The organism is Selenobaculum gibii, from assembly GCF_030273445.1.
In the GTDB taxonomy this organism is placed as follows: Bacteria; Bacillota; Negativicutes; order ICN-92133; family ICN-92133; genus Selenobaculum; species Selenobaculum gibii.
In genome coordinates, this window is the sequence record NZ_CP120678.1 from 145,172 (window position 1) to 260,514 (window position 115,343).

Sequence of the window (115,343 nt, forward strand, 5' to 3'; positions counted from 1 at the left end):
CAGAAAGTGTTGAATCAGTTGATGAATACTTTAGCAAATTTTTACCACAGTTGATTACAGTGGCGATTGTACCTATTGTCATTATCGGCGTTGTTTTGCCACTTGATTTGTCTACATTATTTTTATTTTGTATAACTGCACCGCTTATTCCGATTTTTATGATTCTTATCGGTAAAAGGGCAGAAAAAGCGAATCAGCGTCAGTGGAAAACGTTGTCACATCTTAGTCAGCATTTCTTTGAGGTAATGAAGGGTCTCACTGTTCTAAAATTGTTCGGACGGAGCAAAGATCAAGAAGTGTTGGTACGGCGAAGTTCGGAAAACTTTCGTACGGCAACGATGTCTGTACTTAGGGTGGCTTTTTTATCCGCGCTTGTTTTAGAAATGGTTGCAACTTTGAGCGTTGCACTTGTTGCGGTAACAGTTGGTCTAAGACTTCTTTCCGGAGAAATAGATTTTTTACTGGCGTTTTTTCTACTACTTATTGCGCCAGAGTTTTACCAGCCATTTCGCCAATTGGGGAGTGCTTTTCATAGTGCGATTACGGCGGTTACAGCAGCCCAGCACATTTATCAAAGACTTGGCGAGGGTTTTGCAATGCGCGGAGAGTTTGGACAAGGTTTTTGTACGCAAAATGTTGCGATAGAGTTTCAGCAAGTAAATTTTGCTTATGAAAATAAGTCCACATTTGCGCTAGATGACGTTTCACTTGATATTCCCGCGAATCAGCGAATTGCGATTGTGGGTACAAGTGGAGCAGGCAAGACGACGCTGATTCGGGCAATCTTAGGGTTTATTACGCCGCAAACGGGAGAAGTCCTTATCAATGGGCGAAATCTACAGAATTTAACGAAGCGAAGCTGGTTTAGCCATATCGCTTACGTTGGACAAAATCCACATATCTTTCAAGCAACAATTGCTGAAAATATCGCCCTGGCAAAGCGCGCATCGCTAGAAGAGATTAAGCAAGCTGCGAAATTAGCAAAAGCACATGACTTTATTATGCAGTTAGCAGAAGGGTATGAAACGAAAATTGGTGATGGTGGACAGAGCTTAAGTGGTGGACAAAAGCGGCGACTCGCCTTAGCTAGAGTATTTTTGCAGGATGTACCACTCGTTATTCTTGATGAACCGACAGCGGGAATTGATGTGAAGACAGAAAGGGAACTTGAGGAGTCACTTGATGCCCTGGGAACGAATCGGACGCTGATTTTTATCGCCCATAAATTAAAGCTTGCACAAAAAGCGGATAAAATCGTGGTTATGGAGCAGGGAAGAATTTGTGAAATGGGGAGTCATGAGGAACTTATTGCGCGCAATGGTACATATGCGGCTTTATATCAAGCCTATAAGGGGGCTTTATCATGAAGACATTTCTTCGATTATTGCGCCTGATTTATCCTGTACGATGGCATATTGCTTTATCACTATTTTTTGCTTGGGCTACGGTGATGAGCTCAGCGATGCTTATGGCATGTGCGGGCTATTTGATTGCAACAGCAGCCTTGCACCCATTTATCTATGAATTGTCTTTAGCGATTGTTGGCGTGCGTTTTTTTGGAATTTTACGAGCAGTGCTTCGGTATGCAGAACGGTGTTTTGCACACGATGCAACTTTTCGCATCATTACACAGCTTCGGGTTTGGTGTTATCAAAGATTAGAAGTACAGGCACCGGCAAAACTGCAGATATGGCAAACTGGTGCATTGTTTCATTTGCTTACTACCTCTATTGAGCGGTTACAGGACTTTTATTTAAGAGTTATTTCCCCACTAATTACAGCATTTTTAGTTTTGATTGCAGTAGGTGGAATCCTACTTTACTTTGCACCGCCAGCATTTTTTATTTTTGCTTTTGCCTTTTTGCTGATTGGCTTGGTAGTGCCGATGTGTGTTCGACAGTATAAGCGTTTGCATATGCAATCGTTATCTCCTGTGGAAGCTCGACAAAAAAGTCTACTTTTAGATGGAATTGAAGGAATTGCAGAACTTACGATTGCGAACAAAGTAGAGTCTTATTTGATGAATCTTGAAGAAATGCAAAATCACTTGGCAAAGTTACAGGTCAAGGAAATAAAAATTACGGCTTTAAATCATGCGATTGCTACGACAGTCGTAAATCTCGCATACTTCTTCGTACTTTTAGTGTTTTGTTATAGCGTTGCTGAGGGTGAGTTAAGTGGTGTTTGGCTCGTTGTCCTTTTACTCACGGTGCAAAGTAGTTTTGAAGCGGCAGTTCCGTTGCCGGCTGTTTGGCAATACGGAGCGTCTACATTGGCGGCGGCAAAATCAATTTTTTCTGTTGCGGATGCAGCGCATGAACAAAAATCGCCGATAGAAAAACAGTTACCTGCAAAACTGCTTGATTTAGTGGTAAAAGGGGTATCCTTTCAGTATCAGCAGGAAGTACCGGTGCTAAAAAATCTATCTGTCATGATTCCAGCAGGGAAAAAGATTGCGATTGTTGGCGAAAGTGGTTCGGGAAAAAGTACCTTGGTAAATTTACTCTTAAAGTTTTGGGAGTATGAACAAGGCGAAATTACGTTGGGGGCAGTTTCGTATCAGGAAATGGAAGCGGAAGATGTGCGTAAATATTTTTGTGCAGTTACGCAGGAATCACATATTTTTCATACGACTTTGCGCGAGAATTTTCTCATCGTCAAACCTGAGGCAACGGAACTAGAGATGTTTGAAGTTCTGGGAAAGGTTGGATTACTTAGCTTTGTAAACTCCCTGGCAGAGGGACTGGATTTTGTCGTGGGACAAAATGGACAGAAGTTATCGGGGGGCGAAAGACAACGCTTAATTTTGGCAAGAGCGTTATTAAAGCCAGCGCCAATTCTTCTATTAGACGAGCCTACGGTGAATCTGGATGCCAAAAACGCAGAGGTTTTTATGGACACGGTACTAAGCAACGCCAAAGAACAATCTTTAATTTTAATTACGCATCAATTTGCAGGATTAGAAAAAATGGACGAAATCTTTGTCTTGGCAGATGGACGAATTGTTGAACATGGTAGTTTTGCAGACTTGCTTACGCGCAAACAACTTTTTTATCAGTTATGGCAATATCGGAATTATTAATAGAGGATTAAAGAAAAACTGCGCACAGAATGAAAAATTTCATTCTGTGCGCAGTTTTATAAGTTTACAAGTTCAAACTTGTGTATATGAAGACGGTTTTGTTGATTCAATTCCTCTATCGTTAAATCAATATTGCCGATGAATGGCAGGAAAGAATTCTTTCGTGAAAGATTTGTTTCGATCCCGAGCAGAATTCTTTGGTTAGGTTCAATGATGATTTCTAAAGGGGAATCAAAGCATTGCCAACCTTCGCTCTTGGTATAGATTTTTAAATCGGCGGGTAACCCTGTCATGGTAATTTTTAAATGTAATGGGGCAGCGCTATTATTTTGAAAGGATTGTCTATCGCTGATTATACGGATTTGCCCGCCTTGCAATACCTTTTTAGGAAATCCTAATGTTGCCAGATTTATTGTTTCTGTTTGTGAATGTTTAGGCATGATTACTTTGAAGTGAAACGTTTCAGCACGCTGACTTGTTGCATAGTAACCAGAACAAATTGCAATAAGTATGCTGCAAATAAAAATAAGGGATTGCTTTTTGTAGCTCATTTCAAACGCTCTCCAAATGTATTAGAATTCTTATTCGAATGTTTATTGCGCTCCAAGCAATAGTTTCCACAGATTGTGCCTGCCAGTACAATCCCACTGACACAGGCACCAGTGCAATTCCCGCAAGTTCCGGTGCAACTCCCTGAAAAAATAGTGAGACTCGCAAAGATTGGTGTGAGGGCATACTTACTTATTTTTTGTTGCATAAATTCACTTCCTGATGCTTAAGACTCTTTTTTTCCGTAGTATAGGAGATTGCCTTTACAGGGCAACTTTCTATACATTGTTTGCAAGTAATACAATGGTGCGCATGGTGATGGAGCATATTTTTTTGTATCTGGAGTGCGCCCATTGGACATCGATCTACGCATTTACCGCATTGAATGCAATGTGAATGGTTAATTTTAAGACGCAATACAAAAGAAAATTTAGAGCCAAGCCAATGAATGAGATTTTGTGCTGCGCCGACAGGACAAATAAAATTACAGAAGCCACGTCCTCCTCTGGTAAATAAGCCAAACAAACCGAGCCAGAGAATAGCAGTGAAAAGAACAGAAGAGGATAAAACGGTTCTTTCCCCCATAAAGATGTAAAAAATACCCGCTTCGATTAAGCGATAATTACAAAATGCACAAGCTAAATACCCACCAATCAATGGGGATAATAGAAACCCGATAAGTATTCCATAGCGAACGGGTGCGGGATCAATATAACGCGTCCAATTGATTTGAATTTTATGAGGGATTAGCTGGCTTAAATATTCACCTAGCGCACCTGCAATACATAGACGACCACAAAAAAATGGACCAAGGAAAAATGCGGAAGAGATAAATAAAAACATTGTAATTGTTTCTATTGTAAACTGTTCAAAAATTCGGCCGCGCCAAATATGTTCAAGGGGAATACGCAAACAAAAATCATGAATATCCGCATAATTTGTTTTACCCAATAGATAAAATAAAAATTTTTGATAAAGTGCAAACGGAGCATAAAAAAGAACGAGTCCAATTAGATAGCCGATAAACCTTTTCATTTCAAATATCACTATCCTTTTATATTAGAAGGAATAGTTGACGCTCAACGTATAGGTTCTTCCGCTTGTTGCTTCGCTTGCATAGAATTTACGGTCTAATAAATTTTGAATTCCAAACTGTAAATCGATTTGATCTGTTGCTTTGTAGTTTAGATAAGTATTCATTAGGAAGAAGGCATCTTCTGAACCATATTCCCCTGTATCAGCATCGGGGCTTTGTCTTTCACTGACATATTGTGCATCGAGTCCCCAATTTGCTTTCCCATAAGTATAATCTATTCCTGTATGCAATAAATGTCTTGGGATATCCCAATTGCGGGTCGTTTGGTCGTTAGATTCGTTTTCGCCGCGTTCGTAAGTGTAATTAAAATAAGAAGACCAATTGTCATTTAGTTTATGTTTTAATTCAAGTTCAACACCTTTGGCTGTGGCGTTATCAAGATTATAATAAGCTTTGACACCATTTTTTGTAGCTAAGGCAATTTTATCTTTAGTTTTTACATGGAAGAGTGTAATTCCCAAGGAAGTATTATCGTCTAAGTCTCGTTTCATGCCAAGTTCAAAGGTATTTGAAGTTTCTGGCTCTAAATCTGGGTTTGCTTGTACGCTTGACATTGAAGTGCCGGCGCGGCGATATAGTTTGTAAATGCTTGGTGGGTTGAAGGAATGTCCATAGCTTGTGAAATAAGTGGTTCTATCGTCAGCCGTGTATTCAAAAGCAATTTTCGGACTTACTTCACTAAATGATTTACTAGGGAAATCCTGCCTACTATTGCCTGAAGCAAGATAAGAGTAGCCCCCTTCTTTTTTATATTGATCAAAACGCACGCCCGTATATACTTTCCACTGCTCAGACAAAGTGTATTGATCTTGGGCGAAAAGAGCAAGGGTATGGGTCGAGCCACTATTGATGCTGTTAAGCGAAGAAATAGAATTCCAATCGTTCCAATTGGTCAAGCCGTAAGAGGTATAAGTCATTTTTTCTTTCATCCAAGCGAAGCCGGCAATCACATTATGTTTATCAAATTCCCATGTTTTTTGGAAATCAAAATTATAATTTTTGCTTGGATAACTTGCCAAACTACCTTTCCCATCCCAATCAGTAGAGGTGGCGGATGAATCGGCAGAGCTATAGCCTTCTTTCTTCAAATCAGTCATACCAATGCCAATTTTAATTTGATTTTCATCATCACGGTAGTTTATTTTATGTATATCTTGTTCGCGTTCACCAATATAACCAAGGTAGTCGGAAGGCTTAATGGTTACATAGTTGCCATCTTGTGTAAGGATCGTTCCTTTGAATATCTGATTCCCAGCGCTATCGTAAATATAGCTAAAAGGATTGTTATAAGCGTAATTATAATTATTGTGTGTATAAGAGTATTTTACTGAACGATTATCGTCAATATCGTAGGTGAAGTCGACAAAATAATCTTCACTGATTTTCGATTTTTCACCGCGACCGCCAATCACATATTGTCCGCTTCCTAACGTTGGAAGGTCAGCGGTTGAAGAGGAAGAACCAGTAGTCTTTCCAGAGGCCGTTTTATAATAGCCGCGATATCCTTGCGTAGAGCGTTTTTGATAACCGATGTTAAAAGAAAGATCGTCATTGACTGCACCATCTATGTTTATGCCGCGCTTCCATGTATTGTTACTGCCATAAGATACGTTCATATCAACATTCGTTTCGCCAGTGGATTCTTTGGGAATAATATTGATAACACCGGCAACAGCATGACCACCATAGAGTGATGATCCGGCACCTCTAACGATTTCGATGCGTTCGATTTTATTTAGCGGAATGGAATCCCAGGCGATACTACCGTCAAAAGCGGAGTTAATTTGTTGACCGTCATATAAAACAAGAATATCTTGACCGCTAAATCCACGCAGTGATAAGCCGTTTTTCGTTTCCGCCGTTGGTGATAAATAAAAACCAACTTCGTTTTGCAGTGCCTCGCGTGCGCTAAAAATTTGTTTCTTTTCTAAATCTTTGGTAGTGATTACAGTAACATTTGCCGGAACATTTTTTATGCTTTCACTTGTTCGTGTTGCTGTAACAATCACAGTATCTAATGAATATTCATCCAATTCCTCCGTTGGTGCAGCTTGAACTGTCGTAGATAATGTAAGTGCTGTTAAAATCATAATCGCTATGTTTTTCTTTCTCATTTGGAAATCTCCTTGTGTTGTTAATTTTGCCTCTTACCGTAGAAAAATAACGAAATATTAAGAGGGCAAAACAGCGAAAAAATAGATGCTAATGAATAAAAAAACTTCTTCTGCGTAAAACCACAGAAGAAGTTATATTTTTAAACAGAAAAAATACTGCCCTAAAAATTCCCTCCCTATCGCTCGTAGGTCAACGGTAATTGTTAAGCAGGCAGTTCTCCTGGCTCTAGTTCATCGCTTATCCAAGCCTTCCCAAAGCATACGCTTCAGTGACATCATATGGATTTGCTCCCTATTACAGTGGCGGGACCGCATCGGTATTGCACCGATTTCCCTATTAAGCCCTAAACGGGCACCTTGCTCCTAAATATTCGATTGCTAAATACAATTGCATATTATATCATAAATAATCATAATGTCTAGTAAAAAATAGAATTTTTATATTTTATGTAGTAATCTATAGGCATAAAAAATGCTTGGAGGGGTATAGATGAAAAATCTTTTTTGCTAAAAGTTGTAGTAGATATTTGTATGTTTACTGTGTTTCCGATAACGGCGTATGCGGGAATAATGATTGAGATTGATGGTATTAAAGCGTATTTGCCAAGCGATGTATTGTAATAACTTTGCGATTTTATCAGCTTGGGAGCAGGGAAAAGCAAAGGTTGCATAAGAGAGATGAATTTTCACTGTGGAAATAAATGTTTAGTAAATAAATTCTAGAGGAAAATAGTTAGGGAAGAACGAAGTGTAATTAAAGTAGCAAAATTTATTTTAATGGAGGATTCGATGTCAGAACGATTGACTTTGCATGATGTACTTAGGGAATATGGAGTTCCTTTGATTCGCTTGGATGTGACTGCGGGCCAAGAGGAAACGTTGGCGCTAAGAGAACGATTAATGGCGATTCGTAATGTGAGTGGAGGAAAAGAACAAGGATACTTGGAAGTGAACTGTTCTTTTTATATTGATGTTCACGATATTGATCGTTATTTGTCAGGTGAATTACCAACATTATCAGAAATTTATGCATTTCCAGAAGATATTAAAGCGCATCAGGAGGAATAAGATGAAATTTTGTAGAGTATTTGCTATTTTGTTGTTATGTTTTTTTAGTGTTTATACAGTGAGTTATGCAGCGATTGGTGGGAGTAAAATAAAAATGTCTGCACCAAAAACTACGCAAAAAGCACCAGTGAATAAAACTCAGCCACAAAAGGATGGCTATAAAGAATCAGCGCCAGCAAACAGTTATAGTGATAAAGCACCTGCGGCAAACTCGAAAGCGCAAAGCAGTGCAGTAAATAGCGCTGCAACGAAATCAGCTTCACCATTTGGTGGAATGATGCGTAATATAGGGATATTCGCTGGTGGTATGATGCTTGGCAGCATGTTAGGAAGCATGTTTGGCATGAATGGTTTTATGTCAGATATTATGGGCTTGATGCTTAATGTACTTATTTTTGGTGGCGTAATTTTGTTAGGAAAAACACTTTGGGATAAGTTTAAAAGCAGAAAAAATGAAGACGAGAATGTATATAATCGTCGTCGTTAAAAAATAAGATAAGGGCTGTTGCCTGCGAAAAATTTCGCTAGTGCAACAGCCCTTTTATCTATTTTATTTTGCCTGTTGCATTAAATTTTTTAGGGGAAGCAGTTTCAATAAAATTAAAGTAATGATAAGCTCTGGGAATAGATAGCTGGCATTAAAAATAAAAGCGTAAAAATAGGGGGAAGTTCCTTCGGGCGCATAAGAGGCAAAAAAGACAATACCAGAGATGAAATGACAAATAAACCGACCTATAATAGCAAGCGTAGTACTGAGAAAAAGGCGATTAGGGAAGTATCCTGCAAGGCCAATTGCCATATAAGGAAGCGGATAGTCAAATAATACTTGTACAGGATGTAAAATATAAGGGTTAAAGAGAAGGTTGATTACGCCATAAAGGAATCCTGCGAGGAATCCAATTCCTGGACCATAGCAAAATGCGAGAAATAGAAGTGGAACCATTGAGCCAAGCGTAATACTTCCTCCTTGTGGCATATGATAAATTCGAATTTGATGCAAAATAAAGGCGAGAGAAATCATAAGGCCCATATGGGTAATTAATTTTGGCGTTAATTGTATCTTTTTTATGCGAAAAAGAGCAAAAAGTAATATGGCAATGCCTAACAAGGCGAAAATACTCGTTGGATGGGAAGCAAGCTCCAAAAAATTTTTAAACAAAAGAACATCTCCTTACATTTCAAATATAAAGCAATCGTTGAGTTCAGAATCAACTAGTATCTAGCATACTACGGGGGAAATTTTTTTGCAATTTAGCATAAAAATTACCGGTTATGCTGTTGTTTTTAAAGAAAGGATTGAATTGGGATTAAATAGGTGTTATGCTGGAATGGAGTAAAGTGACGTTTATATAATTAATAGGGAGAGATCGTAGATGAAAAAAATAATTTTTGGAATTTTTATTGTTCTTGGGTTATTGCTTAATTTTTCAACTGAACGGGAAGTTTTTGCGGCGCAGCAACCAAATAATATGGATGCGAAGCAATACCTAATGGATTTACATAAGGATTTTTATGCTGAAAATTTAACCGCGCATATTTTAATTAATGCAGAGACTCCAATGGGAAATCTGAATCTTGATATGAATGTTATTGGAAAGAGCTCGGAACCAATTGTATATAAAGTTACGAATAAAATGACATTTCAAATGCTTGGTCAAACAGCAAATGAAGTTCAGGTGATGCAGTATGCTCAACAAAAGGGAAATGACCTGGAAGTGTATACGTTAGACAATAAAAAATGGTACAAACAAAAATTTAAAAATTTTAAAGGAACGTCATCGGAAAAAGAGCTTATGGAGATGCAACTGGCTCTAATTAAATCAGTATCGATTCAATATGAAACGGAAGATTCGTTAGATGCCGAATATATTTTCGATTTTTCCCCAATTGGTGAATTCATTGAAAGTTCATTATCAGAGGATAAGGACGTATTTAAAAATGAAGCAGATAAAAAACAATTTATTAGTGTTTGTAAAACCGTAATGAATCAAATAGGTGAAATGCCATATAAGGAGCACCTTGATAAAAAGAACAAATCTATTACTACAACGTTAGATTTTTCTGACACAGTAAGAAGATCGGCAGATGCAATTATGGATCAGTTCCCAGAAATGAAATTAAGGGACAGAGTTGCAGTTAAACAATTTTTAGATGCCTCTACAATCACAATGAATACTGAAATAAAACCTATGGATGGTAATGAAGAAATAAAAGTACCTGAAGAAGCGATAAAAAATGCAGAAGAGATGAAACTCGATAAATCAGGTAAAGTAAAAAAATAAAAAGAGAATAAAACGATAAGGCTACCTCAAAAGGAAATATTTCCATCTGAGGTAGTCTTCTTTTTTTATTAGATCAAGACGGATTACTTGGAAAGTAAAAGAGTACGGTCGAACAAAAATAAAAGAGGTATATTAACTAGGAGTTAATATAAAATAATATAATGAAAGGTGTTACTTTATATTTGGGCGTAAACGAAAGAATGAGGTAGAAAGATGAAAAAGTTTATACAGTTGATATTAATTAGCTTAGTAATAATCGTCGCTACACAGATGATCGGATGTGCAAAAGAAGAAGTTAATCGAAATGCTGCTAAGCGTGATATAAGAGCAGTTTGGATTAGCACGGTTTTTAATTTGGATTGGCCGTCAACGAAAGGGGATATAAATGCGCAAAAAGAAGAATTTATAAAGATTCTGGATGATGTTAGTTCACTTGGATTTAATACGGTGATTGTACAAGTAAGACCAAAAGGAGATGCGTTATATCAATCGAAGATAAATCCATGGTCAGAGGTTCTCACTGGTATACAGGGACAAGACCCGGGGTATGATCCGCTAGAATTTATGATAAAAGAAGCGCATCAAAGAAATCTTGAAATTCATGCGTGGCTAAATCCCTATCGAGTGACGAGTTTGCCCGCGGAAAATGATCAATTAGCACCTAATAACTTTGCTGTGCAGCATCCACAATGGGTAATTGAATACGATAATAAACTCTACTATAATCCTGGAATTCCTGAAGTAAGACATTATATTGTAGATACTGTAAAAGAAATTGTAGAAAACTATGATATAGATGGTATACATTTTGATGATTATTTTTATCCAAAAAAAAATATTGATGATAAGATTGCCTATGAGCAGTATGGCGAAGGAAAATCATTGGAAGCTTTTCGTATAGACAGTGTTAATCAATTAGTTGCAGAAGTAAGTCAAGCGATAAAACAAATAAAGCCTGAGGTTAAATTTGGTATTAGCCCGGCAGGAATATGGAAAAATAAAAGCAATGACGAAACTGGATCGGATACGGAAGGATATGAAAGCTATTATGAAATTTTTTGTGACACGCGAACATGGATACAGAATGAATGGATTGATTATGTAGTACCTCAGGTATATTGGACAACCGATAATAAAAACTCCAATTATGTTACCGTTGTAGAATGGTGGAACAATGAAGTAGCAGGAAAGAAAACACAGTTATACATTGGTGAAGGTATTTATAAGGATGAAATTGTCGCAGAACTTGCAGAGCAAATAAAGGTAAATGAAAAATATGACAACGTAAAGGGAAGTGTATATTTTACTTATAGTGATATAAGTAATAATAGAAATGGAGTTAGAGAAACATTAAAAGAACTCTATCGCCTTCCGGCAATTCCTTATTCTATGCCGTGGCTTAATGATAAAAAACCAAAGCCTGTGGAAGTAGCAATAAACGATAATGGGACAAGTAAAGCAATTACTATCTTTAATAATTATCAAGATGCAAAATATTATTTAATTTATCGATTTAATCAAGGGGAAAAGATGGACTTAACGAATCCTGCGAAAATAATTGCAAAGGTAAGAAACAATGAAGGGGAGTATGAAGAATATGTAGATAATAAAGACGGGGATTTTTATTATGCAATAACAGCTTTAAATAGAAATCATATTGAAAGCAACCCAACGGTTAAGTTAAAAAAATAATAGAAAAGTTACAGGAGAAGAGGACATTGCATTAATTAAGTCGCGTGATGTCCTCTTTTCGCTTAAAATTTATTTTTAGTTTAGATTTTTGGAGCTTTTAGTTTGTTTTTTACATAATGTCTAACGCAAAGGCGAACTTTTGTGGTAATCTATAATTATATGGATATAGGGAGAGATGAATGGATGTCTATTGGTTATACATATGTAAGTGAGGAAGAATGTCCGATTTGTTGTTATTCTATGCCTGTAACGAAGTTACGCTCTAGAATGATAAAAATAAAACAAGATAGCGATTTTTGTGCGTATTATAAGGATTTTAATCCTTATTATTATACGATTTGGATTTGTCCGCATTGTGGTTATGCATCAGATACTAATCATTTTAAAGAGATAAAAGAGCGGGAAAAAGATAGAGTTGCCGAATTTTTAATGGCGCGCCAGATTCGCATTCCGCATACTGAGTTCAGAACGCGGGAACAGGCGATCACCGCTTTTAAATTGGCGATTTATATAGCGGATTTAGCAAAAGCTCCGGCGAGCCGAATGGCTGGGTTATATTTAAAATTGGCATGGCTCTATCGAGAGGTTGAAGATAAAGAAAATGAAAATCAATTGTTAGAATTAGCATTAAAAGCCTATGATCGTGCCTTAATTACAGAGCGTTTTCCTATTGGAAGTTTGACGGATAATGCGGTAATTTACCTTATTGGCGATTTGCATAGAAGACTTGGTGAAATCGAGAAGGCTACGCAGTATCTAAGCAGGATTATTGGAGACAAAACAGCCCGCAGTGAATATAAGATTTATAAACTGGCGCGTGATGTTTGGCAGGATATGAGAGACGAAAAGGGATAGAGTATTAACCAAAATAAGTAAATGGAATAAAAAGTATGATTGCGGTATAATATAGTGTACGTTTAATCATTACACTATAAATATAGAGGTGAAGAAGATGGATATGCCAGTTGATTTACCTTCATCATGGATAAGTCAAATTGATTTAAGTGCTATATCAGGTAAAGTAGCTGATTTTACACCCGTAATTAAGGTAATAAAAGATACTTGGAATAAACAAACTTTAGAAGGACTAAGGGAAGGAAAAGTAGCTGTATCAGATGAATTGCTCAATGAATCTCTAGCTCGAAGTATTGAAAATAATGAAAATATATCCGATTTGCAAGTGACTTCCATTGGCGATAAAAAAATAAAAATTAAGGCGAATACTGCTCATCTCGGCAGAGTCGAAATGACATGCCGCATTGATCGATTTGAACATAATAAAGATAATTCAACTGTCCAATTTACAGTGGTGAAAAAGAAATTACCCGATAAGGGATTTTTATCATTTTTTGTCTCGCAGTTTAGTTTATCTATGATGGAGAATTTTGTTGGGAAAATGGATTTGGGAGAAGAAATCCCGATGCAGATAAAAGGCAATACGGTAACGCTTGATTTAAAGAATGTATTGGCTGGGTCTGACTTTGGGAAAAGCGAACTATATGGGTACAAGCTGATTGATACGATAGAAATTCAAGAAGCCGTGCCCCAAGACGGTTATATAGAATTTAAGACTTCTCTAAATATGCCTGAATCTGTAGAAAATGCAATAAAGAATATTTTAAAATAATGCAATAAGGAGGGATTTTTTTGAGGAAAAGCTTTACAAAAATCTTAATGGTGGCTGCCTGTTGTTTAGGCATCATGATGCCAGATGCACTTGCAAACGGGAAAATTCTTTTTGTACCACACGATAATCGTCCGATTTCATTTGAGCAAACATCTGATACTGTAAAAATGACGGAGATAGAAATCGTAAATGCACCAAATGAATTTGTCGGTAATCGCGAAATGCTGGGTAAGCCAGATGAATTATGGCAATGGGTTTTTGCAAATGCTAAAGGTGCCGATGCAGTTGTGTTATCTTCGGATGCATTACTCTATGGGAGTTTAGTCGGTTCGAGAAAACATAATATCGACGAAACTGTGATTTTAAATCGAGTAGATAATTTCATAAAATTGAAACAAGAAAATCCGAATCTTGAGATTTATGCTTTTGGATCCATTATGCGTACGCCACGTGCATCTGGCAGTGAAGAGCCAGAATATTATGCGAAGTATGGACCCAGCATTTTTCAATACACGGCATTGCTAGATAAAAAAGAATGTGTAGGGTTATCTCGTAAAGAAACGAAAGAACTGGCTAAATTAGAAAAATCTATTCCACAAGATGCTATAGAGGATTGGATGGCAAGACGTTCTAAAAACTTTGCCGCTAACTCAAAAATGATACATTTAACAAAAGATGGTGTTTTTCGCTACTTAGCACTAGGAAGAGATGATAATGCACCGTTTTCACAAACCCATAAAGAAAGTCGTCAATTAGATGCATTAGCACAAGGCTTGTCTATTAGTCAATTTCAAACTTTATCGGGTATTGATGAAATGGCAATGGTTATGTTGACGAGAGCGATTAATGATGAAACCTGGAATGTTCCATTGGTAGCTGTTCGTTACGCAGATGGTGTAGGAGGAGCGACTATACCAACTTATTCTGATGAAGCAATTGAGACTTCTATTCATTCACATTTATTCGCTGCAGGAGCGATTCCGGTCTTAACGCCTGATCGCGCCGATTTAGTCTTAATGGTGAACACCAATGTAGATGGCAAAACAGGAGAAGCGAATTTCCCAACGAATACTGTACAGCCAAAATCAAATACAGAAAGCTTTGTTCAAGAGGTGAAAGAGTATTTGAGTGCAGGTTATCCAGTGGCAATCGCAGATATTGCCTATGCAAACGGTGCGGATAATTCTTTGATGGCAGCGCTTGAAAAAGAAGAACTACTCGATAAAATTGTTGCATATTCAGGTTGGAATACAGCAAATAACAGTGCAGGGTTTGTGATTGGGCAAGGGATTCTCAGTGATAAAATGACACTTGAGGGACGCCATCGCTTATTGGCTGTTCGTCTACTTGATGACTGGGCATATCAAGCGAATATAAGACAAGTCCTTGCAGGAGAAATTGCGACTATGCAAGGTGGCAATTATAGCAATTTGGACGAACTTCAAGGCTTTGTAACAAAGCGTGCAGATGAAGAAATGAACGTATTTGCGAAAGAGCATTTAAAAGATTTCTCAATAAAAAAAGTAAATGTCGATTTCCCTTGGAATCGCATGTTTGAAGCAGGGGTAGAAGTACAATAAAACATCTGAAAAAAATGGTGTTGCTGAAAGAGCAACACCATTTTTGTATTATAAGAAAATTAATTAAAATTATGCTGCGATATCAACGTTTTTGCCAAGACCGGAGTCCGAATCAAGCTGGCTGTCAATATATCCGTGTCCGCATACTGGGCAGACGGCACTATAGATACGAATACTTTTTCTCACAAGCTCGGTACCTTTAGTCGTTTTTACTTCATCCTCAACGCGATAATTATCAGCAGTAGGATCAATCGGTGTAGAAGTCTGATTAAATCCGATCGGTTTTATTGGTGAAGCCGTAGCTAAAGTCTGATTGGATACACCATGAAATTTACGGGCATTACAGGCCAAACAATCTTCTGTGACATTGGATTTTTTAGGCGCAATCATTGGAATCGGGAGTTCTTTATCAGCGGTTTCATTATTAAAACGATTTGAAAATTCCACGGTATAAGCTGGCCCAAAAGAAGGCACAGAATCGCCTGAGCCTAAATTTTCAGCAATAGGAATGATATAAGGAACGCTACCAGAACTTGCTATACTTGATATTTTCATAAGAATCCACTCCTTCTTACATGTTGGTAATGAATTTTAGAAAACGCACGCACAATTGTTATATTTACCTAATTTTATTTTAACAATTTATGCAAGACAAGTCGATAAAAAATTGTGTGGTGAAGGGATTTTTGTGAAAGAAATGTACTGATATAATACACGCGACTATAAATAGTATATATAAATAAAAAGATATTGGTTATTTTTATTTATATATACCATTTATTTAAACATGAATAAATAAAAATAAGATAAAAAATTAGTACATTAGTCCTTTTTAGACAAAATTTTCAATATAGAAACTATATAATGACTAAGGGAATATAAGCCGATTTATCATATAGAAGGGATTTTGGTAATGAAAAATAAAATCTGTAGAATTTTGGCGATTGGTGTGCCAAGTTTGCTATTGGCGAATGTGGTGTTGGCGGGACCATCATCAGAAATGGAAGCAAAACAAGCAGCGGTGCTAAAACAGCAAGAAAACCGGATGTCAGAAAAACAAGCGCAAGCTGATGCTCAAAATCGTACCTCGAAGGATTTTATCAGCTTACAAGAGGGGCAAGAAAATCTAGCGAAAATTCAATTGCCAGAAGAAACGCCAAGTTTTTTTATTGAGCATATGGAACTAAAAGGAGAATATGCTGAAAAATTCTATTGGGCACAAGAATATCTCAATCAATACGCAAATCAACGCATTGGCGTACAAGGGATCAATTTACTTATTGCGAAACTAAATGAAGCTTTTGTGGATAAAGGATATGTTACTACAAGGGTATTTGTCTCAGAACAGGATTTATCTACAGGAAAGCTTACCTTATCTTTGCAAGCAGGAACCATTGGGAAAATTTATTTTAAACCTGGGACTTGGGGAACCTGGGTCAACGCTTTTCCGGTTCATCATGGAGATGTACTCAACATTCGAGATATCGAACAAGGGTTAGAACAAATGAAGCGACTAGCTTCTCAAGATGTTGATATCAGTATTGAACCAGGCGAAAAGGATGGCGAAAGCAATATCGCCTTAAAAGTTTCGCGCAGTAAAAACTGGCACGGCGTTTTATCCTTTGACGACTCAGGAGCAAAGGAAACAGGAAAGCTACAAGCGACTACCTCTTTATCATTAGATAATATATTTTCAATCAATGACCTATTTTATCTGTCCTTTGGCAAAGATGCCAATTCAGAAGATACGAGAAAAGGAACAAAATCACATAACTTATATTACTCACTTCCGTTAGGAAAAGAGACGCTTACACTGAGTCAATCGGATTATGAATATCATCAAACAGTAGAAACCACTTTACTTCCCTTTTTATCTTCGGGGAAGATGACCAATACGCAGATTCGGTTAAATCATAATTATTATCGTGATCAGACACGAAAAAGCGATATTGAAATTGGCGTTGTACAGAAAAAACGGCGAAGCTATATCGACGGAACAGAAATTGGTGTGCAACGTCAAAAGACGACAGCGCTAGAGCTTGGGGTTTTGCAAAGGCAATACTTTGGTGAAAGTGTAATGGACTTTGCAATGTACTATCGAAAAGGCGTGCCGTGGTTTAGTGCACAGCCAGGTATTACTGATGGGATGTACGAACAGCCAACAACACGATACAGCATGTATACGATGGATTTTAATTTTGCTACACCATTAAAATTTGGCAATGCAAAAGGCAAATATAATCTTAACATTCGTGGACAAAGCACGAAAGATTATTTATACAGTTCAGAATTTTTTAGCATTGGTGGACGTTATAGCGTTCGCGGTTTTGATGGCGAACAATCTTTATCAGCAGAAAATGGGATGGTGATTCGCAATGAATTCGTATTTCCTATTGCAGCCAAACATAATTTTTATGCTGCCATAGATTATGGGAAAGTGCAGGGGCCATCTGCTGAGTATCTTACTGGTAGTGAACTGGCTGGTGGAGCGATTGGCTTTAGAGGGGAGGCTGAGAATATAAAATATGATGTGTTTGTCGGTTGGCCAATAAAAAAACCAGATGGATTTACGACCGCACCAAAAACCTACGGTTTTCAAATAGTACATCAGTTTTAGGAGTGAGAAAAAGTAGTGAAAAAATACCAGGAGAGTCTAAAAAAGTTTATCGTCTACACGGTGATCTTATCACTGAACCTTTCAAACCTATGTTATGCAGCGGACATTGCAGTAGACCCCGAGTCAACGCATCAGACAAACGTAACAGAAGTTAATTCGACGCCAGTGATTAATATCGCAAAACCAAATGAAAATGGAGTATCACATAATCAATATTTAGATTTTAACATCGGTGCAAATGGACTTATTTTAAATAATAATGCAGCAAATACAGCATATAATTCACAACTTGCTGGGTTAATTAATCAAAATCCAAATTTAAATGGAAGTTCAGCATCCATTATATTAAATGAAATTACGGGAAATCACATATCGAATTTACAAGGCATGCTAGAGATTGCCGGAACTAAAGCCAATGTCATTATTGCAAATCCAAATGGCATTATGGGGAATGGTTTCGGCTTTATTAATGCCGATAGGGCAACACTCGTTACAGGGACGCCTAATATAGTCAATGGAAATCTAGAAAGCTTTACTGTAGCAGGTGGCAATGTAACGATCGCAGGACAAGGGACTGGAAATCATTTGGATGCTGATGGCAGACAAATGTATGAACCAGTTTCAAAATTAGATATACTTACGCGTGCAGCGAATATCAATGCTGAAATTTGGGCAAAGGATGAAATCAATGTAGTTACAGGAACCAACCAGATTGACTATGACGATTTAACTGCAAAACCGTTAACTTCAGAAGGTGATAAGCCGGCAATTGCATTAGATATTGCCGCTGTAGGTGGGATGTATGCGAACAAAATTAAGCTCATCGGAACAGAAAAAGGGCTTGGATATCATATTGGCGGCGATGTTCATAGCGGACAGAGCCTTTATATAAATAATGAAGGAAAAATTGCCTTTGTTAAAAATCAAAATGAAATAACGAATGCTGAAGGGGAACAAGAGAAATCTATCACTACGATAGATTCCGAAGGAACTATCGACATTCACAGCAAAGATGAAATCACTAACAATACAATGATTTTAGCACGTGACCAGTTTACGATGAATGCTGACAAGGATATTTCAAATAGTGGAATACTTCAAGCTGGCGCGCCATATCAAGAAGACGAGGAAGATGATGAATCTCCTCAGCTTGTCAATCAAGCAGATTTAATGATAACAAGTGGCGAAAATATTACGACGATAGGAACCATGGAGGCTAGTAGGAATGTAAAACTAAAAGGGAAGACAGTCACCTATAATGAGTTTAATGTTCAAGGCGTTAATGTAGAGGTTATTGAAACTGAACCCAAAACTCCTGAGCCAGGGCATGAATTAGAGCCAAAGCCTAAACCAGATCCAGAGAAAAATATCGTTGAAATTACGCAGCCAGACCTGCCGGATTTATCTGCAATAAGTACGCCGATAAAACCAGCGGAAACGGTAGAAGTTCCCAAAATGGACAATCTACCACTAACTGCGGATGCAAGTGCCAGTGTACTTTATCGCCCTATTCTTGATACTGCACCAAATGGCATTCCTTTGGTACAGATTGCTGAGGTAAATCAAAACGGTGTATCACGCAATCTTTATACCGATTTTAATATTAATCAGCAGGGGCTTATCTTAAACAATGCAACTAAATATGAATTGACACAACTCGGTGGCTATATAGATAGAAATGGCCGACTTGCCGGTAATGGCGCAAGAATTATTCTCAATGAAGTTACAACAACAAAGCCGACTTCCCTAAATGGTTTCCTTGAAGTAGCCGGAAATCGTGCAAGTGTAGTGATTGCCAATCCCAATGGGATTACAGTAAATGGCTTTGGCTGTATCAATACTGCAAATGCAACCCTAGCCTCGGCAAATGTGATGAATTGGCAAAATGGCAACATTACCTTTGCCGTGCCTCGTAATTACTTTACGGTTGAAGGACAGGGCATTAATGCTGGAGCAAATACGAATTTATCCATCATTGGTGATAATTTAAATGTAAACCAATCTGAAATTTGGGCAAATAAAATACAGCTTTCAGCAGATGGACGAATCACCAATACAGGAAAAATTTCTGCAAATGATGATGTAGAAATCAAGGCAGAGAATTTGCTCAACCATGAAAATGGCTTTATTACAGCACAAAAAGATATACAGGTTGAGGTAAAGGAAGATGTAAATCAAAACCAAGCAAGTTTGAATGCCACGGGTAATCTGACGATACATGCTACGAATTTGGCGAACCAAGCCAATAGTATGATGAGCAGTGGCAAGGATATGTCGCTTTCTTTAAACAACGCGATTGAAAATAATCAATCTACGATTAAAAGCGATCAAGATATTGATGTACATACAAAATTTATGGTGAATAAAGCAGGTGCGTTGCAATCTGCAAATAAAGATTTGACCATTAAGTCCGATAAAATAAATAACAGTCAATCTGCGATTCTAGCCAATCAAGCAATGACGATTACTGCTAGCGAACTCAAAAACCAAACCAATGGCTATATCGCAAGTGATGGGAATCTAGAGATTGATGCAAAAAATGTGACCAATCAGACTGCCACGATAAAAACGAAAGCAGATTTATCGCTTGTGGGAGATATGGTAGATAATAAAACGCATGCATTGATTTACGCAGACGGTTCTTCCGACTATACGCTTCAAAATAGCTTGACAAATACTGAATCTGCAATAAGCAGTAAAGAAAATCTTAACTTCAAAGCAGCCAATATTACCAATCAAAGTCAAGCAATGCTGGAAAGTGGTAAAAATTTAACTCTTTCGGCAGAGCAGACGGTAATCAACGATGCAGCTGCGATGACAAGTGCGGCAAAGACAGAGATTTCGGCACAAAATATTTATCATAGGAATCAAAGCGGAATCTACGCGGATGGTCTAAAACTGACAGCGAAGGAAGATATTCAAAATACAGATTCCTTGCTGGTTAGCAACCAAGAGGCAGAGTTAACGGCAAAAAATATCAGCAATACAGAGGATGCGGTGCTTTTTGCCAATGGAGATATTCATCTAACAGCTGAGCAAAATATCTTAAATCAATCCTCTGATATAGAAAGCAAAAAAGATATTACGATTCAAGCGCAGCAATTAACCAATGAAAAAAAGGTCTTTGAAACGGATTGGGATGTCACCAATCAAATCATTTCCTATGGAATTCCACATTGGGGAGGAGACTACTACAACGCGATTCGAACCTTTAACCGCAACATTCATACAGGCGTAATTAAAGCTGAAACCGCAGAAGGCAATATTTTAGCAGATGGCAATATTAATATTCAATCAAATGTGATCAACCATTATAGCAAAGTTGTTGCTGGACAAGACCTCAATATAAGCGGAAATCACGTAGAAAACTATGGGTATCAAGGAACGATCGTCATTGCTGACCGCGGAAACGACGTGCAATACTGGAGATATAAGCATCATGGGAAACATCATATTCACTGTCACATGGTATATGGAAGTACAACTATTCCATATAGCTATGATGAAATACAAGAAGAACCAATTGCCAGACTTGGCATACTTGGGGGAAATAACAAAGTAACGATTCAGGCAAATACAATTGACAATAAAACGTATAATGCCGGCAAAGAAGAAATTACTTATAAAACCACCGAAAAAAATCCGCTCAATATTTCCTCCGTTACCCTAACCGATGGAACAACAAAATTAAAGTTAAATACCGATATCATCAAACTGACACAAGGGCAAAATGCAGTCAATCAAATGCAAGACCTTGTACTCAATACAAAAATCTTTACTATCAATGAAGATCCAAGTGCAAAATACCTCATTGAAACCAATGAGAAATTTGCCAACTATCAAAAATTCCTCTCCAGTGACTATCTACTGAACCGAGTAAAAAGTGACCCGGCAAAAGTTGCAAAACGATTAGGCGATGGTTACTATGAACAAACACTCGTCACCGAACAAATTACGAACTTGACAGGTAGAAAATATCTTAGCGGTTATACCAGTGACCTAGAACAATACAAAGCCCTGATGGAAAACGGTGCAGTTGCAGCGGAAAAACTCAATTTAACGATTGGGATAGCACTAACGCCAGAGCAAGTTGCAGCCCTTACCAGTGATATGGTATGGCTAGTTGAAACAGAGGTAAATGGACAAACCGTATTAGTGCCGCAAATCTATCTAGCAAGTATAAAAGCGCAAGATTTAACAAAAGACGGCGCATTAATCACCGGCGGAGAAATTGAGCTCTATGCAAAAGATACTTTAACGAATATCGGAACAATTCAAGCCGATAAAACCACGTTAATCAAAGCCGGTAACCTTACGAATCAGACAGGACAAATCAAAGGACAAGACATCAACCTAGAAATTGACGATACCTTTGCTAACTTAAGCGGAAACGTAGTAGCAAAAGACAATATCAAAATAACGGCAAAAGATATCATCAACCAAACGCAAACAAAAGAAACGAACTACCGAGAACTAAATCAAACAGAGTTAAGCGAAACAGCGACGATTACCGCACAAACAGGCAATGTAGAATTAATTGCCACAAACGATATCAAGAACCAAAGCGGCAAGCTAAGTGCAGGCAAAGACCTAAGCTTAAGTGCAGGCAATAACGTAGAAATGACAGCCGTAGCAAAAGAAAAACACGTTGCAGTCGTCTATGACAAATCCAGTGCACAAATCGACGAAATAAATCACCTGCAAAGTCAATTAAATGCTGAAAACATCAATATCCAGGCAGGCAAAGATATAAAACTAAACGCTGTAGACGCAAACGCCCAGCAAAATATTACGACGACTGCCAGGAACAATATTGAAATTACAGCGGCAAAAGACCTGAATATCCTAGACGTAGACGCAGGAAATAAAGGCGAACACTATACGCGTGACCGAGCGGTAGATGAAACAGTGAAAGGCAGTAACTTTGACGCAGGACAAAATATTCAAATTACAGCAGGACAAGACGTAAGCATCAAAGGCAGCCAAATCACCAGTGAACAAGGAAAAACAAAAATCCAAGCGCAAAATGATGTCACGATAGAAAATGAAACCGAATACCATGAAAAACTACACGAAGAACATAGAACAAAAGTTGGCGTACTTGCAACTACCACAACAAAAATCTACGACTACCAAAACATCAACCAAGTCAAAGAAAGCTATGTAAACGGCAACGAAGTAGAAATTCAAACAGGTAAAGATACAAATATCACAGCATCTATCGTAGCAGCAGACAAAGAGATCAACGTAAAAGCCGGCGAAAATATCAATATCAATTCTGCTAGCGAAACAAGCCAAAGTGAATACAAAAAAGAAGTGAAAAAATCGGGAATCTTTGGCAGTGGTGGACTTGGCTTTACGATTGGCAGTCAAAAACAAAAAGACTCCTATGACAATCAAGCAGTAGAACAAGTTGGCTCAACCATTGGTAGCATCGGAGGTAACGTAAACCTAGAAAGCGGCAAAGATGTAGATATCAAAGCCAGCGAAGTAATCGCCGGTAAAGACATCAACATCACCGGAGAAAACGTAACCATCGAAAATGGTGACAATGACTACAATGCACAAGAAAAACACGAATTCAAACAAAGCGGATTGACGGTATCACTAGAAAGTAGCACGCTTAATACCTATAAAGGCGTTGTAAACTCAATAGATCGAGCAACTAAAGTAGAAGACGATCGACTAAAAGCCCTTTATGTATACAAAGCAAAACGAGATTATGATGAAATAAAAGAAAAGCAAAAAGTAGAAACAGCACAACAAGAGAAACAAGCTGAACAAGCAGAAAAAGATAAACAAAATCAAGCAAAACAAGGAACCGAAGTAAACGATCAAACGCAAACTACCAATAATAATCCTACGGCTACGGGAGGAGAAGCGAATGAAGCGAAAAAGCCACCAGAAAAAAGTGACTTATCAATTAATATCAGCCTAGGAACAAGTAAATCCGAAAGCCAATCACAAAGTCATACAACACTAGCACAAGCAAGCACAATATCAGCAGGAGAAAACGTAAATATAAAAGCTACAGCTGGAGATATCAAAGTTAAAGGAAGCGAAATAACAGGAGAAAATATAACCCTAGAAGCAAAAGGCAACCTAGATATCCAAGCAAGTGCAAACAAAAATACCAGCAATACCGACAGTAAAAGCAGTTCAGCTAGTATAGGCGTAAGTATAAACCTAGGTGATGGAAGTATTGGAGCTATAGGTGTAAGTGCAAGCAAAGCAACAGGGAAAATCAAAGAAAACGCCGAAACCTATAACCAAAGTACAATCACAGCCCAAGACACACTCACCACAAAATCCGGACAAGACACCAATATTATAGGAAGTAAACTTGAAGGCGAAACCATAAAAATGGAAGTCGGCAAAGATTTAAACATCGAAAGCCTTCAAGAAAAAGAAACCTATGATGAAAAGAACAAATCAGCAAGCATCAGCATAAGTGCAGGAAGCATAAATGGCTCAGCAAGCCAAGGCAAAACCAACTCCAACTACGAAAGTGTAACAGACCAAGCCGGTATCCACGCAGGACAAGGTGGATTTGACATCGAAGTAGGCAAAAACACCGACCTAAAAGGAGCGGTAATAGCAAGTGAAGCTACGCCAGATAAAAATAAATTATCAACAGATACGCTAACCTACTCAGATATAGAAAATAAAGCAGAATATAGTGCAAATAGTATAGGGGTTAATATAAATACAGACAAAAATGCAAAACTAAACGAAAAAGGAATCACCCCAAATATAGGAACACCAGCCAAAGGAGAAGCAGAATCCACAACAAAATCCGCAATAGCAGAAGGAACAATAGAAATAAGGAGCAATCCAAACCAAGACCTAAGTGGATTAAGCAGAGACACCCAAAATGCACTAAACGAACTAGGAAAGATATTTGACAAGAAAAAAGTAGAAGAACAACAAGAACTAGCAAACCTATTTGGGCAAATTGCATTTGAAGCAGTAGGAGACCTAGCTAGAAAAAAACAAGATGAAGCTGAGCTGACAAAAATATTAGCAGAAAAATATAAAGAATTAGCAGAAAAAGACCATGTTGCAGGAAACATAGAAAAAGCAGAAAAAGAAGAAAAATTAGCACAACAATATAAGCAAAAAAATGAGCAATTAGCCTCATGGTGTGAAGGCGGAGTGAATATTACAGCGATTCATGCTTTAGTAGGAGGATTAGCAGCCCAATTAGGAGGCGGTTCATTTACCACAGGTGCAACTGGAGCAACAAGTGCAGAAATCAGTAGAAATTTAGTAAAAGATTTATCTCCAGATGCGCAACAATGGGCAAGTGTAATTATTGGAGGAGCAGCCGCAAAAGTTGTAGGAAGCAATGCTCAAGTTGGAGCATCTACGGCACTATCGGGAACAGTAAATAACGACCTAGCCCATAAGATAACTGGAATTACAAAAGGCATATTAAATGGAGTAGAAGAAGATGCAAAAGGGCTAATTGATTTTGTAACTAATTATCAAAAAACAATAGAAAATTTAAAAGATACAGCAAATGCAATATATGATTTAGGGAAAGAGCAAGGATTTAGGGCAGTATTTGCAGAAATAGGTAATGCAATAAGTGGAGACTGGGTAAATAAATACGATACTATTGAAAATGAATATATCAATGGAATGATAGATGAAAACACCTATGACTATCGAATTGGTATGTTAGCAGGAGAAGTAACCTATTTTATTGCGAGTACAGTAGCAGAACCAGAAAAACTAGCGGTAAATCCAAAAATATTAACAAAAGTAGCAAAACTAAGTAAAGTACAAAAATTATCAGAATTTACTTTAGACCCAGTAATCGTAACAGCAAAAAGAATAGAGGGGTCGAGTAATGCTACTAATTTTACGAAGAATCAGGTTGATAAGCTGGTAAACGACATAGGTGGTTCAATTAAGAATAATCCTTTGCGCCAAGAGTACGAAAATGCAGTTAATGGCCTTAAGTCTATGGAAACGGAACTTCGAAGCCAGGGACTTAGTGAGGAGAGCATTGCAAAAAGTCTGTATCAAGCACGTAGAGATTTAGGAGTTACCTATAAGGATGCAACTCCGACAGAGTTAAGACAATACATCTATGAAGTAAACACAAACAGATATGGTGATGCCCTTGGGCCATCTTTTGAATCGTTAGCAGAGAAATATAAAGGTGACTACTCGAAAATTATTGAAGCGGCACAAAGACCTAATCCCAATGTAGATAATCTTTTAGGAGGATTTAAGGAATGGCTATTGAAGAAAAACGGACTGTAGAGCCTATTTACATTAAAAATCATGATGAGTATAATTTTGTTTGTGAATATTTTCCGTCCCTAGGTAAGTTTGAAGAAAAAAGTCGAAATGAAATTGGTAATGTAGAATTTATTAAAGGGTACTATGTAAAAAATAAGAATGATATAATAGGGCTGTTTTCGTCTAAAACGGGGCCGATTATATTTAGAAATTCAAAACAATATTTGCTTAAACCTGGGAAATGCAAAATGGAGATTTCTGAGCAAATCGACGATATCATGATTTTCCGCTTAGTAATCAATGGCGTAGAAGCATTTAGCGTTGAGTATGAAAAACCAAAATTCGTGAATTTTGACCCGTGGTCTGATGAGGAAATGGTCGACTTTTACCTTTGGTTAACTAATGGGCAAAGTGAAGAAAATTTCTATAATTTCTTTACGGAAAAATAGAGAGCATCAAATCGAACTTAGCTGACTACATTATTTATGTTGAACTTACTAAAAAAGAAATAAATTTTGGAGGTTTTGCAAATAAATATTGATAATAATGGAATGTCGGCAACTAAATGTATAGAATATAGCCTGCATAATAATAGTTCTGCAGTCAGTCATCTAGGAAGCTCCTAGCGTAGTGGCAGTACCGTCGGTAGCATCAATGACGCAACGTTCCTACGAGGGAGAAACCGAACAGAAATAACGAGGTCAGTGGACGTAAGGGTCTGTTGACAAAAGGGTAGTAGAGAATAAAAAAATCTCTACTACCCTTAATATTTTTATATTTAATAGTAAGTCTAAAACCAATACGGTTTATCAGAAATCAATCAAAATGACTTAGACTCATTACTACCACAAAACGGACAACTACCTCCATAACCATTGCCAGAGCAGTTGCCACAATATATCCCACCACATTCCTTACATTTTTGTAATGCTCCTAACAAACATACAAGGTGACGGTTCTTTTTGTCTAAAATTTAAATTCAGTAGCACTAAATAATTCTGCAAAAACAGAAACAAAGGAGGTTGCGGTACGATGTTTCAATCGTTACTGACAACCTCCTTTGTGAAAATATCAAAGCACCCGGACAAGACACCAACATCATCGGCAGTAAACTCGAAGGCGAAACCATAAAAATGGAAGTCGGCAAAGATTTAAACATCGAAAGCCTTCAAGAAAAAGAAACCTATGATGAAAAGAACAAATCAGCAAGCATCAGCATAAGTGCAGGAAGCATAAATGGCTCAGCAAGCCAAGGCAAAACCAACTCCAACTACGAAAGTGTAACAGACCAAGCCGGTATCCACGCAGGACAAGGTGGATTTGACATCGAAGTAGGCAAAAACACCGACCTAAAAGGAGCGGTAATAGCAAGTGAAGCTACGCCAGATAAAAATAAATTATCAACAGATACGCTAACCTACTCAGATATAGAAAATAAAGCAGAATATAGTGCAAATAGTATAGGGGTTAATATAAATACAGACAAAAATGCAAAACTAAACGAAAAAGGAATCACCCCAAATATAGGAACACCAGCCAAAGGAGAAGCAGAATCCACAACAAAATCCGCAATAGCAGAAGGAACAATAGAAATAAGGAGCAATCCAAACCAAGACCTAAGTGGACTAAGCAGAGACACCCAAAATGCACTAAACGAACTAGGAAAAATCTTCGACAAGAAAAAAGTAGAAGAACAACAAGAGCTAGCAAACCTATTTGGGCAAATTGCATTTGAAGAAGTACATAAAATCTCATATAGAGCCAAAGACGCAGCACAAAAAGAATTAGACAAAGCAAAAGACATAGGGGACGGTTCTTTTTGTCTTGAAAAAGCTGTTTTGGTATGATAATCTAAAAGAAAAAGGAGAGGATAATTATGCCAAGACAGCAAAGAGATAGAAGTAATACAGGATATTATCACATAATGATAAGAGGCAATGACAAAAAAGATATATTCATAGATGAACAAGATAAAATCTACTTTATAGAAATACTAAAAACTAAAAAAGAAGAAAATAGATACGGACTAATAGCCTTTTGTATAATGGATAATCATGCCCATTTAATACTACAAGAAAAAGAAGAAGACATAGCTAATATTATGAAACGAATAAATATTAGCTATGTCTTTTACTTTAATAAAAAATATAAAAGAATAGGACACCTATTTCAAGATAGATATAAAAGTCAAAAAATAGAAGAAGATAGTTACTTATTAATGGCAACAAGATACATACATCAAAACCCCGTTAAAGCAGGAATAGTAAATAAAGCCGAACAATATAAATGGAGCAGTTATAAAGCATATATAGGAAAAGATGAAGACTTGGCAAAAGAAATAGATAAAGGGCTAGTATTAGGAATACTAGCAGAAAATAAAAGCGAGGCAATAAAAGAATTAGAAAAATTCACAAATATGGATGGAAATGATATATTTATTGATATAGATGTAAAGGCAAATAGGATGGAAGAAAATCAAGCAATGAAATTATGGGATGAGCTTAATGAAAAAGAAAACCCATTAGAAGAAAAGTTAAAAACATTTAGAGCAGAAACAAATTTGCCACTAAGAAAATTAGCAGAAATAACAGGTATTAATGATGAAGTAACTATGCGTATGATTCCGCCCAAAAGATAGGAGGAATATAGATGGACTATAAAAAAGTTTTTAGTTGCAAATTTAAAGGTATTATTGAAAAATACGCTATGAAATGTGAATTTCTAGATGAAAATCAGTTTGCGATTATAGGAAAAGAATTTGCTCTAATATTTACGATACACTTAGGAAGGGTTTTTGTTCGCTATATCATGCCCGGTAAGGGAGGAGAACTTGAAGTGTATAATTTTGATTTATTTATAACTGAAAAATTTGGTGATGATGATAGAGCCGGCATACAAAAGGCAACAACACCTGAAGAAATGGTATTAAATGAAATAACGGTTCTAACTAGGGGATTAATAAATCATTGGAATGACCTATTAGAGGGAAAGAAAAATTGGATAGAGGAATATTACTTAAGATTTGGTGTTAGTGGAGAGCCATATAAAGCTCATAAAACAATTGCTGGGAAAATAGGTCACTTAATACAAAGGTGACAGTACTCTTTATCTAAAAACTTAATAGCTAAATGAAAAATCAGAGGAGATAGGAATCTATTTTCTCTGATTTTTTAAAACAGTTCTGCAACCCTAAAAGCGCAAGATTTAACAAAAGACGGCGCATTAATCACCGGCGGAGAAATTGAACTCTATGCAAAAGATACTTTAAGGAATATCGGAACAATTCAAGCCGATAAAAAAGACATAGGTGACGGTTCTTTTTGTCTCGAATTTAATAGTTAAATGAAAAATCAGAGGAGATAGAGTACTATTTCCTCTGATTTTTTCAAACTGTTCTATAAGGATCGGAATAGGTGGAATAAGTGGAATCAATGCAGGCTATAACAAAGCCAACGGCGAAGTAAAAGAAAACGCAGAAACACACGTAGCAAGCACAATCACAGCAAAAGATACACTTGCCACAAAATCCGGACAAGACACCAACATCATCGGCAGTAAACTCGAAGGCGAAACCATGCATATAATTTAGTACCTATGAATTCTACGCTAAATAGGAGTGAATATAAATCGCTGGAAAATACTTGGAAGAGTGCCTTGCAGGAAGGAAAAGATGTTACAGTTGAAGTGAAACCAATATATGATGGAGCTTCTGTTCGACCTTCGCAATTCGGGGTTGATTATACTATTAATGGTGAAAAGTTTAGAGTTGAGTTAACTAATTACAAGGAGTAAAAATATGAAAACTGAAAGAATGGAAGAGTTATACCGTGAAATAGCTAATATTTTAAATAATATGGTACCCGAAGAATGGCAAAAAATACATGTGTATGCAGAGGTAAGGGAAGGTTATGCCAGTGTGTTCTTTTACTACTATCCAATTGGGGTTAATACTCCAATGTATTCTTTAGATATAACAGATAGATTTATTGTCAACGATGAATATTTTTCGGGTCTTGATCATCAACTTTATGATGCCTTTAGAAAACTTCTATCAGAATTTAAATTGCAAGAGCAACAAGCATGGACCAATTTAACATTAACATTGTATTCTGATGGGAACTTTAAAATTAACTATGAATATGATGACGTTGCGCAAATAAGTCCTGTAGAAAAAAAAGAAAAATGGAAAATTAAATATTTGAATTTGTAATAGGTAAGGTGACGGTTATTGTGAAAATAACACCGGAAAAAGGGAACAAAAAAGTAACCTAACGAAAAATAGGCAAAAATTAAGTATATGTTATTGAGCTATATTAAAATTAGCTATTATTTAGTGGTGGCGATGATTACAAAATACAAAGGTGACGGTACTCTTTGTCTAAAACTTAATAGCTAAATGAAAAATCAGAGGAAGCCCTATTTCCTCTGATTTTTTCAAATAGTTCCGTAAGCATCGGAATAGGTGGAATAACCGGAATCAATGCAGGCTATAACAAAGCAAACGGCGAAGTAAAAGAAAACGCAGAAACACACATAGCAAGCACAATCACAGCAAAAGACACACTCACCACAAAATCCGGACAAGACACCAACATCATAGGCAGCAAACTTGAAGGCAATACCGTAAAAATGGAAGTTGGTAAAGACCTAAATATCGAAAGCCTTCAAGATAAAGAAACCTATGACGAAAAGAATAATAGCAGTGGCTTTAATTTTAGCGTAGAGGTATCACAGCCAAAAGGAAAGCCAGCTACCTATGAAAATGCAGGAATCACAGGCGGTAAAAATAAAGGCAAGACAAACTCCACCTACGAAAGCGTAACCGACCAAGCCGGCATCTACGCAGGTAAAGGTGGCTTCGATATTGAAGTTGGCAAAAATACTGACTTAAAAGGTGCAGTCATTGCAAGTGAAGCGGATGCGAGTAAAAATAAACTTAGCACGGATACGCTGACTTATTCTGATATAGAAAATAAGGCGGAATATAGTTCAAGTAGTAGTGGATTTAACTTTGATTCAAAAGGTGAAATTCCAATCACCCCTAGCCAAGGAATGCCTGCAAATGGAGAAGCAGAATCAACAACAAAATCTGCAATAGCCGAAGGAACAATCGAAATACGAAGCAACGAAAATCAAAATATTAGTGATTTAAGCAGAAATACACAAGAAGCACTTAATAAACTAGAAAAAATCTTTGACGCAAAAACAGTAAAAGAACAGCAAGAACTAGCAGATTTATTTGGTGAAGTCGCATTTAAAGCAGTAGGAGATATCGCAGATAGAAATTGGAAAAATGCAAAAACACCAGAAGAAAAAGCGAAATGGGCAGAAGGCGGGGAATACAAAATCCTCCTACATACACTTGTAGGAAGAATGATGTCTGAATTTGCTGGGAATGGATTTAAGTCTGGAGCAATAAGTGCAGGAATAAGCCAAGCATTGCAAAACCAACTATCTAAAATAGAAGATAAAGGTCTTAGGCTAATTGCAGGAGGTCTAGTCGCAGGAACGGTCAATAAGGTACTAGGATTAAAACCGGAAGTTGGGTCAAGTATAGCGATAAGTGGCATAAAAAATAATGATTATTGCCATAGACCAACAACAGAAGGGTCATATATATTTGTAGAAGGACAAGGATATTTTATAATAGAAAATGGTATAGATGTATATATGCAAGGGGATGTTCCGCCAGCAGGAGCAGTTGTTTGGTATCAAGACTATGACAATCAAGACTATGGAAATGAGTTTATAAAAGGTGATGGAGGAATAAATCTTAGCGACACATATTTTCAATGGGAAGAAAGAACAATAATTGCCGGAGCAGGAATGGCACAACAATATGTAAAAATACATGTTGCTGTAGATGATAACGAAAATGATATTTCGGTAAATGGTATGCCACTAATAAGTCCAGATGATTATGGGGAATATCAAAGAGCTTTAGATTTATACAATTACTATGGTGGAACAAGTATGGATGCTAAGGCAGGTATGATACTTCTTGAGGGCGGTGCTAGTTTAACTGGAAATGGAACAAAAGTAATTGATGGAATGAGAATTATTGAGGGAAAAGTAGGAGGAAAAATACCCTTAGATGATTTCATAAAAATTAGAAGTCAATCAATTCATAATGGAGAGGCTGAATTAATGACTCTTGGTAAGTATACAAATGGAACAGATTCATATATATCGGTAGCAGGAGAAAATTCAACATATTTTGATTTGGGAACTAAATGGGAAAACGTAAGAAATAGATATAACCTAACGAATAATGAAATGTTTGAATATTTTAATAAGCCTGCACTTGATGACGCAATTAGTAATGGTAAGGTAATTCAATTTTCTCATAATCCAGAATTACCAGCATATGAGAATAGTTTCTTGGCACAAGAGTGGAAATATTTAAAAGATAAATATGGTTATCAATCTTTAAAAAAAGAAGGAGATGTGTGGATTGCAAGATAAAAAAAGTATAATGATTGCAGATTCTATAATGAATATATTGAAAAACTATTTCAGAGAGAAAATTGATGGTTTTGTGATTTCTGATGCAACGGATATTCCGTATAACATGTTTAGCATAGAATTTAGATTATATAATTATTTTCCGATTATATTAAACTATGATAGAGGAAGTTTTGGTTGTGCAATTTCTTATGGAGAGCAAGGGATTGCTTTAGAAAATAGCCAAAGGTGGTATGATGAAGCTGATATGAATGTATTTGTTAAGGAATTAGATGAACAAATAAAATTAAGAATTCCAGATAAATTTTTGGATTATTATGGATGGAAATAGAGGATAGATAAAGGAAGAAATGGTTTTTCTGTCTCAAACTTAATAGCTAAATAAAAAAACAGAGGAGATAGAGCATTATTTCCTCTGTTTTTTTAGTTCCGCAAGTATCGGAATAGGTGGAATAACCGGAATTGCAGCCTTCTCGGTTTAATGGACACGAAAAACAATAAAAAAACTAAAAGAATCTTAGGATAGCTTTAAAATAGAAAATTATCAAGCTACTGAGTTTGATAAGATAAATTTTTCGAAATCATTTGGAGATATCCAACCTATACCACTATGAGAACGAACAGAATTATAGTACGTTTCAATATATCGAAAAATAGCTGTCTGCTCAGCTTGACGAGTAGAAAAACGCTGCAAATAAACAAATTCACATTTTAAGCAATTAAAGAAATTCTCAGCAACAGCATTATTATAAGGATTACCACGCCTAGACATGCTTTGTTGAATATGATGATGCTTTAAAAGGTCTCTATAAGCATAACAAGCATACTTTTGTGTCCACCAAATCGAGAAAGGGCGCACAATTATACCACTAAGAAAATTAGCAGAAATAACAGGTATTAATAAAGATAAAATAAATATATTAACAAAATAATTAGACAAAAAGAACCGTAACCTTTGTACTCCTTTATCTTTTTTGTTAAATTAGAGCCTTTATTATGAATTAGTTATCAGATAGATTAGTTTTTTGGGGTGCATTGCTAAGATTAAGTGAAGGGGTAGGTTCTGCACAGACAATACTATTTTGAATAAGGTACGATTTGGTTGCTTCATCTGAGTAAGAATATCCTTTTTCAATCATTGATTTAATAAAAATCTTATTATAAAAATATGCAAAAATTGGGCCGACAAATAGAGCGCCAAATCCTGCCGTGCATAATGCTGTAAATAAAGAAATCAAAAATAAAATTGCTGCCCATTTGATATCTCCACGAATTAATGGGACGAAGATTCCGAATAAAAAGGTTGTCCAAGAGTATCCTGTAGGACATTGTTTTACAAGTCCAGTACTTTGATTTTTTAAAGTAATCATAAAAAAACACATCCTCTATAAAAATATTAACTCCATGATAATTACAATAATACCATATTATAACATAAAATTAAAGGGAAAATATTTTAAAAAAGTAAATTTAATTATATTTATGGACTTTTTTGTAAATTCATGATATGGTCAATAATGATATGTTTTTCAATAAAATGGATTTGGAGTGATGGGGTTGTTATTTTGGAATCAGGGGATTAGGTTTTTATTAGGTGTTGTTGCATTAGGCTGTTTAATGTTTTATCCAGAAGTTAGCTTTGCAGCTGAGAATGGAGAAAATATAGTTCAGCAGTCAACTAATAATGAAATTTTCCTTGCAAAAGTTAAGGAAAATGGTAAATGGGGCTACATTGACCAAACGGGAAGGTCCATTATCCCAATTGTTTTTAATGATGTGGGTGATTTTTCATCTGGAATAGCAAAAGTTAAATTGAACGGTAAGTATGGATATTATAATAAGACAGGAAAAGAAATTATTCCAGCAATTTACGATGAGTTGGGTGATATAGAGGGAGGAATGATTTGGGCAAAACTCAAAGGAAAATACGGTTATTTTGATACGCTGGGACAGCTAGTAATTCCTTTTGAATTTGATGATTTTGTAGGTTTTAACGATGACCTATTTCTTTTAAAGAAAAATAAAGATTGGCAGTATTATAATAAAACTGGTCAAAAAGCTTTTGAGGGAACATATAAGAATGCTTCTTTTTTTTATAATGGTTTAGCGTCGGTTTCACAAGATGATAAATATGGCTACATAAATAAAAAAGGTGAAATAGTCATTCCTTATCAATATAAGTCCGCGAATCGTTTTAGTGAAGGGCTAGCAGCTGTTAGAGAAAATGGTAAGTGGGGTGTTATTAATAAAGAGGGTAAAATGGTAATAAAACCACAATTCAGTGCATGGATTTATAACTTTGAAGATGGGATTGCAACGATAAAAGATGGTGGAAAATATAAATATATAGATAAAAAAGGTGAACTGCTTTGCGAGGCAGATTTTGATGAAGTATATCCTTTTAATGGTGAAATTGCTGAGGTTAGGAAAAAGGTAAGCAAGTTTTGTTGGGGCGGTTTTTTACTGACTGTAGCAATGGGAAGTATCGTTGATCATCCAGCACCTAATACTAGCGTAAGAAGAATTGAAATTGACCAAAATGATTTAACAACGCAGAAACAAAAACGCGGGTATATAGATAAAAAAGGTGATTTTGTTATATCAACAAAGAATGATCAGGTGGATAAATTTCATGAGGGTATAGTGCGAGTAGTTACTGATGGAAAAAGTGGCTATATGAATATAAAAGGAGAATATATAATTCCTGCCCAATATGATGCGATATTAGGGTTTTCCGAGGGTGTAGTAGGGGCAAGTAAGGATAAAAAATGGGGATATGTAGACTTAAAGGGAAATGAAGTAATTCCTTTTAAATATGATATGGTTTCTGATTTTAGTGAAGGGCTTGCAGCAGTTAAGGTACTGGACAAATGGGCATGTATTAATAAAGAGGGAACTCAGATTGTTCGTTTAAAATACAATGCCATTAATGGATTTTCTGAAGGGGTGACTACTGCAAAGATAAATAATGCTTGGGTTATTCTTGATACAGCAGGTAATATAATAATGTCAGAAAATGCAGCGATTGAAGATATGACATATTCTAAAAATGGTTTGATTCAATTTAAAGAAAATAAAAAATGGGGTTATATGAATTATCAAGGCGACAAGGTAATTGAAGCAAAATATGATTCTGTTACAGATTTCTTGAAAAGTTAAAACGACGAAAAGAGGTTATGATTAGCGAGTTTAATCGCTAATCATAACCTCTTTTTATAAGATTAAATACAAATTACAGTTATTTAATTTTACTAATAGAAATATTAAGTTGATACGTCCCATAAAGGGAAAGTTGATCTAGTAGGGCATTGAGTTCCTCTTGGTTTTTTGCATGTACTTTTAATAGATAGCAGCCATGACCACTTATTTTATGGGCTTCTTTTATTGTGTAATGGGATTTGATTAGTTTTTGCAAGCCAAGGTGGTCGAGGTTTTTCATAAAGAGAATAATAAAACATTGTATTGAATTATTTAGTTTTGATTCATCAATCTCAATAGTAAAATGTTTGATGACGCCAGTTGATTCTAGTTTATCAATTCTAGCTGCTACCGCGGGAGCGGATAGATGAACTAGCTCTGAAATGTCTTTTAATTGCATTCTAGAATTCATTTTTAGGCAATCAATGATTTGGATATCCGTAGAATCTAAGTTTATGGTTTTATCATTCATCTTTATCCACAACCTTTTTAAATTATTTTTTTTCCTTAAAAACTTTAATAAATAAAGGATTATCCTAGATAATCTTTCTCTAAAAAAATAGCAAAATGCTAAACTTTAGATGTGATCACAATTTAGTTATGAACTAAGATTTAGATAGGGTTAAAAATGCATTTGAATCAAGCCATGCCTTATCTATATAAAATCATAAGAGTTTTTAGCTCTTTTTGCAATGTTGATGTATCTTTATATAAATAAATTTAGAGGTATATTTTGAAAGGGGATTTATTATTATGGATAATAATGTTTTATTGCTTATTGATTTTCAAAGAGAATATAATACCAAAGGACGCCCGTTCTATATCAAAGAGATTGAGGAAAGTTTAAAAAATGCACAAAGTGTTTTACATTACGCTAGGAAAAATAAATGGACGATTATTCACGTAAAACATTATAATGATTTAGAATTCAAAAATACAGAAGTTTTTTTAAAAGGGAATAAGTATGCAGAATATATAGATGAATTTATTCCCTTGAAAACAGAAGCTGAATTTGGAAAAAATAATTATTCTTGTTTTTCAAATGAAGAGTTTACGGGGTTTCTAGAAAAATATAAATCGGCAAAAATTTTTGTTGTTGGTTACAATTCAAGAATGTGTGTGCTTTCAACAATTATAGAAGGGTATCATAAAGGGTATAAGTTCTATTTGGTGCATGATAGTTCAAATGCAAAGGCGGATATGATATATACAGAAAAAGAAATACATGGAGTAATGACTTCTGTATTAGCTACTTTTTCGCAGGTTGTTTCAACAAAAGAAATAGTAAAATAGGTATTCTTTAAAAGTGCATTATAATAAAATATTTTTTAAAACATAAATAAAACAGCTAGAGGACTAAAACATCACTACTTTCGATGTTTGCCCTCTAGCTGTACCTATAGTTTGACATTGGGTTACTATACCTCATTCATTATTTTGTTGTCCGATATTCACTTGTCTGGACTCCTTTTCATCAGAGACCTCATACTGTTTATTTCTATAGCTAGCCTAACTAAAAAATATTATTTACAGGCGCGATCGCACGGCAGATGAGCCATTGTCGCTAACTAAACTATATAGAGAAACATACAAGTAAAATCTAAATGGGTAGCCATTCATGTCATGACATTCAGAACAGGAATCTTTGTTGCGCATTGTTGCAATCAATGCGTTCTTCTAGGGGTAAACGGATTCACCTTACACGAATACTTACCGTCCTCTTCTGTGCCGTATCAGTATCTTCTCTCACCAAGAGTATACATCCGTCGGGATTGCATCTCTACATAGGTAACGAGTAAGATCTTTCAAACAATTTATTTGCACCGTGACGTTAAGCTTATGTTGGGATGACTTGTTCGGTCATGTCTTCGATAAACCTCACTTCCCTTCTGTATGAAGATTTCCTATTCCTTATGGCTTTATTATAGCATAACCAAAAATTTATTTCAATATTCAGATTATTTAAAATTTATAAATATTTTCGCTGATTTTCGATTGAATTTGCTAATTTAATTGGAGAAGGAAGAAGAGGTACTTTCTAAAATTATTTTTATATTTTAGGGCTAGGATACTTAGGTTAGGGGACAAATTACATCTTGAAACATATTATGTAATATAGGAGGTGAACGATATGTCTGATATGGAGCGTTCTAAAATAGAAGAAATTGTTCGATTTACAATTGATGAATATTGTGATAATTGGATTTTGTGGGTTGTGGTTTTACTATTAGCTTTTGTTCTTTTGATGGGAAATACTTTTTCGTTTTGGCTTGGGGTATTAGTGGGTTTGGCAATTCCATACTATATCATTCCACACTATTTCCCTAACAAGTGTGAAACCGTTGCTGAATAGATTCTATGGCTACATTCAGTGGTGATAGAAAATCCGCTGGATGTAGTTTTTTATATAGTTGAGAAATCGTTATTTTGCAATATTTCATCTATTTTTTGCATTGTAGAAAATATTTGAATTGACCAGTTTTTATCAGCGGCGTAAAGTTCATTAACATCACGAATCGTGTGACCACGATAGTAGTCTCCGTCGATATAATGTGTGCGTAGAAATTGTGCGACATAAGCAATAGCATCTGCTTTAGAGGCAAATGCGATTGCATTTTCAGAAGTACTTGTATAAGCTGCAAAGCCAAATAAATTATTACGCTCTGTTGCTAGTGTGGATTTTCCCCAGTTTGATTCGTGAATTGCAATTGCAGCTAAGAAAACAGCATTGATTCCCGTATCTAATTCGGCATTAATAAACGACTCTCCTAATCCTTGCATAGGAGTATTTTTCAAAACATAGTTTAATTCAAATGCGGTTATTGCTGAGAGGGAAGTAATATCAAAGGTTTCTGGTGAGTAACGTTGGTAGTTTCGACTAGTTTTTGGCTTAGCACGATAGATTTTTGAGTTCAATTCAGCATCACAAAATCGAAGACGTGTGCTTTCAGGGGTGACGATTGTCTGGATAGTCAGCTTGCCGCGCGCACAAAAAAAATCTACGTATAAATTGGTCAGAGAATTTTTCTTTTTTTGGACTTGCTTTGCTAAACTTCTAAGTTCAACGGTAAGAGTCGCGATTTTATTATTTGTAATTTCAAGGTTTTCTTTTACTGAGGTTATACCTATATAAGGCGATGAAACAATGGCATAAAAAAATATACTAAATATAAATAAAATTACTAGGCATAATGATATTATGTAAAGTAAATAATTTTTAAATAGTATGTATAGTATGTTCATGGTGATCACCGCCTTATCTTTTAAGTTTAAGGATTAGGTGTAATCGGGATATGAAAAAGAGTATTTTAAATTAATTATACAAAAAATAGCAAATAAACCCGAATAAAAAGACATCTAGGCAGGAAAAAAGAGATTTCAAACTTGCTTAGATGTCTAATATATTTTTAGTAATGTAATGATTAATTAGCTGTTTTTACGCTGAAATTCTACCATGAAATCAGCTAATGCTTGACAGCCGGCTTTTGGCATTGCGTTGTAAATAGAAGCGCGAAGTCCGCCTACGGAACGATGACCTTTCAAACCGCCTAGACCTTTTTCAGTCGCTTCGGTAATAAATTGTTTTTCTAATTCTTCCGTTGGTAAGCGGAAGGTAGCATTCATGAAAGAGCGGCTCTCTTTTTGCGCATGTCCGCGATAGAACCCATTACTGTTATCGATAGCATCGTAAATAATAGCAGCTTTTTCTGCATTGCGTTTTGCCATAACTTCAAGGCCGCCGTTGTTTTTAATCCAGCGAACTACTTTGCCAAGCATATAGATACCAAATGCTGGGGGTGTGTTATAAAGGGAATTATTTTTTGCATAAGTATCATAACGAAGCATTGCTGCAATATTTTCTGGCAAGTTTTCAATCATTGATTTACGAATTACAACTAAACAAACACCGGAAGGCCCAAGATTTTTTTGTGCGCCAGCATAAATCATGGAGAATTTTGAAAAATCAACCGGACGAGAAAGCATATCAGAGGACATATCTGCAATTAATGGAACACCGTTTGTTTCAGGAACGTATTTCCATTCCGTACCAAAAATTGTATTGTTATAGCAGATATGAAGATAAGCTGCGTTATCGCTTAATTTGATATCTTCTTGTTTTGGAATATAAGTGAAGTTTGATTCTTCACTGGAAGCGGCAATGTGTGTTGCACCAAAAAGTTTTCCTTCTTTCAAGGCTTTTTTGGCAAAGGAGCCGGAAACTACGTAGTTCCCAATTTTTCCTGCTGTTAAAAAGTTCATTGGAATCATATCAAATTGCATACTTGCGCCGCCTTGGATGAATAACACTTCGTAGTCATCACCAAGTTTCATCAATTCTTTGATATCGGCAATTGCTTGATTATGTACAGCTTCATATGGTTTGGAACGGTGACTGATTTCCATAATGGACATGCCTGTATTTTGAAAGTTTAATAATTCAGCCTGTGCCTCTTGAAGAACTTCAAGCGGTAGAACTGCTGGACCAGCGTTGAAATTAAAAATACGATTATTCAAATCAGGATACCTCCTCAGGTAACTTGTTTATTTTTTTGTTATATTCTAACGCTATTTTTACAAAATCGTCAAGGAAAAAATAAAAAATGTTTTTTTGAAAAATACACTTGACGTTTGACGGAGGATAAAATATAATTTAATACATGATAAAAAAATAAAACAGTCATTTTATTGACTATTTGTAAATGCGATGATGGGGAAGCGATTTAGCGATTACTTTTCAGAGAACCGGTGTTTGGTGAAAATCGGTAAGTGGTGTAGATTGTTCCGCCCCAGAGTATCTAATGATGAATTAAGACGGGTTTCGCCCGATATAGCGGACTAGAGGAAGCATATTATGCTAACTTGGGTGGTACCGCGGAATATTAAAGTTTCGCCCCAATTGATTTGGGGCGAAACTTTTTTGTATATATGCCAGATTCCGACTGTGCCAGCAAAGGAATCTATGGAATTTGATTTTAAGATAAGAAAAGGAGAGTTTTGTAACATGATGAAAGTTTTAGTTGCCGATGGAGTTTCTCAAAAAGGGATAGACATTTTAAGTAAAGAGTTTGAAGTTGTAGAAAAACCAAAATTGACTGCGGAAGAATTACTGGAAATGATTCCTGAATTTGATGCGTTAATCGTGCGTAGCGCATCTAAAGTAACAAAAGAAGTATTTGCAGCAGCAAAGAATCTTAAAGTTGTTGGTCGTGCTGGTGTTGGTGTAGATAACATTAACATCGAGGCTGCTACAGCGAAAGGTGTTATTGTTCTCAATGCGCCAGAAGGTAATACAATTGCAGCTACAGAACATACGATGGCAATGATGCTTTCAATGGCGAGAAATATTCCAATTGCCAATGAAACAACACAAAAAGGTGAATGGAATCGTAAAAAATATGTCGGTGTTGAACTTCGTGGAAAAACATTAGGTGTGATTGGTTTAGGCCGTATCGGTAGCGGTGTTGCAAAACGCGCCTTGGCTTTTGATATGGATGTTATTGGTTACGATCCATATGTTAATGAAGAAAGAGCGCAAAACATGGGCATTGAACTCGGTACATTAGATGATATCTATACAAAAGCAGATTTCATTACAGTACATATGCCGCTTACAGCACAAACAAAGCATATGATAGGTAAAGAAACTTTTGCAAAAATGAAAAAAGGCGTTCGTTTAGTAAATTGTGCACGTGGTGGAATCATTGAAGAAGCTGCATTAGCTGAAGCTGTAAAAGACGGTATTGTAGCTGGTGCCGCAATTGACGTTTTTGAGAGTGAACCTATGGGCGAAAATCATCCATTACAAGGGCTAGAAAAAGTTGTACTTACACCTCACCTTGGTGCATCTACGGTAGAAGCGCAAATCGGGGTTGCAGTTGACGTTGCTTATGGGGTAGCAGCAGCACTTCGCGGCGAACCTGTTTCAACTGCGGTAAATATGGCACCTGTTTCGGCTCAAGTAATGAAAACAATCAGACCTTACTTTGACTTGGCAGAACGTATGGGATGTACAGTTCGTTCTTTAGCAGAAGGTGCAATTTCTGAAGTAGAAGTAGAATACAATGGTGAAATTACAAAAGTAGATACAAAAATGATTACAACTGCAGTTGTTAAAGGAATGTTAAACCCAATATTGCAGGATGCAGTAAACTATGTAAATGCGCCTGGTATTGCGAAAGAGCGCAATATTAAAGTGAAATCCGTTAAGAATGCAGAGGCAGATAATTTTGCAAATCTAATTACGGTACGTGTAAAAGCTGCGAAAAATGCGGTGGAAGTACAAGGGACATTATTCGGTGAAGAGGCTCGCATTGTTACAATTAATAAACATCGTGTAGATGTTGATCCCCATGCGAGAATCTTAATTTGCCCTCATATCAATTGCCCAGGTGTTATTGGTAAAGTTGGTTCTATTATGGGTGCTGCGGGTATTAATATTTCTGGTATGCAAGTGGGTAAAACAGATATTAAAGGAACAAATATTATGGTACTTACTATTGATAATGAAATTTCAGCGGATGTTCTTGCTGAGGTTGTTAGCGTACAAGGAATTTTTGATGCAAAATTAGTCAACTTTGACGTAGTTTGAGGAAGATTTTCTTCCTATATAATATAGGAATAGATGAATAGTAAAATTAAGAGATAAAAAATACAAGTCTTCAAAATAAAGACTTGTATTTTTTATCTCCATCTTTCATAGATTTTATCATATGAGGTATAATGAAAATAATGAATTTTATTAATGAGGAAATAGAATGAAAGAAATAGAGTTTTGTGAAAAAGTTCATCTACTTGGGGGAAAACTTTATATTGTCGGCGGCTGGGTGAGAGATTTATTAAGGGGGGTAGCTGCACACGATAAAGATTATGCTTTATGTGGAGTTTGTGAAGAGTCTTTTGTACAGACATTCCCACAGGCAGTTCGTATAGGAAAAGCTTTTCCTGTGTATTTACTTACTGTTGATGAGAAAAAATGTGAAGTTGCTTTTGCGCGAAGTGAAATAAAATCTGGTGATGGATATCGAGGGTTTTCTATTGTATTTGATTCTAAAATTACAATAGAAGAAGATTTGTATCGTAGGGATTCTACGATGAATAGTATTGCCTATGATGTAATGACAGAAGAGATTATTGATCCATATCATGGTGCAGAGGATATCAAAGCGAAACGAATTCGGGCTGTTTCTAAGCATTTTACCGATGATCCCGTAAGAGCGCTTCGGGCTGCGCGCCAAGCGGCGCAATTTGGTTTCGCTATTGATGATGTAACGATAGAGTATATGAAACAATGCCGTAGGGAGATCCAACTGGAAGCAAAAGAACGATTGGTAGGAGAGTTGGAAAAAGCGCTGAAAACAGATATTCCATCAAGATTTTTTTCTGCATTGCGAGATGCAGAATTATTGGATGTGACATTTCCACATATTTATGCGCTTATTGGCAAAACGCAACCGAAGAAATATCATCCAGAGGGAGATGCGTTTGTGCATAGTATGCAAGTCTTAGATAGAGTTGCCATGGAAAACAACCGTGTAGAGGTTCGTTTTGCCGCATTAGCACATGATATTGGAAAAGGGGTAACGCCAGCGGTCATGTTGCCACATCATTATGGACATGAAAAAAAAGGCATAAAAGTTTTAAGTGAGTGGAATTTTCTAATGACATTACCGCGTCTATGGATAAAATGTGCGGATTTTGTGATTAAAGAGCATATGCGTGTCAATGTCATGAAACATGATGGGAAAATTGTTGATTTTATTATTGCGTTAGGGAAAAATCCGATTGGTGCAGATGGTTTTTCGGCCGTAATTCGGGCGGATAATGGAAGCTTACCAGAGTTTTTAATTCATTACGAATTTTATTTAGGTAAGTTAAGTCGGGTATGTGGGCATTCGGCACCACAAGGGTTGTCGGGAAATCAAATTGGTGCATGGGTTCGTAATGAACGTTTACGTCTTTATCAACAGCTCAGAACTCAGGTTGAAAATAATTGTGTGTGAAAATTGCTGAAAAAATCAATAAATTATATAAAAACGTTGAATTTCATTTGAAATTCAACGTTTTTATATATTCAAGAATATTGATTTCATGAATCGAAGAAATGATTTTATCTGCTTGACTTAAATCTTGTTTCCCAGAGTTTGGGTTGGCAAATCCAACGCATTTCATTGCTGCAGCTTTTGCAGCGATTGTGCCACTTTTTGAATCTTCAATGACAAGGCAATTTGCTGGTTCAACGCATAATAGGTGAGCAGCTTTGAGAAATATATCAGGTGCAGGTTTACTATTTTCAATATCGTCTCCGCTGACAATTACATCGAAATAATCGTGTAGCCCAAATTTATCAACAACAGTATTAATAAATAATCGCTCTGATGATGAAGCAATCGCTGTTTTTATTTTATGTTTTTTTAAACTTGCTAATAATTCTCGAATGCCGGTGATTGGTTCATCATCTAGTTTTTTTATTTCTCGAATAATAATATCGCGTTGATAGGCTGCTATTTCAGCTATGGTCTGCTTTAATTGATATAATTCTCTTGTCTTGGTAAATACGGACATACTTGTCATTCCGGTATAGTCTTCGGGACAATCGAGAAATTCTGTTATACCAAATTCTCGTAACATATCTGCATGAATTTTATTGTAGATTGGTTCGCTGTCGATAATGACTCCGTCCATATCAAAAATAACAGCTTTCATAAAATATCCTCCTCAAAATGTTTACTATATCTCTATTATATATGATTTTGTAAAGTGTTGTTCCAATTTTTTCAAAAACTTCCTAGGATGCTATATTCTTATGACTTTTGTCGGATTTTATAATATAATGATAGCAAAAGGTGGTGATACCATTAGAATATGCAGAGTAATAAAAATTATTATATTGTTTTTATCATTAATGATACTCGTTCAGCCAGTCAATGGCTATACTGAGGAGGAAAAAGAATTAATACGCGTTGGATATTTTTTATTTGATGGATATAACGATATTTATGGTATAGATCAAAAAGATGGTTATGGGTATGAATATTTACAAAAAATTACAGAGTTCACCAATTGGAAATATGAATATGTTTCAGGAACATGGCAAGAACAATTAGCTATGTTAGAAAAAGGTGAAATTGATATATTAGGTGCAGCACAATATACAGATGAAAGAGCACGAATTTTTGATTATCCAAATTTTGAAAGTGGTATGAGCGCTACAGGGATTTATGTGAGACAGGACAATGAAAATTTTGAATATGGCGAAGTTGAAAAATTAGATGGATTAACTGTTGGTCTTATGGCAGGCAGTGATGACAACCACGTATTTGAAAATTTTTGCAAAGCAAAGAATATTCATACAAAAAATATTTATTTTGGCAGTCAGCAGGATATAGTGACTGCGTTAAATGAAGGTAGAATTGATGCTTTTGTTTCGGATAATCTTAGAAATTTAAAAACAGAGAAGTTATTAATGAGTTTTGAACCAGTCAAGTCCTATTTTATTACGACAAAAGGGAATAAACACATTTTGGATAAGCTTAATTTTGCTCTCGCTGAAATAAAAAAAGAAAATCCTGATTATGATAAGGAGCTATTTGCTAAGTATTACGGGAAAATTGATACAAAGATGCATGTCTATACGAAAGAGGAGAGGGCATATATTAGGGAACATCCTATCCTTAAAGTAGGTTATGTTGTTAATGATTATCCAATGGAGTACTTTGATGAAAAAGATAAAAAGCCTAAAGGGATAATGATAGATATTATGGATTTGATTGCAGAATATAGTGGAATTAAGTTTGAATATGTAGGCTATAAGGGATATATAGATTTATTAGAAGGACTAAAAAAAGAAGAAATTAATATAGCTAGTCAGTTTCCCAACAATGTTGCTCTAGTTGAGAAGTACCAAGCGTTGTTAACAAAACCTTATATGCATATTTTTCAAACGTTGCTTTCTATAGATGATAGACCATTAAAAATGGACACGACTATTGCTATTCCGGAAGATCGAATTGATTTAATTTATTATATTGAAAGACTTTATCCCGAGGTAAATATTATACGGTCAAGAAATTATGATGATTCTGTTAGCAGAGTTGAACGCGGAGAAGCTGACTTTGCTTTACAGAATTTATATATGATGGAAGATATTATGCGGAATCGCGGGCAGATAAAGAACTTTGAAAAGAAGATTTTGACCGATGAAAAGTTGCTTCCTTGTTTAGCGGTGAATCGTGAAAATGGAAATATATTACCGCGTATTCTTAATAAAAGTATCGCTCGCATTAGTTTTGTTGATATTGATACTATCATATTGGGAAATACAAGGATAAAACAAGATTCCTTGCAAAATTTTTTTTTGCAGTGTTATTATCAAGGGATTGCTGTTACATTATTTGGAGTTATTGCAATTTTAATTACAATTATTTTAGCCAAAAATCGTAAAGTGATAAAATTGCAAAGATTGGCGGAAACTGATGGGTTAAGTGATATGTATAATCGTGACGGGATAAAAAAAGAGATAAATAAGTTGCTTCGTAGTGGAATATCTTATCGTAGAGTGTTATTTATTATTGATATTGACCATTTTAAGGCGTTGAATGATACGTATGGACATCCTTTTGGCGATGAAATTATTCAATTGGTATCGAAATGTTTGAAGGAGCAATTTGAAGGAAGAGGAATTTTTGGCAGATTAGGAGGAGATGAATTTGTCGTATTCCTCAATGTTATTGAGAAAGAAGAAGATATTGCAAAAGAAGCGATGCGGTTAAACAGAGCCTTTCGTAATATACAAAATAGTAAATCATGCAAGTTAACTTGTAGTATTGGAATTGCTAAGTTCCCTGAAAGTGGCTATAATTTTGATACTTTATATGAGTCGGCAGATAAAGCTTTATATTATGCAAAACAACAGGGGCGGAATACGTATAGTTTTTAAAAAAGAAAAAAACCAAACTTTAAAATATTTTAGAGTTTGGTTTTTTCGTAATCAGCTGATTTTGCCAAAGATTAAATGTTCTTTCTAAATTAATTATTAGAATTGCGCTAATAATAATACTGCCGCCTAATAATTGAATAGGTAAAACTGTTTCGCCCAGAATCAGTGAACCCGCAATAACGCCAACGATTGGAACGAGGCTTAGATAAATCGTTGTAATTGTAACGTCAAGGATTTTTAGTGCGTAAACGTAAAGATAATTTCCTAGTGCGGAACAGAACACAGCAAGAAAAATGACTTGCGCTAATGCAAGGGGGGAGAAAGGTTGCCATTTTTGATATTCAAAGCAGGCGAGCGGTAATAGTGTAATTGTAGCAAAAATAGTTTGGTAAGTTACAATGCAAAGGCTGCTATATTTATGTTGTATTTTTTTACTGAGTAGAGTGAAAACTGCCCAAGAAAACATTGCACCGATCATAAGCATATTCCCTTTAAAATTATTTGAATCTAAAGATAAATCTCCGTTAGCGGTAATTGTAAGGTAGGCTCCGATTAAACCGACGGCAGAACCGATAAATTCTAATCCTGATAAACGTGCTTTGAAAAAGATTACGTTAAGTGCAATCGCCATAATTGGAGTTAGGCAAGAGATTAAAGAAGCATTGGACGCACTTGTTAAACTAAGCGCAGTATTTTCAAAACAGAAATAGCTGGTGATGCCAACAAATCCTGCAATTGCTAGGGGTAAGTAATCCGATTTGGATATCTTTGTTTGTGGTGCGTTAATTTTTAAGCCACAGTAAAGGATAATTGAAGTGATAAAAAAGCGAATAAAAGCGAGTGTAATCGGTGGGATTTCATGAACGGCTATCTTTATACTGATAAATGAACTGCCCCATATCAATACAATAAGGAGCATAATCAAGTTAGCAATGCATTTTAATTTGGTATCTGGTGTTTTAGTATCCTTAGGAATCATGTAGGTTCTCCATATCTTTATATGTTTAAATGTGGCTATGAAAAAAAGGAATTCGCTAGCAAATGCCGAATACCTTTAATTTGATGATGGGCTATTAATTAATAATAATTATTTTTTTTTTTTTGAAATAGAGGAGGCTTTTTTATGGATATGTCAGTTTTATGGAAACTTTCTTATGGAATGTATGCAGTCGGAACGTTAGATGAGGAGCGTCCGACAGGGTGTATTGTTAATACTGTCGTACAGATTACAAGTGAAAATCCGATTATTGCTGTGAGTATGAATAAAGATAATTTTACTTATAACGCAATTAAAGAGTGTGGAAAGTTTAGTGTATCTATTTTATCAGAGAAGACAAGCCAGAATACAATCGCGAAACTTGGCTTTTGCTCCGGGTGCGAAGTGGACAAATTTGATGGCTTAGAATATATGTATTTGGATGGTATGCCAATAGTCAAAGAGAATGCTTGTGGATATATTGGGGCGGAAGTGATATCCATGACGGAAACCGAAACGCATTTTATTATTCTTGGGCGTGTTACGAATACGATGAAAGGTGTAAATGTTGATCCGATGACTTATAAATATTATCATGAAGTCATTAAAGGAAAAGCACCGAAGAATGCTCCTACGTATCAAGCAGAAGCAGAAGAAACGATAAAAGATAAATATGTTTGTGATGTTTGTGGATATGTCTATGAAGGTGATATTCACGATGCACCAGCAGATTTTGTTTGCCCAGTTTGCAAGCAAAGTAAATCCCATTTTAAAGAGCAATAAAGTGGATTCATTTGGGTGGAGTTTTACCTCATATAAAAATCCCTATCATTTTTTACAAAATGATAGGGATTTTTGTTGAAGTCTATTTTGCATTAGCAAGGAGATATTTTTCGGCCTCTACATTCCAAAGACCATTGGTTTTCTTTGTTATTTCATTAAGTTTTGCAAAAAGGGGATTTGTTTTACCTAATTCAGCAAAATCCTCAATTGCAACAAGTGGAAGATTAATTCCGGTATAAATTAATTTCTTCCCAGCTGGTTTATCAGGTAGTGTAAGCACAGCTTCGGCGGCATGATCAATACCGCCAATATGTGTTACCATAACTGCGGGATTGATTTTTCCTTCTTCAGTTAAACGAAGGGATTCAATCATATCATCTGTATTCCCACCAGTTGTTCCAATTGTATGTGTAGAAGCGTAGTGTACGTTATAGAAATTGCATTCAGCAGAGAATTTGGTATCTGTTGGGCCTGCGAAGAAGTTTAAACAACCATCGCGTCCTAAAATTTGATCTGCTTGTTCGACTACTGCTTTTACAGGGGCAAAGGCGAATACATCATCAAATCCCGTATCGCCGCTTAATTTACGAAGATAGGAAACGGGATCTTCCACGTTGGCTGTATTGACGAAGTGAAGTTCGATGCCGGATTTTTTCGCTTTTTCAGCGAAAATTTGTTCAGCGCGGGCAAGTCTTGATTCATTGACGTCGGTTACGACGATAAAACCAGGACGGCGATCACAGTGAAGCGCATAATCAATTGCGCCAAGGCCCATTGGACCAGCCGCCGCGATAAGCGCTAATTTTCCGCCCTCAACGATACCCATAAGGTGTTCATAACTTCCCATTTTTGTATGGAAGTTTGCATGAAAAGCGCCGATAATACAAGACATTGGTTCAGCAAGAGAAGCTTCATAGAAGGATTCACCGCTGTATTTTAATAGGCAGCCAACCTCCATAACTTCGTGTGGAAGGATGGCATGTGTTGCTGTACCTCCGCAATAGCGATATGAATATCCAGGAGAATCCATACTTCCCTTATAATTTAGTGCCGGTTGCAATGCATATTTTTCGCCGGCTTTGAATTTCCCTTGCCACTTTTGACCGACTTGAAGAATCGTTCCTGCCATTTCATGCCCAACGATAATGGGGTGCGAAGAGATGTCTGAAGGTACGCGCTTATGATCTTCGCCTAAACATGCGGCTTTATAAGTTGACATACAAACGCTATCAGTGATGATATCGACCAATATTTCATCGTTTTGTATTTCTGGAAGCTCAAATTCTTCTAAGCGTAAATCTTTTTTTCCGTATAAACGGACTGCTTTTGTTTTCATTTTTTTGCTCCTTTATCAAATTTTTTATTTTAAATACTATAGTTAGCTGTTCAAAATATTTATCTGATGACTGATCTGCTTTAAGACTCTTAACTTTTATAAGTGGGAGTTACACCCATACAGGGCACAGGCGAGCAGCTATGCCCCTGGATAAGGTTGGCTAGGATTCGGATGGAGTAAAAGCTCCACCGGAATTAAGTCTACTTTATTTTACATGGTGAAAATATGATAAATATCTTCTATTTTGTCTGTTTTACGAAGCTTCGCTACAATATCTTCACCGCCGTCTTCATCGGATTCAATTGCAGTTGCGATATTTGCCAGAATATTTAAATGCTCATTGCCAAGCCCAGCAATACCAATAACGAGGTAGGCGGTATCATCGCCAAACTGTACACCGTCTGGATATTGCAGAACGACAATACCAGATTTTTTAATTTTCTCTTTAGCACTTGATACACCATGAGGAATTGCGATACCTTTACCGATATAGGTAGTAATATCATTTTCACGTGCAATCATTGCTTCAATATAATCTTCTTCGACATACCCGCTTTTGAAAAGTAACTTTCCAGCTTCGCGAATCGCAGTTTCCTTATCGGTAGAAGGGCAGTTTAATTTAATATTCTCTTTTTTTAGCATACTGCTTGAATCAGGTTGATTTTTCGGTGTTTCTGTTTCAAGAATAGGTGCTGTTTTGACATTTGCTAAACGTTCGGATAAAATTTCAAATACATTGTTTTGGAGAAAATCTTTTACGAAGATATGCTCAGCTTGTGGGGATGCTTTCACTGCGCGTTCCGCAAGTTTTTCATGTGTAACGACAACTTGGGCATCAGCAGGAATTGCCTCGATTGCACAGTTGGTAACACTCACATTAAAACCAGCTTTTTTAAATTTATTTCTTAGTGTACTTGCACCCATTGCACTAGAGCCCATACCAGCATCACAAGCATAAATGATTTTCTTCAAGTCGTTGCCTGCAATTGTTGTTTTGGAAACAGAAGTGTTTGGAGTTCTTTTTAAATCTCTCATCGTTTCTTGTGCTTTTGATAATTGGCTATCATCCATTCTTCCAGCTGCACGTTTTACGAAAACGGAAGCAACGAGGAAGGAGACGATTGTAGAAGTCAGAATGCCAGCAAGTACAGCAAGATGAAGTCCCTTTGGCGTCATTGCAAGTAATGCGAAGATACTACCAGGAGAAGGTGTAGCAACCAGCCCTGCCCCGAGTAATGAAAAGACGGCTACACCGCTCATTCCGCCAGCGATTACGGCTAAAACTAAAAGTGGATTCATTAAAACATAAGGAAAATAGATTTCATGAATACCACCGAGAAAATGGATGATTGTTGCGCCAGGGGCAGAATCTTTAGCAGTTCCTTTAGCAAACATCCAGTAGGCAAGTAAAATACCAAGTCCAGGACCAGGATTTGATTCAAGTAAAAAGAAGATGGATTTTCCGGTTGTTTGTGCTTCTTGAATACCAATTGGACCTAAGACACCATGATTGATTGCATTATTTAAGAATAGAATTTTAGCTGGTTCGATAAATATAGATGCAATTGGCAAAATACCAGCAGTTACAATTGTTTCTACCCCAGCGCGCAAAAAATTATTTAAAAGTAGAACAATTGGCCCGATTGCAATATAAGCTAATAAGGCAAGAATTGCACCAATAATGCCGGCAGAAAAATTGTTAATGAGCATTTCAAACCCGGATGGGATTTTGCCATCGATGGATTCATCAAATTTTTTGATAATATAACCGCCGAGAGGTCCCATAATCATTGCACCGATAAACATTGGAATTCCAGCGCCGACGATGACGCCGCTGGTTGCGATTGCACCAAGTACACCACCTCTTGCGCCAGCTACAGCTCTACCACCAGTATAACCAATTAACAATGGTAATAAATAAGTTACCATTGGATCAACGAGCGAGGCTAATTTTTCATTTGGATACCATCCCGTAGGAATGAATAAAGCCGTAATGATGCCCCAAGCGATAAAAGCGCCAATGTTTGGCATAACCATACCACTGAGAGCACGACCAAATTTTTGAATGCTTTCTTGCATGTTTATCCCTCCATGAATGTTGTATTTCTCTCTTTATAAAACTCTTCCAACATATTACTGATTTCTAAACGAATGCGCTCCTGGGGGCCACTTTGTAATAAATCAAGAAACCCAAATCGTTCAAGAAACATTTTAGCGAGATAACTCATTATTTCTAATTTTGTTTTGCTGACTTCCTCAGGTGCCAGCATGACAACTATTGTTTTCACAACTTTCATCTCATCATTTCCGTCATTCACAGTGATTTGATTTGCTAATTGAATTACTCCGAAACATAATTGCGTGATAATATCATTTCGACAGTGCAATAAAATAATTGGAGAATCAGAGATGAACGTAGTACCATAACGTTCTCTTGCTAAAAACGCTTTTTCTAGTATCTTTTGTTCGGAACCGTTAGATTTTAGGAATTTACTGATATTTATGATCACTGTTTCTAATGAATTTGCGCTAGCATCAACAGTAAGAAAAAAGTTGTTTAGCAATTCGAGAATCGCTTGTCCATAGTCTGTTAACATAGTGATCTTTTCAGAAAAAGTATAATTTTGTTCGGAAATTTTTGATAAAGTTTGGTGTGAAGTATTTAGTAAATTTATTTGATTCTCAATCGCAAGTTTATCGACATCGAGGAGCAACGAATTTACCACTATGACAGGTAGGGTACAATTTGTTATTGGAATCGTAGAGATAACGAAGTCCACACTTGCTCTGCGTAATTCGGTTTCATCTATGCGGATTGCAGAGATAATATTGGTGATTTTGAGAGTTTCATATTCTCTTTCAATTCGTGTAGCTAATAAGCGAGAAGATCCCATGCCAGAAGGACAGGCAATCGCTATTTTGTAAATTGGTTTAAATACTTTATGCTGGCTTTCAATTGCTGCTCCTAAATGCATTGCAATATATGCAATTTCCGCCTCGGGCATAATGAGATCTAGCTTATCTTCTAAAGTTATCGCGCATTTTTTACTTATCCACATTAATTCTGGATAATGCTCTTTCATATCTTTTAATAAAGGATTTCTTATTTCCATATTCATTTGTAAGCGACGAATGGATGGGCCGAGATGATTAACTAACCCAATGAGTAATTTTTCGTTTTTTATTAATGGAAGCTTTATTTCTTGCTCAGCGATTTTGATCATTTGTGTTGAAAGTTGAACTAGTTTAAAGTTGTCAATCGTTTTGCCTCTATTTTCAGCAGAAAAATATTGGTTGCGTGCACCTAAAAGATGCATTGTAATATAGCCAATTTCAGCTTCAGGAACAGTTAGGTGAAATACATTGTTAATTTGGGTGGCAATTTTTTGCGCAATGCGATATTCGGCCTCTTGTTGTAGCTCAGTAAGGTGCGATTGTGTCATGGTAATCGAACCATAGGTTTGCATTCGTTTAATTGCCAAAGCCAGGTGTACAGTTAAGCCGATATAGGCACTGTCTGAAAGCTTTTTGGACATAAACTCTTCTGTATCTTTTAAAAGGTTTGTTAGCTTTATGATAACGCTGGGTTCAACTAGATTGAGTAATTGCCGACTCGCATCTATTGCAATGGATGAATGATTCTCTTTAGCTTTTGAAAAGTTATCGCGTAATATACTAAGCAAAGCTGTTTCGTCAATGTTTTCATAAATATAGTGAATAATCGCTTTACGAATGTCCTGTTCGTCGCCTTGGAGATAGATGCCTAGCCCCGGTTTTCTGATGAAAGATAAATGATGTTTAGCAAACCAAGGTTCGAGCTTATCTAAATCATTGCTTATTGTGCTTTCCGTGACGTTTAGCTGCTTTGTTAACTTAAATAACTTCATTGGTTCTTGATTCGATAAAAGTTGACCTGCAATTGCAATTTGACGCTGAGTGGGGGTATAGATTTGCTGAGTCGTCTGTTCCTGAAATAATTGGATAAGCTGATTTTTTTCCGCCGAAGAAGCGAGAAGGTGAATACCGACGCCGGTTTTTTTGTCTAACTTAAATCCATATTCGCATAATATTTTTTCAACATATGGCAAATCACGGCGAATAGTTTTAGCACTGACTTCTAAATTTTTAGCTATTTCAGAAAGTGTAATTGGAGCTGCAGCTTTAGCTAATTGAAGAAGAATTTCCTTGATCCGCGGATTGAGCTTTGCGCTGTTCATTACAAGGCCTCCTCTGTTTATCCGATAGTATGAGTTGGCTTTATCTTAAGATTAATTTTATTATACATTCAAAGTCAGTCAAACTCAATCAAAAGAAATCATGACAAGTCCATATTTATTATGGACAAAATTAAAGATTTCAATTTACTGATGGAAATAAAGTAGCAGGATAAGAAATTAGTCTGTGTAATAGTAAGATCTAATGAAATTTTTATATAAAGTTTTTCATTAGATAGGTAATGGAGCAACTTAAAGAAACTGTATAAAAATGGACCAATAAAAAACATAATTAACAGTAGGAGAACAATGCTCAAGAATTTGAATGTAAAATGCACTTGTTTAAAAATTCGTAAAAAGTTAAAACCTATGTTATAGGTGTTGGGTTAAATAAAGGAGAAAAGAATAAAATGAATACAGTAAGTACCTATAAGAGTTTATTTAGGGAGGAAGATTCAGAGGGAGCTAAAACACTATCTGTATCAAGGCTTATGCTATTGTCAGGGTATCATTCGGGGGGGAATTATTGTTGATTTTACGTAGAGTCGTATATCTATGTCTTATAAGTTTATTTATGTTAATGAAAATATCGGTTGGGTTCGCGTCGCCGGATCTCGAAAAGCTGACAGCACAGGCTGTTATTTTAATAGAAGCAGACACGGGAAAAGTTATTTATGAAAAAAACGCCAAGGGAAAAATGTATCCGGCAAGTACGACAAAAATTATGACGACAATTCTGGCGTTAGAAAAAGGTAATTTAAATGATGTAATTACGGTAAGTGAGAATGCCGCAGGAATAGAAGGGTCATCAATGGAATTAGTGGCTGGGGATCAACTGCCGATGCTAGATGCGTTGTATGGGATTATGATGTTATCTGGTAATGATGCATCCATTGCAGTGGCGGAACATATCTCTGGTTCTGTCGAAGACTTTGCAAAAGTGATGAATGAAAAAGCAATGCAAGTAGGGGCAATGCATACACACTTTGCAAATTCATGTGGGTTGCCAGATCCGAATCATTATACAACTGCGCATGATTTAGCCCGAATTGCCGCGTATGCATATAAAAACCCTACGTTTAAAGAGATTATCAGCACGCAATATAAAACTTTTTCTTGGCGTGAAGTCCAAGAACCAGTTTTGTTTGAAAATACAAATTTACTATTGGGCAACTATCCTGGAATTAATGGGATGAAAACAGGCTATACGGAGGCGGCTGGAGAATGTCTTGTTGCTTCTGCCGAGCGAGATGGAGTAAATCTAATTGCAGTAGTTCTGCACTGTGCTACGGATTATCGTTGGTATGAAGCCGCGGCATTATTAGATTATGGTTTTGAAAAAGTCAAAATGCAAACGCTGGCGACCAAGGAAGTGGCAAGGACTTCTGTACGCGTGAAGGATGGAGAATCTTATTGTGTAAAAGCAATCCCACAGGAAGATATAAGAATCGCCGTGATGAATGATGACAGAAATCGTTATGCACTTGAGCTTGCGGTACCAGCAGTTCAAGCACCTGTAAAAAAAGGACAAGTTGTTGGTAAAATAAATATACTATATGGAGATGGAATAGAACGGCAGATTGATTTGTTGGCAGAAGAGGATGTTGAAGCGGGATTTAATATTTTTGCAAAAATCGCAGGGGGTTTTTATGATGTAATGCAATGGATAAGAAGTGTTATGGAATAGGAGAGCGTTTTTATGAAAATTATTATTGCGCCAGATTCATATAAGGGGAGCTTGTCAGCGATTGAGGTGGCGGAAGCGATAGAATTTGGAATGAAACGGATTTTCCCCCAAGCGGAATTTATTAAAATGCCAATTGCGGATGGTGGAGAAGGTACACTTGATACGCTTGTCTATGCGACTGGCGGAACGTTTGAAGTGGAAAAAGTGTTGTCACCGCTGGGGGAAGAAATAGAGGCAAGATGGGGCATCTTAGGCGATGGAAAGACTGCGGTGATTGAAATGGCACAAGCCTCTGGATTAACTTTAGTTCCACCTGAAAAGAGAGAGATTAGACAGGCGACAACCTATGGAACGGGTCAGTTGATGCGGGCGGCACTTGATAGAAATTTACATAAAATAATTATTGCAATCGGCGGTAGTGCGACCAATGATGGTGGCGCAGGCATGGCACAAGCTTTAGGGGCAAAATTTTTTGATGCACAGGGACAAATTCTGCCGCTTGGTGGAGGTGCGCTAAAATTTCTAGCGGATGTTGATTTGAGTGAGTTTGATTACAGGATAAAACAGGCCGAAATTATCGTTGCCTGTGATGTAGAAAATCCATTATGCGGAAAAAATGGTGCATCATCAATCTATGGCCCGCAAAAAGGTGCAACACCTAACGATGTAATAGAGCTTGATCTCGCACTAGGAAATTATGCGGATATCATGACAAAGGTTACAGGGAGAGATGTTCGTGATATTCATGGCGCAGGGTCGGCAGGTGGACTTGGTGCAGGCCTCTTATGGTTTACAGATGCAACAATGCAACGGGGAATTTCACGAGTGCTTGATACACTCAATTTTGCTGAACGCGTAAAGTCGGCAGATTTAGTTATTGTGGGGGAAGGTTGTACGGATCACCAGACACTATGCGGAAAAGCACCGATTGGCGTTGCTGAGGTTGCCAAAGCAGATCAAGTGCCTGTTGTTTGTATCTCTGGTGCGCTAGGTGAAAGCTATGAAACAATATTTCAATATGGAATTCATGGTGTACAAGCATTGCCCTACAAACCGATGAAGCTGGAAGCCTGTATGCAAAATGCGAGAGAACTTCTTATTCGTGCCGCTGAACGTACGGCAAGATTGATAAAAATCGGGCAGAATTTGCGATAACGATAAAAAACACGCAATAGGTGAAGGAAAAATATCGCCTGTTGTGTGTTTTTTTGATTTTAGGAAAACTTACTTATCAAAGTTAGTTTCTTGTCCTTATTCAATCGACTCAATCAAATTTTAATGAAAGGTTAATTAGATTAGAAGAAAAAAATTAAAGTTATATAGGAAGTCAAAACATAATTTATATATACATTGTATACACTATGTATTATAATAGGGGTATAAATTATGGAGGTGATAAATATGGCAACTACAACTGTAAACGTGAGAATGGATGAAAATTTAAAAAAAGACTTTGAAAGCCTATGTAACGAGCTGGGTTTAAATATGTCGACAGCAATGAATATATTTGCAAAAATGGCTGTTAGAAAGCAAGGAATTCCATTTGAATTATCCCTTCGTATTCCGAATCGAGAAACAATAGAAGCGATAGAAGAATCTGAACGATTGTTAAATGATCCAAATGCAAAAACTTATTCTACAATTAACGAAATGATGGCTGATTTAAATGCTTAAATTACAATTTTCTAGCAAATATAAAAAAGATTATAAATTAATTAAAAAACGTGGATATGATGAAAGTAAATTAATAGAAGTAATTAAGATATTACAACAAGAAAAAACATTAGACGTAAAATATAAAGATCATGCATTAATTGGTGATTACGAGGGTTATAGAGAATGCCATATAGAATCTGATTGGTTATTAATTTATAAAATTGAAAATAAAAGATTAATATTAGTTTTATCTAGAACAGGAACACATAGCGATTTGTTTTAATAGATCGCTATTGGACTTAAAGGAGTAGAGACCTCGAAAAATTTTGTGTAAAATATAGACTAAGAAACATTTCAACAGGTAAGAATTGCAATATAAATTCAAATTTTATAAAGATGTTTTTTATATGGAAAACACATTAGAAAATCTACTAAAAGAATATGTCAAAAATCAAGGGGATTTTAACCGTGTGTTTATGATCATAAGCCAATCACTTAATAACTAATTTTTATTTTGTTAGGATTTCTTTTTACACAGAATTATACGAGTTCCCCGATAACGATAAAAAACACGCAATAGGTGAAGGTAAAATATCGCCTGTTGTGTGTTTTTTTGATTTTAGGAAAACTTTAATTATCAAAGTTGTTTTCTTTATATAGATTTTAAAATAGTTTCAGAAATATCGTTTATTAAAGGTTGCAAAGGTTGTTTTTGTTACTCCAAAGTTTCTATGGATGCATTTGGAATTTTGCAGGTGAGGTGGTATGTGGAGTTCTCTTATTGAGCATTTTTCAATAGCTCATCCATAATACTTTGCAAAACATCGTTTATTCGGGTTTGAATTGGTTGTTTTTGTTGTTCAAATTTGCTTATTTTCTCAGTTTTACTTTCTTCGGGTAATTTGGTAGCTCTGATTTCCTGTATTTCCTTATCTAGCGCTGCTAGTTGTTTCTTTAAGGTGGTAAGTTGTTTTTTCTTTCTTTCTAGAGTTGATTCAGCAGCATCTCTTAAACCTAGGAAAGGATGTGTGTTTAAAGTTTTTGCTTCGGTTTTTCCATTCGTAAAGGCTTCTTTTAATTGTTCGGAAGTATAAGTGACGCTGGCATCATCGCTTCCGAAATATTTTAGCTGTAAATCTTTGAAGGCTTGTCGATTTACCGGTCCTTTATATTGATAACCTATAGTTACATCCCACAAAGCACCGTTCTCTTTTTTGAAATCAGTATCTAAGGTGAAATGATCATAAACTGTTTCAGTTGCGTTATTTTCTGAAATCTGTATTCGCTTTGCATAGTCTTTAGCGGTATCTTCATAGCCTCCGTCATGCAATGCTTGAAGTAGTTCTCTGTTATTTTTATAAGCTCCTTGTGCTAATTGCGTCCATATTTCATCTGCTTCACGATGGGATTCCATAAAGTCTAATTTATCTACGCCGATGGAGCATAATGCTCCCATATAGCTATATTTTATTTCCGAACCAGTTGCATTTTTCCAGTCAAAACTTGGTGAGACAAATACACCAGATTTATTTTGTAAATCAGTGGCGAAAATTTTTATTTTATTGTATTGATCCTGTGTGTATATTTCTTTTTCAATGAATTTAGTCGCGTATCCGTCAGTTACTTGTACATTGGCATAAGCAGCAGTGCCCGCGAACATTAAATTATATTCAAGCATTGCTTTTTTGCCACCTTTGGCGATGTTTTCTTCCACATGAAGATACTTGTCCCAATTTTTCTTAATTTCATCTTCTTGATTAGGGATGCAGCCACTATCTAACATTCCGCGGATAAAATGAAATGTCCAAGTATTTATATCATCGCCATTTACAGTGTCGATGTTAGGTTCTGCTTGAACAATCTTATCGGTTGCAGATGCACTAAGTTTATCAAGGTGTTCAAGATATTGTTGTTTAAACCACTCCAATGCATCTTCAGATGTATTTTTCGTTAGCGAGACTTGGGTTTTAGCATCTTTCGATAGATTTTCGCATTGATAAAGCGATTCGATTTCTACAATATACGCCGGCTTTTCATTAAGGTTTGATGCTGTATCTGCGCTTCTGGACTTCGTTTGCATTGCATAGGCAGGTGGAATAGTAGACGCAGAATTAATTTTAGACATAGTGAAACAACTCCTTTTGTTTGGTAAATCTTCCATGACTTTCATAATATATATCGGCATTATTTGGGAAAAATTAAGAGGTATGTTATTTAGGTGCTTTTTATAACTCGGAAAAAGATTTTCCCACCTTTATAGGTGGCGGGCATGACTGTAACTAACAGGCGGTGAGCATATATCTGCCGCCTCGTTGAAACGTTGAGTGGTAAGTTTTCCAGAGGAAAACTTTGAACAATGACGTTATAAAGGGGATGTTCGATAATTTAAATTACGGTAAATGTTACAAGTATACGATTTTTTTATTGACAAGCGAATTTGTAAGTGATATCATCTAAACCATAATTAAATGAGAAGCTCTTATCAAGAGAGGTCGAGGGACTGGCCCGATGAAACCCGGCAACCGGCAGAAATGCAGTGGTGCCAAATCCAGCAGGAGTATATTTCCTGGAGATGAGAGAAAAGCAGTGTATAAATGATAGGCTCTTTTCCTCACGGAAAAGAGCTTTTTTATTTGCCTGGAAACAAATTCTTAGAGGGGGTATTTACATGAGAAAAAAATGGTTAGGGTTAGTTTTGGCTATGGTGGCAGCTTTGAGTATGACGGTAATCTCCGGTTGTGCTTCAAATAAAGATGCGGATGCTTCGGTAGAAAAAACATCAATAAAAGTTGGGGTAACACCAGGTCCTCATGCGGAGATTATGGAAGTTGTGCAAAAAGTAGCGGCGAAGGATGGTCTTAACATTGAAATTATCGAGTTTAGTGATTATATTCAACCAAATGTCGCGTTAAATCAGGGTGAAATTGATGTAAATAGTTATCAGCATCAACCATTCCTTGATGCACAGGTAAAAGATCGTGGGTATAAGATAGAAACTTTGGCAAAAACGATTTTATTCCCAATGGGGGTTTATTCGAAAAATTTAACGGATATTCATCAAATTCCGGAAAATGGTGTTGTAGCAATTCCCAATGATCCAAGTAATGGTGGCAGGGCATTAAGTATTTTAGAAAAAGCCGGGTTGATTAAATTGAAAGAAAATGCTGGACTTAGTGCAACTGCGGCGGATATTGTGAAAAATCCAAAACATATTGTTGTGAAAGAATTAGAAGCCGCACAAATTCCATTATCTTTAGGTGATGTCAGCCTTGCAGTAATTAATACGAATTATGCAGTTTCTGCAGGGTTAGTTCCAACAAAAGACGCATTGTTTTTAGAAGATGCAAATTCACCATATGCAAATATTTTAGTCGTTCGGTCAGCGGATAAAGAGAACGTAGCTTATCAAAAATTGGTGAAGGCATATCATTCAGAGGAAGTAAAACAATTTGTCAATGAACATTTTGCTGGTTCGGGCATTGCAACTTGGTAAATAGATTAAAAATAAGGGAGTGAATATCGTTGATTCAGCTATCGAATATAGAAAAGATTTATGATGGAGCATCGGGCCCAGTTCACGCATTAAAAGGCATTAATCTTCATATTAAGCGCGGGGAAATTTATGGTGTTATTGGACTTAGTGGTGCCGGGAAAAGTACATTAATTCGGTGTATTAACATGTTAGAGCGTCCGACAAAAGGAAAGGTCATTGTTGATGGCGAAGATTTGACAGCGATGTCAGATAGTCAGCTTAGAAAAGCGAGAAAAAGTATCGGCATGATTTTTCAGCATTTTAATCTGCTTTCTTCAGCTACTGTCTATGAAAATGTAGCGTTTCCATTAACATTAATCGGAACAAAAAAATCGGAGATAGAAAAAAAGGTTTTACCTTTGTTAGAATTGGTAGGACTTGCAGATAAAAAAGATCAATATCCTGCGCAACTAAGTGGTGGTCAGAAGCAAAGAGTAGGGATTGCGAGAGCTTTGGCAAGTGATCCGAAGGTGCTTTTATGCGATGAAGCAACTTCTGCGCTTGATCCACAAACAACGAAGTCTATTTTGGAATTAATCCGTGATATTAATCAAAAATTGCAATTAACTGTAGTTTTAATTACCCATGAAATGCAGGTAATTAAAGAAATTTGTGATAATGTAGCTGTGATAGAAAATGGTGTGATTTGTGAGCAAGGGACAGTGCTTGACGTATTTACGAATCCACAGCAGGCGATTACGAAAGAGTTTATCAGTGTAATTATCAGTCGTGATATTCCAGATGCATTTAAAGATGCCAAGATATCGCAAACGCCGATTCCAAATAGCAGTTTATTAGTACGTTTATCCTTTATCGGAAACTCAGCGGAAGAACCGGTAATATCTAGCTTGATTCGTCGCTTTGCCGTAGATACAAATATTATTTATGGAAATGTTGATCATATCAAGAGTACACCATATGGCACTTTGGTTCTTGAGATTACAGGGGAAGATGAAGAGATTCAAAAATCATTGAATTATTTACAGGAAAGAAACTTAGGAATTGAGGTGATTGGCTATGTCGCAGGACATGATAATGCTATTAGCTAAAGGGTTATGGGAAACGACGTACATGGTCTGTGTATCCTCGCTTATTTCCGCATTGATTGGAATTCCGTTAGGGGTTATTCTCGTTACTACAGATAAGGGGCATATTTTAGAAAATTTATCCTTTAATCGAATTTTAGGTGCAGTGGTAAATGCTGCACGATCAACGCCATTCATTATTTTAATGGTTGCAATTATTCCATTGACTAGAATCATTGTAGGTACTTCTATTGGTACGGAGGCGGCTATGGTTCCGCTTACGTTGGCGGCAATTCCGTTTGTGGGTCGTATTATTGAAACTTCATTAAAAGAGGTTGAACATGGATTGATTGAAGCGGCGCAATCAATGGGGGCAACACCTTATCAAATTATTACGCGGGTGATGATTCCGGAGGCAATGCCATCTATTGTTTCGGGAATTACGATTACCGTGATTAACTTGATTAACTATTCTGCGATGGCTGGTGCAATCGGCGGCGGCGGACTCGGAGATTTAGCAATTCGTTACGGCTATCAACGGTTCCGTGGAGACGTGATGTTAACTACAGTTATTATTTTGATTATTCAAGTACAGTTGGTACAATCTATTGGGGATTATGTGGCAAATAAATTAAATAAACGTTAAGTTATTGGTATCCACAGCAGTTTTGCTGTTAAGATATAGAATTAAAATGGAGGGGACATATAGAATGAAAAAAATCACATTACTTTTGGTTTCGTTACTTATGGTTGTTATGGCTGTAGCGGGCTGTGGCACAAATGCACCTGCAGCAGATAAAGCGGCGGACAACAAGGTATTAAAAGTTGGCGCGACAGCGGTTCCGCATGCGGAAATTCTTGAGGTGGTAAAACCTATCTTAGAAAAGGAAGGCATTAAATTAGAAATCGTTGAGTTTAGCGATTATGTACAACCAAACTTAGCTGTTTCTGATAAGGAATTAGATGCAAACTTCTTCCAACATACACCTTATCTTGAAAAATTCTGTGCGGAACGCAATTTAAAATTAGTAAATGTTGCCGGTGTTCATCTTGAGCCAATGGGCATTTATTCAAAAAATATTAAAAATATTGCAGATACAAAAGATGGTGCTAAAGTAGGCATTCCAAATGACCCTACAAATGGCGGTCGTGCATTAGCACTACTTGCTAATGCAGGTTTAATTACATTAAAAGATGGCGTTGGCATTCATGCAACTGTACCAGATATCACTGCAAATCCGAAAAACTTAAAAATCAATGAACTTGAAGCAGCACAATTGCCTCGTTCACTTGATGATTTAGATCTTGCTGTAATCAATACAAATTATGCACTTGAAGCAAACCTTGTACCGGAAAAAGACGCATTATTTATTGAACGAAATGATTCTCCTTATGTAAATATTTTAGTAGCACGTGCTGGGGATGAAAATCGTCCAGAAATTCAAAAGCTAGCAGCTGCTTTAAAATCCGAAGAAGTGAAAAAATTTATCAATGAAAAATATAAAGGGGCTATATTGCCTGCATTCTAAATCATAAGAAATAGATGAGGAATAGGGGTGACCAAAGTTTTATTTTGGTCACCCCTTAATTTTTGCAAAAAAAGAAAGCATTATAGTTATGCTTTGCATAAGATAGGGTAATATTATTACGTTGAAACGAGGTGGAGTTGGTGTCTGAGGAAGAGAGAAAGCTAAGGCCGGCAAAATGGCAAAAACCAGAAGTAGAAGATACACGAACAAATCAAACTGAGATGAAGAGAGAGCCAGACTGGCAAAATCGACAAGAAAATATGTGTAGACCTCAACCAAGAGGATATTGTTATCCTAGAGTTGGGGCATTGCAAGGAGGATGCTATCCAGGTAGGTATATTGGGTGGTATCATCATCATCATAAATGTCCACCGCGACATCTTTGTTATCCGCGTGCTTATTATCAATATTAACTATTGTAGTTTATATATAAAGAGGTAAAAGGTATAGTTGTCGAAGGTCTGGCCAGAGGGAATGTTAATTCGACAGTAAAGGCTGGCATCATTTGTGGGATTCCTGTTGTTCTTGCAACGAGAGTTCATAGTGGTAGAGTACTAGACACTTATGGTTATGATAGTGGTGTAAAATCATTTAAAGACTCTGGTGTTATTTTAGCTGGAGAGTTAACTGGTCAAAAAGCACGTCTAAAGTTAATGGTTGCTTTAGGTATAACAAATGATATGAAAAAGTTGGCAAGATGTTTTGACAGCTAATAAAATATTGGTTCCTAAAGAGGTATCGTGCTAAAAATTAGTACGATACCTCTTTTTCATAAAAATAGCTCTAGACTACCGGAAATTTGAGTGTTTATTACTATATTTATGATGGTATATTTTTTTTGCTCGTTTGCTAAAGATAATTTTTGGTAAAAAGGTTTAAAATAATAAAATATTAGCAGGATTTTCCGTGGAAAGGTGAAATAATAGTATCGTTGTATTTTAAATTTTAATTAGAGATGGGAGAGGGATATGAACAGTTTTCGACTAACTAAAAATGCCATGCACCAATTGGCAACGGAGTATACAACTCCATTATTGGTAATATCTTTAGAGCAGATTGAGTATAATTATCGATTTTTGGCTAAATATTTGCCTCGAGTAAAAGTTTTTTATGCGGTAAAGGCAAATCCAAATGATGATATCGTCAAGAAGGCTGCTGAATTAGGGTCTTATTTTGATGTTGCATCTGATGGAGAAATGTTGCAATTAACTAGATTAGGTATTGGTGCGAACCGTATGGTATATGCGAATCCTTATAAGACACCAAAAGGGCTTGCAGTAGCGAATCGTACGGGAGTGAATAAATTTACGTTTGACAGTGAAAGTGAAATCTATAAGATGGCAAAGGCAGTTCCGGGAGGAACGGTGCTTTTACGTGTCAGAGTAGATAATCCGAAAGCATTAGTCGATTTAAATAAAAAATTTGGAGCCGCGGTGGAAGATGTGCCGCGTTTATTGAGGATAGCACGCGATCAAGGTCTTGATGTTGGAGGACTTTGCTTCCATGTTGGAAGTCAATCACCAACTGCAGAAGCGCATATAGAGGCACTTCATATTGTGAGAAATTTATTTGATAATGCACAAAAGGAAGGTTTTAATCTTAGAATTCTAGACATTGGTGGAGGCCTTCCAATTCCAACATTAGATGCAAATATAGACCTTGCTGAAATAGCGGAAGATATAAATATAGCTTTGGAAAAATTATTTCCAGATACGGAAATATGGGCTGAACCTGGTCGTTTTATTTGTGGCACAGCGGTCAACTTAATTACTAGTGTGATTGGAACGCAGGAGCGTAATCATCAGAAATGGTATTTCCTTGATGATGGTCTTTATGGTAGTTTTTCTGGTGTGATTTTTGATCATTGGGAATATGAACTAGAGCCCTTTAAAGAAGGTGAATTATATCCATCTACAGTAGCTGGTCCAAGCTGCGATTCATTGGATGTGTTATATAGGGATAGAATGATGCCTAAACTAGAAATAGGAGACTTGTTGTTAACTGCAAATTGTGGGGCATATACTTCGGCATCTGCTACAGAATTTAATGGATTTGCAAAAACTCCAATGATAATTTGGGAAGATGTTAAAAATAAAATAAAGTAAAGTTAGTTGAAAAGTCTATGATAAATAGGTGGATAACTTATTTGTTATAGACTTTTTCATATAAAAAACAATAGTTATCCACATTTTTATTCACATAGTGCATAAGTTTGTGGATAAGTTTGAGTATAAACCATAAAATAGTTAGGTTTTTAAGAAATATCTTGTGGATAAGAAATTATCCACAAAAATAAAATATGTGAATAACTTATGGTTTTATGTTGATTTATTATAGAATGATTTTTATCTTGACGTATTTTGGGGTATAATAAAAAATAATGTTTCAATTTGAAAAAGGATGATAAAATGTGTGATCTGGATGAAAAAACATTAGATAATATTATAAAAGAAACAATTCACGCAATGGAAAATGGAAAGACACAAATCTTTGAAATTTATGAAGCGGCTTGCAATGAAGTAAAAAATGTTAAAAAAGACATTGAAGAGTTAAAAAAAATGGCAGAAGAGATTATTAATAAAGTTGATGATCATGAAAAAAAAGAACGCCTTGCTAGAATGAAATTAGCACAGGTAAGCTGTAATTTTAAGCTTTATAATGAAACGGATATAAAAATATGTTATGAAGAAGCCAGACAAATTCAAATTCAGGTGGCTGTTCTACGAGAGCAAGAACAAAGTATGCGAAAAAAGCGTGATGAAATGGAAATTCGCCTTAAACAATTGATGGGAACGGTAGAAAAGGCGAAGCAGCTCGTTTCACAAGTTGGTGTGGTATTAGGATATTTAAGTGCGCAGATGGGTGCAGTTGCAACGAAAATGGAGGAAATGAATCAGGAGAAATTACTTGGTGCTACGATTATTAAAGCGCAAGAGGATGAAAGGCTGAGAATTTCGCGTGAGATTCATGATGGCCCGGCACAAATGATGGCAAACGTTGTTTATCGGACGGATATTTGTGAGCGGTTATTGGCTATGGATACAGAAAAGGTACGTGAAGAACTACATGATCTTAAGGCGCAGGTACGCAATTGCTTGACGGAAACGAGGAAGATCATTTTTGATTTACGCCCGATGGGACTGGACGATTTAGGTTTGGTAGCAACGATTTTTCACTTTTTAGAAAAGTTTGAAGAACGCAATCATCTTATTGTTGATTTTAATGTGATTGGAGAAGAGGTGCGCCTGGCAAGACATATTGAAATAGGTGTATTTCGTGTAGTTCAAGAGGGAATAAATAATATTCATAAACATGCACAAGTAGATCAAGCAAAATTGGTGGTCGAATTTCATCATGAATATTTGTCTATTACTGTTGAGGATGAAGGGATTGGTTTCAATGAAGATGATGTTGATGTGCATGAAGGAGAATGCTATGGGTTGCTTGGTATGAAAGAGCGTATTTCTTTGCTGAAGGGCAGATTAACGATTATTTCAAAAGCATTTGAAGGAACAAAATTAAGAATTTTAATCCCGTTGGTGGACAAAGAATAGCAAAGGAGCTTGCTGGTGAACGAAAAGCAGAAAACAGTGCCGATACTTACGGCAATGAAACGATATGTAGAGGATGGTGCAGTTGGATTTCATACGCCGGGGCATAAGCAGGGTAAAGGAATGGATGCGGAATTTTTTGATTTAGTTACGCCACTTGGATTAAAAACCGAAGTGTCTTTAATGGAAGAGTTGGATGATTTACATGAACCGGCGATGTGTATTAAAGAAGCACAGGATTTAGCTGCTGAGCTTTATAACGCCGACTCCAGCTATTTTGTCATCAATGGAACAACAGGCGCAATTCACGCGATGATTATGGCGGCAGTAAATCCGGGAGATAAAATTATTATTCCGCGAAATGCGCACCGGTCTGTGATTGGTGGGGTCATTTTAAGCGGAGCAGAGCCGATTTTTGTTTTACCGGAAGTGGATATAGAGCTGGGAATTGCGATGGCAGTATCACCGGAGCAAATTGAGCAGGCGATAAAAGAACATCCTGATGCAAAAGCTGTATTAGTTGTGTATCCAACTTATTATGGTGTGGCTTCTGATATAGAGAAAATTGCTTCTATTGTACATAAAAATAAAATGCTGCTACTTGTAGATGAAGCGCATGGACCTCATTTAAAATTTAGTAATTATTTGCCGATACAGGCAATAGATGCGGGAGCTGATATTGTTGCGCAGAGCACACATAAGATTTTAGGAGCTATGACACAATGCTCAATGCTTCATGCACGCCATCATCGTATTGATGTGCAAAAATTGAAGACGATGATTAGTTTAGTTCAATCGACGAGCCCTAATTATTTACTTTTAGCATCTTTGGATGTAGCACGGCGGCAAATGGCGGTTGAAGGAAAAGCTTTATTAAAGCGAGCGGTTGATTTATCCATTTGGCTTAGAAATGAAATCAATAAAATTGAGGGACTTTATTGCTTTGGAGAAGAAAAACTAGGTGCGCAGGGCGCATATGCACTTGATATTACGAAGCTGACTGTCACGGTTAAGGGACTCTATATGACAGGGGCAGAGGCTGAAAAAATTTTACGCTGCAAATATAAAATCCAAGTGGAATTATCTGATTTATACAATATTTTATTTATTCTTTCCTATGCGGATGGGCAAAGAGAAGCAGAAACATTATTAGTGGCATTGCGTAAGCTGGCTGAAGAGGTAAAACAAAATTCTACCCCAATAAATGCTTTAGCCTGTGTGATTTATCCGTATAAAATTTTAACAAAACAATCACCTCGTCAAGCATTATTTGCAGTGAAGAGAGAAATGCAATTTCACGAATCAGCTGGATGTATTTGTGGGGAAATGATTACTTTTTATCCACCGGGTATTCCACTGATATGTCCAGGCGAAGTGATTACGCAGGAGTTAATAGACTATTGTAAAATGATGCAGCAGAGTGGATTAAAGGTAGTGGGTCCTAATGATGCATCGCTTACGACAATTCAGGTTGTTGCTGAATAATTTATCCGATGGCTAACGGATCTGATTTCAGTGGGAGTTAAAACACATACGGAAAGAGCATTGTTTATTTTTTAAGGTGGTGTGACGGTGGGAAAGATATTTTGTTTGATGGGAAAAAGCAGTTCGGGAAAAGATACGATATTTAAAAAAATATTGAACGAATTGAATATGGAATTAAAACCTGTTGTCACGTATACAACACGCCCTAAAAGAAATCATGAAGTTGAAGGAAAAGAATATTATTTTATCAATGAGGAAAGAGTGCAATCATATGAAAAGAGCGGATGTTTAATAGAGAAGCGCATTTACCATACGGTAGATGGAGACTGGATTTATTGTACAGTCGATGATGGGCAGTTTGATTTAAAAAAATATAGTTATCTCATGATAGGAACACTAGAGGTATATCAAAGTCTTCAAGAATTCTTTGGGAAAAGAGCGATTGTTCCATTATATCTACATATAGATGATGGAGTTCGATTAGAGCGTGCATTATCCCGTGAACGACAGCAGGAAAATCCAAATTATGAAGAGGTATGTCGACGTTTTTTAGCAGATAGTGCAGACTTTAGTAATGCAAAGCTTGTGAGATGTGGGATTGATGAACGTTTTGAAAACCATGATTTGAGAGAATGTATGAAGCGGATGAAAGCATTTATTTTAGAAGAGCTAAAAAGCAAATAGTTCACTTGAGTAAAAGATGCAATTTGATTGCATCTTTTTTATCTATTAGGATGCAGATGGGAGAAAAAATGTTCTGCATTAAATTTTGTATTATATAAAAGGATTTTTTAGGAAAAGAGAATAGGTTAGGTAATAAGATTGATTGCTTATTTTAAATAAAGGAATTATAATTTAAAGTAGGTATATCTATCAAAGTTTCTGGAAGGTGGATTAGAATGAAAGTTGGTAATATGGGGGCGCGAAGTTCATTTCCTGTTGGTGAACATGATGCGAACTCTAAGATAGGGAAAAAAACGAGTCCATTTTCATCTGAACTTACGCATAGCCAAGATGAGATCTCTTTAGAGCGTTTGAATGAACTGCTTGAAAAGATCGATAAGCAAGGAGCTAAACTGACGCAAACACCGACTTATTCGGAATTAAAATCATATCGTGATTTAGTAAAAACTTTTGTTGGCGAAGCTGTATCGAGAATGTATACGATTAATTCGCAGACTGGATGGGATAGGCAAGGCAGACAAAAGGTGTATACGACGATAAAAAAAGTAGATTCTGTTTTAGAGAGTATGACAGAGGATATTCGGACTGGACAAGCTACAAATTTATCTATCGTAGCTAAGCAAGATGCAATTCGTGGTATGCTTGTCGATTTATATATGTGATGGTGCTGAAAATGAATTGGCATGATGTAATCGGGCACGAAGATGTAATTGCTGAGTTAAAAACGATAATGAAGCAGGGGCGAATGCCTCACGCAGTTTTATTCATTGGGTCGGAGGGAATTGGAAAACAATTGGTTGCGAGAATTATGGCGGCGTCACTTTTTTGTGAAAAGCAAAATGGAACCCCTTGCGGAGAATGCTTTTCTTGTCGGCAGTTTTTCAGCAATCAACATCCGGACTTTTTCTCTTTATCCCCAGAGGGCAATAGTATAAAAATTGAGCAAATTCGTCAGTTGCAAGGTGAAATTTCTTTAAGTCCGTATTTAGCTGATAAACGGATTGTCATTATTGATAAAGCAGAATTAATGACGGTGCAGTCAGCGAATAGTTTATTAAAGACGTTGGAAGAACCGCAAGGTGATGTTATTTTCATTCTACTTGCACATAGTCGTCAGAGCTTGTTGGATACGATTTTATCCAGATGTCAAGTATTTAATTTTCAGCCATTAAAAGTTTCTGTATTAGCACAAGCTTTATTGTCTAAAGGCATTGATAAGGATAAAGTAGATATTCTCGCCCGATTATCAGATGGGAGCATAGGAAAAGCATTAGAACTTTGGGAAAAAAATGGACTGCAGCTTCGTAAGCAGGCTATAGAAGTTCTTGATTGTATAGATCTGGATGATATTTGGCGAGTGAGTACGGCTTTAAGTGAATTGGAGCGCAATCGCTTATTAGAGGTGTTAGAATATCTCAGTATGTTATGGCGTGATATGCTGGTATTGCATGAAGAGTGTAATGGTGAATTAATATATAACATAGATATGAAAGAAATCTTAAATAATAAAAGTGATGCATGGTCAACAAGACGGCTTTTGGCGGCGTTGCAACTACTTAGTAAAGTGCGTATGTCATTAAAGTCGAATGCAAATGCTAGACTTGCAATGGAATCATTTCTATTAAAATTAAGAGATTTATAAGGAGGCTGCATGTGCAAACGGTAGTTGGTGTACGCTTTAAAAAAGCGGGTAAAATATATTATTTTGATCCTGGTGAGCTAAACATTTTAGAAATGGACGATGTCATCGTTGAAACTGCACGCGGAGTGGAATATGGTCAAGTTGTTATCGGACCGCGTGAGGTGGAAGAAGACCAATTGGTTTTACCATTAAAAACAGTACAACGAAAAGCTACAGAGGCTGACTTGGCAAAAGTAGAAGAAAACAGGCGCAAGGAAAAAGAGGGCTTTGCAATTTGTGAAAAGAAAATTGCTGCTCATAATTTGCCAATGAAATTAATTGATGTAGAGTATACGTTTGATGTAAACAAAATTATTTTCTATTTTACTGCTGATGGAAGAATTGACTTTAGAGATCTTGTTAAGGATTTAGCAGCAGTGTTTAGAACGAGAATTGAACTCAGACAAATTGGCGTTCGTGATGAAGCAAAATTGATGGGCGGTATTGGCTGTTGTGGTCGTCCGCTTTGTTGTGCTACGTTTCTTGGAGATTTTGAACCAGTATCTATTCGAATGGCAAAAGAGCAGAATTTATCGTTAAACCCGACAAAAATTTCAGGTATTTGTGGCCGTCTGATGTGCTGCTTGAAATATGAAAATGATTGTTATTGTTCATGTTCTTGCAAAAAAATTGTTGCGCCGAAACAAGGTAGTAGAGTCATTACGATAGATGGTGAAGGTAAAGTAATTTCTGTGAACAATCAACGAAAAACAGCGACGATTTTACTTGATGATAATAAAACAATTGTAACTTCGTGGGAAGATGTCGTTGAAAAGGACTGATTTTCTGTTAGCAGATGGCGAACGCTTAGATGATTTGCAAATTGATGGGTTAAAGGTAATTCAACATAAAGATCAATTTCGTTTCTCTGTAGATGCAGTATTATTATCACATTTTGCGCACTTGAAGAAAAAGTCACGTGTACTAGACTTAGGGACGGGTACAGGCGTTATTCCGCTACTATTAACAACACGTGGTGCAGACAATATTACGGGAATAGAAATTAACGCTGTGATGGCTGATTTAGCCAAGCGTAGCGTTAAATACAATCAATTGGAAGACAAAATTAAAATTGTGCAGTGGGATTTACGTGAAATTCGAAATTTGTTTCAAGCCAGCATATTTGATTTAGTTGTGGCAAATCCACCGTATCGTCCCGTTAAGCAGGGGAAAATCAGTGAACTTGATGCGGTTGCTATAGCACGTCATGAGGTGTCTGCAACGCTTGAAGATGTAGTAATGACTGCGAGATATTTATTAAATATGCGTGGTCGCTTTGCAATGGTTCATTTACCGGAACGTTTAGCTGAGATTATTGTCGTAATGCATTCGGTGGGGATTGAGCCTAAACGTTTACAATTTGTGCATAGCAAAATGGGGAAGATGCCTGTTTTGGTTCTCATCGAGGGAGTTGTTGGTGCTAGGTCTGGACTAATAGTAGAAAAACCGTTTACGATTTATAATGAAGATGGTTCTTATCATAAAGACATTATGGAATATTACGCGAGATAATTTACAAATAAAAATGGACATACTATAATGAAGATGCAAGTATGCTTTGTCTTGCGAAGATGGTATGTTAAACATTAAAAGACAAAGAGAATGTCAGCGTTTGATTTTGCGACATTCTCTTTTTGTATTGCAAATATATTTTGATTAGAAAATAGGAGAGTCAAATGGCTGGAATTTTATACTTATGTGCTACCCCGATAGGTAATTTAGAAGATATGACGTTTCGAGCAGTTAGAGTATTAGGGGAAGTGGACTTTATTGCTGCGGAGGATACGCGTCATACGAGAAAGTTATTAACACATTTTGATTTGCATACACCGCTAATTAGTTATCATGAGCATAATAAATTCGAACGAGGACCGGAATTAATTTCAATGCTCCTGGAGGGGAAAAATATCGCGGTGGTAAGTGATGCTGGATTACCGGGGATTGCAGATCCAGGCAGTCACTTAGCACAGCTTGCAATTGAAGAGGGCATTATTGTAATGCCGCTCCCGGGAGCAAATGCAGCATTGTCCGGACTTATTTGTTCTGGGCTTGATACGACAAGTTTTTTATTCGTTGGTTTTTTACCGAAGACGAGTAGAAAGCGGCGGGAAGTATTAGAGTCTATTGTATCATCAAAAGCAACATTGTTATTTTATGAATCACCACATCGATTAAAAGATACGCTAAAAGAATGTATTACTGTTTTAGGAGAGCGAAAAGCGGTTGCATGTCGGGAATTGACGAAGAAATTTGAGGAATTCGTGCGAGGAACACTTTCTTCTTTACAAGAACATTTTCAAAATAATCAGCCTCGCGGTGAATTTACTTTAATTATTGAGGGCAATACTAAAGACGAAGAAGATTTTGAACAATTAACCGGAGAGATTTCCTTACAGGATGCTGTAGAGCAATTAATAAAACAAGGTGTAGATAAGAAAACGGCGATGAAAGAGGTGGCAGTAAAGTATAAAGTTTCAAAGCGGGATGTATATCAGGCTTTATTGGGAAAATAAAAAAGTACCCTGAAAATTGGCGGGTATAAGCCAATCTTTCGGGTACTTTTTGAAATATGTAGTGGGGGAATTACATGGAAGGTTGAGCCATTGCTTCTAAGCACTCAGAGCAAATGTTTTTTCCTTTGAATTTTGTAACTTTATCTGCATTACCACAGAAAACACATGCGCAAGATGGTTCATATTTGCGAAGTATAATGCGGTCTTGATCTACATAAATTTCTAAAGCGTCTTTTTCTTCAATAGCAAGTGTACGGCGTAACTCGATAGGAATAACCACTCTTCCAAGTTCGTCTACTTTACGTACAATACCAGTTGATTTCATCATATATTCTCTCCTTTACATTCAACAACATTCGACAATTTCTGTCTAAATAAATAGTACCAGACATTACATTTGTTGTCAACCCTGTTTTTCCCAAAAAAAACAAATAAATTCTCTATTTTCTTATTTATAGGGGAAATATTTGTAAATTAACGACATTAATATGTAGAATTTTGTCGAAAGTGTAATTAATTTCAGATAAATGTATTATAATTACTCGAAAAGAATGAATCTGAATTGCCAGTCGGAAAAATTTTTGGCTATAATTTAAGCGGAAAAACGACTTTCTTCTCCAAACATAAAAACATAATTTAATAGAGTAAGACTTGATTAAATTATGTTTTTATTCTATTGGGAATTTAGTCGCCCTCATCTAGGAGATTAGCCTGGAGGTATAATTCCTAATTATAGAAGGTAGGAGTCTAGAACGAGTTAGTTATCGAATAAATATGGAAATTTTGTAAATTTTGTATAGTTATGGTAGGAATAAAATGAATAAAAATTTTAATAAATTTTTTAAAAAAATTCGTCATTTTAATTCCGACATGATAAAATGAATAGTGCGATGAAAGGGGTTTAACATTTATGGAAAAGAAATCATTTTATATAACAACACCTATTTATTATCCAAGTGATAAATTGCATATTGGGCATGCGTATTGTACGACAATTGCAGACTCTGTAGCAAGATATAAGCGTTTATGCGGGTATGATGTATTATTTTTGACTGGTTCCGATGAGCATGGGCAAAAAATTCAACGTAAAGCGGCAGAACAAAATATTACGCCATTACAATATGTAGATAAAATTGTAGCAGGGTTCCAAGATTTGTGGGTAAGATTGAATATTTCAAATGATGATTTTATTCGTACAACCGAGGAGCGTCATCATAAAGTTGTACAAGAAATTTTTAAAAAGATTTATGAAAAAGGCGATATCTACAAAAGTACATATGAAGGGCTTTATTGTACTCCATGTGAAACGTTTTGGTTAGAACGTCAATTGGTAGATGGAAAATGCCCAGATTGCGGTCGTCCAGTAGAAACAGTTCAGGAAGAAAGTTATTTCTTCCGTATGTCAAAATATCAGGAGCGTCTATTAAAATTTATTGAAGATAATCCGGATTTTATTCAACCGGTATCACGCCGTAATGAAATGATTAACTTCATCAAAGGCGGGTTAGAGGATCTTTGTATCTCCCGTACAACTTTTGACTGGGGAATTCCCGTACCAATTGATGGAAAACATGTTATTTATGTATGGTTTGATGCACTTAGCAACTATTTAACAGCAGCGGGCTATTTATCAGATGAAGAAAAGTTCAAGAAATATTGGCCGGCAGATTTGCATTTAGTGGGAAAGGAAATCGTTCGTTTCCATTCGATTATTTGGCCAATTATTCTAATGGCTCTTGATATTGAATTGCCGAAAAAGGTGTATGGACATGGTTGGTTAATCGTAGAAGGCGATAAAATGTCAAAATCTAAAGGAAATGTTATCGATCCGGTTGGATTGATTGAAGAGTTTGGTGCAGATGCGATTCGTTATTTCTTGCTTAGAGAAATAAACCTTGGTATGGATGGCAATTTCTCGCGTGATGCATTGATTCAAAGGATTAATTCTGACCTTGCAAATGATTTAGGAAATTTATTGCACCGTACACTTAGCATGGTAGCACGATTTAATGATGGAATTGTTCTTGAGCCTGGTCAAGCAGATGAAGTAGACGGATCTCTCATTGATTTAGCGAAAAAAACCGTATCTGAATATGAAATGTTAATGGATAAAATGGATATTAGCCCAACGATTAAATTGGTATGGGCGTTTATTAGCCGTACTAATAAATATATTGATGAAACGATGCCATGGGCGCTTGCAAAAGATCCAGAAAAAAAATCTCGCTTAAATACGGTGATGTATAATTTGGTAGAAAGCTTGCGCGTAATTAGTGTGCTAATTGCTCCATTTATGCCGATAACTGCAGAAAAAATATGGAATCAATTGGGCATTGCTCAAGCATTTGATGAGGTTCAATTCGCGGATATAAAATCTTGGGGCAAAACGCCTGTAGGTACGAAAGTAAATAAACCTGAGCAACTTTTCCCAAGGATTGAAGAAGAAAAAGAAGAAAAAACTCAAAAGGTAGAAGTGAAGCCAGCAGTGAATGAAAAAGTAGTTGTTGAACCGGCTGTAACTGAAGAAATTAGCATTGAGGATTTTAGTAAAGTACATTTGCGTGTAGTGAAAGTATTGGCAGCAGAAAAAGTTAAAAAAGCTGATCGATTGTTAATGCTTACCGTAGATTTGGGCGATGAACAACGAACAATTATTTCTGGAATTGCTGAGCACTATACGCCGGAAGAATTAATTGGTAAGAATGTTGTTATGGTGATTAATTTAAAACCGGCAAAAATTCGTGGTGTTGTTTCAAAAGGAATGGTTCTTGCAGCATCAATAGATGATAAATTAAAAGTAATTGAAGTAGATATGCCAGTGGGTAGTAAGGTGAAGTAAAATGTTTTTTGATTCTCATGCTCATCTTGATGATGAAAAATTTACTGATGACCGTGCAGAGGTCATTGCGCGGGCGAAAGAAAATGGTGTAACGCATATTGTGAATATTGGTGCAGATATGGAGTCTTCGGCGCGGTCAATTGGGCTGACGCAGCAGTATGATATGATTTATGCAACGGTTGGAGTGCATCCTCACGATGCAAAGAAGGTTATAGTATCTGACTATGACCAACTGGCGCAGTGGACAAGGTTAGATAAAGTTGTGGCAATTGGTGAGATTGGGCTGGATTATTACTATGACCTATCTCCGCGAGAGCTACAAAGAGAAGTTTTTATCAGACAACTTGATGTTGCTCGGCAAACGCATATGCCAATAGTGATTCATGATCGTGATGCACATGGCGAAACGATGGAGATTTTAAAACGTGAAGGAAAAGGGTTGATAGGGGTAGTCCATTGTTTTGCCGGCAGTATGGAAATGGCAGCAGAGCTGATCAAAATGGGCTGGTATATCGGTTGCGATGGACCAGTAACATTTAAAAATGCAGCAAAACTACCGGAAATTATGAAAAAGATTCCATTAGAACGTTTGCTTATTGAAACGGATAGTCCATATCTCACACCTGTACCATTTCGCGGTAAGCGTAATGAGCCAGCCTATGTTCGCTTTGTTGCAGAGCATATTGCTGGTTTGCGGGGGGTTTCTATTGAAGAGATTGCGAAAGCAACGACGCAAAATGTATGTGATTTATTTCAAATCAAACTATAGAAAAATCAGTTATGTTAATATAATTACAAAAAATGATCGGAAAGAGATTCTCTTTCCGATCATTTTTTATAACCTGCTACTGAATTCGATAAGCAAGATTTGATTTGGGGAAAGATTAACTCCGTTTGAAATTTATTCAGCGTTATAAGGTTTTTATTTTCGCCTAAAAGCCAAAGTTTGGGTAAGGCTAATCAACGGATAAAATGACCATTGCTTTCTAAAAAAAGATGTACTAAGATGAAAGAAAATTTACAAATGAAATCCTAAAAAAATATAAAAATTATTTTTAAAGCATAAGGGGGGATTAAATGAAATTGCCAGATTTCTTAACACGCATATTTTTAGGATTATTAACGCTATGCATACTTAATTTAGATTTAGGTTCTATTGTAAATGCAGGACCTGCCCCAATTCTAACTGGTGCTAGATTTGTTTACTTAGCGGTAGGGGGAAATGAATATTTATATCCGAACAATCGAAATAAAGTAATTTGTCCTACCGAACTAGATGGAGAATATGTAGATATTATGGTTGAGTTCAAAGGGTATCCTAATCAAAGTGTAACTTTTATTAGGCAAGGTGGAATCGCATTGAAAAAAACGATAAATTCCATTACACCGACTAAAAATGGGGTTAGAACGCTTTATAGAATTAAAAAAGAAGATATGTCTGGCGGATACATAATTCTAACATTAGATGCTAAAGGGGCAAATGGTGGAAGTGCGAGTGCTTCTGTAGAAGGATTAAGACTTATTCCATAAAAAACCAAATGCGTTTTAGCACTATTTTTCTTGGAGACTAAATAAGAAAATCTTTAGTGTTTATTGTACTTGAAAATATAATTTATTGAAATATTAACGATAATGCAGAAACCAATTGGAAAACAGCTCCTTTTTTATGCATAATTTTTATCTTATTTGCATAAGATTTAGATATGGAGGAAAAATTTAATAAAGAAAAATTTTAGGGAATTATTTGACAATGGTAATTTTACGTGGTATAATGCACAAGTTCTTCAAAAGGGGGAATTGAGTGAGTAAAAAAGAAAGATTCTTGTACAAAAAAAACAGCTTTATTAGTGTTTTATTGCTCGTCGTTTTACTGACAACAGGTTTCATTTATGGACAAAAAGATGTTCAAATTGATGCAGATGGTAAAATGATTAAAGTAAGTACGTTAAGATCTGATCCTTCACAGATTTTAAAACAGGCAGGCGTTATTTTAGGACCAAATGATGAATACAGATTATCGACTCAAACTTTAGAAAAAAATACGACAATTTTCGTGTATCGGGCAGTGCCCGTTACAGTTACCTACAAAGGTACAAGCACTTCTTATATGACTGGAAAACCAACTGTGGGCGAATTACTCGCCGAATTAGGTATTGCGGCTGATACAACAAAGTCAGTTCCGCAGGTAGACTCGAAAATTACAGAAAATCTTGAAATAAACGTAGTGGATGTAACAGAAAAAATAATTGAACGTGAAGAACAAATTAGTTATGAAGTAATCCGTCAACCGGATCCAACAATGGAAACCGGAAATGAAGAAGTGATTACTGAAGGTGAAAACGGTGAAAAACTTGTGACTGTGAAGATCGAGTATCACGATGGTCAGCAAGCATCTGAAACCGTGACGAATGAAAAAATCATAAAGCCTGCTAAATCTGAAATTGTAAAGGTTGGTACACGTGATACGATAGATACATCACGTGGTACAATGAGATTTAGAAAAGTAGCGCATATGGAAGCGACTGCCTACCTCCCAACGGATGGGAATGGAGCTGGGATAACTGCAACTGGAATGGCCGCAAGGCGCGGAATTGTTGCTGTAGATCCAAAAGTAATTCCATTAGGAACTAGACTCTACATACCAGGCTATGGAATGGCGCTTGCTGCTGATACCGGTGGAGCGATTCAAGGAAATATTATAGACCTTTGTGTAGAGGACTATGGTGAAGCAATGCAGTTTGGTAGAAGAACTGTAAAAGTCTATATTTTAGATTAATAATATAAGAGAGAAACTATCGTGAAAGGTTATTTTGCGATAGTTTTTTTCATCCGAACGTGCAAGGGTGTTTTAAAGAAAGTTTACTTTCTCTGGGCAGCCTTGCTTTATTTTGATTATATGCAGCAAAGATTCGTAAATTTCATAAAATCGCGGTATAATATAAATAATAATTTAAAATAAAGTAGGAATGAAAATGGTAAAAGAAGTGATTGTAGTAGAAGGCAAACAAGATGTAATTGCGGTGAATCGAGCGGTTGAGGCAGATTGTTTAATTACAGGCGGTTTTACGTTAAAACCTTCTATGATAGAAAATATTCGTCGTGCATATGAAAAACGTGGAATAATCATCCTTACGGATCCAGATGGGGCGGGGGAAAGGATTCGTAAGTATTTGAGTGAACGTTTTCCGGAGGCGAAGCATGCGTTTGTTCCTAAATGCGATGCGACAGCAAATGATGATGTGGGAATTGAGCAGGCGTCGCCGGAAGCAATAAAAAAAGCTTTGGATAAAGTGCGGTATTTAGAATGGACACCGACAAAGGCTTTTACAAGCCAAGATTTAGTGTTAAATGGCTTGAGCGGGAGTCCCTCCGCATCGATAAGGCGGGCAGATCTTGGTGCAATTTTAGGAATTGGATTCGCTAACGCTAAAACATTTTTAAATCGATTAAATCATTATGGAGTAACGAGAATGGAGTTTGAACAAGCAATACAAATATTAAAACAAAATGCAGAGGAGAATGTGACTGAATGATTCAGCCGATAATTGCAAAACGCGAGGTAACGCGTCATATTTTAAAAACATTTGATATTCATATGAGTAGAAAATTAGGACAGAACTTTCTTATTGATGAAGGGATTGTTCAGGGAATTGTGGCAGCAGCCGATATTCAAGAGGGGGAAACAGTTTTAGAGGTTGGCCCAGGTATTGGAACGCTTACGCAAGGATTAGCAGAGGCAAAAGCAAATGTGGTTGCTGTTGAATTAGATAGCCGATTGCCAGATGTTTTGGCAAAGACGTTAGAAGGATATGAGAATGTACGCATTGTGCATGGGGATATTTTAAAAGTAAACATTCGTGAAATCGTTAAAAGTGAGAGCTTTAAGGTCGTAGCTAATCTACCATATTATATTACGACACCAATTATTATGGCACTGTTAGAGCAACATTTACCGGTAAAAAAATTAGTTACAATGGTACAAAAGGAAGTAGCAGAGCGCATGGTGGCAAAGCCCGGGACAAAAGATTATGGTGCATTATCTGTTGCTGTACAATATTATACGGAGCCGAAAATTATTCTGGATGTTCCGCCAAAATCTTTTATCCCGTCACCGGCGGTGGATTCGGTGGTCATTTGTTGTGATGTGAGGGAAAAACCAGCTGTAGATGTTGTCAATGAAAAAATGTTTTTCCGTACGGTGAAAGCTGGTTTTTCACAGCGGCGCAAAACCTTAAATAATGCATTAAAGACAATGGGACTTGGTGTGGAAGTAGTAAAAAATGCACTAGAGGTATCTGGTATTGATGGAAATCGGCGCGGGGAAACATTGTCGCTTGAAGAGTTTGCTGCAATTGCAAATGCGATTAAAGGGTAAAAATAGGGCTGTTGCAGTAGCGAATATTTTTCGCGACTACAACAGCCCTTGCTTTTATTATCCAATATGAGTTAAACAAAGTATGGTTATTTATCATTGATAATATGTAGAGGAAGACATGGTTTTAGATATCATCCCATAATACCGTCGAGAATCATAACTAGGTTGATTCTATGACACTTATTTTTATGCGAAGAAAAGACTAGGAATAATCCTAGTCATGTTTGTGTTCTAAGTATTTAAAATATTCCTCAATGTGATCTATACCTGATTCCTCGTCGCACCAGTCAATCCATTTTTTTTCACATTCACTGTATTCCTCTAAGGTGGATGTGCTGGAGGAATTTTGGGGTAAATTGTTTTCATATTGAAATTTATCATATTCTGCTAATGTATCCATAATTTTTTTTGCTTCTTTCAAATTAGCGACATCAATAATAAATGGGTTACATGCTGTTGGTGGAACATGACATACTCTTAACTTTTTCATTGTAAACATCTCCTTATTAAATTCTTTTGGTTTTAATGATTTTCTATGCTAAACTGTGTTTCTATATGCTTCATTATCATTGTTTCGCCGTCGTTCCATATAATCCCTTTTTGCTTTGTATGGGTATTTTTCAAAATATACATTCAATAGACATAATAGTAGCAGAAGGCGAAAAAATCAGCCTAGCACCTCTATGAGAAAAAGAGCATATAACGTAGATGCAGTTTCAGAAATGTTAGATTTACCGTCGAGTATATTGTATGGTATGATTATAAATGGGAAAATCACTGTAATGAAAATCGGTAAACGTTAAAAATAAGTTGAAATACAGTTAGACGAACTTTTGAATAGGTTAGAGAGTAAACCTTTTTTAAGTAGCGGCAAAAGAATTGATACCTAATTTACAAGGAGGTAAATGTACGAATGAAAATTATTGATTCACATATCCATTTTTCAAATAGTGAGCATTTTGTAAACGCGGCGAAAAATTCTGAACATATAGTTACATTGGAACATTTAGAAATGATTTTTCAGCAAAGTAATATTGTATTGGGGATTGGAATGGGCGTCGATGGGAAAGACCCTGCAGACGGGATAAGTAAACCGCTCACGCTTGGAAAGGAAGGGTTACCTCCGTTTTTGGTACAATGTTTAGGGATAGATACAGCGGCAATTCGCAAGGAGACTTTGAATGATACGTTAGATGCTTTTGAGCGGATGCTGAATGAGAAAACTACAGTTGGCATTAAAGTATATGCAGGATATCAGCATTTTTATGTAAATGATGAAATTTATCATCCGTTTTATGAGATGGCAGAAGCCCATGACGTTCCGGTTGTTATTCATACAGGAGATACAGCGAATTCAAAAGCATTGCTTAAGTATGCGCATCCGCTTACTGTGGATGAAGTAGCAGTAAATTTTCCACGAGTTCGTTTTGTTATGGCGCATTATGGAAATCCGTGGATTGCTGATGCAACAGAAGTTGCGCGAAAAAATGAAAATGTCTATGTAGATTTATCGGGTCTTGCAGAAGGTATATTTAATGTGAATTGGTTTATGCAGCATTATGAAGATTATGTAAATCATATGAAGATGTGGATGACTTATTTGGGAAACTATGAGAAGTTTATCTATGGCTCTGATTGGCCGCTAGTATCAATGAAGGCTTATATTTCATTGATTTGGCGGATTATTCCGGTAGAGTATCATGAGCTGGTTTTTTGGAAAAATGCAGAATTGGTATTTTCACGGATAAAAGAAGTTCTCCCAAAAGAATAAAGTAGGATAAAAAGGACAGCGATTTAGATCGCTGTCCTTTTTATATATCCCAAGCAATAGAATCAAGTGGTGGTGTTGCTTTATCAATTTCGCTTAAAATCCAAGGTGCATTATCATGATCGGCGGAAAAAGCAACTTCAAGAGCTTCTTTATATTCTTCTTTTATTTCCATAAAGGATAAGGCTTTATGCATATAGTCTTTCATAATTAGAGCTGTAGAGCTATGTGCCGCAATTTGAGCTTTGAAGCGATATGCATGATATAGATAACTGTTTTGATGAACTGGAATAGATTCATATATTTCAATTTTTTCATCAGCTTCAGCTAAAGCTATATTTGTACGCTGCATTTGGTGAAGTGTAATCCAGCGATCTGCCCAAAGTTCACCACGCAGAACGTATTTATAAAGGAAATCCGTGCTTTCGGCTAATTCAATTGCTATATTGATATAGTAGAGTGCGTCATCCAGCTTATCTTTTTGTTCGCGCAAACAGGAACTTAAGCGTTGCAGCGCAAAAACTTTTTCTTCTACTGCTTCTCGGTTTTCCTCATCTACTTCCGCTTCGACAATAGACTTAAATAACTCTATCGCTGTTGCTTGCTTATCAAATTGGGGCATTGCTAAAAAATGAGCAAGCCTCGCTCTTGCGTGCCAGTTATCCATTCCGCCGTCAAATAGTGAATGTGGTGGATTTGCAGGACTGTCAATTACGAGATGAACGAGTTCATGAAATTCTTCATTTGTCATAAATAGATCAACTCCTATATTTTCGATTTATTTTTATATCATATAGAATAAATCTCGTTAAGTAAAGTTTAGTCAGTGATAAATAAGTTCATTTTTTAACTTATTGGGAAAAGATGTATTTTTATATAGAGAATGATATAATAAAAAGATAGTTTAAACGGCGATTAAGAATCATCGCAATGGATATGATAGTATTGGGAAGCGGGGAATATCGTATGGATAGTGATTTTTATTCAGATGAGATTATGGAAACACACGACCCAAGGGGATTTACATTAAGAGAAGCAATTCATGAAGCAAAACGTTGTCTAAACTGTGCAAAACCACTCTGTCGTACTGGATGTCCAATTGAAAATGAAATTCCTGAATTTATTAAGGAGTTAGCAAATGGAAATATTGGCGAGGCCAGCGCTGTAATCGCGAGGCGAAGTAATTTGCCAGCAGTGTGCGGAAGAGTTTGTCCACACGAAAAGCAATGTGAAGGTGCTTGCATATTAAATCGAAAAGGTGAAGGTATTAAGATTGGTAAGTTGGAACGTTTTATTGCAGACGTGGATGCAGATTTCGAGCTAACGCCACCACCTAAGCCTGTAGATACTAAAGGTAAAGTTGCGATTATTGGATCTGGACCAGCTGGGCTTACTGTTGCCGGTGATTTGGCGAAAAAAGGTTATAAGATTACAGTTTTTGATGCTCAAGAAGAGCCTGGTGGGGTTTTAATGTATGGAATCCCAGAATTCCGCTTGGCAAAGGAAGTAGTAAGGCGAGAAATAAAAAGAATTCGTAGATTAGGTGTAGAGTTTATTAATAACATTATGGTTGGGCAAGATTTGACGTTGCAAGATATTTTTGCACAAAATTTTGATGCAATATTCATTGCAACGGGAAATTCAGTTGCAAAATCGTTAGATATTGATGGAAAGAATCTTGTAGGCGTTTTAGAGGCAACTTATTTATTGCAAATGGTTTCTTTGGCTACACAAGGAAGCGTAGATCAAAGTGAGGTTCCGATAAAGTCCGGTGATGATGTTGTGATTATTGGAGCTGGTAATGTTGCGATGGATGCGGGGCGAAGTGCAATACGTGAAGGTGCTGCGAGTGTTACTGTAGTTTGTCGTGAAGCAGAAGATAAAGTGGCGGCACTAGAGTCTGAAGTAGAAGCCGCAAAAGCGGAAGGCGTAAAGTTTAGATCACTTCGCCAGCCAACGAAATTTTTAGGTTCAATTAAAGTACGTGGATTGCAATGTGAAATTTTGCATTTTGATGAAAATGCAAAATTAACTGGTACGGGTGTGCATGATTTCATTAAGGCGGATAAGATTGTGATTGCGATCGGTCAACGACCAGCTGCTCGGATTATATCAACGACGAAAGGGATTGAAGTAGATGAGGGGGGCTTTGTAAAAACTAGATCGCGCCCTTATGGAATGACAACGCTACATGGAGTTTTTTCTGGTGGTGACGTAGTGCACGGGCCGGCAACTGTAGTGAGGGCGATGAAGGATGCAAAAAAAGTAGCTATGGGAATTGCTCAATATGTAGAAGCAAAAAAGCTTATGCAGGAATGTGGTTTGAAAATAGAAAAAGATCGTTGATGAAAAAGTAAAATGACACAGGAAGAACAAGTTTGTTCCTCCTGTGTCATTTTACTTAAACGGGAGTTAAAAATTCATCAAGAATATCAAAACGGCGCTCAGCATGATAGCCAACATAGGATTTATTTTGCCATTGGCGGTTGCGTGGCTTTCCTTCGTAGACGGTAATTGCTTCTATACAATCACCTACGATTGTATCAATAATCTTGTTGGCGTGGACGGATCCTTTGACAGATGAACCAAGAATATAATGGGGGATTGTTGTGCCAATGGCTATTTTTAGATTGTGTATTTTTGCCAAGGATAGAGTGACTGGTGGAATTGCAAATTCTTGTAGAGATATTGTATTTAGTAGTTTTTTTGAAATGGCATGTGGACCATGTGCTGGATTGGATAATTGAATTTTATTTTCTAAATTTAATGTCTGATTTAGAAGAGAGCGCCATTTAAAAGTGGGATTGCATTTTTCAATATGTCTAGGCGGCAATGGATAGCAATTCGTTAATGCCATATCCACTTTATCTACTAAAACTGCATCGATTAGTTCTATTAAATTTTTCCCAAACGTGCCAACCATGTCACCATCAACAAAAACAACAACATCGCTTCCTAAGGATTGGGCGACTTTAGCACCAATAGATCGTGGAACATCGATGCCAAGAGGTTCATAAAAATAGATAAGTTGAAGCTTAGGAATTCTTAGCTGTAAAGATTGATAAACGGTAGAATCACGACAGCCGTTTGTAATGAGAATAATATGATCAATCGGCAGTAATGCCAGATTTTGCAATACTGTCATAATTCGCCCAGACTCATTTTTTGCTGGGACAATGGCACAAATCATAGTATTTCACCTCGTTAATCACAGTAACTGACTCGTAACAGTATATGGATACGTTAACTCAGTTGCTACAAATGGAAGAATATAAATGATGAGTACCAAAGATTCGCCCTTTGCATAGAATGTAGTAACGAGGGGGTGCGGAGTGTGGCGGTAATAAATGTGGGGGATTTAGTTGTTAGAAAATCGCATGATAAAGATATTATTTTTAAAGTAATAGATATTAATCGTGATGAAAATGATAAAGATAAATGTGTACTAAAAGGCATGCATATGCGTCTGGTTGCCGATGCACCGATTCATGATTTAGAACAAATTAGTGCAGAAAATCTGCGTAATGAAGTTGTAAATATGGAAAAAATTCAGCAATCAGGATTAGAAAGAGCTTTTGATAGAAGAAAAGGCGAGAGAAGAAAAAATTCTCTTTTCCGCGGATCAGAGAAAAAAGTAAGTTTTTTTGAGATTCCGGGGCGAGTATTGCATATCGATGGCGATGAGGAATACTTAAGGATGTGTTTAAAAACTTATAAACAATTAAATATGGAAGCTGTCGGAAAGTGTATTGAAGAAGTAAAGCAACCATTGCATATTGCTAAATTGGTGGAGCAATACCGCCCCGATATTTTAGTTTTAACTGGCCATGATGCCTTGATTGGTGGAGGGAAAAAGGATTTAAAAGATATTAAAAATTATCGGCATTCAGCATACTTTGTAGAATCGGTAAAGCAAGCGCGAATGGTAGAACCAAATCGTGATGATTTAGTTATTTTTGCTGGCGCGTGTCAATCGCATTTTGAGGCAATTTTAGCCGCAGGCGCGAATTTTGCTTCATCCCCGATTCGCATTTTCATCCATGCATATGATCCAGTATTCATTGCTGAGAAAGTAGCATTTACACCAATTAATCGAACGGTGGATGTTTGTGATGCAATTACAGCTTCAGTAACAGGAGTGCAAGGTGTAGGCGGAATTGAAACGAGAGGGAAATTTAGGCTAGGTTTGCCGAAAACCCCATACGGTTAAAAATACGGCTTAAAATAGTTAAACGGACTATTTTAAGCCGTATTTTATCTTGTATATAATTCGCTTGTAAAATTTCAAAACGGTTATGTTCTAAATAAGAACGGCTAGGCTTTAGAGTAACTTAAACTTTTATATTGAGATTAATTGCTTACTTTAATTGGCGAAGCTGATCAAGTAGAGATTGACATCCACATAAAACATCTTCATAGGTGCGGTCAAAATTTCCAGTGTACCATGGATCGGCGATACTACGCTCTTCTCTTGCAAAAGAAAGTAATAAATGAACCTTATTCTGGACATCTTTTCCGATAATTCGTTCAAGATTTTTTAAGTTTTGCTGATCCATAACAATAAGGTAATCGTACATAGCATAATCTTTTTTTGTCACTTGCACTGCTTGTCTAGATGAAAAATGAATTTGCATTTGACGAAGTTTTTTCTGTGTGCCGATATGAATATCGTTGCCGATTTCTTCTCGGCTAGTTGCTGATGACACAATAAAAAAATCTTTTTCGCAGCCTGCCTTTTTTACTAAGTCCTTCATCACGAATTCTGCCATTGGAGAACGGCAAATATTCCCATGACAGATAAACATTATTTTTTTCATTTTGTTCCCCCTAAAAAAGTTCCTATAGATAAGTCATAGACTATATAAATGTGACTTCATTATAACATAAGTGAAATGCGGAGTGTGTAGTCATAGCTCAGATGGTTGTATAGGAATTTATGAAAAGATGAATAACGTTTACTAATTTATTATGGTATAATAAAAAATCTAAAACAAAGTAATATTTGGGGGATGTAAGGTGCAGGAAGAAAAAAATAGACAAATAGGAATGGCAGCAGCCATTGGAGCTTGCTTTATGTGGGGAATATTGCCTATATATTGGAAGCTGTTACAGGATGCTTCTGCTTATGAAATTTTGGCGCATCGAATTTGTTGGTCGTTTATTTTTATGTTAGCAGTTATTTTTCTTTTTCGCAGAGGCAAGAAATTTGTCATGGATTGTAAAGAGATTTGGAAAGATAAAAAGCGGAAACAGTTATTACTAAGTGCTTCTTTACTGATTAGTGTAAATTGGCTGACTTATATTTGGGCAGTGAATCACGATCATGTTATTGAAACAAGTATAGGTTATTATATCACTCCCTTGATGAGTGTTCTATTGGGAATGGTTATATTTCATGAGAAGCTGGTTCTGGGGAAAAAAATTAGTATCGTTTTAGCTTTTATTGGGATTGTGATTATGACGTGGCAGTTTGGACAAGTACCCTGGATCTCTGTGATCTTGGCAATGTCTTTTGCAACTTATGGGGCATTAAAAAAGAAAATGATGATTGATCCAATTACGAGTATTACGTTGGAAACCTTATTGGTAATGCCCCTAGCCTTAGTTTATATAGGGTATCTTTGGTTGAGTGGTGCAAGTCATTTTGGTAGTATGAATTGGACACTTACTTTATTCTTAATTGGTGCTGGGATTGTAACGGCAACACCGTTAATTCTTTTTTCACAGGGGGCAAATCTTTTACCTCTAAATGTCTTGGGCTTCTTACAATACATTGGCCCGACAATTACACTTTTCCTCGGGGTGTTTTTATTTAAAGAGGTTTTTAACTGGACACATATGATTGCATTTAGCTTTATTTGGGCGGCTTTAGTGATTTTTTCGCTTTCGGAACGTTTTGCGATACCTCAGAGTAAGCAAAAAGGGAAGACTGTAGTTGTCCAAGAGTAAGTATGGTGATATAAAACTTTAAATGTGAAATTATTTTATCATAAGAAAATAGTTAGAATTTAAATACAAAACGCGACGAATTGTACTTTTTAACACAATTCGTCGCGTTTTTATTTTAAGTAGAAATAGAGGTGAGATATCTATTGTAATGGATAACGTCCTGGCTGACGCTTCCAAGCAATGCGCTTTGTATACTGCCTAATCCGCGCGTTCCCATGATAATTAAATCAACATTGTTTTTCTTTGCAAAGTTAACAATTGTTGTAGATGGAGTTCCTTCTTCTAAATATGTTTTCGCATCAATTCCGCTAGGAACTTTTTCTTTGGCATTTTTAAGGATGTTTTCTCCCATGTGATGATGTGATTTTAAAATTTCATTTAGTAAATAAGAATCTACAGAGATCTTTTGAATATTTGTAATATATAAAAAGAAAAGTTTGATTGATTTTAAGCTAGGCCAATTGCCTGCTCAAGCGCGTTTATTGAGTGTGCGGAGGCATCAATTGGGACGAGAATATGTTGTATTTTTTTCATGGTAAGACTTCCTTCCTGTAAAATTTACGGATGTTTTGTTTACAGTTATAGAGTACTCTTTTGCAGAATATAAGTAAAATTGTTTTATTTAATCAAAAGAATAGGCAGTTGCTTATATCAATTTCGTCTACTCTATCGCGGGCAATTATAAGGAATTTTATGAAGGGAAAACAGAGTTATTTTCTCGTGATGAAAATAACTATTAAATTTAAGATTGCGTGGTTTAGTGATTTAATCACAGTAATCTGTCAATGATTTTGATAGGATAATGCAGAAGATTATTTTAAGGATGAGTGAGTATGTATAAAATTTTATTGATATTTTTAGCGGTTGGATATTTTTATCCAATCGTTGGATTCTTAGCGTTGTTTTGTATGGTGGGGCCAGTTATCATGGCGGTTAAGCGCGGGCGTTATTGGTGCGGGCATTATTGCCCGAGGGGGAACTTTTATGATGAATGGATCGGAAAGTTTTCACATGCCCGGAGCATTCCTGCTATATTTCGTAGACAATGGTTTCGCATGTTTATGGTAATTTTTATCTTTATGGTATTTGGTATTCAGATGGATAATGCGTGGGGCGATTTAGCTCAAATGGGCGCAGTTTTTTGGCGAATTGTTTTTGTTACAACCGTTGTTGGGATTTTCTTGGGAATCATTTACCGCCCTAGAACATGGTGTAGCTTTTGTCCAATGGGAACTTTGTCTTACTGGGTTTCACCGAAAAAGAAAACAAAGTCAAATGCTTTTGAAAAGATTTTTGTTAGTGATGAGTGTGTGGAGTGTAAAGTTTGTACGAATGAATGCCCATTGGAAATTAAGGTTTATCAAGCAAAAGGCGATCGTGATGGATTGAAAAATCGAGATTGTTTAAAATGTGGACGTTGTATAGCAAAATGCCCGAAGCAGGCAATAAATTTTGCAAGAGAAAATAAAAATGCGCTTGACTCCGTATGTAACAAATCTTTTATTGGGTGAATATAAATAAGAAGAGATAAACATGGCTGTTTCAGTAGCAGTTTTAACCCCTACTGAAACCAGACACGTAATCCAGGGGCTTAAGAGGTCTTTACTTCCGCCTAAATAGGCGGGGGTATTATAAGCAGAGAAGCAAAATCTTTGATTTTGTGTGAATCGCTTATTTCGATAGATGACCCCGTTCGTCGTCGGATAAAAAGATGATGTAAGTATTGGAAAAATTTTTCTTGTACGAACATCATTTTTTTCACATAATTTTAGCTTTTCACATATATATAAATAGAAAAGCTAAAAGGGGTGAAGCTGAGTGAACGATGAAAAAAAACGCCATTATATGCCGGATTCTTTAATAGATGCTACCAGAGCAGGTGCACAAACAATTGTAGTTCGGCAGGTACTTGGTGAAAAAGAGAAACAAAAAGCAATGGATATTCGTATTTGGTTGCCAGAAGGAAAGCCGGCAGTTGAACAGATTGTTGATGTTTTTGTAAAGAATGTTGAAGTAAATGCTGTTGATGTAATTACGAATAAGGTTATTGTAAGAGGGGAGTATGAGGTAAAGGCAATTTATGTTGCTAACTTACCAGATAAACCTGTGCATGCAGTAGAACTCAAACACTGTAAATGGACGGTTGATCTTGATATTCCAGGGGCAAGAAAGGGTATGGATGCAGATGCAAATGTTGTTGTAGAATTTGTAGATTATGATGTGCCAATGATGACGCGTGCGTATAAATATAAATATCATGGTTGTGACGATAGTTGTGCAGATAGTTGCTGCAAAGATAGCTGTGATTCACTATGCATGCCGTTAAAACCACCTCATAAACCAAAACCACCTTGTGACCATATGTGCAAGCCGCCAAAACCGCCGATGAATCCGTGCCCGTCAATGAATCCATGTCCGTCAATGAATCCGTGTCCGCCAATGAATCCATGCCAACCACCAAAACCACCATGTGTGGATCCTTGTCAAGTGAAAGTTCCATTCCCAGGTCCATCCACTGAAATGTCTTGTCGTGAGTTTGATGTATCGGTAGTACTTAAAGTGGTAGCAAAAGTTATTGTGGATCGCGAAGTTCAAATTAATGCGGGAACTGTACCGCAACCAGAATTACCAAATAAACCAAAAGGATAAGATTGGCTTATGGAGAAAGGAGGGGGAAAAATGGACGATAATATTAGGCAGGGGCAAGGGTCAACAACTACGGCTACTTTTGCTACGGCTGTAGGGGTAATGACGTCGCAGACTGGCGAAACTATGGGTGAAAATGTTGAGCAAGGCGGGATGGAAAAAATAGAAGTAGAACAGGTGCTTGCAGCAGAAATGCGTCAAAAAGTAGTGGAAGGCGATATGATCGTGCCAAGTCAGAAACCTGATATTCATCAGGTTGTTGATGTGTATGTAAAAGACGTAAAAATCAGCAGTATTGATGTAATATGCAATAAAGTTATTGTACGAGGTGAGTTGGAAGTGAAAGTCATGTATGTGGCGGATCTTCCAAACGAACCAGTGCATGCTTTTGAGAAAAAGCATATTAAATTTACTCGTGATATTGATGTTGAAGGTGCAATGCCGGGAATGCAGGCCACTGCAGACTGTAATGTGGAATATATTGATTATGATTTTAACGAATGTGAACCGCGTAAAGTTCATGTGACACTTGTTTTGAAATTCTGGACGCGAGTAACAACGGTTACGCAAATGGATGTAAAGGTGCTATCATCTTTAGACGAAGATTGCACAACTACGAGTACGAGTGCTTCAATGAGTGCGAGTAATATGGCGTCAGCCGCTGATTTAGCGCAATCGAGCAGTACTGCAAATCAAAGTGCGGGTAGTGAATGTTGTCAGATGCAGCCTCCATTGCCTCCATTTGTACAAAATGTAGAACCAATTCAGCCAGAAGCAGGAACATCGCAATCTGTAAGTGGAATGGAAGGAACGGTTACCGCAAATCGGGTAAATCTACGTACGGGTCCGGGGACAAATTATCCATCCATTAAGAAGCTTAATAAAGGTGATGAGTTAAAGGTAAAAGAACAGGCTTTTGGATGGTACAAAGTTGTGATGGATGGTGGAGAGACTACAGGTTGGATTGCGAGCTGGTTTGTGAATGTATAAATAAAGCCGGCTTGGTAAGAAAAATAGGGGGCATCAGACTCTGGATAAATCGGAAGCAGGTGTTGTAAAATTTTATTTTACAACACCTGCTTATTATTTTCAGTATGAAATATACGTGGTAAAATAAGAAAAAGAAATTTGTAGTATTGGAGAAATACGATGGCCGTAACGAAACGCAGACGAGTAGAATATATTGCTGTGATAAGTGGTATTTTAGTTGCAATGCTATTGATGGGCTCATTTTTTATAAAAAGTATCCAAAACTTATTGCTAGATGAAATCGAGGAATCTTTAACGGAGGTAGCAGAGCATAGTGCAGTTGCAGTTGATAATAAAATGACTGGACGATTAGAGATTTTAAGATCGATTTCAGATTTTGAGATTAACAAAGATTCAAAGATGAATTTGAATCAAAAAATTGCTGAGATTACGCAGGAATTTGGTAATGCTGGATTTGTTCACATCGGTATTAGTGATGAAGATGGAAATGCGGTTTTAGATGACGGTCGAATGGATTATATTGGAAATCAGGTATATTTTCAAAGAGCGAAAGATGGTAAATCAAATATTTCTGATAGTATCGTGGATAACTTTGGCGAAGAAAAAAATATTGTAGTTTTTGCTTCGCCAATATATGAAGATGACAAATTTGCAGGCGTTGTTTTTGGCACGGATAAAACGGAAAAATTAATTGATTTAGTTATGGATATCTATAATGGAGAAAATAGGGAAACTTTAATTTTAGAGAAAAATGGAATGATTATTGCTAATGATAGTGAAAAAATAAAAAATAATATGAATTTCTTTATGGAAATATATGAAAAAACGGATCGTGAGCAATATGAAAAGCTTTATGATTTAATTCATTCTGGAAAGGCCGGTTCGGGAGAATATGTTGTAAGTGAAATAGATAAAATAACTGGAATTGCACCAATCAAAAATACGAATGGGTGGTGTATTTTGATTATTTCGCCAGTTGAAAAGGTGATGCAAAAGGCAAATAAAGTACTCCTTATGACAACTGCTGTAGGGTTTGCCTTAATTTTGTTTGTAATACTTGCGATTACTTATTTTTATTTTTTTAATAAACGTTATATGGAAGAAAAATATTTTGCGAGTATTGCAAAAAAACGATTAAAAGAGTCTAATTCTCAATTGAAAGTTAAGGATGAATTTATTGCAAATTTTTCACACGAAATTCGAACGCCGATGAATGTAATTGTAGGGATGACATATTTCTTAAAGAAAACGGAATTGACAAGGGAACAGAGCAATTATATTCAAAAGATAGAAATCTCCACGACGCTATTACTGGGAATTATCAATGATATCTTAGATCTATCAAAGATACGTGAGGGTAAATTAAAATTACATAAGCAAAAGTTTACCATTCGTGAAGTAGTCCAAATGATAGATGATATCTTTTCTTCTCGTATACATGCGAAAAATTTGGAATGGAAGATTGTAAATCATATCGAAGAAGATATGGACGTTTTGGGGGACAAGCAGCGGTTACTGCAGATTATTGTGAATATTGTAAATAATGCATATAAGTTTACAGAGGTAGGAAGTATTGAACTCTCAGTGAAAAAGTTATCGGAAAATTCTACGGATATTGAGTTTTTATTTAGTATAAAAGATACGGGAATTGGGATTGCGCAGGACAATAAGCGCAGGTTATTTCTTCCTTTTGAGCAAGTAGAAGAAGCAATGACCAAGGCATATGAAGGAACGGGATTAGGTCTTAGTATTTGCAACTGTTTTGTTAAACTTATGAACGGAAATATTTGGGTGGAAAGTGAGTTGGGAAGTGGTTCTGACTTTAGATTTACGGTTAGATTAGAAAAGATGAAAAATAGGGAAGAGCTGGATTGTGAAACTCATTCAGAGATTTTAGTCAAAGAACCGAAGCCAGCACATGTCTTATTGGTAGAGGATAATGATATTAATGCGGAAATTGCAGGGATGTTACTTGCTGAGTTAGGAATTCAATATGAATGGGCGAAAGATGGTCAGCAAGCAATTGAAATGTGTAAAAATCATGAAGTGGATTATTATGATTTGATTTTAATGGATATTCATATGCCTAAAATGAATGGATATGATGCTGCCCAGTATATTCGTGAGAAATTAAAAGGAAGCTATCCAATTGTTGCATTGACGGCAACGCTTATAGATCATGAGTTGGTGAAGAAAGGTAAAGGAATTGATGGCTGTCTTTTAAAGCCATTTAGTGCGGTTGAATTTAAAAAGATGGTTTTGAGGTATATTGAAAAACAATAAAAGGATAAAACAGCGCCTAGGCTAGATAAAGCTTAGGCGCTGTTTTTGTGTGATGAATTTTTCTTTTTTTTCATATAGTGTTAGGAAGGCAGTTGAGGGGGGGAATGCAGATGCTAAAAGCAGATATGTATATGGGGCGGGTTGGTGTAGGTGTTACATCTCCCAGCTTAATAAAAGCGGATGATGGATATATTTATGTTGTAAAAATGAAAAATAATCGCTTGGGAACGAAAGTGTTAGTGAATGAATATATTGCAGCATGGATGGGGAAGAAGTTAAATTTACCTTTTCCTTTTAGTGATTGTATAGAGTTAAGCGATGAGTTTATTTCGCAAAATCGGCGGTTGCATATAAAAATGAAAGCTGGCATTCATTTTGCCAGTCGGTATTTAAAAAAAACAAAATATGTGCATTATTATCATATGCCATACGTAATCAATAAACCGGAATTTGCTGGAGTGATTTTATTTGACCATTTTATGCTAAATGAGGATAGAACATTGAATGGAAAAAATATTTTGATTTCTAAGGTAGAAGCTGGCTATCAAATGTATGCGATCGACAATTCACATTTGTTTGGCAGCGGCAGATGGTTGACAGAAAAATTACCGACTTTAGTCCATCAATTTAAACTGAATAAGAGGCGGGCGTTCGGTTCATTATTAAAACACGATTTAAAAAAAGAGGATTTTACAGAATATATGAACAAAATTAAATTGATAAAAGATGAAGAAATTGAAGAATTTATCTGCAAAATTCCGGAGGAGTGGGGGATGCAGGAAAAAGATAAAGCGGCAATTGGTCACTTTATCAAATGCCGCAGAGATATAGTTGAAGACATCACGGGAAAAATTATTGCATCAATCCCGAATGTACACGGGAGTACCGAGCTCAATGAACTCAAATAATTGTTCTACGTTATGGTTGTGCATTCTTATGCAGCCATTAGAAACCATTTTGCCGATTAACCAAGGTTGATTGGTGCCATGTATACCATAGGCATCATAATTTAGCCCCATCCAACGAGTGCCTAAATTTCCGCCGGGATTTGTAATTTTATTTGCAATAAGGTAGTTGCCAACAGGAGTCTGTGTAGATGGTTTACCTATTGCAATTGGATATTGAAGAATTTGTGAATTATTACTATAGAGCGTCAATGTACGCTCATTTTTTATGATAATAATTTTTGGATTTTTTGCAATTCTTGATGCGACCTTTTTTTTTGCCATATGAATCGCTCCTTTTGGTTTTAATATATCTTATGATAACAAATAGATGAATGTGTTTTTGAAAATAAATGTATATAAAGCGTGCTTTCTTGGAAAATACTATAGAAGATGAAGTTTAATCCAATGGTTAACCGTATTTTTACTTTTTCGTTATTAAAATAAAGTAGAGATACCGTGAGCTCTTGGATTATATGAATAGAACCGGGGTTATCCAATGTTTGATGTGTTTTAGTATTTCGTTTTTTGAAGATGTAAGAGTGTGTAAAGTTTTGGATTCTTCGTCAGTTTCAGTAGCTGTTAAACTTCTTACTGAAACAACTTTGTTTATTCTAAGGTATGGATTCGGAGGATATTATGCATAGTAAAAATGAAGGAGTATTGCTAATTATTGGCGGTAATGAAGACAAAGCTGGCGATTGTACTATTTTAAAAAAGTTTGTTGAGCTTGCAGGAGAAAGGAAGGCTAGAATCGCTATCTTAACTACTGCCACGGAACTGCCAGAAGAAGTTGGCCGTGAATATCAAACGATTTTTAATCAACTTGGCGCTGAGCAGGTGGATATCATTCATATTGCTGATCGTTTGCAAGCAAGTGAAAAGCAAATCGGACATTCATTTGCAGAATATACGGGGATATTTTTCACAGGTGGAGATCAACTGCGTTTAACGAGCATTCTCGGCGGATCAACTGTAAATCAAGAAATTGTTGCTGGCTTTAAACGGGGGGCTGTGATCGCGGGAACTAGTGCTGGGGCATCGGTGATGAGTCAGATTATGATTGTTGGCGGAGATTCGAGTGAAACGCCGAAAAAATCATCGATTTCATTAGCCCAAGGAATGGGGCTTTTGGAGTGTGTAGTCATTGATCAGCATTTTGCTCAGAGGGGAAGAATTAATCGTTTGCTTGCAATCGTTGCACAAAATCCCAATGTTTTAGGGATTGGTATTGATGAAGATACTGCACTTTTAGTTAAAGGAAATAAATGCAGTGTGATTGGATCACAGACGGTGACAATTGTTGATGGCAGAGCAATTCTTCATTCGAATATTTCAGAATCCAGTCGATTTGAAGCGTTGGCAATTACAAATGTGAAATTGCACATATTACCATATGGATTCGGGTTTGACCTTTGTACCCGAATTCCTTATGAGAAAGATAGATAAGGCTGCCGTTATTGGTTTTGCCATACTACCTAAGAATTTGGAGAATGTTTTAAACAATTTTAGGAGGATTATTGTGAAAATCGTTGAGATAAAAGCGTTAACAGGGCCTAATGTATTTAGCCATCATCCAGTTTTATGGTGTAAAGTTGATTTAGGTAAATTTACAGATGTATCAAGCTGCCAGATTGATGGTTTTAATGAGCGATTATTGGAGTTTTTACCCAATCTAAATGACCATCAATGTGCATTAGGGGAAAAAGGCGGATTTGTAAAACGCTTATATGAAGGTACTTATTTAGCACATATTTTTGAACATATTGTATTAGAGTTGCAAAATGAGTGCGGAGACGATGTCTCTTATGGTAAGGCGCGTGTAACGAAGCAGGATAATATCTATGACGTGATTGTGGCGTTTTATTATGAAAGCGTAGCAAGACGTTGTGCGAAGATTGGTGAAGAGCTGTTAAATGCTGTAATTTTCAAACAACCGTATGATTTGAAAACGAAATTGTTAAAAGTGCAAAAGGTCTGGCAGGCAGTGCAGTTAGGACCTAGCGCGCAAACGATTTATCAGGCAGCAAAGCAAAGAAATATTCCGGTGCAAAGGTTTTTTGAAGAGGATTTATTAGAGCTAGGGCAAGGGATTCATCGGCAGAAAGTCTGGTCGACAGTTACAGAAAAAACGAGCCTTGTCGCTGCTGATTTAGTATCAAATAAATATTTAACGACACAACTTCTTTCTAGGCATAATGTCCCTGTACCTAGAAATGAAATCGTTGAGCGAGAAGAAGAAGCAGTGAAAGCATTTCATCATTTTGGAGGAAAAGTTGTAGTTAAACCTCTTACTGGAAGTCATGGACGCGGGGTTACAGTAGAAGTAGAAAATGAAAAAGATATTAGGGAAGCTTTTCGTATTGCGGCCGCTTATGATGAATATGTATTGATTGAAGAATATATCGTAGGCAGGCAATATCGTATTTGTGTTGTAGATGGAAAGATGGTAGCTGCGTCAGAAAGGATTCCTGCTTATGTGATTGGTGATGGAAAACATACGGTAGAGGAACTTGTCAGAATTATCAACAGCAATCCATTACGTGGTGATGGACATGATAAACCATTAAGCAAAATTGTGATTGATGATGTGGCATTAGCAGTATTGGAAAAACAAAAATTAACACCCCACTTAGTTCCAGAAGCAAAGCGTGTTGTTCAAATTCGAGCTACTGCAAATTTAAGTACAGGAGGAACTGCTGTCGATGTTACGAAGGGAGTTCATGAAGAGACTGCAAAACTTGCAGAGTATGCAGCACAGATTGTCGGATTAGATATTGCAGGATTTGATATTATTGCAAAAGATATTACAAAGCCTTTAGTAAGTGGCAATGGTGCGTTTATTGAAGTGAATGCAGCGCCGGGAATTCGTATGCATCATTATCCAAGTGCTGGACAACCTCAAGATGTAGGTGGTGCAATCGTTGAATATCTTTATCCATATGAACAAACGGGAAGAATTCCGATTACTGCAATCACGGGAACGAATGGAAAGACAACAGTTACGCGTATGCTTAGTAGTATTTATCAACAGGCGGGGTTTGCAGTTGGTATGTCAAATACAGAGGGGATTTTTCTTAATAATGAATGTATGTTTAAAGGGGATTGTAGTGGACCTGACAGTGCGAAAATGATTTTAGCAAACAAAAAAGTTTCCGCTGCGGTATTAGAAACTGCCAGAGGTGGCATTGTGCGGGCAGGGCTTGGGTTTGATCGTTGTGACGTTGGAATTATTACAAATATTAGTGAAGATCATTTGGGACAGGATGGAATAGAAAGCTTAGAGGATTTGGCATATATTAAATCGCTTATCTTGGAAATGGTGGACAAAAATGGTGCAGCAATTATCAATGCGGATGATACATTTGCCGAGTATTTTACATCTAGGGTGTGTGCCCCTATTGTATATACAAGCATACAAGCGGAAAATAAATGGATAAAACGGCATTTAGGGATTGGTGGCAAATGTGTCTTTATCAAAGATGACAAAATTTATGCAGCACATGGGGATAAGATGAAAGAATTAGTTGCAATTAGTGATATCCCCGTTACTATGTATGGAAAAGCGTTGCACAATGTACAGAATGCTTTAATTGCAGCAGCGGCAGCTCATGCATATGGAATTAATGATCAATATATTAGAAAAGGGCTAAGAAACTTTGCGCAAAATAATGGAAGATTAATGGTTATCCAGATTCGTGATTTTTCTGTCTGTGTAGATTATGGCCATAATATGGACGGATATAAAGCACTGATTGCTACTGCGCGTAAATTGGGCAAAGGTAGAATCATCGGTGTAATTGCGGCTCCTGGCGATCGGCAAGATAACAGCATTGTGGAATTGGGTAGAGTTGCAGGACTTGGATTTGATGAAATATATATCAAAGAAGATAGTGATTTAAGAGGTAGAAACCGTGGTGAGACAGCAGAACTTTTAAAAAAAGGTGTAATAGCTGCAGGCGTTGCAGCAGAAAAAATCAAGGTGATTTTAGATGAGCGTCAAGCTGTAGAATTAGCGTTAAACCATGCGCAAAAAGATGATTTTATCGTTGTATTCTATGAATTATACGATGTAGTGATGAGGACGGTTATGCAAATGAAAAAACGATTTGAAGAAGAAAAAGAATCAAAAATAGAAGGGAAATATGAAGTTTTAGCAATAGAGAAAGAGAAACATAATGTAAAAAGGAGAACGATTTAAATTTTTATCGGTTTATGCAGGCAAAAATAACTTCTATGTAGAATAAAATGGCTAAGTATAGATATTTTTATCTGATGACTCATCCGCGCGTAAACTCTCATTTTTCATGAGTGAAGGTTGTACCGATCGGACAAGTCCTTGGATAAGTATGACTAAGATTCAGTTGAATTGAATCAAGTCTAATTTATTCTATTCCTTTTATATTACATAGAAGTGGAGGCCATAAAATGAGCACAGAATTACAAGTTACCGTATTTCGTTTTGCTAAAGAAGAGTATGCATTGCCGATTACAAAGGTTAAAAGTATAATTAAGTTACTTCCAATAACAAAAATGCCCAATGCCCCGCTATTTGTGGAAGGAATTATAAATTTGCGGGGGGAGATTATTCCCATCGTTGACTTACGACCTCGCTTTAACTTATCAATTCAACCGGCTACTGATGAAAGCCGAATTATCATCGTGGATATAAATCAGCAGATGGTTGGTATCATTGTTGATTGCGTAGATGAGGTGATTCGTGTTCCAATGGATGATATAGACTTGCCGCCGGCAGCAGCTAGATTAGACACGACATATATTACTGGGATTTGCAAATATAATTTAAGGCTGATTACTTTATTAGACATTGATAAAGTTTTGACGCAAGATGAGGTAAAGGATTTAAAAAAAGTAGATGGGTGATGGGGAATGATAAGAATCGATGCACGAGCGAAGATTAATTTAAGTCTTGATATTTTAGGAAAAAGGCAGGATAATTATCATGATGTGATGATGATTATGCAGTCGGTAGAATTATCGGATGTTTTAACTTTTCGTGAGCAAGAAAAAGAAGCCGGTATTCAGGTGATTAGCAATATTCCTGGACTACCGAGCGCAGAGCGTAACTTAGCATATAAAGCAGCAGCGCTTGTGATGGAAACCTTTAAGCTAGATAAAGGGTTATATATTGATTTAACTAAACGGATTCCAATTGCAGCGGGACTCGCTGGTGGAAGTACTGACGCCGCCGCAGTACTTGTTGCATTAAATGAAATGTGGAATTTAGGGTTAAAAGTACCGGAGCTTTGTGCTCTGGGGGCGCAAATTGGTTCTGATGTGCCGTTTTGTATTCAAGGGGGGACAATGCTCGCTAAAGGCAGAGGTGAAATTCTTGAAAAGCTTCCCACTATGCCGGAATGCTTCGTTATTTTAGCTAAGCCGCAAGCGAGTGTTTCTACGGCATGGGCATATCAGAATTTTAAAGCGGATAATGTTGAAGCGTGGGCAGATACGGATGCAGTGATTGCAGCGCTTAAAAATGGTGATTTAGAAGGGATTTGTAAGCATCTTTGTAACGTATTAGAAAGTGTAACGATTCCTGCCCATAATGAAATTGCTCATTTAAAACGTTTAATGTGCAAACATGGTGCATTAGCAAGCTTGATGAGTGGTAGTGGGCCAACTGTATTTGGATTGGTGGATGATGAAGAAAAAGCTGAATACATAGTAGAAAAATTATCGGATATAGACAATGTACAGGTGATTTTAACAAAAACTGTTTCGGAGAATTGAGGGAAGAGAAAATGCAACGAAAATTGGCACCAATAAAATTAGATAGCTATCAACCACTTCGTGAAGTGGTCTGTGAAACCTTAAGAGAAGCAATACGGGGCGGGGTGCTAAAGCCTGGAGAACGATTAATGGAGATTCAACTTGCCGATGAGCTCGGCGTAAGCCGCACGCCAGTGCGTGAAGCGATCAGAAAATTGGAGCTGGAAGGTTATGTGATTATGTTGCCGAGACGTGGCACATATGTAGCAAATCTTTCTATTCGTGACATTAATGAGGTTTTTGAAATCAGAACTACACTGGATGCCTTGGCAAGTGGACTTGCAGCTGAACGAATTACTGCTGAAGAATTGGAAAAATTAGAACGTTTATTGGTAATGATTAGCGAATATATTGAACAAGATGATATTGAAAAAATTGTTGCTGCTGATACTGAATTTCATGATTTGTTATATCAGGCGAGTCGCAATACACGCTTGGTCGGGATTATTTTTAATTTACGTGAACAATTGACAAGGTTCCGCTCAGCATCGATGTCATATCCAGGTCGTTTAAAGAAAACATTGGAAGAGCATAGCCGTTTAGTGGAAGCAATCGCGCAGGGAAATGTAGAGCTTGCCCAAAGATTGGCTGTAGAACATATGGAAAATTCTGAACATATTTTACTGCAAAATATGGAAGGTATAAATAAAGAAGAAATTGTAAATAAGTAAAATAGGATTCATAAGAATTTTATACATAGGTAGATAAGCATAGGAGGTTTACTATGTACGATGCTATTGTTTTAGCAGGCGGAAAGAGTAAAGGCGCAGGAATCGGAAACGGTGAATATGAGGCTTTACTAAACATAGGTGGTCGCCCTATGCTTTATTTTGTTGTCGATGCTTTGAAAAAAAGTGAAAAAATTGACGAGATTTTTGTTGTTGGGGCAGTTGAGGTCTTGTCAAAAACGCAATTGTCTGGTAAAGTTAATTTTGTTTCGAATGGTTGCACGATTATGGAGAGTGTACGAAATGGCATGGCATCATTAAGTGGTAATCGCAAAGTGCTGATTGTTGCAACGGATATTCCTTTTTTAACAGCAGAAGCGATTGATGATTTTTTAATGCAATGTGAATCCATGAATCGTGACTTTTATTATCCAATTATCGAAAAATCATGTTGTAAAGCTAAATTTCCAAGATGTCAACGCACATTTGTCAAAATTATAGATGGAACTTTTACTGGAGGAAATATATTTTTAGTAAATCCTAAAGTTATTGATAAATGCATAGATCTTGCCAATAAAATGGTAGAGGATCGAAAGAAGCCATGGCGATTAGCGAAAAAATTTGGTGTAATATTTTTGCTTAAATTTATTATCGGCAAATTGACTCTGACAAAAATTGAACAGCATTTTTTGGAGCTTACAGGAATTGACGGAACAGTCATCCGCTCTAATTATGCAGAAATTGGTATGGATGTTGACAAGACAACTGATTTACAAGTAGCAAATGAATATTTCCAGTCACTTATGAAAAATTGATAGAGTGCTGCATCTGCAGTGCTTTTTTACTTTTTTGACGAAAAAGACAAATTTTTCATAGAAAGTATTGCAAAGAATGTCGATACTTTCTACAATAAGAAAGGGAAATATTTTGTATACATTGTACTTCGTGATAATTTGGATGGGGCTTTATGTTTTGCTCAGATAGAGCAGGAAAACGGAAGAATATGTCGAAAGGTAGAGTTGGTGAACGGATGACTCTAGTGCTTTGGGATATTTTTGCCTAACATAGAGTCTTTAATTATTTTTAGTCGGTATACGGAAAGTTTAGATTTGGAGGGATACTATGGCAGGTCTGTTAACTGTTGTTTTGGCAGCAGGCAAAGGAACACGGATGAAATCCAAATTGCCAAAGGTCTTACACAAAGTTGGCGGCAAAGCAATGCTCGAAAAAGTTTTAGATGCGGCAAACCAAGCGGGAGCGACACGTAATATTGTTGTTGTTGGTTTTGGTGGTGATGTAGTAAAATCTACAATTGGCAATCAAGCAGAATTTGTAGAACAAGCTGAGCAATTAGGTACTGGCCATGCAGTAATGCAGGCGCAGGAAGTATTAAAAGACTTTGATGGGACAGTAATGGTACTTTGTGGAGATACGCCATTACTTAAAGGTAGTTTACTTAAAAGACTATATGAAGAGCATCAAAAAGCTGGAGCAAAGGCCACAGTATTAACTGCGAAAATGCCAGATGCGACTGGATATGGTCGCGTTATACGCTTAGCGGATGGTTCTGTTAGCAAAATTGTTGAACAAAAAGATGCAAATTCTGAAGAGTTGTTAGTGGATGAAGTGAATTCAGGAATTTACTGCTTTGATAGAGAAGCTTTATTCGGTGCGTTAGCGAAATTAAATTGCAACAATGCACAAGGCGAATATTACCTGACAGATGTATTTTCCATTTTAAACGACCAGAAAGAAAAAGTATGGGCAGTTACGGCAGATGATTATGAGCAAACGCTTGGTATCAATTCAAGGGCACAGCTTGCAAATGCGGAACGTATATTACGCGAGCGCAAAGCTGTGGAATTAATGGAAAATGGTGTTACGATTATGGATCCATCAAGTACGTTTATTGATACTGACGTAGTCGTGGGTAAAGATACGATTATTTATCCATTTACTTGGATTGAAGGCAATACGGTTATCGGAGAAAACTGCGAAATTGGGCCAAATACTAGGTTGACAGATACGACAATTGGTGACGGTGTAACTATGCATTTTGCTTATGCGCATGAATGTGAAGTAGGATCAGGTGCGATTGTTGGCCCTTATGTACATTTGCGTCCAAAAACAAAATTATGCGAAAACGTAAAGGTCGGAAACTTTGTCGAAGTGAAAAATTCGATAATAGGAAGTGGTTCCAAATTACCACATTTAAGCTATATTGGTGATTCTGATGTAGGCAGTGGCGTAAATATGGGATGCGGAACGATTACGGTAAATTATGATGGAAAGACTAAATCTCGTACAACGATAGAAGATGATGCTTTTGTCGGCTGCAATTCGAATTTAGTGGCTCCAGTTACGATAGGAAAAGGGGCATACGTTGGTGCAGGTTCGACGATAACGAAAAATGTACCTTCTGCTGCACTCGGGATAGGAAGAGCGCGCCAAACGAATATTGAAGGTTGGCATGACAAACGAAAAAAATAATTTAAACATATAAACTTTGGAGGATGTTATAAATGAAAATAGCGGATAGCAAAAATCTACGTATTTTTACAGGTAATGCCAATCCGGAACTAGCTAGAGAAATTGCTGAATATATGGGTGTACCGTTAGGAAGTGCTTATGTAGGTCACTTTAATAATGGGGAAACACAAGTGATGATTGATGAAAGTGTACGCGGTAAAGATGTATTCATTATCCAGCCTACTTGTCAACCAGTAAATGACAGTATGATGGAATTATTGATTATGATCGATGCTTGTAAACGTGCTTCGGCAAAAATGATTACAGCAGTTGTTCCTTATTACGCATACGCGCGTCAGGACCGTAAAACACGTGGTCGCGAACCTATTTCCGCAAAATTAGTAGCAAATCTTTTAACGACTGCCGGTGCAAGCCGCATAATGACAATGGATTTACATGCAGGCCAAATTCAAGGCTTTTTTGATATTCCAGTAGATCATCTTGTAGGAGTACCAATTCTTGCCCGTTATATTGCAGAAAAAAAATTAGAAGATGTTGTTGTTGTATCGCCTGACTTAGGTGGTGTTACAAGAGCTAGACAATTAGCAGATAGATTATCCGCACCAATTGCAATCATTGAAAAACGTCGTCCAATGCCTGGCGTTGCTGAAGTAATGAATATTATTGGTAATGTTGAAGGCAAAACAGCAGTTATTGTTGATGATATTGTTGATACTGCTGGTTCATTAGTTGAAGGTGCTCGCGCTTTAGAAAAAATGGGTGCAAAAGAAGTATATGCTTGCTGTACACATGGGATTATGAGTGATCCAGCGACGGAACGCGTTCAAAATTCTTGTATTAAAGAATTGATTATTACAAATAGTATTCCGTTAGCTGAAGAGAAGAAAATTGATAAAATTAAATGTTTATCAGTCGCTGAAGCTTTTGCTGAAGGTATTGTTTGTGTATATGAGAAGGGTTCAATCAGTAAATTGTTTCAAAAATAATAACTGAATTTGTATTTATATAAATTGAAATTCTTTATTGATGTTTTTAAGTGCCATCATAGGTTTATGATGGCACTTTTTATATAAAAAATTTTTTCGTTTAAGATTAGGAAAAATTGATAGCTTTATTATTAGAATTTATTACAAAATATCTTTAAAAGTATTTTATTGGCAATATTAAATTGTCATGATATGATAATAATAAATTTACCATTAATAAAATGTTGCTAAAATAGCGAATAGTTCATATATTATACGAATAATGATATAATTTAGATATATCTGATGATAAATAAGCTGTTGCTATAGGTAACAGCTTGTGTTTTTTATTGTGATGAGGTGGAAGAACATTGAAGATTATTGTAGGACTTGGAAATCCAGGCGATGAATATGCATATACAAGACATAATATCGGCTTTATGACAGTGGATGCCTTGGCACGTCATTATGAGGTAACGAATTGGAAAAATAAATTTGATGCATTGATTGCAGAGGTAAAATTGAATGGAGAAACGATTTTGCTTGTAAAGCCGCAGACTTATATGAATTTAAGTGGCAGTGCAGTTGGGCAAATCTTTCGCTGGTATAAAGCGGAGCTTGATGATGTTATTGCGATTTATGACGATATGGACTTACCGGTAGGAAAAATTCGTCTGCGTAAACGTGGCAGTTCGGGCGGTCATCGAGGGGTGGAGTCGATGCTTGTTCATCTTGGAAAAGAAGAATTTCCAAGAGTTCGCATAGGCATTGGCAGACCACAAGCAGGGTGGACTGTTAATGCACATGTATTGGCTAATTTTACAAGAGAAGAACAAGACGTGATTGCCAAAGTCGTTACTGATTTAGTACCGGCAGTTGAATCAATTGTGAAAGATGGAATTGACAAAGCAATGAATAAGTTTAATCCAAAAAAATGATAGGGGGATGGAAATGATAACAGCTTTATATGCCGATGAAAATGGCGAGATTTTTGACCATCCTGATTTTCACGGTGTCGGACGGATTGGCGATCAAAATGTAGTGCTGAAAAAAGAGGATTTAATTCCCCTGCCAGAGGGGGCGGACTTAATGTTTTTGCCAGGCAGACTTGCCTTAGGCGAACAAAACGGTAAAATTGTTCCAATTACAGGTCGTGCTGTTGCAGCAATTTTACCGGCAGGATATACGCGAGTTTTTATGCCGGCGTTTGCAAAAGCTGAGGATGAGGACAGCGTTTTACCACTTTATGGGTATACTGCTGTTGTATTGTATAAAGATGAACTTTATGTAGCTGCGATTTATACTGATGAGAATGAGAAATGGCAACCGCTTAATTATAATACACGCGATTTAAAGAAACTTGTTACGCGTACGAAAAAGGATTTACCAAACAACCGTATTGTTGAGCAGGTTGGGAAGTGTTCACTTCAGTGGCATTGTTGTACAGCGCAAAATTTGTTTTATCGTCGCTGGGAAGCAGGAATCCCCGTATCGCCAGCTTGTAATGCAAACTGCTTTGGTTGCATTTCCTTACAACCGTCGGAGTGTTGCCCATCTCCACAAAACCGTATTGATTTTAAGCCGACCCCGAAAGAAATTGCTGAAGTTGGTATTTATCATTTGGTAAATGCACCAGAAGCGATTATTAGTTTTGGTCAAGGGTGCGAAGGCGAACCTTCCCTTGCGGCTGATAATATTGCAGAAGGTATTCGCTTGATTCGCAATGAGGTAGATCGTGGACAAATCAATATCAATACAAATGCTGGATATACGGAAGGAATAAAAAAAATTGTCGATGCAGGACTTGATACGATGCGTGTCAGTATTATTAGTGCAAGGGCAGATAGCTATCAAGCATATTATAGAGGCAACTATTCCTTGGATAATGTCAAAGAATCCATTAATTATGCAAAAGAAAAAGGTGTTTATGTATCGCTGAATATGCTTTTCTTCCCAGGATTAAATGATCGTGAAGAAGAGATAACTGCATGGAAAGAATTTTTATCAGAGACGAAAATTGATATGATCCAGCTTAGAAATTTAAATATTGACCCTGATGCATTTTTAGAAATTATGCCAAAGGCACAAGGGAAAATGTATGGAACAAGGTTTTTTATTGAAGAGATTAAACGATGTTTCCCTCAACTTATTATCGGCAGTTTTAGTCATTATGTAAAAGCGTAGGGAATGTGCTTAATGAGACGCAATTTAAATAAGATAAAAATGCTTTAATCGAGAGATAGAAAGTATCTACTGTTAAAGGAGGACTTTGTCGTGAGAGTAATAAGAATAGAAAATTTGAAGGATGATATGGTTTTAGCTCGCCCGCTATTTCAAAAACACGGTATTGTTTTATTGAATGAGGGAGCAACAAACCTTGTAAGGTACAAAGAAAAGTTTAAACAGATGGGTATTTTCTATCTTTATGTTGAGGATGATGAATCTCGAGGCATTGAAATTGACGATGTGGTAAAACAAGAAACACGTAATGAGGGACGACGTGTTGTTGGCGAAATGCTAAAAAAGCTGTTGAACAAGCAGAGAATACATATAAATGAAATTCAAGACGTTGTAACATCCATTATTGATGATATTTTAACGAACAAAACTGTTATTGTGAATTTGACAGACTTGAAAAATACAGATGATTATCTTTATGGACATGCAGTGAATGTTTCTGTACTTGCTTTAATCATTGGACATGCTAAGGGATATAGTGAAAAACAGCTGATGTATCTTGGAACTGGAGCAATTTTACACGATATTGGACTAGCGCTATTACCAGAGGATATTGTGAGAAAACCAGAAGAAAAAATGACATCGGAGGAGAAAAAAATCTATCGCTCTCATCCAAAGCTTGGGTATGAAACGGTAAAAAATTCATGGGATGTAGACGCTTTTTCTAAGTTGATTATTTGGGGGCATCATGAATGTCTTGACGGAACAGGGTATCCACGTGGACTAAAAGGAAATGATTTGCATGAAATGGCTAGGATTGTTGCTGTATGTGATGTATATGATGAACTTACGAGCAGCGAAATTGAGCCAGGAAAGAAAATGCCATCTTATTTGGCGATGGAATATTTATCGCTAAATGCCGGAATTAAGTTTGATGCAGAAATTATTGAATTATTTTTGAACCATATTGCAACTTATCCAGTGGGAAGTATGGTAACTTTAAATGATGGACGAGCTGGGATTGTTGAGAAACAAAACGAAGGATTTCCAATGCGACCGGTGGTACGGCTGTTAAATGTAGCCGATTATGCGATTGCTGATTTGATGAAGGAAATGAATGCAGTTATCGTTGATAGTGAATAGTTTTTACCAAGAGAAATGTTGAAATTCATCTTGCGCTTGATTGACCTGTATGCTATAATTGTCTGGTAATAAACATAAGTGTGTTTAATTGCAGTTTCGAATCTGTCAAGAATAGCTATGCTTATCTCGTTTGTGAGAAAGTGAAGGCTTATCTGATGCTGGTGCATTTAAAATATTTATCCATGTATTTTCCATGGGACAAAGTGAGGTGCAAGACAATGCAACAAGGAATTCATCCAGAATTCAAAGAAGCAAAAGTTATTTGTGGATGCGGTAATACTTTTACAACAGGTTCCGTTAAAGAAGAACTTCGTGTAGATGTATGCTCCAAATGTCATCCTTTCTTTACTGGTCGTCAACGTGATATCACTGCTGGCGGACGTATTGAAAAATTCAATAAACGTTATGCGAAATAAGATGAATGACAAGCAGAGCAGTGATGCTCTGCTTCATTTGTAATTGGATATAATTACTAAAGGGGGGAGTGCCATGACTGCAAAACCAACTGTCGGTGGGCAGGCCGTAATCGAGGGGGTCATGATGCGTGGCCCTGAATACGTGGCTACAGCTGTTCGCGAGCCATCAGGAAAAATAAGTGTAAAAACTGAAAAAGTTTCGTCTATAACCCAAAGGTATCCTATTTTAAAGAAACCAATGCTTCGTGGGGTTGTAGCATTAGGTGAATCGCTTATTCTAGGATTAAAGTCGCTGTCTTATTCTGCAAAACTGGCAGGGGAAGAAGGCGAAGAATTGACCGATCGTGAGATTTTGATGACGATGGTCTTCTCCCTAGGGTTGGCGATAGTTTTATTTGTAATCATTCCTACGGCGGCGGCGAAATATATTCACTCGTCTATTACTGATCCGATGTGGCTTAACCTTGCCGAAGGCGGGCTGAGAATGTTAATCTTTTTAGCTTATATTTACGGGATTTCGCGGCTGAAAGATATTCAGAGAGTCTTTCAATATCATGGTGCTGAACATAAAACGATTCATGCCTATGAAGCAGGTGAAGAACTTACTGTAGAAAATGTGCAAAAACACAGCACTTTACATCCACGCTGTGGAACTGCATTTTTATTGATTGTTATGATTGTGAGCATTATTATGTTTGCGTTTTTGGGATGGCCTGATTTGTGGTTGAGAATTCTATCACGGGTTATTTTACTACCAGTTGTTGCTGGCGTGTCTTATGAAATTATTAAATTTGCAGGACATAGCAGCAATACCTTTATTCGTCTGGCAATTTTACCTGGACTGTGGTTGCAGAAAATTACGACGAATCAGCCGGATGATGAACAGGTGGAAGTGGCGATACAAGCTTTGGAAGCAGTAAAGCCAGCACCAGTAAATTAAGATACTGATGTATGGGGTGATAATGTGCTTGATAAATTACAGGCAGTTGAAGATAAATATTTACAATTAGAATCTATGATTAGTGATCCGTCAATTATTGCGGATATGCCGAAATGGCAAAAGTACAGCCAAGAGCATGCAAGCCTTGGAACTATTGTAGAAAAATTTCGTGAATATAAAGAAGTCTGTCAAGGAATTGACGATGCAAAAGAAATGTTTAATGAACAATTGGATGATGATTTTCGCAAAATGGTAGAAGCGGAATTATCGGAGCTGAAAGATCGTCAAGAAAAATTAGAAGCGGAATTGCCAATTTTGCTTTTACCAAAAGATCCGAATGACGATAAAAACGTTATCGTTGAAATTCGCGGTGGTGCTGGCGGGGATGAAGCGGCGCTATTTGCCGGAAATCTATTTAGAATGTATACTCGTTATGCAGAAATTCAAGGTTGGCGTGTAGAAGTTCTCGATGCGAATGCTACAGAACTCGGTGGGTTCAAAGAAGTATCTTTTGCTATTGCAGGCTATGGTGCTTATAGCAAATTTAAATATGAAAGTGGTGTGCATCGAGTACAGCGTGTGCCAACAACTGAATCGAGCGGACGCATTCACACTTCGACAGTTACCGTTGCTGTATTGCCAGAAGCGGAAGAAGTTGATGTAGATATTAAGCAAAATGAGCTTAGAATTGATACGTATTGCGCGAGTGGTGCAGGTGGTCAGCATGTCAATCGAACGGAATCCGCAGTGAGGATTACGCATTTGCCGACGGGAATCGTTGTACAATGTCAAGATGAGAAATCGCAGCTTAAAAATAAGGATAAGGCTATGCGTGTGTTAAGAGCGAAAGTATTGGAACTTGCCGAAGAAGAACAACGCAGTGAACTTGCCCAAAATCGTAAGAGTCAAGTAGGGACAGGCGATCGCAGTGAACGTATTCGTACGTATAACTTCCCACAAGGGCGAGTAACTGACCATCGTATTGGACTTACCCTTCATAAATTAGACTTTATCTTGAATGGTGAATTAGAAGAATTAATCAACGCTCTGATTACAGCCGATCAGAGTGAAAAGTTGAAGCAGGTTAATTAAGATGACGAAGCAAAGTGAAATATGGACAATTGGCAGTATTTTAAAGTGGACAGAGCAGTACTTCAATGACAAAGGCGTCGAATCATCACGCCTTGACGCGGAAGTACTGCTTTCGCGTGTTTTAGGCAAGGAACGAATTTATTTATATGTACATTTTGATCAGCCGTTGCAACAAATGGAACTAGGTAGGTTTCGTGAAATGATAAAGCAGAGGGTAAAAAGAATCCCTGTGGCTTATATTCTAGGGGAAAAAGAATTTATGGGTATGGATTTTTCCGTGTCTCCAGCCGTTTTAATCCCTCGTCCTGATACTGAAATTTTAGTGGAAAATGTGATTGAACGTTTGAAAGAACTAGGAAATGTACATATTGTTGATATCGGAACAGGAAGTGGCGCAATTGCGGTATCTATTTTAGCGAACTGCTTAAATGTTAGTGGAGTTGCTGTTGATATTTCTTCGGAAGCATTAGCGGTAGCAAAATCAAATGCAATCAGGCATGGCGTAGATATGCGCCTTGAGTTTGTAAAAAGTGATGTTTACGATAGTTTATCAGCTGGACAATTTGATGCAATTATTTCAAATCCTCCTTATATTCCCGAGAAGGATATCGCTGGGTTAGAGCCAGAAGTAAAATGTGAACCATATGGTGCTTTAGCTGGTGGAAAGGATGGATTAGATTTTTATCGCCGCCTTATTCAAGAGGGGATAAAATTTTTGAAACCAAATGGGTTTATGGCCTTTGAAGTCGGCATTTATCAGGCGGAGGATGTTGCTGATATAGGCAGAGAAACCGGTGCGTTTAATCATTTTGAAATAATAAAAGATTATGGCAATATTGACCGTGTTGTCATAATGAAAAAGCAGGAGTAAGTTTGTTATGGAAACAAAATTGATTTCGTCAGGTGATGAGGAGGGGCTTAAGCTTGCAGCTAGTTTGTTAAAAAGCGGGAACTTGGTAGCCTTTCCAACGGAAACTGTATATGGTTTAGGGGCAAATGGATTTGATTCTGAAGCTGTGGCACATGTTTATCGCGCAAAGGGGCGGTCGTTGAGCAATCCACTATCGTTGCTTTTGGCAGATGTAAGTCAAATAGAAAAGGTAGTCACTGATGTGAGTGATAAGGCAAAAAAATTAATTAAGGCTTTTTCTCCAGGGCCGATTACTTTTGTCTTGAAACGTAAGAACATTGTGCCTAATATTGTAACGAATGGCAAGGATACCGTTGGAGTTCGTATTCCTGACCATGAAATTGCGCGGAAAATTATTCGCCTTGCGGATATCCCAATTGCTGCGCCAAGCGCAAATACATCGGGGCGACCGAGTCCGACTTCGGCTGTGGCAGTTTTCGATGATTTACAGGGGAAAATTAGTGCAGTTGTCGATGGAGGGGATTGTGCAGTTGGAATTGATTCGACAATTATTGACTGCACACAAGAGGTACTGACTGTTTTACGTCCTGGAGTGATTACGCTAGAAATGTTGCGTCAAGTAGTCGGTGCAGGATCGGTACAAATGAAAGAGGACATCATCGAGCAAAATCATTATGCGCCAAGCGCACCGATGTTTATTCTAGAGGGCGCACCGAATAAGATTGAAGATGAGATGAAAAGCTACATTAGAAAAGCGGTTGACGAGAAAAAACGGCTTGGGATAATTGCTAGTGATGAGCTTATTGCAGGGATTTCTAATGATGTGCTAACTTATTCTTATGGAACCCGTGGGGATATGAAAGCGATTGCAGGAAATCTTTATCGGGCTTTGCGATTTTTTGATGACCATAAAGTTGATGTAATTTATGCTGAAGGAATAGATAAAATGGGGATTGGTTTAGCAATTATGAATCGTATGTATAAAGCGAGTGGGTATAGAATTATTACGCTATAGTGTATAAGTTTCCATTCTGTTTCATATAAATAAGGAGATTATTCGTATGTAAACGGAGGGAATAATGATTGACTGATCTTGAATTGTTTATTATGAGTGTGGCTTTGGGGATGGATTTATTTTCTATAGCAATTCCAATAGGGATGAATAGACTAAAAAAACGTGTCATAATAAAAGCAAGTATAGTCTTTGCAACCTTTCATATCACTATGTTGCTATCTGGCTGCTACATTGGGGGGTTTTTAGGAAAATTAATTGATAGATTTGGGGCAGAAAGTGGCTTATCCGTATTGATGTTAGGAGATTGGGCTGGTGCGATTACAGGTGTTGTTTTAGCCGGATTAGGTGTGAAAATGATTCGGGAAAGTCTAGTCACTCAGAATATTGGGCATGTGCAATGTAATAATCCATTAACGGGAATGACCCTAATAGTCTTGGCCTTTAGTGTAAGTATAGATGCTTTAGCTATAGGCTTTGGGATAGGAATGATAGATGTCAATTTAATTAAGTTAAATATAATTTTAGGTAGTGTAATTTTTATTATTTCTCTTATTGGACTCAATATAGGGCGACAGGCAGGGCGATTTTTAGGTGAATATGCAGAACGAATCGGCGGATTTGCGCTTATTTTGTTGGGTGGACAGATTTTGTGGAATTTGTTAGGATAAAATGTTTTTTTATCCGTGATGATATGCTAAAATAGTCAGAGATAAGTTTTAAGTGCAAAAGGAGTTTGCTTGGTATGGTAAAAGTTTTATTTGTGTGTACGGGAAACACTTGCCGTAGCCCGATGGCGGAAACTTTGCTTAGAGAGAAAATAAGCAATCAGCATTTAGATGATAAAATCATTGTTAAATCAGCGGGATTAGCAGTTTCGGTAGGGTCTGTTGCTACAAGTGGGGCAAGAAAAGCGATGCTATCAAAAGGGTTATCTCTAGATCATCACGTAGCAACACAATTGACGTTGCCCATATTAGAAGAAGCGGATTTAATTTTAACGATGACAAAGCAGCATAAGCTAGGGATTTTGCAGGCTGTACCATCGATTGAGGGAAAAGTTTATTCTTTAGCTGAATATGCAGATAGCCAGATAGATATTGCCGATCCCTTTGGTGCAGATGAGATGACTTACCAAGAATGTGCGCAGCAGATTTCACAGTTGATTGAGAGATTATGGGATAAGATTTGTACTTTTGCAGAAGAAAAATAGCTTATGTGTAAAAGGAGTCTTAAAAATGGATCTAGAAGAAATTAGGCTGCAAGCTAAATCTGCATTGGAAGAATTAATTTCAATTGCAGGCTTGAAACGTGGACAAATTCTTGTAATTGGATGCAGCACCAGTGAGGTTATTGGATCGATCATTGGTACGGCTGGGTCGAAAGAAGTTGCAGCAGTTTTGATGAAAAGCTTTAGAGAAATTTGTGATACTTATGGAATTTATTTAGCGATACAATGTTGTGAACATTTGAACCGTGCACTCATTGTAGAAAGTGAAGTGGCTGAAAAATATCAGTTGGAAATCGTCAGTGTAGTTCCTGTTGCTCATGCGGGTGGATCATTGGGACAGAGGGCAATGGAGGAGTTTTGTGATCCTGTTGTTGTAGAGACGATCTCAGCTCACGCGGGACTCGACATTGGTGCGACTTTAATTGGGATGCATTTGAAGCACGTGGCAGTTCCGGTTCGCTTACAAATAAGACAAATTGGACAAGCTATACTTATCGCAGCACGAACGCGACCAAAATTTATCGGCGGCAGTCGTGCTGTATATAAAAAGTTTGATGATAGATGATTATTAAAAATTTTATTTATGGGGGAATTTGAAAATGTCTATTCTAGATACTCTTGCAACGGTAGATCCAGAAATATCCCAAGCGATTGATAATGAATTAAATCGTCAACGCAATAAGTTGGAATTAATTGCTTCAGAAAATATTGTAAGTAAAGCAGTAATGGAAGCTCAAGGCTCTGTATTGACGAATAAATATGCGGAAGGTTACCCAGGAAAACGTTATTATGGCGGTTGTGAATGTGTAGATGTTGTTGAAGAACTTGCGATTGCCCGTGCAAAAGAATTATTTGGTGCAGGCTATGCAAACGTTCAACCTCATTCAGGTGCGCAAGCAAATATGGCGGTATTCTTTGCCTTGTTACAACCCGGTGATACAGTAATGGGAATGAACCTTACTGATGGCGGGCATTTAACACATGGAAGCCCTGTAAATATGTCAGGTAAATATTTTAATATCGTTCCTTACGGTGTTGGCGAGGATACGCAAAAAATTGACTATGATGCTTTAGAAAAACAAGCTGAAGAATGCAAACCTAAACTAATCGTTGTCGGCGCAAGCGCCTATGCAAGAACAATTGATTTTGCAAGAACAAGTGAAATTGCAAAAAAAGTTGGTGCATATCTCATGGTAGATATGGCGCATATTGCAGGTTTAGTTGCAGCCGGACTTCATCCAAGTCCAGTACCTTATGCTGATGTAGTAACAACGACTACGCATAAAACTTTACGTGGCCCTCGTGGCGGTCTCATTTTAACAAGAGATGCTGAATTTGGGAAACAATTCAATAAAGCGATTTTTCCAGGAATTCAAGGTGGTCCATTAATGCATGTAATTGCAGCAAAAGCAGTTGCTTTTAAAGAAGCATTAAGCCCTGAATTTAAAGCTTATCAAGAACAAATTGTTAAGAATGCGAAAGTTTTAGCTCAAACCTTAATTGAAAAAGGTTTTGATATCGTATCTGGTGGTACAGATA

The 115,343-nt window shown here is 36.7% G+C and carries 104 protein-coding genes, 2 riboswitches and 1 other annotated feature (2 of these 107 running past the window's edge); of the genes, 81 read left to right on the forward strand and 23 right to left on the reverse strand.

Features of this window, described 5'->3' with window-relative positions; all coding sequences use genetic code 11:
* Together cydD and cydC are read left to right on the forward strand one after the other, a co-directional pair.
* Positions 1-1,367 carry the 3' portion of a thiol reductant ABC exporter subunit CydD gene (gene cydD, locus P3F81_RS00635; protein ID WP_147667340.1) on the forward strand. Its footprint begins 358 nt before the window's first position, so 1,367 of the gene's 1,725 nt are visible here — the last part of the coding sequence; the start codon falls outside the window, past its left edge; its stop codon occupies positions 1,365-1,367.
* The gene (gene cydC / locus P3F81_RS00640; protein WP_147667338.1) at positions 1,364-3,082 is read left to right on the forward strand and encodes a thiol reductant ABC exporter subunit CydC; all 1,719 of its coding nucleotides are present in this window, start codon (positions 1,364-1,366) and stop codon (positions 3,080-3,082) included. The genes cydD and cydC overlap by 4 nt, the downstream gene beginning before the upstream one ends.
* Positions 3,083-3,138: 56 nt before the next feature.
* Here the strand turns inward: cydC and P3F81_RS00645 are convergent, their stop codons facing one another.
* From P3F81_RS00645 to P3F81_RS00655, 3 genes are all read right to left on the reverse strand, one after another.
* Positions 3,139-3,633 (reverse strand): hypothetical protein, encoded by a 495-nt coding sequence (locus tag P3F81_RS00645; protein WP_147667336.1) that lies wholly within the window; start codon positions 3,631-3,633, stop codon positions 3,139-3,141.
* Positions 3,634-3,823: 190 nt separating this feature from the next.
* Positions 3,824-4,666 (reverse strand): 4Fe-4S binding protein, encoded by an 843-nt coding sequence (locus P3F81_RS00650; protein ID WP_147667332.1) that lies wholly within the window; start codon positions 4,664-4,666, stop codon positions 3,824-3,826.
* A 24-nt stretch (positions 4,667-4,690) separates the two neighbouring features.
* Entirely contained in the window at positions 4,691-6,841 is a 2,151-nt protein-coding gene (locus P3F81_RS00655; RefSeq protein WP_147667330.1) for a TonB-dependent receptor, read from the reverse strand.
* 193 nt (positions 6,842-7,034) lie between these two features.
* A riboswitch (cobalamin riboswitch) is annotated at positions 7,035-7,217 on the reverse strand.
* A 413-nt stretch (positions 7,218-7,630) separates the two neighbouring features.
* Here P3F81_RS00655 and P3F81_RS00660 point away from each other — a divergent pair.
* Positions 7,631-7,909: a hypothetical protein gene (locus P3F81_RS00660; protein ID WP_147667328.1), complete on the forward strand. Its 279-nt coding sequence runs from the start codon at positions 7,631-7,633 to the stop codon at positions 7,907-7,909.
* Between the two features lies 1 nt (position 7,910).
* Positions 7,911-8,396, forward strand: coding sequence for a DUF2076 domain-containing protein (locus P3F81_RS00665; RefSeq protein WP_147667326.1), 486 nt, complete (start codon positions 7,911-7,913; stop codon positions 8,394-8,396).
* 63 nt (positions 8,397-8,459) lie between these two features.
* On the opposite strand, the gene thiT is transcribed toward P3F81_RS00665, so the two are convergent.
* Positions 8,460-9,068, reverse strand: coding sequence for an energy-coupled thiamine transporter ThiT (thiT, locus tag P3F81_RS00670; RefSeq protein WP_147667324.1), 609 nt, complete (start codon positions 9,066-9,068; stop codon positions 8,460-8,462).
* Positions 9,069-9,282: 214 nt separating this feature from the next.
* Here thiT and P3F81_RS00675 point away from each other — a divergent pair, with 214 nt between their 5' ends.
* The 5 genes from P3F81_RS00675 (at position 9,283) to P3F81_RS00695 (ending at position 15,090) form a co-directional block, all read left to right on the forward strand.
* Positions 9,283-10,191, forward strand: coding sequence for a hypothetical protein (locus P3F81_RS00675; protein ID WP_147667322.1), 909 nt, complete (start codon positions 9,283-9,285; stop codon positions 10,189-10,191).
* Positions 10,192-10,404: 213 nt separating this feature from the next.
* A complete protein-coding gene (locus P3F81_RS00680; protein WP_147667320.1) occupies positions 10,405-11,883 on the forward strand; it encodes a glycoside hydrolase family 10-like protein in 1,479 nt (492 codons plus the stop codon).
* A 183-nt stretch (positions 11,884-12,066) separates the two neighbouring features.
* Entirely contained in the window at positions 12,067-12,738 is a 672-nt protein-coding gene (locus P3F81_RS00685; RefSeq protein ID WP_147667318.1) for a DUF2225 domain-containing protein, read from the forward strand.
* Positions 12,739-12,835: 97 nt separating this feature from the next.
* Positions 12,836-13,510, forward strand: coding sequence for a hypothetical protein (locus tag P3F81_RS00690; RefSeq protein WP_147667316.1), 675 nt, complete (start codon positions 12,836-12,838; stop codon positions 13,508-13,510).
* A gap of 20 nt (positions 13,511-13,530) precedes the next feature.
* Positions 13,531-15,090, forward strand: a complete 1,560-nt coding sequence (locus P3F81_RS00695) for a DUF4127 family protein (RefSeq protein ID WP_309320529.1) — start codon at positions 13,531-13,533, stop codon at positions 15,088-15,090.
* A 69-nt stretch (positions 15,091-15,159) separates the two neighbouring features.
* Here P3F81_RS00695 and P3F81_RS00700 read toward each other — a convergent pair whose 3' ends face one another.
* Positions 15,160-15,645, reverse strand: coding sequence for a hypothetical protein (locus P3F81_RS00700; protein WP_147667314.1), 486 nt, complete (start codon positions 15,643-15,645; stop codon positions 15,160-15,162).
* 358 nt (positions 15,646-16,003) lie between these two features.
* Here P3F81_RS00700 and P3F81_RS00705 point away from each other — a divergent pair, with 358 nt between their 5' ends.
* The 11 genes from P3F81_RS00705 to P3F81_RS00745 all read left to right on the forward strand — a co-directional run bounded on the left by P3F81_RS00705 (position 16,004) and on the right by P3F81_RS00745 (position 32,756).
* Complete coding sequence (locus P3F81_RS00705) at positions 16,004-17,707, forward strand: ShlB/FhaC/HecB family hemolysin secretion/activation protein (protein WP_147667312.1); 1,704 nt, start codon at positions 16,004-16,006, stop codon at positions 17,705-17,707.
* Between the two features lie 15 nt (positions 17,708-17,722).
* Entirely contained in the window at positions 17,723-25,981 is an 8,259-nt protein-coding gene (locus tag P3F81_RS00710) for a two-partner secretion domain-containing protein (protein ID WP_147667309.1), read from the forward strand.
* Positions 25,954-26,409 (forward strand): hypothetical protein, encoded by a 456-nt coding sequence (locus P3F81_RS00715; RefSeq protein ID WP_147667307.1) that lies wholly within the window; start codon positions 25,954-25,956, stop codon positions 26,407-26,409. Before P3F81_RS00710 ends, P3F81_RS00715 begins: the two co-directional genes overlap by 28 nt.
* A 573-nt stretch (positions 26,410-26,982) precedes the next feature.
* The gene (locus tag P3F81_RS00720) at positions 26,983-27,807 is read left to right on the forward strand and encodes a hemagglutinin repeat-containing protein (RefSeq protein ID WP_309320530.1); all 825 of its coding nucleotides are present in this window, start codon (positions 26,983-26,985) and stop codon (positions 27,805-27,807) included.
* Between the two features lie 29 nt (positions 27,808-27,836).
* Complete coding sequence (locus P3F81_RS00725; RefSeq protein WP_147667303.1) at positions 27,837-28,598, forward strand: REP-associated tyrosine transposase; 762 nt, start codon at positions 27,837-27,839, stop codon at positions 28,596-28,598.
* 11 nt (positions 28,599-28,609) lie between these two features.
* Positions 28,610-29,056, forward strand: coding sequence for a hypothetical protein (locus tag P3F81_RS00730; protein ID WP_147667301.1), 447 nt, complete (start codon positions 28,610-28,612; stop codon positions 29,054-29,056).
* A gap of 307 nt (positions 29,057-29,363) precedes the next feature.
* Positions 29,364-29,549 carry a hemagglutinin repeat-containing protein gene (locus P3F81_RS12865; RefSeq protein ID WP_350339380.1) on the forward strand — a complete coding sequence of 62 codons (186 nt, stop codon included), beginning with the start codon at positions 29,364-29,366 and terminating at the stop codon, positions 29,547-29,549.
* Between the two features lie 5 nt (positions 29,550-29,554).
* Entirely contained in the window at positions 29,555-29,752 is a 198-nt protein-coding gene (locus tag P3F81_RS12870) for a DNA/RNA non-specific endonuclease (RefSeq protein WP_147667299.1), read from the forward strand.
* Positions 29,753-29,756: 4 nt separating this feature from the next.
* Positions 29,757-30,170, forward strand: coding sequence for an immunity protein YezG family protein (locus P3F81_RS00735; protein WP_147667297.1), 414 nt, complete (start codon positions 29,757-29,759; stop codon positions 30,168-30,170).
* A 266-nt stretch (positions 30,171-30,436) separates the two neighbouring features.
* Positions 30,437-32,425 (forward strand): hemagglutinin repeat-containing protein, encoded by a 1,989-nt coding sequence (locus tag P3F81_RS00740; RefSeq protein ID WP_309320769.1) that lies wholly within the window; start codon positions 30,437-30,439, stop codon positions 32,423-32,425.
* On the forward strand, positions 32,415-32,756 hold the full coding sequence (locus P3F81_RS00745; RefSeq protein WP_147667293.1) for a hypothetical protein: 342 nt from the start codon (positions 32,415-32,417) through the stop codon (positions 32,754-32,756). The genes P3F81_RS00740 and P3F81_RS00745 overlap by 11 nt, the downstream gene beginning before the upstream one ends.
* A gap of 213 nt (positions 32,757-32,969) precedes the next feature.
* Here the strand turns inward: P3F81_RS00745 and P3F81_RS00750 are convergent, their stop codons facing one another.
* Both P3F81_RS00750 and P3F81_RS00755 read right to left on the reverse strand, forming a co-directional pair.
* A complete protein-coding gene (locus P3F81_RS00750; protein ID WP_147667291.1) occupies positions 32,970-33,365 on the reverse strand; it encodes an IS3 family transposase in 396 nt (131 codons plus the stop codon).
* A gap of 61 nt (positions 33,366-33,426) precedes the next feature.
* On the reverse strand, positions 33,427-33,795 hold the full coding sequence (locus P3F81_RS00755; RefSeq protein ID WP_309320532.1) for a hypothetical protein: 369 nt from the start codon (positions 33,793-33,795) through the stop codon (positions 33,427-33,429).
* A gap of 187 nt (positions 33,796-33,982) precedes the next feature.
* On the opposite strand from P3F81_RS00755, the gene P3F81_RS00760 reads away from it, so the two are divergent.
* Positions 33,983-35,584, forward strand: a complete 1,602-nt coding sequence (locus P3F81_RS00760) for a WG repeat-containing protein (RefSeq protein ID WP_309320533.1) — start codon at positions 33,983-33,985, stop codon at positions 35,582-35,584.
* A 79-nt stretch (positions 35,585-35,663) separates the two neighbouring features.
* On the opposite strand, the gene P3F81_RS00765 is transcribed toward P3F81_RS00760, so the two are convergent.
* Positions 35,664-36,095 (reverse strand): Lrp/AsnC family transcriptional regulator, encoded by a 432-nt coding sequence (locus P3F81_RS00765; RefSeq protein ID WP_147667287.1) that lies wholly within the window; start codon positions 36,093-36,095, stop codon positions 35,664-35,666.
* Positions 36,096-36,376: 281 nt separating this feature from the next.
* Between P3F81_RS00765 and P3F81_RS00770 the strand changes: the two genes are divergently transcribed.
* Together P3F81_RS00770 and P3F81_RS00775 are read left to right on the forward strand one after the other, a co-directional pair.
* Entirely contained in the window at positions 36,377-36,916 is a 540-nt protein-coding gene (locus P3F81_RS00770) for a cysteine hydrolase family protein (RefSeq protein WP_147667285.1), read from the forward strand.
* A gap of 838 nt (positions 36,917-37,754) precedes the next feature.
* Positions 37,755-37,976, forward strand: coding sequence for a hypothetical protein (locus P3F81_RS00775; RefSeq protein WP_147667283.1), 222 nt, complete (start codon positions 37,755-37,757; stop codon positions 37,974-37,976).
* 50 nt (positions 37,977-38,026) lie between these two features.
* Here P3F81_RS00775 and P3F81_RS00780 read toward each other — a convergent pair whose 3' ends face one another.
* A complete protein-coding gene (locus tag P3F81_RS00780) occupies positions 38,027-38,866 on the reverse strand; it encodes a glucosaminidase domain-containing protein (protein WP_147667280.1) in 840 nt (279 codons plus the stop codon).
* 183 nt (positions 38,867-39,049) lie between these two features.
* Positions 39,050-40,138: a 3-phosphoserine/phosphohydroxythreonine transaminase gene (serC, locus tag P3F81_RS00785; RefSeq protein WP_147667278.1), complete on the reverse strand. Its 1,089-nt coding sequence runs from the start codon at positions 40,136-40,138 to the stop codon at positions 39,050-39,052.
* A 181-nt stretch (positions 40,139-40,319) separates the two neighbouring features.
* Positions 40,320-40,522, forward strand: a binding site (T-box leader).
* A 106-nt stretch (positions 40,523-40,628) separates the two neighbouring features.
* Here serC and serA point away from each other — a divergent pair.
* Positions 40,629-42,212 carry a phosphoglycerate dehydrogenase gene (gene serA / locus P3F81_RS00790; protein ID WP_147667513.1) on the forward strand — a complete coding sequence of 528 codons (1,584 nt, stop codon included), beginning with the start codon at positions 40,629-40,631 and terminating at the stop codon, positions 42,210-42,212.
* 166 nt (positions 42,213-42,378) lie between these two features.
* Positions 42,379-43,623: a tRNA nucleotidyltransferase/poly(A) polymerase-related protein gene (locus P3F81_RS00795; RefSeq protein WP_147667276.1), complete on the forward strand. Its 1,245-nt coding sequence runs from the start codon at positions 42,379-42,381 to the stop codon at positions 43,621-43,623.
* A gap of 43 nt (positions 43,624-43,666) precedes the next feature.
* Here the strand turns inward: P3F81_RS00795 and P3F81_RS00800 are convergent, their stop codons facing one another.
* The gene (locus P3F81_RS00800; protein WP_147667274.1) at positions 43,667-44,326 is read right to left on the reverse strand and encodes an HAD family hydrolase; all 660 of its coding nucleotides are present in this window, start codon (positions 44,324-44,326) and stop codon (positions 43,667-43,669) included.
* Positions 44,327-44,426: 100 nt separating this feature from the next.
* Between P3F81_RS00800 and P3F81_RS00805 the strand changes: the two genes are divergently transcribed.
* Entirely contained in the window at positions 44,427-46,559 is a 2,133-nt protein-coding gene (locus P3F81_RS00805) for a transporter substrate-binding domain-containing diguanylate cyclase (RefSeq protein WP_309320534.1), read from the forward strand.
* A gap of 19 nt (positions 46,560-46,578) precedes the next feature.
* Here the strand turns inward: P3F81_RS00805 and P3F81_RS00810 are convergent, their stop codons facing one another.
* Positions 46,579-47,538: a DMT family transporter gene (locus tag P3F81_RS00810; protein ID WP_147667270.1), complete on the reverse strand. Its 960-nt coding sequence runs from the start codon at positions 47,536-47,538 to the stop codon at positions 46,579-46,581.
* Positions 47,539-47,682: 144 nt separating this feature from the next.
* Between P3F81_RS00810 and P3F81_RS00815 the strand changes: the two genes are divergently transcribed.
* The gene (locus P3F81_RS00815) at positions 47,683-48,318 is read left to right on the forward strand and encodes a flavin reductase (RefSeq protein WP_147667268.1); all 636 of its coding nucleotides are present in this window, start codon (positions 47,683-47,685) and stop codon (positions 48,316-48,318) included.
* 82 nt (positions 48,319-48,400) lie between these two features.
* Here the strand turns inward: P3F81_RS00815 and P3F81_RS00820 are convergent, their stop codons facing one another.
* The 3 genes from P3F81_RS00820 to P3F81_RS00830 form a co-directional block, all read right to left on the reverse strand.
* A complete protein-coding gene (locus tag P3F81_RS00820) occupies positions 48,401-49,654 on the reverse strand; it encodes a zinc-binding dehydrogenase (RefSeq protein WP_147667266.1) in 1,254 nt (417 codons plus the stop codon).
* Between the two features lie 210 nt (positions 49,655-49,864).
* Entirely contained in the window at positions 49,865-51,733 is a 1,869-nt protein-coding gene (locus tag P3F81_RS00825) for a PTS mannitol transporter subunit IICBA (RefSeq protein WP_147667264.1), read from the reverse strand.
* Between the two features lie 2 nt (positions 51,734-51,735).
* The gene (locus tag P3F81_RS00830) at positions 51,736-53,871 is read right to left on the reverse strand and encodes a BglG family transcription antiterminator (protein ID WP_147667262.1); all 2,136 of its coding nucleotides are present in this window, start codon (positions 53,869-53,871) and stop codon (positions 51,736-51,738) included.
* A 526-nt stretch (positions 53,872-54,397) separates the two neighbouring features.
* Here P3F81_RS00830 and P3F81_RS00835 point away from each other — a divergent pair.
* From P3F81_RS00835 to P3F81_RS00850, 4 genes are all read left to right on the forward strand, one after another.
* A complete protein-coding gene (locus P3F81_RS00835) occupies positions 54,398-55,555 on the forward strand; it encodes a D-alanyl-D-alanine carboxypeptidase family protein (protein ID WP_309320535.1) in 1,158 nt (385 codons plus the stop codon).
* A gap of 12 nt (positions 55,556-55,567) precedes the next feature.
* Positions 55,568-56,710, forward strand: coding sequence for a glycerate kinase (locus P3F81_RS00840; protein WP_147667255.1), 1,143 nt, complete (start codon positions 55,568-55,570; stop codon positions 56,708-56,710).
* A 246-nt stretch (positions 56,711-56,956) separates the two neighbouring features.
* Positions 56,957-57,229: a type II toxin-antitoxin system RelB/DinJ family antitoxin gene (locus tag P3F81_RS00845; RefSeq protein ID WP_147667253.1), complete on the forward strand. Its 273-nt coding sequence runs from the start codon at positions 56,957-56,959 to the stop codon at positions 57,227-57,229.
* Positions 57,222-57,494: a type II toxin-antitoxin system RelE/ParE family toxin gene (locus P3F81_RS00850; RefSeq protein WP_147667251.1), complete on the forward strand. Its 273-nt coding sequence runs from the start codon at positions 57,222-57,224 to the stop codon at positions 57,492-57,494. Before P3F81_RS00845 ends, P3F81_RS00850 begins: the two co-directional genes overlap by 8 nt.
* Before the next feature lie 495 nt (positions 57,495-57,989).
* On the opposite strand, the gene P3F81_RS00855 is transcribed toward P3F81_RS00850, so the two are convergent.
* A complete protein-coding gene (locus tag P3F81_RS00855; RefSeq protein ID WP_147667249.1) occupies positions 57,990-59,336 on the reverse strand; it encodes a hypothetical protein in 1,347 nt (448 codons plus the stop codon).
* A 351-nt stretch (positions 59,337-59,687) separates the two neighbouring features.
* A riboswitch (SAM riboswitch) is annotated at positions 59,688-59,790 on the forward strand.
* Between the two features lie 89 nt (positions 59,791-59,879).
* On the opposite strand from P3F81_RS00855, the gene P3F81_RS00860 reads away from it, so the two are divergent.
* The 15 genes from P3F81_RS00860 (at position 59,880) to rsmI (ending at position 73,211) form a co-directional block, all read left to right on the forward strand.
* Complete coding sequence (locus P3F81_RS00860; RefSeq protein WP_147667247.1) at positions 59,880-60,704, forward strand: MetQ/NlpA family ABC transporter substrate-binding protein; 825 nt, start codon at positions 59,880-59,882, stop codon at positions 60,702-60,704.
* 29 nt (positions 60,705-60,733) lie between these two features.
* Complete coding sequence (locus tag P3F81_RS00865) at positions 60,734-61,792, forward strand: methionine ABC transporter ATP-binding protein (protein ID WP_147667245.1); 1,059 nt, start codon at positions 60,734-60,736, stop codon at positions 61,790-61,792.
* Positions 61,761-62,414 (forward strand): methionine ABC transporter permease, encoded by a 654-nt coding sequence (locus P3F81_RS00870; protein WP_147667243.1) that lies wholly within the window; start codon positions 61,761-61,763, stop codon positions 62,412-62,414. The genes P3F81_RS00865 and P3F81_RS00870 overlap by 32 nt, the downstream gene beginning before the upstream one ends.
* A gap of 64 nt (positions 62,415-62,478) precedes the next feature.
* Positions 62,479-63,297, forward strand: coding sequence for a MetQ/NlpA family ABC transporter substrate-binding protein (locus P3F81_RS00875; protein WP_147667241.1), 819 nt, complete (start codon positions 62,479-62,481; stop codon positions 63,295-63,297).
* 140 nt (positions 63,298-63,437) lie between these two features.
* Positions 63,438-63,710 (forward strand): hypothetical protein, encoded by a 273-nt coding sequence (locus P3F81_RS00880; protein ID WP_147667238.1) that lies wholly within the window; start codon positions 63,438-63,440, stop codon positions 63,708-63,710.
* 12 nt (positions 63,711-63,722) lie between these two features.
* A complete protein-coding gene (locus P3F81_RS00885) occupies positions 63,723-64,010 on the forward strand; it encodes an L-asparaginase family protein (protein ID WP_309320770.1) in 288 nt (95 codons plus the stop codon).
* A 255-nt stretch (positions 64,011-64,265) separates the two neighbouring features.
* The gene (locus P3F81_RS00890; protein WP_147667236.1) at positions 64,266-65,402 is read left to right on the forward strand and encodes a type III PLP-dependent enzyme; all 1,137 of its coding nucleotides are present in this window, start codon (positions 64,266-64,268) and stop codon (positions 65,400-65,402) included.
* A gap of 303 nt (positions 65,403-65,705) precedes the next feature.
* Positions 65,706-66,851 carry a sensor histidine kinase gene (locus P3F81_RS00895; RefSeq protein WP_147667234.1) on the forward strand — a complete coding sequence of 382 codons (1,146 nt, stop codon included), beginning with the start codon at positions 65,706-65,708 and terminating at the stop codon, positions 66,849-66,851.
* Positions 66,852-66,905: 54 nt separating this feature from the next.
* Entirely contained in the window at positions 66,906-68,333 is a 1,428-nt protein-coding gene (locus P3F81_RS00900) for an aminotransferase class I/II-fold pyridoxal phosphate-dependent enzyme (protein ID WP_147667510.1), read from the forward strand.
* An 87-nt stretch (positions 68,334-68,420) separates the two neighbouring features.
* Positions 68,421-69,017 (forward strand): nucleoside/nucleotide kinase family protein, encoded by a 597-nt coding sequence (locus P3F81_RS00905; protein WP_147667232.1) that lies wholly within the window; start codon positions 68,421-68,423, stop codon positions 69,015-69,017.
* Positions 69,018-69,232: 215 nt separating this feature from the next.
* Entirely contained in the window at positions 69,233-69,679 is a 447-nt protein-coding gene (locus P3F81_RS00910; protein WP_147667230.1) for a YaaR family protein, read from the forward strand.
* Positions 69,680-69,690: 11 nt separating this feature from the next.
* Complete coding sequence (gene holB / locus P3F81_RS00915) at positions 69,691-70,659, forward strand: DNA polymerase III subunit delta' (RefSeq protein WP_309320536.1); 969 nt, start codon at positions 69,691-69,693, stop codon at positions 70,657-70,659.
* Positions 70,660-70,670: 11 nt separating this feature from the next.
* Positions 70,671-71,480, forward strand: a complete 810-nt coding sequence (locus P3F81_RS00920) for a PSP1 domain-containing protein (protein WP_147667226.1) — start codon at positions 70,671-70,673, stop codon at positions 71,478-71,480.
* Complete coding sequence (locus P3F81_RS00925) at positions 71,467-72,210, forward strand: tRNA1(Val) (adenine(37)-N6)-methyltransferase (RefSeq protein ID WP_309320537.1); 744 nt, start codon at positions 71,467-71,469, stop codon at positions 72,208-72,210. The genes P3F81_RS00920 and P3F81_RS00925 overlap by 14 nt, the downstream gene beginning before the upstream one ends.
* A gap of 164 nt (positions 72,211-72,374) precedes the next feature.
* The gene (gene rsmI / locus P3F81_RS00930) at positions 72,375-73,211 is read left to right on the forward strand and encodes a 16S rRNA (cytidine(1402)-2'-O)-methyltransferase (protein WP_147667222.1); all 837 of its coding nucleotides are present in this window, start codon (positions 72,375-72,377) and stop codon (positions 73,209-73,211) included.
* 70 nt (positions 73,212-73,281) lie between these two features.
* On the opposite strand, the gene P3F81_RS00935 is transcribed toward rsmI, so the two are convergent.
* Positions 73,282-73,536 (reverse strand): AbrB/MazE/SpoVT family DNA-binding domain-containing protein, encoded by a 255-nt coding sequence (locus tag P3F81_RS00935; RefSeq protein ID WP_177503845.1) that lies wholly within the window; start codon positions 73,534-73,536, stop codon positions 73,282-73,284.
* A gap of 585 nt (positions 73,537-74,121) precedes the next feature.
* Between P3F81_RS00935 and metG the strand changes: the two genes are divergently transcribed.
* The 6 genes from metG (at position 74,122) to rsmA (ending at position 80,425) form a co-directional block, all read left to right on the forward strand.
* Positions 74,122-76,050, forward strand: coding sequence for a methionine--tRNA ligase (gene metG / locus P3F81_RS00940; RefSeq protein WP_147667217.1), 1,929 nt, complete (start codon positions 74,122-74,124; stop codon positions 76,048-76,050).
* A 1-nt stretch (position 76,051) separates the two neighbouring features.
* Positions 76,052-76,819: a TatD family hydrolase gene (locus P3F81_RS00945; RefSeq protein WP_147667215.1), complete on the forward strand. Its 768-nt coding sequence runs from the start codon at positions 76,052-76,054 to the stop codon at positions 76,817-76,819.
* A gap of 308 nt (positions 76,820-77,127) precedes the next feature.
* Positions 77,128-77,580: a hypothetical protein gene (locus P3F81_RS00950; RefSeq protein WP_147667213.1), complete on the forward strand. Its 453-nt coding sequence runs from the start codon at positions 77,128-77,130 to the stop codon at positions 77,578-77,580.
* A gap of 271 nt (positions 77,581-77,851) precedes the next feature.
* The gene (locus tag P3F81_RS00955; RefSeq protein ID WP_309320538.1) at positions 77,852-78,826 is read left to right on the forward strand and encodes a resuscitation-promoting factor; all 975 of its coding nucleotides are present in this window, start codon (positions 77,852-77,854) and stop codon (positions 78,824-78,826) included.
* 196 nt (positions 78,827-79,022) lie between these two features.
* Complete coding sequence (gene rnmV / locus P3F81_RS00960) at positions 79,023-79,583, forward strand: ribonuclease M5 (protein ID WP_147667211.1); 561 nt, start codon at positions 79,023-79,025, stop codon at positions 79,581-79,583.
* Complete coding sequence (rsmA, locus tag P3F81_RS00965) at positions 79,580-80,425, forward strand: 16S rRNA (adenine(1518)-N(6)/adenine(1519)-N(6))-dimethyltransferase RsmA (protein ID WP_147667209.1); 846 nt, start codon at positions 79,580-79,582, stop codon at positions 80,423-80,425. Before rnmV ends, rsmA begins: the two co-directional genes overlap by 4 nt.
* A gap of 214 nt (positions 80,426-80,639) precedes the next feature.
* On the opposite strand, the gene P3F81_RS00970 is transcribed toward rsmA, so the two are convergent.
* Positions 80,640-80,915, reverse strand: a complete 276-nt coding sequence (locus P3F81_RS00970) for a hypothetical protein (RefSeq protein ID WP_147667207.1) — start codon at positions 80,913-80,915, stop codon at positions 80,640-80,642.
* A gap of 423 nt (positions 80,916-81,338) precedes the next feature.
* On the opposite strand from P3F81_RS00970, the gene P3F81_RS00975 reads away from it, so the two are divergent.
* Positions 81,339-82,196 (forward strand): amidohydrolase family protein, encoded by an 858-nt coding sequence (locus P3F81_RS00975; RefSeq protein ID WP_147667205.1) that lies wholly within the window; start codon positions 81,339-81,341, stop codon positions 82,194-82,196.
* A gap of 40 nt (positions 82,197-82,236) precedes the next feature.
* Here P3F81_RS00975 and P3F81_RS00980 read toward each other — a convergent pair whose 3' ends face one another.
* Positions 82,237-82,944 (reverse strand): tetratricopeptide repeat protein, encoded by a 708-nt coding sequence (locus P3F81_RS00980; protein ID WP_147667203.1) that lies wholly within the window; start codon positions 82,942-82,944, stop codon positions 82,237-82,239.
* 215 nt (positions 82,945-83,159) lie between these two features.
* Between P3F81_RS00980 and P3F81_RS00985 the strand changes: the two genes are divergently transcribed.
* On the forward strand, positions 83,160-84,539 hold the full coding sequence (locus P3F81_RS00985) for an NAD(P)-dependent oxidoreductase (protein WP_147667201.1): 1,380 nt from the start codon (positions 83,160-83,162) through the stop codon (positions 84,537-84,539).
* 55 nt (positions 84,540-84,594) lie between these two features.
* Here P3F81_RS00985 and P3F81_RS00990 read toward each other — a convergent pair whose 3' ends face one another.
* A complete protein-coding gene (locus P3F81_RS00990) occupies positions 84,595-85,383 on the reverse strand; it encodes a glycosyltransferase family 2 protein (protein ID WP_147667199.1) in 789 nt (262 codons plus the stop codon).
* A gap of 144 nt (positions 85,384-85,527) precedes the next feature.
* On the opposite strand from P3F81_RS00990, the gene yabG reads away from it, so the two are divergent.
* Positions 85,528-86,403 (forward strand): sporulation peptidase YabG, encoded by an 876-nt coding sequence (yabG, locus tag P3F81_RS00995; protein WP_147667197.1) that lies wholly within the window; start codon positions 85,528-85,530, stop codon positions 86,401-86,403.
* Between the two features lie 148 nt (positions 86,404-86,551).
* Here the strand turns inward: yabG and P3F81_RS01000 are convergent, their stop codons facing one another.
* Entirely contained in the window at positions 86,552-87,010 is a 459-nt protein-coding gene (locus tag P3F81_RS01000) for a low molecular weight protein-tyrosine-phosphatase (protein ID WP_147667195.1), read from the reverse strand.
* 199 nt (positions 87,011-87,209) lie between these two features.
* On the opposite strand from P3F81_RS01000, the gene rarD reads away from it, so the two are divergent.
* The gene (rarD, locus tag P3F81_RS01005) at positions 87,210-88,142 is read left to right on the forward strand and encodes an EamA family transporter RarD (protein ID WP_309320539.1); all 933 of its coding nucleotides are present in this window, start codon (positions 87,210-87,212) and stop codon (positions 88,140-88,142) included.
* Positions 88,143-88,257: 115 nt separating this feature from the next.
* Here the strand turns inward: rarD and P3F81_RS01010 are convergent, their stop codons facing one another.
* A complete protein-coding gene (locus P3F81_RS01010; protein ID WP_147667193.1) occupies positions 88,258-88,584 on the reverse strand; it encodes a universal stress protein in 327 nt (108 codons plus the stop codon).
* 391 nt (positions 88,585-88,975) lie between these two features.
* On the opposite strand from P3F81_RS01010, the gene P3F81_RS01015 reads away from it, so the two are divergent.
* From P3F81_RS01015 to P3F81_RS01035, 5 genes are all read left to right on the forward strand, one after another.
* Complete coding sequence (locus P3F81_RS01015; RefSeq protein ID WP_147667190.1) at positions 88,976-89,653, forward strand: 4Fe-4S binding protein; 678 nt, start codon at positions 88,976-88,978, stop codon at positions 89,651-89,653.
* A 307-nt stretch (positions 89,654-89,960) separates the two neighbouring features.
* Entirely contained in the window at positions 89,961-90,791 is an 831-nt protein-coding gene (locus P3F81_RS01020; RefSeq protein WP_434064757.1) for a DUF3794 domain-containing protein, read from the forward strand.
* A 30-nt stretch (positions 90,792-90,821) separates the two neighbouring features.
* Positions 90,822-91,778: an SPOCS domain-containing protein gene (locus P3F81_RS01025; RefSeq protein ID WP_309320540.1), complete on the forward strand. Its 957-nt coding sequence runs from the start codon at positions 90,822-90,824 to the stop codon at positions 91,776-91,778.
* A 159-nt stretch (positions 91,779-91,937) separates the two neighbouring features.
* The gene (locus P3F81_RS01030) at positions 91,938-94,061 is read left to right on the forward strand and encodes a hybrid sensor histidine kinase/response regulator (RefSeq protein ID WP_147667188.1); all 2,124 of its coding nucleotides are present in this window, start codon (positions 91,938-91,940) and stop codon (positions 94,059-94,061) included.
* Positions 94,062-94,171: 110 nt separating this feature from the next.
* A complete protein-coding gene (locus tag P3F81_RS01035; RefSeq protein WP_147667186.1) occupies positions 94,172-94,969 on the forward strand; it encodes a HipA family kinase in 798 nt (265 codons plus the stop codon).
* Here the strand turns inward: P3F81_RS01035 and P3F81_RS01040 are convergent.
* The gene (locus P3F81_RS01040) at positions 94,922-95,290 is read right to left on the reverse strand and encodes a L,D-transpeptidase (protein WP_147667184.1); all 369 of its coding nucleotides are present in this window, start codon (positions 95,288-95,290) and stop codon (positions 94,922-94,924) included. The two genes, P3F81_RS01035 and P3F81_RS01040, sit on opposite strands and share 48 nt — an antisense overlap.
* Positions 95,291-95,644: 354 nt before the next feature.
* Between P3F81_RS01040 and P3F81_RS01045 the strand changes: the two genes are divergently transcribed.
* The 20 genes from P3F81_RS01045 to glyA form a co-directional block, all read left to right on the forward strand.
* Positions 95,645-96,454: a cyanophycinase gene (locus P3F81_RS01045; protein WP_147667182.1), complete on the forward strand. Its 810-nt coding sequence runs from the start codon at positions 95,645-95,647 to the stop codon at positions 96,452-96,454.
* 73 nt (positions 96,455-96,527) lie between these two features.
* Positions 96,528-99,206 carry a cyanophycin synthetase gene (gene cphA / locus P3F81_RS01050; RefSeq protein WP_309320542.1) on the forward strand — a complete coding sequence of 893 codons (2,679 nt, stop codon included), beginning with the start codon at positions 96,528-96,530 and terminating at the stop codon, positions 99,204-99,206.
* A 227-nt stretch (positions 99,207-99,433) separates the two neighbouring features.
* The gene (locus tag P3F81_RS01055) at positions 99,434-99,889 is read left to right on the forward strand and encodes a chemotaxis protein CheW (RefSeq protein ID WP_147667178.1); all 456 of its coding nucleotides are present in this window, start codon (positions 99,434-99,436) and stop codon (positions 99,887-99,889) included.
* A 6-nt stretch (positions 99,890-99,895) separates the two neighbouring features.
* Complete coding sequence (gene ispE, locus P3F81_RS01060) at positions 99,896-100,759, forward strand: 4-(cytidine 5'-diphospho)-2-C-methyl-D-erythritol kinase (RefSeq protein ID WP_147667176.1); 864 nt, start codon at positions 99,896-99,898, stop codon at positions 100,757-100,759.
* A gap of 11 nt (positions 100,760-100,770) precedes the next feature.
* Positions 100,771-101,469, forward strand: a complete 699-nt coding sequence (locus tag P3F81_RS01065) for a GntR family transcriptional regulator (protein ID WP_147667174.1) — start codon at positions 100,771-100,773, stop codon at positions 101,467-101,469.
* A gap of 53 nt (positions 101,470-101,522) precedes the next feature.
* Positions 101,523-102,281 (forward strand): nucleotidyltransferase family protein, encoded by a 759-nt coding sequence (locus P3F81_RS01070; RefSeq protein WP_147667172.1) that lies wholly within the window; start codon positions 101,523-101,525, stop codon positions 102,279-102,281.
* 307 nt (positions 102,282-102,588) lie between these two features.
* Positions 102,589-103,956 carry a bifunctional UDP-N-acetylglucosamine diphosphorylase/glucosamine-1-phosphate N-acetyltransferase GlmU gene (glmU, locus tag P3F81_RS01075; protein ID WP_147667170.1) on the forward strand — a complete coding sequence of 456 codons (1,368 nt, stop codon included), beginning with the start codon at positions 102,589-102,591 and terminating at the stop codon, positions 103,954-103,956.
* Between the two features lie 32 nt (positions 103,957-103,988).
* Complete coding sequence (locus P3F81_RS01080) at positions 103,989-104,942, forward strand: ribose-phosphate diphosphokinase (RefSeq protein WP_147667168.1); 954 nt, start codon at positions 103,989-103,991, stop codon at positions 104,940-104,942.
* 350 nt (positions 104,943-105,292) lie between these two features.
* Positions 105,293-105,859 (forward strand): aminoacyl-tRNA hydrolase, encoded by a 567-nt coding sequence (gene pth / locus P3F81_RS01085; protein ID WP_147667166.1) that lies wholly within the window; start codon positions 105,293-105,295, stop codon positions 105,857-105,859.
* 7 nt (positions 105,860-105,866) lie between these two features.
* Positions 105,867-107,105, forward strand: a complete 1,239-nt coding sequence (locus P3F81_RS01090) for a radical SAM family protein (RefSeq protein WP_147667164.1) — start codon at positions 105,867-105,869, stop codon at positions 107,103-107,105.
* A gap of 90 nt (positions 107,106-107,195) precedes the next feature.
* On the forward strand, positions 107,196-108,242 hold the full coding sequence (locus P3F81_RS01095; RefSeq protein WP_147667162.1) for an HD-GYP domain-containing protein: 1,047 nt from the start codon (positions 107,196-107,198) through the stop codon (positions 108,240-108,242).
* A 218-nt stretch (positions 108,243-108,460) separates the two neighbouring features.
* The gene (gene rpmE / locus P3F81_RS01100; protein ID WP_147667160.1) at positions 108,461-108,658 is read left to right on the forward strand and encodes a 50S ribosomal protein L31; all 198 of its coding nucleotides are present in this window, start codon (positions 108,461-108,463) and stop codon (positions 108,656-108,658) included.
* A gap of 73 nt (positions 108,659-108,731) precedes the next feature.
* A complete protein-coding gene (locus P3F81_RS01105; RefSeq protein WP_147667158.1) occupies positions 108,732-109,598 on the forward strand; it encodes a DUF1385 domain-containing protein in 867 nt (288 codons plus the stop codon).
* A 24-nt stretch (positions 109,599-109,622) separates the two neighbouring features.
* Positions 109,623-110,690 carry a peptide chain release factor 1 gene (gene prfA, locus P3F81_RS01110; protein ID WP_147667156.1) on the forward strand — a complete coding sequence of 356 codons (1,068 nt, stop codon included), beginning with the start codon at positions 109,623-109,625 and terminating at the stop codon, positions 110,688-110,690.
* A 1-nt stretch (position 110,691) separates the two neighbouring features.
* On the forward strand, positions 110,692-111,561 hold the full coding sequence (gene prmC / locus P3F81_RS01115; RefSeq protein WP_147667154.1) for a peptide chain release factor N(5)-glutamine methyltransferase: 870 nt from the start codon (positions 110,692-110,694) through the stop codon (positions 111,559-111,561).
* 7 nt (positions 111,562-111,568) lie between these two features.
* Complete coding sequence (locus tag P3F81_RS01120) at positions 111,569-112,576, forward strand: L-threonylcarbamoyladenylate synthase (RefSeq protein WP_147667152.1); 1,008 nt, start codon at positions 111,569-111,571, stop codon at positions 112,574-112,576.
* A 68-nt stretch (positions 112,577-112,644) separates the two neighbouring features.
* Positions 112,645-113,244 (forward strand): manganese efflux pump MntP, encoded by a 600-nt coding sequence (locus P3F81_RS01125; RefSeq protein WP_147667149.1) that lies wholly within the window; start codon positions 112,645-112,647, stop codon positions 113,242-113,244.
* A 74-nt stretch (positions 113,245-113,318) separates the two neighbouring features.
* The gene (locus tag P3F81_RS01130) at positions 113,319-113,786 is read left to right on the forward strand and encodes a low molecular weight protein arginine phosphatase (RefSeq protein ID WP_147667147.1); all 468 of its coding nucleotides are present in this window, start codon (positions 113,319-113,321) and stop codon (positions 113,784-113,786) included.
* Between the two features lie 25 nt (positions 113,787-113,811).
* Entirely contained in the window at positions 113,812-114,369 is a 558-nt protein-coding gene (locus P3F81_RS01135; protein WP_147667145.1) for a TIGR01440 family protein, read from the forward strand.
* Between the two features lie 34 nt (positions 114,370-114,403).
* On the forward strand, positions 114,404-115,343 hold the 5' portion of the coding sequence (gene glyA, locus P3F81_RS01140) for a serine hydroxymethyltransferase (RefSeq protein WP_147667143.1). It continues 305 nt past the right edge of the window; the window shows 940 of its 1,245 coding nt (coding positions 1-940); it begins with the start codon at positions 114,404-114,406; its stop codon lies off the right edge, out of view.

What these genes read in the sequence shown, in the direction of transcription:
- cydC (WP_147667338.1), top strand. Translation starts at nt 1,364, where the DNA reads ATGAAGACATTTCTTCGATTATTGCGCCTGATTTATCCTGTACGATGG.
- P3F81_RS00645 (WP_147667336.1), bottom strand. Translation starts at nt 3,633, where the DNA reads ATGAGCTACAAAAAGCAATCCCTTATTTTTATTTGCAGCATACTTATT.
- P3F81_RS00650 (WP_147667332.1), bottom strand. Translation starts at nt 4,666, where the DNA reads ATGAAAAGGTTTATCGGCTATCTAATTGGACTCGTTCTTTTTTATGCT.
- P3F81_RS00655 (WP_147667330.1), bottom strand. Translation starts at nt 6,841, where the DNA reads ATGAGAAAGAAAAACATAGCGATTATGATTTTAACAGCACTTACATTA.
- P3F81_RS00660 (WP_147667328.1), top strand. Translation starts at nt 7,631, where the DNA reads ATGTCAGAACGATTGACTTTGCATGATGTACTTAGGGAATATGGAGTT.
- P3F81_RS00665 (WP_147667326.1), top strand. Translation starts at nt 7,911, where the DNA reads ATGAAATTTTGTAGAGTATTTGCTATTTTGTTGTTATGTTTTTTTAGT.
- P3F81_RS00675 (WP_147667322.1), top strand. Translation starts at nt 9,283, where the DNA reads ATGAAAAAAATAATTTTTGGAATTTTTATTGTTCTTGGGTTATTGCTT.
- P3F81_RS00680 (WP_147667320.1), top strand. Translation starts at nt 10,405, where the DNA reads ATGAAAAAGTTTATACAGTTGATATTAATTAGCTTAGTAATAATCGTC.
- P3F81_RS00685 (WP_147667318.1), top strand. Translation starts at nt 12,067, where the DNA reads ATGTCTATTGGTTATACATATGTAAGTGAGGAAGAATGTCCGATTTGT.
- P3F81_RS00690 (WP_147667316.1), top strand. Translation starts at nt 12,836, where the DNA reads ATGGATATGCCAGTTGATTTACCTTCATCATGGATAAGTCAAATTGAT.
- P3F81_RS00700 (WP_147667314.1), bottom strand. Translation starts at nt 15,645, where the DNA reads ATGAAAATATCAAGTATAGCAAGTTCTGGTAGCGTTCCTTATATCATT.
- P3F81_RS00705 (WP_147667312.1), top strand. Translation starts at nt 16,004, where the DNA reads ATGAAAAATAAAATCTGTAGAATTTTGGCGATTGGTGTGCCAAGTTTG.
- P3F81_RS00715 (WP_147667307.1), top strand. Translation starts at nt 25,954, where the DNA reads ATGGCTATTGAAGAAAAACGGACTGTAGAGCCTATTTACATTAAAAAT.
- P3F81_RS00725 (WP_147667303.1), top strand. Translation starts at nt 27,837, where the DNA reads ATGCCAAGACAGCAAAGAGATAGAAGTAATACAGGATATTATCACATA.
- P3F81_RS00730 (WP_147667301.1), top strand. Translation starts at nt 28,610, where the DNA reads ATGGACTATAAAAAAGTTTTTAGTTGCAAATTTAAAGGTATTATTGAA.
- P3F81_RS12870 (WP_147667299.1), top strand. Translation starts at nt 29,555, where the DNA reads ATGAATTCTACGCTAAATAGGAGTGAATATAAATCGCTGGAAAATACT.
- P3F81_RS00735 (WP_147667297.1), top strand. Translation starts at nt 29,757, where the DNA reads ATGAAAACTGAAAGAATGGAAGAGTTATACCGTGAAATAGCTAATATT.
- P3F81_RS00755 (WP_309320532.1), bottom strand. Translation starts at nt 33,795, where the DNA reads ATGATTACTTTAAAAAATCAAAGTACTGGACTTGTAAAACAATGTCCT.
- P3F81_RS00765 (WP_147667287.1), bottom strand. Translation starts at nt 36,095, where the DNA reads ATGAATGATAAAACCATAAACTTAGATTCTACGGATATCCAAATCATT.
- P3F81_RS00770 (WP_147667285.1), top strand. Translation starts at nt 36,377, where the DNA reads ATGGATAATAATGTTTTATTGCTTATTGATTTTCAAAGAGAATATAAT.
- P3F81_RS00775 (WP_147667283.1), top strand. Translation starts at nt 37,755, where the DNA reads ATGTCTGATATGGAGCGTTCTAAAATAGAAGAAATTGTTCGATTTACA.
- P3F81_RS00780 (WP_147667280.1), bottom strand. Translation starts at nt 38,866, where the DNA reads ATGAACATACTATACATACTATTTAAAAATTATTTACTTTACATAATA.
- serA (WP_147667513.1), top strand. Translation starts at nt 40,629, where the DNA reads ATGAAAGTTTTAGTTGCCGATGGAGTTTCTCAAAAAGGGATAGACATT.
- P3F81_RS00795 (WP_147667276.1), top strand. Translation starts at nt 42,379, where the DNA reads ATGAAAGAAATAGAGTTTTGTGAAAAAGTTCATCTACTTGGGGGAAAA.
- P3F81_RS00800 (WP_147667274.1), bottom strand. Translation starts at nt 44,326, where the DNA reads ATGAAAGCTGTTATTTTTGATATGGACGGAGTCATTATCGACAGCGAA.
- P3F81_RS00805 (WP_309320534.1), top strand. Translation starts at nt 44,427, where the DNA reads ATGACTTTTGTCGGATTTTATAATATAATGATAGCAAAAGGTGGTGAT.
- P3F81_RS00810 (WP_147667270.1), bottom strand. Translation starts at nt 47,538, where the DNA reads ATGATTCCTAAGGATACTAAAACACCAGATACCAAATTAAAATGCATT.
- P3F81_RS00815 (WP_147667268.1), top strand. Translation starts at nt 47,683, where the DNA reads ATGGATATGTCAGTTTTATGGAAACTTTCTTATGGAATGTATGCAGTC.
- P3F81_RS00820 (WP_147667266.1), bottom strand. Translation starts at nt 49,654, where the DNA reads ATGAAAACAAAAGCAGTCCGTTTATACGGAAAAAAAGATTTACGCTTA.
- P3F81_RS00825 (WP_147667264.1), bottom strand. Translation starts at nt 51,733, where the DNA reads ATGCAAGAAAGCATTCAAAAATTTGGTCGTGCTCTCAGTGGTATGGTT.
- P3F81_RS00830 (WP_147667262.1), bottom strand. Translation starts at nt 53,871, where the DNA reads ATGAACAGCGCAAAGCTCAATCCGCGGATCAAGGAAATTCTTCTTCAA.
- P3F81_RS00840 (WP_147667255.1), top strand. Translation starts at nt 55,568, where the DNA reads ATGAAAATTATTATTGCGCCAGATTCATATAAGGGGAGCTTGTCAGCG.
- P3F81_RS00845 (WP_147667253.1), top strand. Translation starts at nt 56,957, where the DNA reads ATGGCAACTACAACTGTAAACGTGAGAATGGATGAAAATTTAAAAAAA.
- P3F81_RS00850 (WP_147667251.1), top strand. Translation starts at nt 57,222, where the DNA reads ATGCTTAAATTACAATTTTCTAGCAAATATAAAAAAGATTATAAATTA.
- P3F81_RS00855 (WP_147667249.1), bottom strand. Translation starts at nt 59,336, where the DNA reads ATGTCTAAAATTAATTCTGCGTCTACTATTCCACCTGCCTATGCAATG.
- P3F81_RS00860 (WP_147667247.1), top strand. Translation starts at nt 59,880, where the DNA reads ATGAGAAAAAAATGGTTAGGGTTAGTTTTGGCTATGGTGGCAGCTTTG.
- P3F81_RS00870 (WP_147667243.1), top strand. Translation starts at nt 61,761, where the DNA reads ATGTCGCAGGACATGATAATGCTATTAGCTAAAGGGTTATGGGAAACG.
- P3F81_RS00875 (WP_147667241.1), top strand. Translation starts at nt 62,479, where the DNA reads ATGAAAAAAATCACATTACTTTTGGTTTCGTTACTTATGGTTGTTATG.
- P3F81_RS00890 (WP_147667236.1), top strand. Translation starts at nt 64,266, where the DNA reads ATGAACAGTTTTCGACTAACTAAAAATGCCATGCACCAATTGGCAACG.
- P3F81_RS00895 (WP_147667234.1), top strand. Translation starts at nt 65,706, where the DNA reads ATGTGTGATCTGGATGAAAAAACATTAGATAATATTATAAAAGAAACA.
- P3F81_RS00900 (WP_147667510.1), top strand. Translation starts at nt 66,906, where the DNA reads ATGAAACGATATGTAGAGGATGGTGCAGTTGGATTTCATACGCCGGGG.
- P3F81_RS00910 (WP_147667230.1), top strand. Translation starts at nt 69,233, where the DNA reads ATGAAAGTTGGTAATATGGGGGCGCGAAGTTCATTTCCTGTTGGTGAA.
- holB (WP_309320536.1), top strand. Translation starts at nt 69,691, where the DNA reads ATGAATTGGCATGATGTAATCGGGCACGAAGATGTAATTGCTGAGTTA.
- rsmI (WP_147667222.1), top strand. Translation starts at nt 72,375, where the DNA reads ATGGCTGGAATTTTATACTTATGTGCTACCCCGATAGGTAATTTAGAA.
- P3F81_RS00935 (WP_177503845.1), bottom strand. Translation starts at nt 73,536, where the DNA reads ATGAAATCAACTGGTATTGTACGTAAAGTAGACGAACTTGGAAGAGTG.
- metG (WP_147667217.1), top strand. Translation starts at nt 74,122, where the DNA reads ATGGAAAAGAAATCATTTTATATAACAACACCTATTTATTATCCAAGT.
- P3F81_RS00945 (WP_147667215.1), top strand. Translation starts at nt 76,052, where the DNA reads ATGTTTTTTGATTCTCATGCTCATCTTGATGATGAAAAATTTACTGAT.
- P3F81_RS00950 (WP_147667213.1), top strand. Translation starts at nt 77,128, where the DNA reads ATGAAATTGCCAGATTTCTTAACACGCATATTTTTAGGATTATTAACG.
- rnmV (WP_147667211.1), top strand. Translation starts at nt 79,023, where the DNA reads ATGGTAAAAGAAGTGATTGTAGTAGAAGGCAAACAAGATGTAATTGCG.
- rsmA (WP_147667209.1), top strand. Translation starts at nt 79,580, where the DNA reads ATGATTCAGCCGATAATTGCAAAACGCGAGGTAACGCGTCATATTTTA.
- P3F81_RS00970 (WP_147667207.1), bottom strand. Translation starts at nt 80,915, where the DNA reads ATGAAAAAGTTAAGAGTATGTCATGTTCCACCAACAGCATGTAACCCA.
- P3F81_RS00975 (WP_147667205.1), top strand. Translation starts at nt 81,339, where the DNA reads ATGAAAATTATTGATTCACATATCCATTTTTCAAATAGTGAGCATTTT.
- P3F81_RS00980 (WP_147667203.1), bottom strand. Translation starts at nt 82,944, where the DNA reads ATGACAAATGAAGAATTTCATGAACTCGTTCATCTCGTAATTGACAGT.
- P3F81_RS00985 (WP_147667201.1), top strand. Translation starts at nt 83,160, where the DNA reads ATGGATAGTGATTTTTATTCAGATGAGATTATGGAAACACACGACCCA.
- P3F81_RS00990 (WP_147667199.1), bottom strand. Translation starts at nt 85,383, where the DNA reads ATGATTTGTGCCATTGTCCCAGCAAAAAATGAGTCTGGGCGAATTATG.
- P3F81_RS01000 (WP_147667195.1), bottom strand. Translation starts at nt 87,010, where the DNA reads ATGAAAAAAATAATGTTTATCTGTCATGGGAATATTTGCCGTTCTCCA.
- P3F81_RS01015 (WP_147667190.1), top strand. Translation starts at nt 88,976, where the DNA reads ATGTATAAAATTTTATTGATATTTTTAGCGGTTGGATATTTTTATCCA.
- P3F81_RS01025 (WP_309320540.1), top strand. Translation starts at nt 90,822, where the DNA reads ATGGACGATAATATTAGGCAGGGGCAAGGGTCAACAACTACGGCTACT.
- P3F81_RS01030 (WP_147667188.1), top strand. Translation starts at nt 91,938, where the DNA reads ATGGCCGTAACGAAACGCAGACGAGTAGAATATATTGCTGTGATAAGT.
- P3F81_RS01035 (WP_147667186.1), top strand. Translation starts at nt 94,172, where the DNA reads ATGCTAAAAGCAGATATGTATATGGGGCGGGTTGGTGTAGGTGTTACA.
- P3F81_RS01040 (WP_147667184.1), bottom strand. Translation starts at nt 95,290, where the DNA reads ATGGCAAAAAAAAAGGTCGCATCAAGAATTGCAAAAAATCCAAAAATT.
- P3F81_RS01045 (WP_147667182.1), top strand. Translation starts at nt 95,645, where the DNA reads ATGCATAGTAAAAATGAAGGAGTATTGCTAATTATTGGCGGTAATGAA.
- P3F81_RS01055 (WP_147667178.1), top strand. Translation starts at nt 99,434, where the DNA reads ATGAGCACAGAATTACAAGTTACCGTATTTCGTTTTGCTAAAGAAGAG.
- ispE (WP_147667176.1), top strand. Translation starts at nt 99,896, where the DNA reads ATGATAAGAATCGATGCACGAGCGAAGATTAATTTAAGTCTTGATATT.
- P3F81_RS01065 (WP_147667174.1), top strand. Translation starts at nt 100,771, where the DNA reads ATGCAACGAAAATTGGCACCAATAAAATTAGATAGCTATCAACCACTT.
- P3F81_RS01070 (WP_147667172.1), top strand. Translation starts at nt 101,523, where the DNA reads ATGTACGATGCTATTGTTTTAGCAGGCGGAAAGAGTAAAGGCGCAGGA.
- glmU (WP_147667170.1), top strand. Translation starts at nt 102,589, where the DNA reads ATGGCAGGTCTGTTAACTGTTGTTTTGGCAGCAGGCAAAGGAACACGG.
- P3F81_RS01080 (WP_147667168.1), top strand. Translation starts at nt 103,989, where the DNA reads ATGAAAATAGCGGATAGCAAAAATCTACGTATTTTTACAGGTAATGCC.
- P3F81_RS01090 (WP_147667164.1), top strand. Translation starts at nt 105,867, where the DNA reads ATGGAAATGATAACAGCTTTATATGCCGATGAAAATGGCGAGATTTTT.
- rpmE (WP_147667160.1), top strand. Translation starts at nt 108,461, where the DNA reads ATGCAACAAGGAATTCATCCAGAATTCAAAGAAGCAAAAGTTATTTGT.
- P3F81_RS01105 (WP_147667158.1), top strand. Translation starts at nt 108,732, where the DNA reads ATGACTGCAAAACCAACTGTCGGTGGGCAGGCCGTAATCGAGGGGGTC.
- prmC (WP_147667154.1), top strand. Translation starts at nt 110,692, where the DNA reads ATGACGAAGCAAAGTGAAATATGGACAATTGGCAGTATTTTAAAGTGG.
- P3F81_RS01120 (WP_147667152.1), top strand. Translation starts at nt 111,569, where the DNA reads ATGGAAACAAAATTGATTTCGTCAGGTGATGAGGAGGGGCTTAAGCTT.
- P3F81_RS01130 (WP_147667147.1), top strand. Translation starts at nt 113,319, where the DNA reads ATGGTAAAAGTTTTATTTGTGTGTACGGGAAACACTTGCCGTAGCCCG.
- P3F81_RS01135 (WP_147667145.1), top strand. Translation starts at nt 113,812, where the DNA reads ATGGATCTAGAAGAAATTAGGCTGCAAGCTAAATCTGCATTGGAAGAA.